We start from the raw sequence: 113,336 nt of genomic DNA on the forward strand, positions 1-113,336 counted from the left end.
CGTCGTGCAGGAGGCCGGAGTGCCGTTGCGCCCTTCGATTTCGACGAGGCAGAGGCGGCAGGAGCCGAAGCTCTCCAGCATATCGGTGGCGCAGAGCTTGGGGATGGTTGTGCCTATCTCCATGGCTGCGCGCATGATCGACGTGCCTTCCGGCACCGTCACATCAACGCCGTCGATGGTGAGCGTCACCATCTTCTCGGATTTCGACACCGGTGTGCCGTAGTCGGTTTCCTTGATAAGGGCCATCGTGCTACTCCGCTGCCTCGGCCAGCTTCCGCGCAGGCCGCCCGAAATCTTCGGGGAAATGTGTCAACGCGCTCATAACGGGATATGGGGTGAACCCACCCAAAGCGCAAAGGGATCCAAACTTCATCGTGTTACACAGGTCCTCGATGACGGCGAGGTTCTTGGCTGTGTCCTGACCAGCCATGACCTTGTCCATCGTCTCGCGACCGCGCGTCGAGCCAATGCGGCACGGCGTGCACTTGCCGCAACTCTCGATGGCGCAGAAGTCGAACGCAAACCGAGCCTGTTTCGCCATGTTCGCAGTTTCGTCGAACACCACGACACCCGCGTGTCCGATGAGGCCATCTCTTGCGGCGAAGGCTTCGTAGTCAAACGGCGTATCGAACAGCGCGCGCGGGAAGTAGGCGCCGAGCGGACCGCCAACCTGAACGGCCTTGACCGGCCGCCCCGTGACAGTGCCCCCGCCGATGTCGTCGATCAGCTCACCGAGGGTGATGCCGAACGCCGTTTCAAAAAGGCCGCCGTACTTGAGATTGCCAGCCAACTGGATCGGCATCGTTCCGCGCGAGCGGCCCATGCCGTAATCAAAGTAGGCCTTCGCGCCTTCGGCCAGGACGTACGGCACGGCGCAGAGCGACAGCACGTTGTTGATGACGGTCGGCTGCCCAAACAAACCCTTATGGGCAGGCAGCGGGGGCTTTGCGCGCACGAGACCGCGCTTGCCCTCGAGGCTTTCCAGGAGCGACGTTTCCTCGCCGCACACGTAAGCGCCTGCACCCATCCGGACTTCAAGCTCGAACGCGTGCTTGGTGCCGCAGATGCCTTGCCCGAGGAAGCCAGCTTTCTTGGCGGCCGCGATGGCTTGATTCAACGCGATCTGCGCGTGCGGATATTCGGAGCGCAGATAGACATAGCCGCGCGTGGCTCCCACGGCGATGCCGGCGATCGTCATACCCTCAACGAGCAGGAAGGGGTCACCTTCCATGATCATGCGGTCGGCAAAGGTGCCGCTGTCGCCTTCGTCGGCATTGCAGACGATGTACTTCTGCTGCCCCATGGGCGTGTCGTGGACGGTCTTCCACTTGATACCGGTCGGGAAGCCAGCGCCGCCCCGCCCGCGCAGGCCGGACTTCGTGACTTCTTCCACGATTTCGATCGGCTTCATCTCAAGGGCGCGCTCGAGACCTTTGTAGCCGTCGTGTGCGCGATAATCGTCGAGAGAAACGGGATCGGTGATGCCGCAGCGTGCGAAGGTCAGACGCGTCTGACGCTTCATGTAACGGTGCTCGTCTACCACGCCGATCGCAAGCGGATGCTTGATGGAGGCAACGGGCTTTCCTTCGAAGATGCCGGCCTTGACCAGGCTGTCCACGTCGGAGGGCGCTACCGGACCGAAGCCATAACGAACGCCTTCGCGCTCGATCTCGACGAGCGGCTCCAGCCACAACATGCCGCGCGAGCCGTTGCGAACGATCTGAACTTTGGCGCCGGCCTTCTTGGCGGCAGCGGCAAGAGAAGCAGCGACTTCATCGGCGCCGACGGCAACGGCGGCCGCGTCGCGCGGAACAAATACGCGAAGCGTCATGCCTGGGCCTCTTTCAAAAGCTGATCAAGCCGGTTGTTGTCGAGACGCCCGACAACGCGGCCGTCGATCATGGCCGAAGGCCCGGTGGCACAAAGGCCGAGGCAGTACACCGCTTCCAGCGTCACTCGGCCGTCAGAAGTTGTATTGCCGCACTCCACTCCAAGTTTCGATTCGGCGCGCTCAACCAAACGCTCACAGCCCATCGACTGACAGGCTTCAGCGCGGCACAACTTCAAGATGTGCTTTCCGGGCAGCTCGCGGCGATAGTCATGATAGAAGGTCACGACGCCGTGCACTTCGGCGCGAGAGAGGTTAAGTTCCCGTGCCAGCACTGGAATCGCTTCTTCAGGTACGTGCCCGAAGACATGCTGAACGGCGTGTAGAATGGGCATGAGGGGCCCTTCCAACGCGTTATGGTCAGCGACAATCTCAACCGTGCGCTCTTCGCTCCACGGTTCGAAGCGGCTCATGGGTTTCCTCACTTCTTTATAGTTATTTGAAAGTAGTTCACCTGCCGGCGGCTGCATAATCAATAGCGCAGTTTCGTGCGTTGATAGATCGCCTCTATCAACACACTGACCCAGGACCACCTCAACCGACCTCGGCGGCTATCGGGTTGCCTATGCGCTTCGCATGGGCAATGAACGCCGCGACCAAGGGCGAATGGGGCTCTCGTTTGGTAACGATCAGACCAATCTTGTGAGTAACTGTTGGTTTTACGAGCGAAATCGCCTTCAAGCGGCTCGGCCGGTCCAGCGTCTCCGCAAGCCGGGACGGCAGGATGCTGGCCCACTCCCCTGATCGGACGTGGGCATAGAGGACCAGCATCGAGTTGCTCTCGAGCGTGGGGATCTGCTTGACCCCCGCCTCTTCCAAGTGGCGGTCGATCAGTCGACGGTTCTGCATGTCCGGGGTCAAGAGACACAGCGGCAGTTCCCCGGCTTCGGCCCAGGTCACCTGCTCCCGCTTGGCCAGCGGACTTTCGGGCGCGACCAGGAGCACGTACTGCTCGTCGTAGATGCGAATGGCTTCGAACCGCGGCGGCGGTTCCGCATCGACGTAGGAAATGCCGATATCGGCCTCAAGGTTTTCGAGCCGGGCCAGTATTGAGTCGGACGTCATCGACAGGACTGTCAGATTTACGTCGGGATATTTCCGACGCATCGGGACGGTGAGCTCCGTCAAAAACGGTAGCGCAGTCGGGATAACTGCGAGCTTCAGATGCCCAGTCAGGCCCTTCTTGAGGGCATCGATTTCCTGACGCATGGCGCGCACGTCAGCGACGATGCGGCGGGCCCAGTCCAGAATTCGCTCGCCTTCGGGCGTGAAGCAGCGGAAGCGCGAACCGCGCTCGACGATTAGAACGCCATACTGATCCTCGAGGCTCTTCAGAGCCGAAGACAATGTCGGCTGGGTCACGCCCATCGAATCTGCGGCACGTCCGAAGTGGCGTTCGCGGGCCAGTGCTAGGAGCAGTTCGAGCTTGTTATCAATCATGGTTCTTAGGGATACCGTTCCAGCGCTCTTGACGCTTCCCGCCAAAAACCACGGCGCTTGTCTTCGAATAGGCTCGCGGCCGAATTTGATCCCAACGCATGTGCAGTTCCTGTCTCAATTATAGACGACGGCGTTCGGCGGCACACGGGCGACGAAGGGAGCACAATTGGTGGCCTCCCAAGGCACATCCTGATGCATGATAGCTGTAAAGTCTCATTAAGTCGTTGCTCCGCCTTCAGAATAAGAGAATTTTATACGATCCATTGAGGCGCCGTTTACCCTCCGCTTCAAATCGCGACCTCCATCGGACCCAAGGACGGGGGAATTTACGAGTTGTAAGAGGGTCTGGACCAATCGTGGCACAAAGTCAGTTCAGGAGCCGCGTTTATGGCCTCGTACCTCTATTCGCTCATGGCTAGATCGCAAAAGGCCTATGCCAATGGCGCCTGCGCAGTCGTCGAACGCAAGGCCATGGTCCGCCGTTTCGCCGATGAGACCAGTGGCAGCATCGCGATCATGTTTGCGCTGATCCTCGTGGCCCTTTGTCTTTTCGTGGGCGGAGCCGTCGATATTGGCCGCTGGCTCAACGCCCAGCATCAGACCACCGCCGCCGCGGATGCCGCGGTGCTCGCGGGCGCTCGCATGCTGCAGCTCAACGAGAAGGACGTGGCCGGTGCGCGTGCCGCCGCTCAAAAATATTACCTAGAAAATACGAAAGGCCGTTCCGGTGTGGTCGATGACACGATCGCCTTCGACGCGGTCGACAACGGCACCGCCTTCGCCGCCAGCGGCAGCGCTTACCTCCAGACCACATTCCTGAACTTTGCCCATGTCCCGAAGTTGCGGATAGCGGTTCCCTCCAAGGCCCTTCTTCGTGCCGGCGGCAAAGCAAACGATGCGGTCGAGATCTCGATGATGCTCGACGTCACAGGCTCGATGGGCGGCTCGAAGATCACCGATCTCAAGAAGGCGGCCAATGACCTCGTTGCAATCGTGATTTCCGACTCCTCGAATTACAACCCGGTGCGGGTTGCAATTGTCCCGTTTGCCGAAGGCGTACGCCTTCCTTCCTCGGCAAACGCCAAGGCCCGCGGAACGCCAATGGACAAGGTTGACCTGAAATACACATCGCGTGGCAAAACGACGACGTACACCTATTATCCGACAGATTGTGTCGTCGAACGGACTGGCACAAACAAATACACGGATGCTGCACCCGGCTCAGGCAACTACGTGATGACGCTCTTCAACGACGACAATGTGAAACTCGTCAACGGCAAGTCCTATGGAACCTGCGGCCTGCCGGCCGCTGACGAGTTGGTGCCTTTGACAAACGACAAAGTGCTTCTCAAAAATCGGATTGATAATTTGGTGCTTTCCGGCGCGACCGCTGGCCAGATCGGCACCGCGTGGGCTTGGTATACGCTCTCGCCCAACTGGAACTCTCTTTGGGCAACCTCTGCGGCCGCGTCTGCGTACGGCAGCGGACCGCGGAAGATTGCGATCCTCATGACAGACGGCGAATACAATCTTCAGTATGACGTCAATGGCGTCAGCACGAACGATCGGGGTGCCGGCTCCGCCGCCAATTCAGACTCGACCACCCAGGCCCGCGCGGTTTGCACGGCCATGAAGGCGAAAGGCATCACCGTCTACACGGTTGGCTTCGCGCTCGGATCGAATGCGACGGCGATCACGACGCTCAAACAGTGCGCGACAAACTCTTCGATGGCCTACACGCCCGATAGCGGCGCCGAGCTGCAGCAGGCGTTTCGCGACATCGCACTCAAGATCAACCAGCTCTATCTGACGCAGTGATCCCCCTCAGCGACGATCAAGCCTCACCAACCGCGCGCCGGATCCACGAATCCGGCGCGTTTTGCTTTTATTGGCCTATCGGGGTTCTCCACAGGCTCGCGTTTGACAGGTGATCGACCCGCGCCGCCATGGCAGAGTGCCGGCCCCGCGCAGGATGGCGGCATTTAGGGGTTCATGCCTTGACTTCACATGACGCTCGGCTCGCGGCTTGTCTCGCTCTGGTCGCTTTCGCGACCACGGCGTGCTCTTCGTCCAGCCCGCCGAGCGACACCTCCGCTCCCCCCCTCGCCTCCGAAGGCGCCGGGGACGGGGTGCGCCGCAATCCCGTCGTAGCCGGACGCCGGGCCCGGGTCTTCGTCATGGCAGGGTTCGGCGCCAAATGTGAAAGCCTTCCGGCTCCCAACATCAAGGTGACGCAACCGCCGGCCAAGGGCGAAGTGTCATTCGAGCCGGGCCAGGAGACGACGGTCAATACGAGCGCGTCCGGTACGTGTATCGGCGCAAAGGTCAGCGGGACGGGCATCTATTACACTGCGCGAAAGGGAGAAACAGGGGCCGACACCTTCTCGATTGAGGCCGAGTTGGGCGGTGACGTCACGCAGCGGACGTTCTCGGTTCAGATCGTGGAGTAGCTCTTGGCCTTGGCGTCACAATGGTTGAGGCAACTGCCGTTGTGTCTCAGCCAAAAGTCTCAGGTCAGCGAGGTTGTTCCTCCCAGCCGGGCCCCCTAGGGTGAGCGCCCTCACATCACCCCATCCAATCGGCGCCCCATGGCCAGCACATCCCAGCGCACGCGCGTTACGACCCAGGAAGCTCTCCAGTTTCACGCTCAGGGCAAGCCGGGCAAACTCGAGATTACGCCCACCAAGCCGCTCGTGACGCAACGCGACCTCGCCCTTGCCTATTCGCCCGGCGTGGCGGCCCCCGTCGAGGCAATCGCGGAAAACCCCTCCCTCGCCTACGACTACACGAACAAGGGCAACCTCGTGGCTGTCGTCTCGAACGGGACGGCCATTCTCGGCCTTGGCAATCTTGGCGCCCTTGCCGCCAAGCCGGTGATGGAGGGCAAAGGCGCGTTGTTCAAGCGCTTCGCCGACATCGACGCGCTGGATCTGCTGGTCGACACAGAAGACGTGGACGCCTTCATCAACTGCGTACGCTACCTTGGCCCGACGTTCGGGGGCATCAATCTCGAGGACATCAAGGCGCCCGACTGCTTCATCATCGAGGAACGGCTCAAAGAGCTGCTCGACATTCCGGTCTTCCACGACGATCAGCACGGAACGGCCATCATCGCGGCGGCGGGCATGATCAATGCGCTCGATCTGACGGGGCGCGACATCGCCAACTTCCGCCTGGTCGTGAACGGCGCGGGAGCTGCTGGCATCGCCTGCATCGAGCTGATGTGTGCGCTCGGGATGCCCAAGTCCAATGTCGTTCTTTGTGACACCAAGGGTGTGATCTACCAGGGCCGCAAATCCGGCATGAATCAGTGGAAGTCGACCTACGCGTCAACGACGAAGGCGCGCACGCTGGCCGAGGCGCTCGAAGGCGCGGATGCCTTCTTCGGTCTCTCCGCAAAGGGCGCGGTGACGCAAGACATGGTGCGTTCGATGGCTGCGAAGCCGATCATCTTCGCCATGGCCAATCCCGACCCCGAGATCACGCCCGAGGAAGTCCATGCCGTTCGTGAGGACGCCATCGTTGCCACAGGTCGCTCCGACTACCCGAACCAGGTCAACAATGTGCTCGGGTTCCCATTCATCTTCCGTGGCGCACTCGATGTGCAGGCGCGCACCATCAACGACGAGATGAAGATCGCGGCCGCGCGGGCCTTGGCCGAGCTTGCGCGCGAGGATGTGCCCGACGTGGTGATGGCGGCCTTTCTGGGGCGCCGCCCGACCTACGGACGCGAGTACATCATTCCGGCGCCGTTCGACCCACGCCTGATCAGCCGCGTATCTCCGGCCGTAGCGCAAGCCGCCATGGATTCCGGTGTTGCGCGCCGGCCGATCGTCGACATGGAAGGTTATGTGTCGCGGCTCACAGGGCGGCTCGACCCGGTGTCCACATGGCTGCAATCGATCTTCGAGCGCGTACGGGCGGAGCCCAAACGCATCGTATTCGCGGAAGGTGACGATCCCGGCGCCATCCGGGCGGCAAACAGCTACTTCGCACAAGGCCTCGGCGTGCCGGTTTTGGTCGGCGCCCCGGATGCGATCCGCGCGCGCTTCAAGGAGGCAGGGATCCGTCTCCGCGACGAATTCGAAATCATCGACAACCGCCACTCGCCCTACACCGAGGAGTTTGCCGAGTTCCTCTATTCACGCCTTCAACGGCGCGGGTTCCTCAAGCGCGACTGCGTGCGGCAGGTGATGAACGAGCGCAACGTGTTCGCGGCGCTGCTCGTTGCGCATGGTATCGCTGACTGCATGGTGGCGGGCGTGACCCGGAACTGGACGGGCGTCTTCCAGGACGTGCGGCGTGTCATCGATCCCGAGCCGGGACGGCATGTGATCGGTGTCAGCCTTGCGTTGTGCCGCGGGCGCGGCGTGCTGGTCGCCGATACCAACGTCCACGACATGCCGACTGCGCAAGAGCTGGCCAACATCGCCGTCGAGGCCGCGAATGCGGCGCGCAAGTTCGGCATGGATCCGCGCGTTGCGCTGCTGACCTATTCGACCTTCGGACAACCTCAAAGCGAGCGCTCCGATCAGGTGCGCGAAGCCGTTTCTATCCTGGCCGAGCGGGGTGTCGATTTCGAGTTCGACGGCGATATTGCCGCGGATGTGGCCCTCTCGCAGGACCTCTTGAAGCTCTACCCCTTCTGCCGGCTCTCCGGTCCGGCCAACGTGCTCGTCATGCCGGCGTTCCACGCGGCGTCGATCGCCACCAAGATGCTCAAGGAGCTGGGTGGCGCGACGCTGATTGGGCCTCTTCTTGTCGGTCTCTCCAAGAGCGTGCAGATCTCGACGCTCGGGGCGAAGGACGCGGATATCCTCAATCTCGCGGCACTAGCCGCCTACGATTTCGGCGGCTGAGGGGTCTCGACCGCCACGTCAGCCTCTTGAAACTTCTGCCCGATGAGGTGACCTTGCACCTCATGCACACGCATTCACACGGCCCGGCGCACCGCCACGACGATGGTCACGACCACGGCGGCGGTCACGGACATGCTCACGGCGCCGGCGCGTCCGAGCGTCGCATCGGATACGCGGCCCTGCTGACCGGCGTCTTCATGCTGGCGGAGCTGGCCGGCGGACTTGTTTCCGGTTCGTTGGCACTGATCGCGGACGCCGGTCATATGCTCACAGACTGTGCGGGTTTGCTGCTCGCTTGGGTCGGATTCCGCCTCGCGCGCCGCCCTGCCGACTGGAAGCGCTCCTACGGCTACGACCGGTTCGGCATCCTAGTCGCCTTTGCCAACGGCTTGGCGCTGTTCGTCATCGCGGGCTGGATCGTGCTGGAAGCTATTCATCGCATCAATGCGCCGTCTCCGGTGCTCGGCGGCATCATGCTGTGGGTGGCGCTGGCGGGCTTGGCGGTCAACGTGTTCGCCTTCTGGCTGCTACAAGGGGGCGATCACGACAATCTCAATGTCCGGGCCGCGGTTATGCATGTTGCGGGTGATCTGCTCGGCTCCATCGGGGCCATCGTGGCCGCTGTCGTCATCCTGCTGACGGGATGGATGCCCATCGATCCCATCCTGTCGGTGCTCGTCGCCGTTCTCATCCTGGGATCGGCTTGGCGGATTGTCCGCGAAAGCGCCCACATTCTGCTCGAGGGAACTCCGCCAGGGATCGACCCTGCAAAGATCGGGGCCGATATCAAGGCCGCCGTACCATCTGTGCTCGACGTGCACCACGTCCACGTCTGGTCCCTCAGCCAGGACAGGCCGGTTGTTACCCTGCACGCCCGCGTTGCCACTCTTCCAAGACCGGACGGAATTGTGCCCGAGATCAAGAACGTCCTACGGTCGCAATACGGGGTCGACCACGCCACGGTCGAGCTCGAGTTCGAAAGCTGCGCCGACGGACGGGCGCCTTGCCACGACGTGCCCGAAAGTCCACAGTCTCATTGACCTCCGCGTCCTTACTTATTGCGCGTGACAACCCGCCCCGTAATACTCACTCGCCTCATGTGCGGGGCGGAGGGCGCGTTCGAGGAGCAGTATGGCGGACAACGCGGGGTTAACGCGACGGAGTGCGCTCAAGCTTGGCCTGGCGGGGGCCGCGGGCGCCGCAGGGCTCGATATTCCAGCAGCTCAGGCGGCTACGACGAAAGCCCCTTTGCCGGACAGCAAGCCCAATATCCTGTTTCTCCTGGTGGACGAGCAGCGCTACCCCACACCTTATGAAAGCGCCGCGCTCAAGCAGTTCCGCGCCACGCATCTTCCGGCCCAGGGCAAGCTCGCGCAGAAGGGCGTGACGTTCGAGCGGCACTATGTGGCCTCTGTCGCCTGCGTGCCGAGCCGGACGTCGCTCTACACCGGACACTATCCCTCGCTGCACGGCGTTGCCAACACGGACGGCGCGGCAAAAGCCGCCGACGATCCCGACATGCATTGGTTGCTGCCCGGCTCGGTGCCCACCATCGGGCACTATCTGCGCGAAGCGGGATACCGCACCTTCTGGAAGGGCAAGTGGCACGCAACGGAAGCCGACCTCAGGGTGCCCGGGACAAGCGAAGTCATCACAAGTTACAACGCGGACGGCGTGACGGATCCCACTAAGGAGGACGTCTACCTGAAGGCGGACCCGCTCGATCCGTACGGGTTTTCCGGATGGATCGGCCCTGAGCCGCATGGGTCCGATCCGCTCCGATCCGGATCCTCGGCCGCTGCCGGCAAGCAAGGCCGAGACCCCGCCATCGCCGCGCAGGCTGTGAAGCTGATCAAGGATCTCGGCGCGTCGAACGACGGGCGCCCGTGGTTCCTGATGGCGTCGTTCACAAACCCACACGACATCGCGCTCTGGGGCTTCTACTCAAACCTCGCTGCCGACCTTCAAGGCCGCTACGACTTCAGCGTGCCGGACTACGTTCCCGAGGAGCCTTTCGACCGGAGCCTGTTCGGGCGTTCCCGCCTCGAGCAGCTCGACGATAAGCCGTCCTGCCAGAAGTCATACCGGGATGCCTACAGCTCCTTCATGCAGCCGAGCTTCGCGAGCCGCGAGTACTACCGCCTTTACTATCGCCTGCATGCCGATGTGGACCGTCATCTCGGTGAAGTCCTCCGGGCGCTCGACGAGTCGCCGTTCGCCGACAACACCATTGTCGTGTTCACATCCGATCACGGCGATCTTCTCGGCGCGCACGGCGGGCTGCATCAGAAATGGTACATGGCCTACGAGGAGGCCGTGCATGTTCCGATGGTCGTCGTGTTACCGGGGCAGACCGGCGCGCGTTCCGTGCCTATTCCGACGAGCCATATCGACATCGCGCCAACCCTGCTCGGCCTTGCCGGCGTGGATCACAACGCCATCCGTGATGCGATTGCTCCCGGTTTCACCGACCCGCTCCCCCTTGTCGGGCGGGATCTCTCGTCGCTGATCAGCGGTGAAGCTGCCGCCGATAAGCTCGCCGAGCCGATCTACTTCATGACGGACGACGATCCGAGCCGCGGCCTCGATCAAAAGAACTTCATTGGCGTCAGCTACGACTCCGTCGCACAGCCCAATCACGTCGAGACGGTGATCGCAGCCATCGACGGCGAGATCTGGAAATACTCACGCTACTTCGATCACCCCCGCTACTGGAGCGCGCCGGGCACGCCGGGCGCCGAGGGTGTCCGTGACGTGGTCAACAAGCCGAAGGGCCGCGAGGGCGACGAGGATGGCACGTCGCGCCGTATCTACGAGGAACGCGTGAAGACCGTGCCCGCGCCGAGCGAGTACGAAATGTACAACGTCACCGCCGATCCCATGGAGCTCGAAAACCTCGCCGGAAAGCCCGAATGGAAGGCGCGCGAGAGCAAGCTTCGCGAGCTTTTGGTGGAACAGTGCGCCCGCAAGCGCCTCGTTCCCCAGAGCGGGCCAGTCCCCGGCGAGACCGGCTGCCGTCAGGCTTAGCCCTCTCGCAGCACGTCCGATCAGACCAAAGTCTGATTCCGCTTCAGACCCGAGCCTCACCTGATCGTGGGCCGCTTTGCCCTGTGCGCAGTGTGGCTATGCCGGCAAGATACTCCCGAAATCTCCTACGGACCCTTCCGGATGCCTTCGCTCCGATCCGCTCGTGATGCACGCCGGCCGATGCACCGTCCCGCTTGGGACGATCGCGGTTACACGCTCCTGGAGGTTCTCGTCGTGCTCGGCATCGTGGTGCTGCTCGCCAGCATCGCGGCGCCGCAAGTGCTTCGGTACATGGGTCAGGCGCGCAGCGAAGCCGCCAAGGCCCAGATCGGATCAATCACGACGGCGCTCGAACTCTATGCCTTGGATATGGGCGGCTTTCCAGGTGCCCAGTCGGGCGGCCTGCGCGCGCTCGTTGCGGCTCCAGGGGGCAGTAAGAAATGGCGCGGGCCCTACCTCAAGCGCGCCGACGGCCTGATCGATCCGTGGGGCCAGCCCTATCAATACCGATTCCCCGGACGCAACGGCCAGCCGGAGGTCTTCACCCTGGGGCGGGACAATGCGCCTGGAGGCGCCGCCGAGGACCAGGACATCGCGAACTGAAACCCAAGCAGCGCTAGACGCTATATGAGCGGGCCGAAGTTCCAGGTTGCCCAGAGGCCGAGACATAGGAACGGTCCGAACGGGAGTGCCGTCGATCCTTGCACTTCTCGCCCCGAGAGAACAGCAGCGGCGACAGCAACTAGCGCCGTCAGGCAAGCGAGAAGCAGCGTCGACGCCAGCCCCTCGAAGCCGACCCACGCCCCAGCCGCGCCAAAGAGCTTTGCATCGCCGAAGCCAAGCCCACTTCGCCCTCTCACCTGCAAATAGATCCAATTCAGCCCTGCCAATGCGCCGACTGCAAAGAGGGCGGCCAGTGCGGCCGTGACGACGTCGCGGTTCTCGACGAGCCATGCAACGACGAGGCCGGCTGCCAAGAGCGGAAGGGTTATGATGTCGGGCAAGCGCCAGGTGCGGAGATCGATGATGGACAGGGCGACTAAGGCAAGCCCCAGCGCCATTCCGGCGGCAATCTGAGCGAAACCAACGCCGTAGCTCTCACGCGCGACCAGAGTAATCGCGAGATAGACGACGACAAACGCGCTGATCAAAACCCAAGTGCGAGGCATCCGGCGAATGTATCACACCGCGCGAGCGACTCGTGTATCCAGAGGCATCGTGCGCCACGCAGCAGGTGCCCCAATGCGCCAGATGCTCTTGCCGATGTTTGCCTTGTCCGTGTTGCAGGCGCAGCCCGCAACGGCTGGTCCGCGCATGGATCGCTTTTCAGAGCAGCGCTACATGGCTGGGCCCGTCGCACCGCTCGAGGCACGCGGTTGCTATTACCGCCGGGGCCGCGAGTACTGTGGTCGGTATTGCTACATAGAAATCAACGGCCGCCGCTATTGCCAGGAACGCGCGCGCGATGCCGTGCCTCAAGCGGGTATCGGATTCTTCGGTGAGCCTCCTCCCGAGGCCGGTTACGTTCTCAAATAGGTCGCGCGCTAGCAGGGAGGCTTTTCTCCGTTGTAGTCGGCGGCGACAGACGACGGGGCCTGCATCCAGCGCCGGATCGTGAAATCTCCCCGCCCAGCCTGCGGTGCTTCGAGGATAGCCCAGCGCGTGAAGCGGCCGCCGCCGCGCGCGGCACCTGTGGCGAGAACCGAAACTGCCCGCCCCTCGCTTCGGGACACGAATGAGGTTGGGATGCCTTCCCACTGTCCCATCGCTGCGGAAGACGATGCGAACCCGGTTTCGGAGGTGAGGGCGGCTCCACGCACGATCACGTCGCGAAGGCCGGGCGGCGCCTGAAGCGGGTCAAATCCTTCGGCTCCCGAATTCACGGTCAGGAACGGACGCATTTCAAGCACAAGCTTTGGCGGTATCGCGAGCACCTGCTCGATCTCCTCCACGGCATCGAACGGCCGGTTTTTCGGGGGAGCCCTACCGGCGTAGTCTTCGGCCTCCGCACCGTCGGGCCTCGCCTGACTGTCGCCGTCGCGGAAGTCGAGGATGCGGCTGACGATTGGTCTCGCCTTCTCGATGGGCGTGCCGAGGCCCACGACGAGCGCCAGCAAGAGCGCTTCGTTGTTGGTGTTGAGGTCGATCTTGCCCGCTTCATCGCGAACCTCGATCGCAATCACGCCCGCTTGGCTAGGAGCGGCGCAAACAACGGCGGCGGAGCCGGCTGCAAAGCGTGATGTCTGGCTACTACCCGAGCGGCGCGCCTGCAGATCCATCACCGCGAGCTGAACGCCGGCGTCGGCAAGCGCCTCAGCCTCGGCCGAGTCCACCGCGCTTGCGATGGATTTGACGCGGCTTCTCACGCCATACGTGAACGTGACAGCAACCAGGATAAGGACGAGCGCGACGAGAAGCACGGCGACCAGGACGAAGCCCTGGTCATTGCCTGCAGCGGTGTTTCCTTCCGCGCGTTCCCGCACTCATCCCACCTCGGCTCTCACCTGACGATGCGATCAACCTGCTCCCGGCGATCCGGCGGTGTCGCGCGCTGCGGCCGCGTCGACAGGTTCAGCCGATCTCGAAACTCCGCTGCAATCCTGCCCATCTGACCGTCGTCTGTCACGACATGGGGCGTAATCGCGATTAACAGCTCTGTGCGCTGGATGCGGTCGTCCTTGTCTTTGAAGAGATTGCCGACGAGCGGAATGTCGCCGGCCAGCGGAACCTGCTTGCGCTCCCGGCTGGCCCGGTCCTGCATCAGGCCCGCGAGCATCACGCTGCCGCCGTTCTGCACGGCAACGGTCGTCTTGATCCGACGCTGCTGAATAGTCGGAGAATCGATGGAGGATGAGGTTGTTGGTTTGACATCGCTCACCTCCTGCTCGATCTCGAGCAGCACGCGTCCATCTTCCGCGACGCGCGGAATGATGTTCAGGATGACGCCGGTGTTGCGGAAAGCGATCGCGTTCACTATGGGCGCATCGGGCGTCAACACGCTGACGGCGGATTGGGTCGCGACCGGGACTTCGTCACCGATCTGCAGGACCGCCTTCTTGTTGTTCAGCACCATCAGCGACGGCGACGACACGACGTCGACATTGGTAACGTTCGCCAGCGCATTCAGCACGATCTTCGCGTTGGGCGCGTTCACGAAGTAGGAGAAGCCCGGAAAGACCGGCGCGATTGCACCCAGCGCGCTGTCCGTCAGACGAAATTCGTTGCGTCCGGATTCGAAGAACCAGCGCAAGCCGAACCGCAGATTGTCGTTGAGCGTCACCTCGGCGATCGTGGCTTCCAGAAGCACCTGCGAGGGCAAGCGGTCGACCTCGGCGAGAACCTGCTTGATGCGACGGATCTCGCCCGGTGTCGCGGAGATGATCAGCGAGTTGTTGCTGTCATCCGCGACGATGGATATCCCTGTCTGGCGGTCGTTCGGGGGCGCCTGCGCGAGCATGCCGGAGCGATTGGCCGGTTGAGCTTCTGCGGCCGCGTCGCCGTCGGGCGCTTCGGCGGCGCCAGGGGGCGCGGCCTGCGGGCCGGGTGCTCCTCCGGCACTGGCGATCAGAGGTGCCGCAAATGCGCCAGGCGTGCCGGCCGTCGAGCGCTGGCCGACCGTCGGCGGCGGTATCGACAGGGACTGATCGTCAGACACGATGGTCTGCGAGGCCGGAAACCCGGGAGCCTGGTCCGAAACCCCATTGTCAGCCGATGCGTCGCCCTGGCCTTCCGGGCCGTATAGCTTCTGAAGGAGCAGAGCCAGCTCCTGAACTGGCCGGTATTGAACATGATAAACAAAAGCGCGCTTTTCAGTGGCCTGCCCGGCCATATCGATGCGCTTGATCCACGTCTCCGCCTTCTGCAGGTACTGCGGCTTGGATGAAATGACGAGAATGGCCTTGAGCCGCGCATTCGGAACGAAACGGACCATCCCCTTGGTCGGGCTCTCCTGGTCGTTGGCGAAAATCGTGTCGAGCTCTTGGGCAATGGCCTCGGTATCGGACTCGACGGGATAGAGCCCGAATGACATCCCGCGCAGCCAGTCAACGTCGAACGTGGCGACCGTCTCAACGAGGCTCGCCAGTTCCGCCTTGGTTCCGGTGAGGATCAAGAGGTTGCGCGCCGTGTCCACGCGCGCGATCGTACTCTGCGGCGCGACGGACTTGAGAATGCGCTCCATCTCCGTCGCGGAGACATAGGTCAGCGGTACGATTTCCGACGACATGCCGGCCACGCGCCGGGCCGGCGATGCTCGCATCTTGAGATGCTTCCCGGCTGCGACGGCCTCGTCGCGCGGGAGGACCTTGTACACGCCTCCGTCAATGACGATGGCAGCGCCCTCAGTTTCGAGCACGGATTCGAAAACGTCGAGCAGGGCGTCCTGACTGACCGGATTTGCCGTCTTGAGCGTAATGGAGCCCTTGAGCTTGTCGCTCACGACATAGGTCACGTGTAGGACGTCGCCAAGCACCGCCCTGGCCGCTTCGGCAATGCTGGCATCGACGAGGTCGAGCGATACGCCCTCGCCCGTCACAGTACCGACCGCAGACCGCTCGCGCGGTCCGGCCGGATTGACGAAGCTGCCGGAGCCTGGATACGCGCGCGGCTGGCTTGCGGCCGGATCGCCCGGACTACCGAGGGGCGCGCTTCCCTGGGCACCACCGCCAGGCGGCGCCGGAATGGCGCCCGTCTCCGTCGGCGTAATGGGCGAGGGCAACGAAAGTTGCTCCATCGGCAGGGTGCAAGCGGACAATACGATGCTGAGCACCGCGGCGATGGCCCCGGTGACCACTGGAAAACGTCCGCACAACTTTTGCTCCGAGCGCCCCAAAACTCTCCCTATCCCCCACCGCAATACGAACTCTTCCCACTGCCGAATTTTCGAGCAGCGGGAAGGACATTCAGCGGTCGAATGATGCAGCAGCGATTCGGCTCTGACTGTCGAGGCGAGCTGGGGGGCACGCGGAGGATACCCACTGGTCTGCGTGCCACAGGTCTATTGGGCACCCTCTCCATCGGACCTTGGTCTGTATGCCGATACACTGCCCCCGTGATAGGCTTGCACGTAATACTAATTGTGCGCCGTAATATTCCTGCGCGCCTGAGATCTCAGAACGGGCTCGCAGAGCCGATCGGCCGTTTAGTCGGGGATTGCACATGTACATTCCCAAGGACGCGTCGCGTGCGCGACAGCGTGAGGCGGAGCGTGCCCGCGAAAATCGATTGGAAATCGTCAAAGCCTTGTCACAGGGGCAGGTGAGCCGCCGCGAACTCGTCGCGTGGGGCCTGCTCACGTTCACGGGCGCACTGGCCATGAAGAACGGCCTCAACATGTTCGCCCGAAGTGCATTCGGCGCCGTACCGACCGGCACACCGCGCAGTCCTCTCTTCGGGGCCAAAAAATTCACTCAGCGCATGCCCCGGCTGGAGACGCAGCAGCCCATCCCGCTGACGAACGAGAACTGGGAGGCGAGCTTTCCCCTCAGCATGGGCGAGCCGAATGCAAGGAAACTCTCGTGGCATACGGATTTCAGCGCCACGAACAATCCCGATCCCTCCCTCGTCAATCCCCTGACCGGACGCGGCCCCATCGAAGGCCGTCCTCCGGGCGATTTCTTCGCGCACCAACGGTGGCGCGAATATTTTCCGAAGGTCGGCTACGTGCTTTCGATGGCCGACGCGCAGGACAACACCAAGTTTCATCCCAACTTTCAGGCCCAAAAACCCAACAAAGTATGGACCTTCGGTAGCGGCCACCACGCGCGCGGCGCGCCGACGCCTCCCCTCATCCGCGCGCGCTACAGCGAGCCGCTTCTCGTCCGGATTTACAACAACCTCCCGAAGGACCGGGCACTCAATGGCGGCTTCGGGCGAAATGAAATCTCGACCCATTTTCACAATGCGCATAATGGCGCGGAAAGCGACGGCGCCTGCAACGCGTTCCACTTCCCGGGAACGTTCTACGACTATCGCTACAGCACCACGCTTGCGCGTCGCGATCGCATCAATACGCAGGCAACCGAACCGCGTGCATCGGGACCCGACGGCTCCGGCGGGCTGACGTTCGTGCCGGGTGATTTCCGCGAGCTGCAGGGAACCATGTGGTTCCACGATCATCGCTTCTTCTTCACGGCGGAGAATGTCTACAAAGGCAACGCCGGCATGATCAACTACTACAGCGGGCCGGATCGCGGAAACGAGCAGCTCGACGAGCGGTACAATTGCAACTTACGACTACCGAGCGGCTACGTGCGCGATTGGGGTAACGTCGATTTCGACGTCAACCTGATGTTCAGCGACATGTCGTTCGACAGAGACGGTCAGCTCTACTTCGACATCTTCGACATGCTCGGGCATCTCGGCGACGTGATGGCGGTGAACTTCGCCTATGCACCATTTTTCGAGGTGCTTCCGCGGAAATATCGCTTCCGTCTCCTGAACGCCAGTATGTCACGCTTCATCAAGCTCGCGCTTGTCACCCCTGCCGACAAGAAGAAGGCCCGCTTCACGTTCATTGCCAATGATGGAAACTTCCTCGTCAGACCGATCGACTCCAATCAGATGAACGACGAGTTGCCGATTCAGGGGCCGGCAGAGCGCTACGACATCGTCATCGACTTCAGCCGTTTCAAACCCGGCGACAAGATCCAACTCGTCAACCTTTTGATGCATAAGACGGGCGAGAAGGCGGACGATCCCGTTTCGATCGCGACCGCGCTCAAAGGCGAGGACAAGGATCCCGCCGTCGGAGCATGCCTGGAATTTCGCGTCGTTTCGGAAGTAGCCAGCGTCGACCAGCCGGGGCTTACGCTGCGTGCGACGGACCGCGACGACAGCAAAGTTCCGTCTACGCTCACCGAGCAGATCCCCGTTGTCACGCCGGTGCGCAAACGCACAATCGAGTTCAAGAAGGATGCCCTCAATCGCGCCAAGAATTGCAATCCGAGCTGCGAGGACAAGGAGTTCCTTCCCTGGGTCGTGCGCATCAACGGCGAAACTCAAAACTCTCTCAACGCCAACCGCATCTCTCTGCTGATCCCGAAACCGGGCGAGGTCGAACACTGGACCATCGTCAACGGCGGCGGTGGCTGGGATCATCCCATCCACCTGCATTTTGAGGAAGGCGTCACGATCAAGCGTAACGGCGGAACTCCGCCCATCCACGAAAATCTCGTCCGCAAGGATGTCTGGCGTTTGCCCGGCAATGGCACGGTCACCTTCCAGGTTCAGTTCGGTGAATTCGGGGGCGCCTATGTCCAGCATTGCCACAACACCGTGCACGAGGACTTCGCGATGCTGATGCGCTATCAGCTCATCTCCGACAACGGCGAGCCGCAACTCGCTATCTCGCCCACTCCGATCCCCACGGAAGACGGCGTAACATTCATGACGCCGGAAATTCTTCCTGAGGGTGACCCACGCAGGAGAACCAGCAGTTAGCTGAGCGACCCGCAATGAAAGTCTCTTTGGTGCGTGCGGTTACTCTCATCGGAGTGTTGTCTCTCCTCGTAGGAGCCACTGCGGCCTACATTCTCTTGCAACATAATTCGATCCGTTCGGCTCCGGCTTCGTCGCGCACCTGGGACGAAGCCTATTTCACCAACACCGAGGTCGTGACTCATGATGGCCGCCGGTTGCGGCTCTACGACGATCTTCTCAAGGGCAAGATCGTCGTCATCAATTTCATCTATACGAGCTGCAAAGATCTTTGTTCGCTCGGCACCGCACGTCTTGCCTTGGTTCGCGATCGCCTCGGCGCGCGGGTGGGCAAGGACATCTTCTTCTACTCGATTACTCTTGATCCCGTGATCGATGGTCCAGAGGTTTTGAAGAAGTATGCCGATACCTTTTACACCGGGCCAGGCTGGCTTTTCCTGACCGGCGCGGCCGACGACATCGACCTCATCCGCTACAAACTTGGCGATCGCGGAAAGACACTGGCGGATCACCGCACGGATGTCGTTTTGGGCAATGACGCGACCGGCGAGTGGAGCCGCGACTCCATTTTTTCCGACACGGATCACCTCACGCATACGATCCTGCGCATGGATCCCGAAGAGCGCGCGCGTCCATCTATGGTCATCGCGCAATCCAACACGCACGGAACACCGACTCCGCTCGGCGATACACCGGGACGCGCCCTGTTCGTTAAGACGTGCGCGGCTTGTCACAGCATCGGCGGCGGCGATCGCGTCGGGCCCGATCTTGCTGGCGTGACACAGCGGCGTTCGCAGGACTGGCTGGTACGATTCATCGTTTCTCCCAGCGCGATGATCCGCGCGGGCGATCAAACGGCGCTTGCTCTTCTCGAACAATATCGCGGGTTGCGGATGCCGGAAGTGGGGCTGACGGATACCGATGCACGTGATCTGATCGCCTACATCGACTCCCAAACTATCACGAAGGGTGACGCCGCGACGGCCGCGGCAGGTGCCAGCTCCCAGCCGCATCCGGTACACAGCCCCTGACTTGGCAACGGAGATCTACTGTTGCTCCGGCGCGGATTGCGCCTGCTTGATCGCAAGCTTGATCTGCTGTTGGCGATCGTTCTGCTCCACCACGACGAAATCTCCTTCGATGGCCCGGAGTTTCCATCCGTTTACATGGCCACCAATCTCAATCCATCGCGCATAGGGTTCGCCGGACACGCGGATCAGCGCACGGCGATTTCCTCCCCACTGCATCATCCCGACGAGTTTAAGTGCGGTATCGTCCGTTTCGGGTAATGCACTTGCCGCCGCTGGACTCGATGGTTCAGCAGCGTCGGGCCGCCGGGACATATTGAACACGGGCCGCTCAAGCGTTTCGACTAGAACGTCCTTCGTTGTCAGGGGCGCCACGGGCGCGACCGCCCCACCTGCGGAGGGCGGCTGTTCTGTTTCGCTTGTCGCGTTGTCGGTCTTTGGGGAGATATCGAGGCTCGTCGTCAAAAGCTGCCAGTTTACGACGACCAGCGCAGCCGTACCCGAAAGGAGCGCCGCAATCAGGACCCTGTGTGCCAATGTGCCCACTATCCTCCCCCGCTCTTGGTCGTTGCACCAAACAGCGTCAAGCGCGCATCGAGCTCGCGGTGCGGCCTTACGTTCGAATCTGCCGCGCGCGCTATCTGTAGCATGCCGACAAACAGCGGAGGCTGCTGCGCTTCGAGCGTAAACAGCAATCCTTGCAACTGTTTCAGGCCGGCCTGAAGCTGGATCTCAATGCCAACCAACCGTAGGGCGTCGTCCACGCGCGGCGGCAGAACCGTCACGCTGCTCAATCTTATGCCCTCGTCCGCGGCTACCGCATTCACCCGCGCCTGGAGGGCCGCCGCTCGAATTTGGTCGCTTTCGCCTTCGAGCATCGTGAAGTTCAACGCGCGGATATTAGGCTCGTCCGTGACGGCATCGCGCTGATGCTCATTCAGCGCCAACGTCAGACGTCCCAACTCGTCTCTTCGTTCCTCGATTTTCTGTCTCGTATCCGACAGCTTGTGCGCAATGGGAGCAAACAATCCCGCATAGGCGAGAACCAGCAAGCCCGCGAGAAGCGCCAACGCTGCGATTTTGTTCAGGAGAACGCCCGGAGCGATCATTGATCCTCCTCCACAGTCTCTCCCGATACGGCGCTCGCTTGACGGAGCGTCAGTCTGAGATTGAAGCGCTCCCTGTCGGCGTTCGAGTCAAACGTTACGGGCGCGGTCAGCGTGGCATCGCCGAAGTACGGACTCTTTTCGAGTGTCCCGACCAAATCGGAGGCCCTACGCGACAATCCCGACAACTCGATCGTGCGTCCCGATAACCGCAGCTCCGACAAGTATGTGTCGTCCGGAAGCCGCTGCGTGATCTCATCCACTAGCACGACTGCGGGTACGGCGTGAGCCTTCCTCACTTGAACGGCTGCCACGTCTTGCGCCGCGGAGCCAGTTCCGTTGCCGTGGTCGTCGCGCGCTCCGAGTTGCTTACGGATCTCTGCCGTCTGTCGGTCCAGCGTCGCCAACGCTCGCTCGTTTCGCCACGTCGCGAGCGCGGTGGCGAGTCCAGCAAGGAGGAGCAGACCAACCGCAAGCTTCCGAACCCAGCCGCCATTCCGAGTTCGAGGTCCGGCGGCTGTAGCGTCCAAGAACGTTACGGGCAGCATTTCAGCCCCATTGGAGGATACGCAGCCAATGCGGCGAACCGTTGCGCCCGTCCGATCTGCCGCAGCCAAAGCACGGGCTACCGTCTCGCGCTTAAGAATGAACTGCCGCGCGCTCAGATTACCTTTTGGCCCTGGCGCAGGATCGACGACATATGCCGTGAGAACGTCTTGCAATTTAAATGGCGTCGCGCGCTCAAGATCCAGCTCCAGGATACGCCCCGCGTTATGCCTCGCCTTTTTCGGGATTTCGATCCTCCGCTCCAGGCAAGCCGAGGAAGGAACGATGAACGTGAGACTGGGCGGCTTCCCCTTGCCCGCCAGTGCAGAAATCTTTCGCCACGCCTCGGCGTCATCTGCAGCCGTGGGTGGGTGGCTCGTCCCAACTGGCGCGCCCGAGTCCAGTTGGCAGATCCTCACGTGGCCGCCGTCAAGGTAGAGCGCCAGCTGATCGCCAGACGCAGACATCAGATCGCGAACGCCGTGGGGAAGCATCCCCGAAAGCTCATTCGACCACCATCGCAATCCTGAGCGGATTTGCCTGTCCATATCCCTAATCAGAGACGGCATGATTAACACCGAATTTTCGCTTTGCGAGGCCGCTTTATCTGGCTCGCGAAAGTCTTCTGCAGTATACTCCGTTTCAGCCGACATGTCCGTTTTAACGTGCTTGCGCGCTTCCAATTTTCGCGGTCCCGTCATGCTTTTCAGCCGCTCGCCGACAGGAACCTCACCGCTCAGCTCCACTCAAGCTGAGTTATCAGACCGCCTTCTCACCGCCCTCAAAGATCGCGGTCTTCTCGATGCGATTTCGGCGAAGCGAGCAGAAAAAGCGGCCCAGCAATCGGGCGACCGGATCGACACGGTCCTCACGCGGCTCGGCCTCGTCAACGAAGCGGATCTGGCGACCGTTCTCGGTTCAATACTCAACATCCCTCTTGCTCAAGCCAGCGATTTTGCATCTTCAAAAACAATAGAAACCGATATTCCCATTGAATTCCTGCGCGCCTCTCAATTGGTGCCTATTTCTGCCATTGGCGATCGCGTCGTCATCGCGACAGCCGACCCGCTCAATGGCGGTGCGTTGGATGCGGTGGCCTTTCTTTTGGGCAAACCGCTTGATCTCAAGCTCGCCACGTCCGCCACCATCGAGCGCGCGATCGAACGGCTCTATGGGAACGGACACGCGCGCGAAATCTCTGAGTTGGCATCGTCTGGCGGACAGTCGCCATCGGAAGAGGACGTCCGGCGTCTCGAAGACCTCGCGAGCGATGCGCCCATCATCAAACTGGTCAACGAGCTAATTGTGCGGGCCGTTGAAGCCAAGGCTTCGGATATTCACATCGAGCCGCGAGAAGACAGTCTCCGCGTCCGCTTCCGCCTCGACGGAAATTTGCAGACAATCGAAACACTGCAGGCCGACCTCAGTGCTGCGATCTGCTCGCGCATCAAGATCATGGCGAAACTCAACATTGCGGAGCGCCGCCTACCGCAGGACGGGCGCATCAAGACGACCGTTCGCGGGAGGCAGATCGATCTGCGTGTGTCCACTATTCCGACGCTCTGGGGCGAAAGCCTCGTACTGCGTGTTCTCGATCAATCGACGGTGGTGCTGGACTTCGAGGCGTTGGGCTTTTCCGGCGCCGAGTTGCTGCATCTCAAGCAGATGCTCAACGAACCCAACGGAATCATTCTCGTCACCGGCCCAACCGGCAGCGGAAAAACAACGACGCTCTACACGGCCCTCACGCAGCTTAACGAGCCAAGCCGGAAGCTATTCAGTGTCGAGGATCCGATCGAGTATCAGATGCCTGGCATCAATCAAGTGCAGGTCAACTCTCGCATTGGCCTCACGTTCGCCTCGTCGCTGCGTTCCATTCTGCGGCAAGATCCCGATATCATCATGATCGGCGAGATCCGCGACCTTGAAACCGCGGAGATCGCAATCCGCGCCTCTCTGACAGGCCATCTCGTTCTTTCGACGCTGCACACCAACAGCGCGGCCGCGAGCATCACGCGGCTGATCGACATGGGCGTGGAAGACTATCTTCTTTCCTCCACGCTGGTTGGCGTTCTCGCGCAACGGCTCGTACGGCGCCTTTGTCCGTGCTGCGCAGCTCCTGCCAATGCAAACAGCGCTTTCACACAGCGCATCGTTTCACTCGCGCAACCCGCATTGCGCAACACGGATGCTTTTGCCCCTCGGCTTCTCAAGGCCGTCGGCTGCCCGGACTGCCACGGAACTGGATATGCCGGCCGGACCACGGTCTATGAGTTGCTCCCCGTCAGCGACCGCATCCGCGAAGGCATTCTCAAACGACACAGCGAACGTGAGATCGAAACGGCTGCGTTTTCCGGCGGCATGACCAGCATGCTCGCCAACGGACTGTCAAAAGCGCTCAGGGGCGAAACGACGGTTGAAGAAGTGCTGCGCGTCGCGAGGCTCGGCGATGCCGCGCTTTAGATACAAAGCCTATGACGCGCGGGGCGTATTGAGCTCCGGAGAGATATCCGCAGGGAGCCGCTCCGGCGCCTTGGACATGATCAGCAGACGCTCCGAGATCCCGATTGAGATCTCCGAGCATCGCTCAGACGACTACGTCGCGTGGTGGCAGCGCGATCTCGGAGGGGCTGCACTCCCATCATCGCAACTGGCTCTCTTTACGCGCGAGCTCGCGAGCCTGGTCAAAGCGGAACTGCCGATCGACGAATGCCTGAGGATCCTGACGATGCAACCGCTCGCCCAGCCGCGGCTCCGCCGCATCACGGCATCGCTTCTCGAGCGCGTCACGGAAGGCGAACAGCTTTCCGGCGCGCTCGCCGCACATCCGGCATTTCCTCCCTATATCTCCCGCCTCGTGAGCGCCGGCGAGGCAAGCGGATCGCTTGCAAGCGTCCTTGATCAACTGGCCAGCTATCTGGAGCGGCTTTCGGAGACCCGCGCGCGTGTCGTTTCCGCACTCGTCTATCCGGCGGTGCTTGTCGTGGCCTCTCTCGCTGTCATTGCCGTGATCGGTACCGTGTTGCTGCCGGCGATCCTGCCGATCTTCGAGGATGCGAGGGTGGAGCCGCCCTTCGTCGTACGCGCGCTGTCAACCGTCGGCGAGGCGGTCTCGGCCTATTGGGTCGTGTTGCCCCTCGCTATCATCGCGCTCGTTCTTGCGTTCGGCTCCCAACGCTTCAAATCCGCCGTGCGGGAGCCCGTGGATCGCGCGCTGCTGCGTACTCCAATCCTTGGCTCTCTCATCACCCAGCGGGAAACGGGGCGGTTTGCGCGCATTCTTTCGCTGCTGTTGGGCAGCGGCGTGCCGATGCTCGAAACCTTGCGCGTCTCCGCGACAACGCTTTCAAACTTCGCTTTCCAGGCCGCGATGTCTCAAGCGGCCGATCGCGTCAAGGAAGGAAATGGCGTGACCGTAACGCTCTCGCGGTCCGGCCTTCTGCCAGATCTCTTCCTCCGACTCGCGGCAGTCGGCGAGCAAAGTGGACAGCTCGATACGATGTTGCTCCGCGTCGCCGAAATTTATGAATCGGCTTTCACCAGGCAAGTCGATCGCCTCACAGTGATGGTCACTCCTGTCCTGACCTTGATTATCGGCGGCGTCGTCGGCGCAATCGTCGTGTCCGTCCTAAGCGCCGTGCTCTCGATCAACGATCTGGCCTTGCAATGATCCGCCGCGCTCCGCCGTCAGTTGCATCGGACCAGGGTTTTACACTCCTCGAGCTTCTGCTTGCGCTGTCGATTGCGGCTCTCGCGGCGGCCGTTGTCGTCCCTCGCGTTTCCGGTGTGAGAGACACCGCCTTGGTTGAGACTGCGGCGCGCAAGCTCGCCGCAGCCGCTATGGCAACGCGCGCGGCCAGTGTTCGTGCGTCCGAAGACCGTGTCCTCGTCATTGATCTGGCTGCCCGGCGGTATTGGTCGGATGGCGTACTGGGTGTCACGAGGCTGCCGCCGGGGCTCTCGATCGCCGTGCCGCGCGGTGGCACGTTCGACCACCGCGCACTCCTGCGCTTCCGGCCGGATGGAAGCGCGACCGAAGCCGAAATTCGGATCCGGAAGGGGCGACGGTCGTCGACCATTTCCATCGATTGGTTGACCGGTTCGGCCCGAGTCTCGTGAGGATGGCCATGCGGCGCGGAGATGACGGCTTCACCTTGATCGAAGTTCTCGTTGCTCTTGCCATCGGTGCTCTCTTGATTGCGACGGCCTATCGCGGATTTGCTATCGGATGGCGCGGCATGCGAATTTCGGAGGATGAAGCCGTTGCCTTAGCGGTCGCGCGGTCCGAGCTTGCTTCTGCCGGTATCGCGTATCCCCTCACAGCGGGTGATCGATCCGGTGTCACGACCGGCATCACCTGGACGACATCTCTCCGGCCCTATGAGCCGCCAGCTCAGGCTGGTTTCAATTTTGACTCTCCTTCCGCCTACTGGGTCGAGGTCGAGGCGCTGTGGCGCGAGCGGTCGGCAGGCGCTCGATTCATCCGGCTCGTGACCCTCAAACCGGGGCCAAGCCATGTCCGCCGCTAGGATAGGACATCGGATGCGTTCCGGTGAGGCCGGCTTCAGCCTCATCGAAACCCTGGTGGCTCTTGCCATTCTGGCCTTCCTATTGGCGATGGTTCCAACTGCGTTCAAGCACGCGAAACGGGCGCTGAAGGGCTTGATGGACCACGCCAGCAGCGCCGAATCCGGGTCGCTGCGCTACCTCGAACAACGACTTGCAGATGCGCTGCCCCTTTATTCGGATCGCAAGGGACATTCTTCCCGCATCGCTTTCCGAGGGGAGCGGCACGGCATCGAATTCCTTACGCCTATCGAGAACACGCCACTTGGCGGCGGGCTCTATCGAATCAGCGTATCCGCCGAACCGTCGCGTCTTTCGATGCGCCTCATGCCTTACAGGCCGTTGGGTGACAGCCCGACGCAAGATGCGGTGCAGCGCGACCTGATCCGAGATCTCTCGCAGGGCGAGTTCCGCTACTTCGGATCGGACGAGCCCGGGACGGCAGAGGCTTGGCACGAGACTTGGGTCGATCGGGGCAACCTGCCGCTGTTGATCGAGATCACGCTCAAGGAACGGACAGCGCGGTCGGCGACGGTCATCCGGATCGCCCCCAAAAACGGACGTAGCGGCCTGTTCGGCGCCGTGTCACCTGAAAACCACTGAAGGTGGTCGGGGCCCGCGCCGGCGCTCCGGCGCCCCGCGATCCGCTCGAGTATGGTTTGCCATCCCATGCATCTCTGCTAATCAGGGGGCGGCGCCGTGCGGTTCAGCGTGCGGTATCGGTTGCCCATGATCCCGTAGCTCAGCCGGATAGAGCACCTGCCTTCTAAGCAGGGGGTCGCAGGTTCGAATCCTGCCGGGATCGCCAGTGTTTGCGGTGACTCCGCCTGGCCGTCCCGCGGTCATCGCCCACGATTACGCTCACAGAACGCATTTTTTGTTGGCGCAGCATGCATCGACGCGAGCGCCGCTGCAAAAAAAACAAAAAAATCAACGTTTTATGTGTGGTTTTACACTCAGTATCGCCACGGCCAAACTGGGCTTTCTGCAGATTTCTATCCCACCTGTCCAACTGGCCTAAAGCGTCCGTTCATGCTCTCTGGAGGTACCTCACGCCGACAATCACGCCGGTGATTGACACGATGAATCCCGCAATGCTCAGCACCCAAATCAGGCTTTCGCGCAAGAGCGGCCGCGCGAGTAGGCCCGGATGATCGTACAGGTGCAAGAAATTGAACAGCCAGCGCTCCCAACGAACTGAGGCGTCAGACGCGTCGACGATGCGACCGCTCTTGAGGTCGACAGTCAGCCAGGTGCGTGGGGGATCGTTGAAGATGAGCCTCAACGCGGGCAAGACGCGCTCTGAGCGATGAGCATACCAATAGAGGTCGTATTCATCGAGACGTTTGACGGCCGCGATGGGAACCTCTGACATCGCAGTCTCCGCCGCCTGGACGATTGCTTCTTGCGTCAAAACAAAAGGAGCGCCGTCCCGAGCGTCGTAAGCAGTCTTCGCTCTTCCGTCGTTGGCGACGAACAGCGCCGCGCCCCCGACCCAGCTGAACTGAATCTCTTTCGTGTTGGGCCCAATCCGCGCCGCCAGGACGTGCGCCGATGTATTGAAGGTCAACGTGTCCGGCACATAGTACCGCGCAAGCTGATCGGGAGTGACGGGAATTCCTCGGAAAAGATCGAAGGGACCAACCGAAAGCCAGCCGCTGAAGAGCCACGTGATGACGAACACGCCGCCGATTAGACCAGAAACATGATGCCACTTCATGATGCCGCGGTAGGGACTCATGCGCGTGCCACCGTAACGCCGCCGCAACCTGATCCGAGCAACGCCGATCCATAGCCCAAATATGGCGCCAACGGTTGCCAGCCCCGAGGTCCAAATGATGACGTCACGCCACAGCGATGGGTCAGCACGCAGGGCCGTGAAGTAGATCCAATGCGGCACCGATCCGAACCAGTTCCACATCCGCTCGGAGCGCGTCGTGCTTTGCACGATCTCTCCCGTACGCGATGAAACGTAGTAGCGGGATGCGAGGCCGTCGTCGGCCTCGAAGTGATGGAGCGGCCGGTACGGCGCAAAGCGCCGCGTGACGGTCCACTGATCGGCTTCGACCGGCCCTAGGTAGGTGAAGCTATCAGGAAACGCCCCCCGCAACATGCGCTCAGCGGCGTCCTGCGTCACGCTTTCGATCCTGCTGCCGTCACGGGCGGAGACGGCGACGTGCCATTCGCCGTCGACAATACGATAGACCGGTTCGTCTCCGGCCATCTCGAGGCGGAAAGATGTGGGTGCACGTTTCAGCTCGGCCTTGGCCAGGGCTTCCCCGGGAGAGATCAGGATTTGCGACGCAGCCAGAGGCGGCAAGGCAGACACGCGCTCGTCGTCGCGCCACGAGGGATAGGGCACGTACACCATGACGAGGCCGGATAAAAACCAGATCGCGCATAGGATGCACGTGACAATGCCAAGCCAACGGTGCGTCAAGTAGAGCCAGCGCATTGTCGTCGTACTTAGTTGTTGCAACGAAACACCGCCGCCGGCCAACGGAAGCGTGACCGACGGCGGCACCCTTTCCTAGAGCGTGGGTGTGTCTGGGGGAAACACGCCGTAGGAGGACCGATTGCGAGCTAGAATCTCACGCTCATCGAGGCCTCGAATGTGCGAGGCGGAGCAATCCAGCCCTGAACCATATTGTCGTCGAAGGGATAGGACCGAACGTACGGTGCGTAGACTTCGTCGAACAAATTCTTGATCCGGAAGTCGAGCGTCATCTTGTCGGTCGGCTTCCATTGCAGCCCGGCATTTACGACGGTGTAAGCGGGGCGTTCGATCGTGTTGGCGTAATTCGCGAATGCCTCGCCGACATACTGCAAGCCTGCACTGGCGCGCCAGCCCGCTGCGAAATCCCACGTCAACCAGATGTTTCCGGTCTTCTCCGGCACGAGTAGTGGTACCTTTCCGGAGTAGTCGACCATGCCGAACGTGCTGAAATCGATGTACGAGAATTCATCGTATTGAGCTTTCAGCAAAGCACCATTGGCATCCACGCGCCAGCCGCGCCCGAGCTCAATGCCGATAGCAGCTTCGATGCCTCGCGAGGATTGCTGACCGATCTGTGTAAGGGATGGCGGGAAGGTGCCGTAATCTCTTACCAGCAGATCGTTTTTGACGATGTCATAGGCAGCAAGTGACCATTCGAACGCGCCGTTCCAGAGCGTTTGCTTCACACCGATCTCGTACTGGCGTCCAGTCGTTTGCTTCAAGTTCGAAATGTCCTTGGCGTAATCGAGCAAGGGTACGTCGAGAGGATCGGTCGCGACGGAATACTGCCCAAAGAACGCGAGGTCGCGAACCGGCGTGACCACGGCGCCGACACGCCAATTGAAGGAGTTGAACTCCTTTTCGAAGCCGTTGGCCGGGGTTTGCAAATCATCCCGCGTGAGCGTGCTCGAATCCCAGCGGACGCCTCCGACTACGGAGAGGTACTGGTTGAAGATGATCCTGTCTTCGACGAACAGCGACTTTTGATCGAGTTCGGAGGCGAAGCCCGGATTGAGGCGATCGGGATTGGGGAACAAGCCGGGATCCGGATCGTAGGGATCGACGGGATCCAGCATGGCGAAGTAGCTCGCATAGCCAAATTTTGCACGGTTGACGTCGAACCCAACGACTGTCTCGTTGCCAATCCCCGCGAGGCTCGTCCGAACAGTCGCGTCGAAGCGATTTCCAATTTGCTCCTGCTTCTGGCGAATATGGATACCTTCCCGATCAACGAGATCTGGACCGCTCATATAACCCCAGAGATAGTCCTCTGCGTTACGGAACTCGCGGCGGCTATCGAGGTAATAGGCGACGTTGCGGAAGGACAGCGAGTCATTCACCTCCCATTCCGTCTTGAACTGGGTCCAGCTGTCCTGGAACTCGGTCATGGCGTTGCGGACGTTGTAGTTGTTGTCCTTGGTTCGCTTGTCAAAGACGCCGTTCCGATAAGGGGTTCCGAAGTACTTCATCGGCTCCTGATCGCCGTAGTCGTGTGAGAGCGTGAAGACGAGATCGGAAGTCGCCTGCCAGCGCAGCGCGCCGGAGATGCCGAGATTCTCGGATTCGCCGCGATCAACCCAACCGTCCGACGCATCGCCACTGACGTTGAAGCGATAGGAGACATTCTTGGAGATCGCGCCGCCGCTATCCAGAGAAGCGCGCCGCGTCATGTTGCTGTCGAAGAAGACCTGCGCCTCGTTGAACATACCCTCGGTGATCGGCTTTTTCGGAATGACGTTGATGATGCCGCCGATGGCGCCGTCGCCGTAAAGCACGGACGCGGGACCGTGGAGCACTTCGATGCGCTCGACGGACCACATGTTGAACGGGAAAGTGATGCTTCCACGGCCGGGAAACAGTCGCGTTCCGTCGTAGAGTTGCATGACGGAATTGTTGCCCTGGAAACCGCGCGCAGCGAACGCAGTCCCGAGGACCGGCATCGCGACGCTGCTGAAACCTGGCGCGTTCTGCGCTACCGCTTCGACAGTAGAGAACTGGCCTCGCTCACGCGCTGTCTCGCCTGAGATCACGTCGACACTGGCAGGTGTTTCGAGTGGCGTCAGCCCGAGGCGGCTGCCGCTGGAGCCAGTCTTTGAAAGATTGAGTCCAGGCGCGCTTTGATTAGGCGGTCCGCCAGTCGCGCTGTCGACCGGCCCCGAAGGCACCGGCTCGGGCTGCGCTTCGGCGCTCTGGCTCACTTCGGGAGCGGGGGCGGATTTCTTGGCGACTTTTTTCTTGGGTACCTCGCCCTCCACAACCACAGGCGGAAGTGGATCGGTTGACTGCGCTGCGGCACGATCAGCAAAGGTGATCAATGCCGCGGCGGATGTTCCCAAAACAAGTGAGGCATCAGACGCATATTTGGAAAATCGATTTCTAAGCACAGCAGTTCCCCCGTCGGCGATGTTGACGGGAAGCACGCTAAGTACCGCGGTGTAGTGATCCACGCCTAAGCAACAACGCTCGCTCGCACGCGCACGTGCAGCAAGTTGACAAATTCCGTGCTCGTTGATTGCCTATCTAAACGCCCACCTCGCCGTGACCTGACGATGCTTCCCTTCGGTTGCACATCAGTCGCCACTACGGGTTACCGTTCCTCCGAGCGTCCCGCACGGCGGATGGGCGACTTGTGGCGGCAGGTCTCCTGGCTCACGGCTCCAACGCTTCTGTTGGCCTTCCCGGCGATTAAAAAACGCCAGTGGCATAGTGACAGAAGCTTGCCGTCTACAGTTGCGGGCGCAGCCACGGGGTCGGCGCTCGTCGCACCTCACCGTGTTCCCTCTTCGTCTTCACACACTTGCGCATGTGCAGACACCGTCACGCGATCAAGACGCAACACCAGTTAAGCGCTGTCAAACCAATTTCGAGGCGCGCAGCACTTGAGAAGATGGCGCGATACAGTTCTGCAACACAAAGAATGCGTTGGTTGGCGGACGATTGAAGCGCCGCGGCGGCCTCCTCGCGAGCGACGGCGAAGTATACTTCAGCGAACAACCCAACGGCTTTGCCTTCACCGGAACGGTAGGGTGCCCTCGTACGGCTCACGCTACTTTAAACCGCCAATTATCTTCGGCAGATGAGGATGTCGTTTTCCTCAATGATAGTCTTCCGGTTCTGCACGTATGGTGTCGTGAAAGGTCCTCCTCTCTTCTTTTGCATGAACCCTTAGGGTCTCTTCCCTCGCTGATCCGTGCTCCAAGGTTGGAAGACGTCAGCCTCAGTGGAAGTTGAGCGCGAATTGGGCACGGGTCAGGTCCCTGATCGGAGAATTTATCGCCGCCAGCCTGCTGCAGTGGCGGACGGATTGGAGCTTCAGAAGCTCACGGGCCGATGCGGGCCCATGGAGCGGCAGTGCTACAACGGCAGTGACACGGTTGTGCGTAGGCCTCCGCCCGATCTGTTTTCAAGCGAGAGCTGACCACCGTGGGATTGGATGATGGAACTCGCAACGGTGAGACCCAGGCCAACACCTCCCATTTCGCGATTGCGCGAGTCATCGATGCGATAGAAGGGGCGGAAAACGGCTTCCTTTTCTGAATCGGGAATGCCAGGCCCATCGTCGTCGATCACAATGACCGCCAAAGCACCGCGCTTATCGAGTGAAAGTCTTGCGCGTCGACCATACTTCACAGCGTTCTCTGTGAGATTCCAAAGTGCCCGCTTCAGCGCCAGATGTCGACCCCGCGCGACGACGGAAGACGCGCGAACCTGCGCAACGTCGTAGCCCAGGTCGGTGAGATCGGACGTAATGGTGTCGAGAAGTGAACCAAGGTCTATTGGCTTTATGTCCTCGTCGATCTGGTCCCCACGAAGAAACGCGAGCGTGCTGTCGAGCATGGTTTCCATTTCGACAATATCGGCCGTCATCGCACGAACAAGATCTGCATCCGCAACATCTTCGCTGCGCAGCCGCAGTCGGGTGAGCGGTGTTTTCAAATCATGGGAAATAGCTGCAAGCGTTTGTGTGCGGTCGTCGACGAGTCTCTTAACTCGCCGGTGCATATCGTTGAACGCAATACTCAGCGCTCTCACCTCGCTTGGTCCTGCCTCCTCGACAGGTGTTCCCCCGGTACTCAAATCGAGCCGATTGGCTGCATCCACCAGAGTACTAAGCGATCGCGTCAACTGTCTGATCAGGAACGCAGCAACCCCGATGACACCCAGCACCATGACCGTGGTCGACAGAGCAACACTCTGGAATCCAGTCTGAGGATCAATTTTGCGAGTAGCAGTCACATTGACCCAGGTGGCGTCGTGCAGGCGCATGGACACCAGAAGAAAACGCGTTGCTGAAGCGTGCTCGGGCAATGGAGACGCCGCCGTGATCGACAGGCCGTTCTCCGCGAGCTCCGGCGCTACCGAGAGCAGCTTTTGCTTGAGCGAAGCGAAGTCGGTGGTGGTGATTTCAGTGCGCCCGGGCGCCGGGTCGTTTTCGCTCCAGTGGATCTCCAGCGGACCGCCAGACAACGCGTGCGCCAACTCCTCGCGCCGGGCGGGAGTCTCACGCGCGATAGCACGCTTCACCGAGGCGAGACGCTCGGCGAGGCGCTTCTCGTTCGTCACATCCAGCTCTGCCTCAAGCCCCCAATGATAGAGGCCGATACTTCCCAGATGCAGGATGAAAATGCTGGCGAAGAGCAGCGTGAGGAAACGCCCTGCGATCGAGGCGGGCAGCAACTTCATGACCAGGCGACCGTCGGCACGAACATGTATCCAACGCCGCGCACCGTCTTGACCATGGCGTGATCGTCGTCGCCGGCGGTAATCTTGCGCCGCAAGCGGCTGACCTGAACGTCGATACTGCGGTCAAATCCGGTCGCGACGCGATTACGTGCCGTATCAAGCAGCTGTTCGCGCGACAGCACCTTCTGCGGCTGCTCCACGAAGGCAAGCAAGAGGTCGTACTCACCAGTGCTAAGATCGACCACAATCCCATCGGGGTTGGTCAATTCGCGCTTGAGCGTGTCGAGGATCCAACCCTCAAATCTATATCCACGCGCAGCTGCCGGCCTGCGCAAGCCTGGATCGATTGCCATCCGTCGGAGCACCGCATTGATGCGGGCGAGTAGCTCGCGCGGGCTGAAGGGCTTCGTCACGTAGTCGTCTGCACCAATCTCGAGCCCAACGACGCGATCGGCTTCGTCCGCTTTCGCGGTCAGCATGATGATTGGCACGACAGAGGTTTTGCGGATCTCGCGGCAGAGTTCGAGCCCAGAAACGCCGGGAAGCATGATGTCCAGAATGATCAGGTCGATCGGCATCGACGAGAACGCGTGGCGCAGCTCTGGCGCGCTGCGCACCGTCGTCACGCGAAAGCCGTTTGTGCGCAGAAATTTTGCGACGAGCTGGCGCAGCTCGGCGTCATCATCGACAAGCAGGATGTGATGCTGTGCTGGCACTTGGACGAGGCGATCGGAGGGCGCACCCGGCATTGGATTGTCGCTGTTTCCGGGGCTGATAGCTTGGTTCATCGACTAGCTCGCACGTCAAAGATGCGGCCTCGTAGCATGCCGGGCGGGGAAATACCCGGCAGCGGTTTGTCGCTGCTGGGTATTCCTGAGGCGCTACTTCGCTTTCTCGAGGCGCGTGAGGGTGATCTGACCATTGACCTTGTCGGCGTGAAACACGACCTTGTCACCGGATTTGACGTCTTTCACCGAGATTCCTTCGCCCGTCTTGAAGACCATGGTCATGGCGTCCATTTCGAGGTTCGGGATGGCTTCGTGCTTGATGGTGATCTTGCCCGCGCTCTCGTCGACCTTGGTCACCTCGCCCTTGACCATCGGTCCGCCCGCGTCGGCAAGCGCTGCGAAAGGCAATGCGATCATCGCGACAGCGAGCGCGGAAGCCTTGAGTGTCTTGATCATCGTCACTTTTACTCTCCTTAGTTTCGTTGTTTCCAGCGTGATTGGATTGTTCCCTATCTCTCGTCTTTGACGACGACGACGCCGTGCATTCCGGCTTCGTAGTGACCGGGGATAAGGCACGCGAATTCGAAAGATCCCACCTTGTCGAACTTCCAGAGGATCTCGGAGGTGCCCTGGGGTTCGAGCCTCCTCCCGTTGGGATCGTCGTGCTCCATCTCCGGGTTCTTCGCCATCGCGGCTTTGTGCTTGGTGTTGTTCTCAACCGAGTCGAGCATGAACTCGTGGTCGAGCTCGCCGGCGTTCGAAATCACGAAACGGATCTGCTCGCCCTTAATCACCTCGATGCGGTTGGGCGTGTAGGACATTGTTCCTTTGCCTTCGTGCATCCTCACTTCGATGACACGAGCCTGTTTCTTGGGGTCGCCAGGATCGCCAGCCGCAAAGGAGCCGTGTGCAAGGGCTGAGGCAGGAATTGTCAGCGCCGCGGCGACGATGATGATGGGATGGAAACGAAACATGTGTTGCGTCCTCGCTATCAGTGATGTCCGCCTTTGGTGCCGGTGCCGGGCTTGATCACATTGAGCTCGATCTCGCCTTCGCCGGATTTGGCCGGTGCCTCGGGCGATGCTCTCGGCACGTCGCCCATCTCGGCGGGTGCGCCCTTCCATTCGTAGGCGACAGTGCCTTCCGGATGCTTGTACCAACCGGGATCCTTGTAATCGTTCGCCTGCAGCCCCTCGCGAACCTTCACGACCGAGAACATTCCGCCCATTTCGATAGGGCCGAACTGGCCGAAGCCGGTCATCATCGGGAGCGTATTGTCGGGGAGCGGCATTTCCATCTCGCCCATGTCGGCCATGCCTTCTGTGCCCATCGGCATGTAGTCCGGTGCGACCCTGCGGATTTTTTCGGTAATGTTGCGTTTGTTGACGCCGATGTAGTTGCGTACATCGTGACCCATCGCGTTCATGGTGTGGTGAGATTTGTGACAGTGGAACGCCCAATCGCCGGGCACATCCGCAACGAAGTCGAATGCCCGCATCTGGCCGACGGCACAATCGATCGTAACCTCCGGCCACGCGGCTGCCTCCGGCACCCAACCGCCGTCCGTGCACGAAACCTTGAAGTCGTAGCCGTGCATGTGGATCGGGTGATTGGTCATGGTGAGGTTGCCAAAGCGCACTCGCACCTTGTCACCCTTCGCGCAGACGAGATGATCGATGCCCGGAAAGACCCTGCTGTTCCAGGTCCAGAGATTAAAGTCCGTCATCTCCGCAACCTTGGGCACATACGCCCCGGGCTCGATGTCGTAGGCCGACATCAGAAATACGAAATCCCGATCGACGCGCCGGAAGGATGGATCCTTCGGATGGATGACAAAGAAACCCATCATTCCCATAGCCATCTGCACCATCTCGTCCGCGTGCGGGTGGTACATGAATGTGCCGCTTTTCTTGAGCTCGAATTCGTAGACGAATGTCTGTCCGGGCTTGATCTGAGGCTGCACAAGCCCGCCCACGCCGTCCATGCCGCTGGGTAACAGCATGCCGTGCCAATGGATGGTCGTGTGCTCGGGAAGTTTGTTGGTGACGAAGATGCGAACCTTGTCGCCCTCGACGGCCTCGATCGTTGGACCGGGAGACTGACCGTTGTAGCCCCACAAGTGCGCCTTCATACCGGGCGCGATCTCTCGAACCACGGGCTCGGCGAGGAGATGGAATTCTTTCCAATCGCCGTTCATCCGCCAGGGCAAGGTCCAGCCGTTGAGCGTAACAACCGGCTGATAGTCCGGACCGGACGTCGGGACGAGGGGCGGCTGCATCATGGGGGAGGTCTGGCTCGGAGCCTCGGGAATGGCTGCGGCTGCGGCGCGCCCGCTGACGGTCGCGGCACCGACAAGGGCGATCCCTGATGCGCTGAGAAAGTTTCGCCGAGACAATCCGTGGTAGTTGGCAGTCATCATGTTGATCTCCTGAGCCTAGTGCCCGGCTCCGTCGCCGCCGCCTGTGGCCATCGCCGTGCTGCGTCCTGCCACGCCGTCGGAGACGCCACCGCCGACTACGGCGACGTGCAGATCCGTGGCGGCCAGCCAGAAATCCCGTTTGGCTTCGATGGCGGCGACATTGCTCGCGACGCGTTCGCGAGCATCGATCAAGAGTTGGGATAGGTCGGACAGCATGCCGTTGTATTGCAGGAGTGTCTCATCAGAGATGATCTTCCTGAGCGGCAAGACCTCCTTCTGATAGTGCATGGCGATATCGTAGGTGCCGCGATAGTCCGTGTAGGCTTGGCGCACCTCGGACCGTACGTTGACGGCCTTTTCGGCTAGGCGATGCGCAGCGTGCATGTAGCGCTCTTCCGCTTCGCGCGTTTTCGATTCACCGAAGTCATAGAGCGGGATTTGGAAGTCCATGGCGATGCCGCGCCACTTCGCTGTGTCCTTGTCCAGGCCGCCGCCGGGAGCGTCGACAAATGCCCGGTCGTACTGCGACGTGCCAGTGAGCTCGAAATCATCTACGAAGCGCGTCGCACGCGTGAGGCCGTACGACTTGGCCAGGAGGTCGAGCTCCATGCGCGCGATCTCGAGATCTATGCGCTTAGAAACGGCTTCCGCTTCGATCTCGCCGGCACGCTTCGCCGAGTTCGGCAGAGGTTTGAGCTTAGCCGGCAGTCGATACTTGATGTCTGCTCCCCACAGCCCCATGAGGCGCGTCAGACGCTCTCGGTCCGCCGCTTTGCGCAGGCGTGCCGCCGCCAGCTGTGCGCCGACCTCAGCGTAGAACGCATGCTCACGTGCCTGTCCGATCTTGTTCAGGGCACCGGTTTCGCCGAGCTCCTTGGCGACATCGGACGAGGCTTCCGCGGCGGCCTTGGCTTCTTCGAGGAAAGTCACGATCTGGGCGGACGAGACCGCCCGATGATAGGCACGGCGCGTGTCGGCGGCCAGCCTCAGCACGGTCTCGGCGGCCTGAAGTTGAGCCTGCCGGAAACGGCCTTCAGCCAGCTCCCGCTGGCGCGGTAGCGTAAGGAGACCGAGGACATTGATAAGAACCTGCCGCTCGATCTCGAGCTCGCGCGAGACCGCGAGGCGCGACAAAGAGAACGTCGGGCTTGGCGGCAGGCTGGCGCTGACAGATTCGGCTTCCATCGCGCCCAACTCGGCGAATGACGCTTGCAGACCGGCATTGTTCAGGAGAGCGATCTGGACGGATGTTTCTGCATCGACAGGCGTAGCGAGCAGTGCGCGCACGCGCTCGCGCGACTGAACGGCTTCCTCCTCCGAGCGGATGCGAACAACGTCCTTTCCGAGAACTTCGGATGAGGCCGTTTGAACGGCCAGCATTCCCCCATCGGGAGAAAAGCTGGCACAACCGCCCAATCCCAATGTTACGGCCACGGCGATCATGGCTCCCTGTCCGTACGTCCTGCTGTTTCGGCGTAGTCGCGCCATCGGCAACACCCCCCGTGCTGCGTTTGCTGTCTTCATTCCCCAAGCGGCAGCTTTGGCTGCGCCTATTGCCCCTTCTCTTGCTTTGGCGGGGGCTTCGGAATTGGGGTGACGCGCCTGTTCACGTCGCCCCACGGAAGTGGGTCGACGGGCCGATATGATCCGATCTCTCGTGTGACGGGCCTGTAACCGGAGGCGACAGCTTCCTCATTTGGGTTGGATGGATCGCGCTCGCCGTACGGATAAGGCAGCGTGCGGTCCCATCGGGACCATTCGTGAGCTTGAGCTGGTGTGGTGACCACCGAAACTGCAAGCAGTGAGGGCAAAAGCCCAATGAGGGCAGTAGATGTCCCAATCGTTCTCTTAGGCATTTGCGATAGGCTCTCTGATTCCACCGCGACGAGCCTAGTCAGCTTTACGATCCGCAAAGTGTCTCGATTGTTACAAATTGTTTCGTGAGGACGCTTCAACGCGCAGGCTCGTTGAAGCCACGAACGGTACCTTCAACACCCGGGCCGGGAGGGTGTCCCGGTGGGCCTCTAGGCGATCGTAGAAGCGGCGGGGTCTGACTAGGGTATGGCCGGTTCAGCCGAAGGTTTCTCCAAAGACTCGGCGAAGAGGTGTTCTTTTACCTTTCGCAGCATCAAACTTGTCTATTTTGACAACTGGCAACAGCTTGACAGGATGCTGCGTGCTCCCAACGTTACAGTTGGAATTCTGTGCCAACCGAAATTCAGAGTGGCTCCTTTAATGGACAGTTGCGGTCGATCTAGCGTGAGCCTACCCGCAGCGACGGCGCCGATCTGACCCATTGGGTCGGTTCACCCCGTCCGGCCGGTAGGCTCGGACCAGAGGTGAACTATGCGGTGCCGTGCTTCTCGCATTTGCCGATCCGTTCAGGCCGCTTTCCACCGAGACGATCGTATTCGCCGCGGTGCGCCTTCGCAGCGCTGCTTCCGTGTTTGTGAGAGCGGAGGCCGGACATGAGCATGCTTCATCCGGCCATGGAGGCCGGGCCTCATCGTCGCTACATGCCCAACTTCTGGGATGCGCTAGCATTCGGTCTTCTGTTCGGCGGCCTCATTCTCATCGTGCACGGTGGACGCGAGACGCTCGCGCCGCTGACCTCACTCGAAACCTCACCGGTATCGCTCGATCCCGCAATGCTGCCCGAGTATGCGTTGCGCACGACGATGCGCATGTTGGCGGCCATCGTCGCGTCACTCCTTTTCACGCTGATCTACGGCGCTCTGGCGGCGAAGAGCCGGCGTGCGGAGATGGTTCTCATCCCGCTGCTCGACATCCTCCAGTCCGTCCCGGTGCTTGGCTTTTTGTCTTTCACGGTCCTTGGCTTCATGGCGCTCTTTCCGAACCAGGTCCTGGGCGTTGAGCTTGCCGCCATCTTTGCGATTTTCACGAGCCAAGCCTGGAACATGACCTTCAGCTTCTACCAGTCGCTGAAAACGATCCCCTCGGATCTAGACGAAGCATCCCGCAGCTTCCGTCTTTCGAGCTGGCAGCGATTCTGGAGACTGGAAGTGCCCTTCTCCATGCCAGGGCTGGTGTGGAACACGATGATGTCCATGTCCGGCGGCTGGTTTTTCGTCGTTGCCTCGGAAGCCATTTCCGTCGGCAACACCACGATTGCTCTGCCAGGCATCGGCTCCTATCTAGCGCTTGCCATCGAGAAGAAGAGCCTCACTGCCGTCGCCTGGGCTGTCGTCGCCATGCTCGTGGTTATCTTGATCTACGACCAGATTTTGTTCCGGCCCCTCGTTTCCTGGTCGGAGAAATTCCGTGTCGAGCAGTCCGCGGGCTCGACGGTACCTCGCTCCTGGTTTCTCGATTCCGTGCGCAGGACGCGTCTCTTTCAACGTCTTCTATCGCCGCTCGGTGCGATCCTTCAAGGCGTGCCCAAGCAACGCTTGCAACTGCCTGCACGTCTGCCGACCCTTGCGCGCGAAGCCTTGACAAGCGTATGGGCGGATCGCCTCTGGCTCGCGTTCGTTGTTCTTTCCGGCGCCTACGCTGTGTGGCTCATCGTCAGCTTCGTCATGACGGAGCTTTCCTGGAGCGAATGGGTCAAGGTTTTTGGTCTTGGCGTTCTGACGATGTTGCGCGTGCTCGCTCTTATCGCGCTTGCCACGCTCATTTGGGTGCCGATTGGCGTTTGGATCGGATTAAGGCCTCGCCTCGCCGAACGCGTGCAACCGATTGCACAGTTCTTAGCCGCCTTTCCGGCCAACATCGTGTTCCCCTTTGCGGTGGTGGCGATCGTAAAATTCGATCTTAACCCCGATATCTGGCTGTCGTTTCTGATCATACTCGGAACCCAGTGGTACATTCTCTTTAATGTCATCGCGGGGGCGAGCGCGTTCCCGAACGACCTCAAGGAGGCGGCGGAGACTTTCCATGTTCGCGGCTGGCACTGGTGGCGAAACGTCATTCTGCCCGGCATTTTTCCTTACTATGTCACCGGCGCAATCACGGCGAGCGGTGGTTCGTGGAACGCCTCTATCGTGGCGGAAGTCGCAACGTGGGGCGACACCAAGCTGAAGGCGCACGGGCTCGGCGCCTATATCGCCGATGCGACCGCAGCCGGCGACTATCCCCGTATCGTACTGGGCATCGCCGTGATGTCCCTATTCGTCATTTTGTTCAATCGCCTGCTCTGGCGTCCGCTGTATGCGTTTGCCGCTAGCCGCTTGCGTCTCGATTGAAGAAGGAGAGCGCACCATGACGACGCTGGAACGCGCAACAAGCCGCCCGCATATCGCAGATCGCCCTCTCCTTGAGATCGCCGGCGTGCGACAGGTCTATCGCAAGGGCGATAGCGCCGATCTTGTCGTCCTGGATGACGTCTCACTCACCATCCGGGAAGGTGAGATAGTGGGCCTGCTCGGCCGCTCCGGATCTGGGAAATCAACGCTTCTGCGCATCATCGCCGGCCTTCTTCAGCCGACCAGCGGCCAAGTCAACTGGTGCGGCGCCCCGGTCTCTGGGCCCTGCGAAGGCGTCTCGATGGTCTTTCAGAGCTTCGCGCTTTTTCCCTGGCTCACGGTGCTCGAGAACGTCGAGCTCGGGCTCGAGGCTATGGGCGTTCCGGCGGGCGTGCGACGTCGGCGCGCCATCGAAGCCATCGATCTCATTGGCCTGGACGGCTTCGAAAGCGCCTATCCCAAGGAGCTGTCCGGCGGCATGCGTCAGCGCGTTGGCTTCGCCCGTGCGCTGGTCGTCCATCCGTGGCTCATGCTCATGGACGAGCCGTTTTCGGCGCTCGACATTCTGACGGCGGAGACGCTGCGGACCGATCTCATCGATCTTTGGATAGAGGGCCGGCTGCCGATCAAGGCCATCCTCATGGTGACGCATAACATCGAGGAGGCCGTACTGCTGTGCGACCGCATCCTCATCTTTTCCTCCAATCCGGGGCGCGTCGCGGCGGAGGTGAAGGTCAGCCTTATCCACCCCCGCTCCCGCACTGACCCTGCGTTCCGCAAGCTCGTCGACGAGATCTACGGGCTGATGACGCAGTGTTCCGCTACCGAGCGGCACGAGAGGCGGACGAGCCCAGGGTTCCCTGGAACCGGCATTGGCATGACCCTCCCTCGCCTGTCGACTAACGTCCTCTCGGGTTTGATGGAAACGCTTGCATCGCCGCCCTTTAACGGAGCCGCGGACCTGCCCGACCTGGCGGCGACGTTGCAAATGGAGGTCGATGACCTCTTTCCAATTGCCGAGACGTTGCAGCTCCTGCGTTTCGCGGAACTGGCGGAGGGTGATGTCAAGCTTACAGACTATGGGCGCCGCTATGTCGATGCTTCACTCGATGGGCGCAAACGTCTCTTCGCCGAGCACCTCCTTGCTTTTGTGCCACTGGCGGCGCTTATCCGGCGCGTCCTGGATGAGCGGCCCAGCCATCGTGCGCCCTATGGGCGCTTTTCCGGAGAGCTTGAGGATCACATGCTGGAGGAGCAAGCAGAGGAGACCATGCGCGCTGTGATCTCCTGGGGACGCTATGGGGAGTTGTTCGGCTATGACGAAAAGACAAACGAGTTCAATCTTGAGAATCCGGTGTGAGCTTCTCAAGCTCCCAAGCGCCACAACAGCAGTTGCAGCGCGAGTTCCGCGGGATGGTTGGGAGCGGAGATATTCGTTCCGGACCTTTGAAGGAGCTGAGCTCTCATCTTTCGTAAGAACTCAACGCAGCTTGAAACGGACTGTCGTCCGACGGCCTTGTGCGCCTTGCGGCGACGGCTTGAAACGCCATTGGCGCACAGCCGCGAGCGTCGCGGCATTGAAGATGCCCGGAGGGCTGGCAGAGACGACGCTGACGTTCGACACGCTGCCTGACGCCGACACGGAATAACTCACGACGACGTAGCCTTCGACTTTCTGGGATCGGGCCCCGGCCGGATACGCGGGGCTTGCGCGATAGATCGGGTTCGGATCGAAGCGTCCTTTGGCGGAAGCGGCGGCCTGCTGTGCCTTGCTGCTGTCCGACTTCTTCGCAGCCTTGGCAACCGGCTCCTTGGATTTCGCTTTCTCTGCGACCTTTTCCTTCGCTTCTTCCTTTGGCCGTTCCGGCTTCTTATCGACCTCTTTTTGTACCTCCTTCGGAAGCGTGACTTCGGGCTCTGGTGCAAGCGGAGCCTCTTCGACAGCCGGCATTTCCGGAAGCGGCTCGCTGGCAGGTTCGACGGTCGGCGGTATCTCGGCCGCTTCCGCGACCTTCTCCTGCACGGGTTCCGGCTCGACAGCCTTGACCGGCTCGGGCGGCGTTTCTTCGAGCGACTCCACCGGCGACGGAGGAGGCGCCGCGAGATTGAACTGCGGCTGCTCGGAAATCTCCTGCTGATCGGACGGGGACTCTGCGGCAAGCGACGCCAGATCCATCATAATGGCTCCGGTCGGCGATTTTTCTCGCGGATCATTGGCCGGCCACGCGAGGAGCGCGACGGCACCCGCCGCCACGTGCAGCGCGACGATCATGCTTGCCGATCCGCTCCAGCGCGTCATGCGCTGAACGGTTGTGTCGAAGTAGGCCTCTGCCTGCATCATGGGCTGCCGACCGCTCCGCCGTTGAGCGCCGCGGGCGGTGCGGCCGATTCCTCCAAGCCGACGAGCGCAACCTTCAGATAGCCGGCGGCGCGCAACAGGTTCATGACGCGAATAAGCTCGCCGTAGGGAACGGTCTTGTCCGCGCGCAGGAACACCCGCTTCTCGCGATCGGCCCCGGTCGCATTATCGAGCGCGCCTGCCAGACCTTCTCGCGCGATGACATCATTTCCGAACGCAAGAGAGAGATCTGATTTGACGGTGAGGTAGAGCGGCTTGTCCGGACGTTGTTGCGGTTTGGCGCTGGCAACCGGAAGATCGACTGGAATGTCGACCGTCGACAGCGGAGCCGCGACCATGAATATGATCAACAGCACGAGCATCACGTCGATGAACGGCGTGACGTTGATCTCGTGGTTCTCAGCCAATTCGTCAGTTTCAGATTTGCTCAATCCGCCAGCCATCGGTTCTACTCCGCTGCTTGTGCCAATTGGGCTTTGGTCCCGCGATCCAAGTCACGGGACACAAGGCGGAGCACTTCGGCAGAGGCTTCGGCGACAGACGCCTTGTAAGACGAGATGGCCCTCGCAAATTGGTTGTAGATGATGACCGCGGGGATGGCCGCGACAAGGCCGATCGCGGTCGCGAGGAGGGCTTCGGCGATGCCGGGCGCGACGACGGCAAGATTGGTCGTCTGCGACTCCGAGATGCCGATGAAGCTGTTCATGATACCCCACACGGTTCCGAACAAGCCGACGAAGGGCGCCGTGGAGCCGATGGTAGCGAGCACACCCGTTCCACGGTTCATGTGGCGTCCGGCCGCAAGCGTGAGGCCGTCCAATCGCGACGCCACGCGCTCTTTAATGCCGGCCTTGTCGTCAATGCCGGACGAAAGCCTCAGCTCTGTCGCCGCGAGATCGAGAAGGCCCGCGACGGGCCCGCGTTTGTCCGCAACGGCCTGCCGCGCGGCGGCTAGCGACGTCGCACCCGCAATTTCGCGCGCGGCACGCTTAAGCTTCTTCTTGGCCCAGGCGAGTTCGATGCTTTTCGCGAGCCATACCGTCCACGTCACGACGGACGCAAATATCAGGCCGATCATCACCGCTTTGACGATGATGTCCGCAGCAAGAAACATGTTCCATGGCGAGAGATCGTGGGGGAGTTGCGCATGGCCGAAGGCGCTTGTGGCAGGCATAGTCTGCTGATCCGCAGTCAATTGCGTATCCGCCTTCTGAGACGGTGTCGCATCCGGTACGGTCGCAGGATATTCCGAAGCCTGCGTGGGGATGACAGGCTCAGGCGCTGTCTCTGCCGCGCTTGGAGGAGCCTGCGTGCCAGAGACAGCCGATGCAGCGGGAACTTCCGGCTCCATAGCGGGTGCCGGTTGCGCGCCTACCGGCGCTTCCGAGATTGGTGGAGTGACGGACCGCTCTTGTGCATGTGCCAACGGCGGAACACACATCACGGCAACAACAGCCGCGAAGACAAGCGGCAGTTTGCTAAATTTCGATCCGATTTGATGTGTCATGGCGATGCGTCGATCTCTTGCTTCTAAGAAACAGTCTGACCACCGGCCTGGACCGATGGTCAGAACTCGTCATGCAACAGTGGATGGGCAGAGGCCGCATGGCCTCTACCCATCGCGTCAGAAGGCCTGACGCACAGTCATTAGGAACAGGCGACCGCTCTTCTCACGCTCGATCTCGGTGCCGTCGAAATCCTGCGTGCGGTCCTTGTCGAAGAGTTGCTTGTTCTCGACCTTTTCCGCATCGAGCAGGTTGGCGCCCGTGAAGCGCAGCACGGTGGACTTCGAGAGGCGCGTCTCCCAGAAGGCTTCGAGGTTGCCTTCGTAGGTGAGCTTCTCGATCTCGTCGTAGTCGAAGGTGTAGGACTCGCCGCGCTTCTGGTAGGTGACGCCGAAGGTCGAGTTCCAGGACGGAAGGTTCTGGATCAGGCCGATGTTGTAGATGTAATCCGGCTGATCGCGGAAACGGCGCTTAACGCCAGGAAACAACGGATCCTCAACCTCTGAGCGCAGCCACGTGTAGTTGGCGAACACACTGGTGTCCGGCAGGCCGAGCGCGGTCAGCGGCAGGTCGACGTCGACCTCGATACCCCAGGCGCGGCCATCGCCGACGTTCTGGTAGGTCAGCAGCTTGCACGGGTCGTTGTCGCAGCCGTTTCCTGGGAGCTCGGTGCCGTCACCCACCAGCTCGATCTTATCTTTGATGGCGCGGTTGAAGAAGTTGAAGCCAAGGATGCCGCGGTCTCCGATCTTCTGATCGAAGCCGACGTCGATGCCCCATGCCGTCTCCTGCTGCAAATTGGGATTGCCGCGCGTGGCGAACTCGTCGGTCGGCTCCTCTTCGAGGTCTGCGGGCGTCAACATATCGAAGCTGGGGCGCAGTACGGTGCGGGCGACCGAGAAGCGTAGCATCGTGGTGTCGGTCAACGCGTAGCGGATGTGGGCCGACGGGTTGAGTTCGCCGAAGTCGTCCTCGCTGGAGCCGAAGCCGGGGCCGCTAAGTTCACGTTCCGTGTATTCGTAGCGTACACCGGTTTCGACCGTGAGACCGGGAACGAGATTCCACGTCGCTTTGACGTACGGATCGATGCGGCGTTCCTCGATGTCGAACTGGCCGTTCGGGCCGCTGTCGTCCTGGCCGTCCTCATCGAGGAGTATCTGGCTGAAGTCGCGGGTCTTGATACGGCCATCGACACCGACCTTGACCGAAACGAGGCTATTGACGTTCGCCGTGTAGGCCAGCGTGCTGAACCAGTCCTGATCGAGCGTATCGACGTACTCCCATCCGTCAGGCTGGAATGGATCCGGCGGCTCGCTGACGCGCTCGGCAGTCGCCAGGTTGTCGTTGAAGCGGTTGTACCCAAACAGAATCTTCGCTTCGTCCTTTCCAACCGGAACGGTGTACTCACTGACGATGCTCATGTTCTGTTGCACGATGCCCTCGTGCTGCGTGCCGATTTCGGTGAGCGGAAAGGCTCCGTTGTCTTCTTCGAAAAGCGGCGTGTACTCCTTCTCGGTGCGATCCGTGAGCACGTAGAAGCCATAGAGACGCAGCAAACCATCGCCCATCTTCTGGGCGACTTCGCCGTTGAAGGCGTAGTCCGTGCCGTCTCGCGTGTCTTGCTGGGTCGAGAATTCTTTCAGGTTGCCGTCGGCGTCGTAGACTTTGGTGTCCTTGAACTTCGGATTGCGCCGCTGCTGGACGTCCATCGACATCAGGTAGGAGGTGTCGCCGATGGTGTCGCCGTAACCGATCGATCCCGCGCCGCGCAGCTCGTCGTCCTCGACGCCGAAGCCGCTGCCGCGCACCCAGCCGCCCTTGATCTGACCGGCGCGCTTGAGTTTTGCATTGACGGTGCCGCCAATGCCTTCCGACGACTGGTCGGCCGACGGGCTTCGGATCACCTCGATGCCATCGATCAACTCGGCCGGAATGCGGTCGACGAAGAACACGCGATCGTTGCCGGCACCGCTCATGTTCTGGCCGTTGATCTGCACCTGCGCGTAGTTCGACGGCAGGCCGCGCAACTGGACCTGATCGTATTCGAGCATGTCGCTCGAGAAGCTCACGCCAGGGAGGCGCTTCAGTGCATCACCCGCCGAAATGGGCTCAAATCGCTGGAAATATTCGAGATCGTAGGAGAGCGTGGGCGACACTGTGTCGGTGCGATTGCGGGTAACCACGGTGCCGTAGACGATCAACTCATCGGACGACTGCACACCAATCGCATCCTGTGCGTATGCTGAATTACCGGCAAGCAACGAGCCAAACGCCGTCGTCAGCAGCAGGGTACGCCTGCTGCACGCAAAACTTTTCCGCATGTCGTGTAAGTCTCCCCCCAGGAAGGCGCGAGGCTGCGCCTTCAACTCCCGAACTCCACAGCCTCGAAGACAACAGAGCGCCGATCCTGGGACCCCCACGCTACAAGCGCCTTCAAAACATGAGAGCGACGGGTAGCTTCCTTACGTAACAGTCAAACGACAGCCAAATAACTCTCGCCGCGTTGTTGCAAACGCGCGTCCTTACGTAGTGAGTGGCAGTGATGCTTACGTCGAGAGGACAATGAGACCTGTGCGGTCGCACGCTCTCTTTTGTCATCGTCCTGTTAAGCGCCGCGGAGATTTTTCGAGCATGCGCATGTTCTCGCGCTGCATCGCGGCTGCGCGTCACGCGACTTCGTCTCGCGGCTCAAAGCCCATTCTCAGAAATCAGCTATCATCCTAGGACTCATAAAGATGACACGTGCTTTTCTCGTGCTGATCGCATCTATGGCGGTTGGCTTTGTTGCGCACGCGCAGAGCGACACGCCGGTTGCGTCCGCTCCTGTGTTCGACGTACCTGCCTCTGTCGAAACGGTCGCCGTGCAGGACAACGGCGATGCAGCTGACGACGCAGAAATCTGGCGCAATGCAGCCAATCCCGCCCAGAGCCTCATCTTCGCGACGGACAAAAAGGCCGGCCTGTTCGTGCTCGATCTGAAGGGTCAGACAAAAGAGTTCTTCCCGGTGGGTCGGATGAACAACGTCGACCTGCGCGACGGCTGGATGGTGGGAGGCAAGCAACGCGTGCTCATCGCGGCGAGCGACCGCACGCAGCTCGGCGTTACGTTCTTCCTGCTCGATCCCGAAACGCTCGCCGTCTCTCACCTCAAAAACTCTTTCGTCGCGGCTGAAGTCGGCGATCCCTACGGGATGTGCCTCTATCGCAGCCGCGCCAGCTCGAAACTCTATGCTTTCGTGACAGGCAAAACAGGCGAGGTGCGCCAGTTCGAGCTCAAGACGCGTGACACCGGTGACGTGGACGCCGCACTTGTGCGCAGCTTGTCGGTCGGCTCCATCGCTGAAGGCTGCGTTGCTGACGACCGGTCGGGCAAGCTTTACATCGCCGAGGAACTGAAGGGCATCTGGCGCTACGGTGCGGAGCCAGAGGCCGGCTCCGAACGCGTCATGATCGCGCCTGTCGACGGCACGCAGATCGTTGCGGATGTCGAAGGGCTAACGCTTGCTACCGATGGCGAGAGCGGGGGCTATCTCGTCGCCTCGATCCAGGGCAACAGCACGTTCGCCTTGTTCTCGCTTCCCCATGAAAAACTCGTCGCGCGCTTTCGCATTGCAGAGAACGCGACGCTCGGCATCGATGCTGTGACGGGAACCGATGGCGTCGCCGTCACGACCGGAGACTTCGGCCCGGATTTCCCGAAGGGTGTTCTCGTTGCGCAAGACGATGAGAACGCGGGTGGCACGGCGCAGAACTTCAAGATCGTGTCGTGGGCCGCGATCCTCGAGAAGATCCCGACCCAATAGACCGCTTCGACACGGCCACCGCGACCCCGACCGTCCTTGCCGAAAGGCATTAGGCCGGCCGGGTCGCGGGCTCCGCAATCAGCAAGGTAAAACTAAGAGGGTCATTGGTGCCTTGGCCGACCGTTTCGGGCGCACGTTTTTCAAGGCCGTGAGCCAGCCGCAAGAGACCGCGAGTAGCGCCGAGGTCGCGTCGCTCGCGAAGCGGATTAGGATTTCGGGCAGGCGGCGCCCGCGTCGGCCCAGGCTTTGATCAACTCGCCGAATTCTTTCTGCGTGCCCGGCGCGGGCTCGCGTCCCCTGCCCGGTGCCCAGCCCCATCCGACGAGCGAGTCCTCAGCCATATGGTTGACGAGTTCCGCCATCGATTTGCCGCCGTTGCGTTTCGGATCTTTGATCTGCTCGCAGATCTCACCGAGCGACTTCCCCATCCACGCCATCTCGATGGGCGCGACGTGCCACTGTGGATGTCCGGGGACTTTCCCCGGGTTGAAGTTTGCGGGGCCGTGGCAGGTCGTGCAGCGCATACCGATAGCCCCTAGACCGTCCTCGCCGCGTATCACCATGGGTTGATGCGGGTGGCTGTCCATGCCTTGGGCGGGACGGTTTCCGGCGGGGTGGCAGTTGACGCAGCGCGGATGCTGAAGGACGCGGCCGGCTTCGGTGAACAACGCGACGGCACGTGCATCGTTGTTGGGGATGCCGTCGAAGGCGGATACGGGCTTGAGCGGTTTCGAGCTTGCCGGAATGCCGGCGGAGACGGACCAGCCCGCAAACGATGCGAGCAGCGTGGCACAAAGGCCGGACAGCAAAGTGGAGACATATCCGCGCGCGCTGGTCATCGCTCAGCCTTCTCACGCCACCTGTGAAGGGCTAAACGGCCGAAGCGATAAATGGTTCACGGGGCACGGAGCGCCGCACAAAAACTGTGCGCGTTCAGTGCGTCCAGGCGCCTATACGGCCGAATTTGAAGTTGTCGGCATAGGACTTGCGGACGAGCTCGCGCGGCTTCGGCTCGTCCAGGCGGTAAGGAATGCCATTGCGCTCGGCGTAGGCGATGGCTTCTTCTTTGGTGTCGAATTCGAGGCGCACCTGGGTGGACGTGTCAGCCGAGCTCGTCCAGCCCATGAGGGGATCAATCTGGCGGGGCACACGGGCTTCATGCTCCAGCAGCCATTCCTTGGTGCGGGCAAGGCCGGATTGCATAGCCGTCTTGGCCGGCTTGAAGATGCGCGCCGTCACGGGAAAACCTCGACTCTCGATTGGCGATGGTCTGTCCATACCCCTGCCGCGAGGGCGAAACAAGCCTGCCATTGGGACGCGGCGCACTACCTGCGCAGAATAAAGTCCACATGCTGCGCACGGGACTGCCATCCGGCGCGCTCCAGCTCGGGATCAAGGTGCTCTTCCACCGGGTAACCAAGGCACAGGTAGGCGACGAGACGCCAATTGTCTGGAACATCCAATGCCTTAGTTACGACGTCCGGTTCCAGGATCGAGATCCAGCCGAGACCAACACCCTCGGCGCGCGCGGCGAGCCAGAGCGTGTGAATTGCGCCGACGACGGAGTAGCGCAACGTTTCGGGCATCGTCTGCCGGCCGAGCCCCGCGCCGCGTTCGGTCGTCTCATCGGCGAAGACCGCGAGCTGGACGGGAGCCGCTTCGAGACCTTCGAGCTTCAGGCGGGCATAGAGGGCTCGCGATTCACCATCGTAGCCCTCGAGGGCCGACTGGTTGGCACGGCGGAACGAGTCCCGTACGGCGACGCGACGTTCCGGTGCATCCACCAGCGCGAAACGCCAGGGCTGGCAATTTCCCACCGACGGCGCGTGGCAGGCGAGATCAATCAGGCGTTCGACGAGACCATCAGGAAGAGGATCGGTGCGGAAGCGCCTCACGTCGCGCCGCCAGAGCACGAGATCGCGAAACGCGGCGACAAAGCCGGGACCGAAGTCGGGTGAGGTCTCGCGGGTATCTGTCATCACGCAGCCCGATCGATGACATGGAAGAACGTGCCCGACACTGATCCGCGCCGGGAGCCGCATTCTGCGACAGCCGCGCGGCGTGCGTCCTCTGCAGCAACGAGGGGCTCGTCCGGGTTGGCGGAAAGCGCCGCGTAGTGGAACTCGTGGCCGAAAACCTCCGTGCCGGCCGGTCCCAGCGCCGACGGAGCCAACAGCCGTGCGCGCCGGTAGCCCAGGTGCAGCTTGCGCTTCGCGAATGAGGTCTCGACGCCGAGCAGACCGGTCATGGCGTGGCGTGCGCCATCCGCATCTTCGAGCCCGGCACCGAGCACCATGTAGCCGCCGCACTCGCCATGGATCGCCACGCCCTTCGCCGCGAGAACCTTGAGACCGGTCTGGAAACGTGACGCTGCCGCCAGCACCCCGGCGTGCAGCTCCGGATAGCCGCCGGGCAGCCAGACGGCATCTGCCGAGGAATCAGGAGCTTCGTCGGCGAGCGGTGAAAACGGACGGATCTCGGCGCCCGCGCTGCGCCAAGCAGAGAGGATATGCGGATAGACGAAGGCGAAGGCCCGATCCTGTGCCAGCCCGATGCGCTGCCCCGGCGGCGGCAAGTGAACCTGCGCGCCTCCGGAGGTCGGCAAGCGCGTGGCCCGCGCGGATGCGATGATTGCGTCGAGATCGATCGACTTTGCGATGGCGTCTGCGATGCGATCCAGCTTCGCATCCAGTTCCGCTGTCTCGCCCGCCTGGACAAGCCCGAGATGCCGTTCCGGCAGCGAGAGCTCTGCGTCGCGAGGCATTGCGCCAAAGCAGCGAAGACCCACGTCCGCCAGGGCCGGCGTGATCAGGCCCGCATGACGCGCACTCGCCACCTGGTTCAAGATCACGCCCGCGATTTCGATGTCATCGCGGTAGCGCGCGCATCCGAGCGCCAGCGCGGCAGCCGTCTCGGCCTGACCGGCCACGTCGAGCACGAGCACGACCGGCCAACGGGTGAGCGCGGCGAGATCTGCGGTCGACGCGCGGGCTGTCTGGCCGGGTTCCGCTACGCCATCAAACAGGCCCATCACACCTTCGGAAATGACGATGTCCGCTCCAGCGCTTTCGCGCGCGACGATTTCCTCGATGATGGGTCGGCGCATGGCCCACGTGTCGAGGTTATGCGAGGCGCGGCGCGCTGCTGCGGTATGAAACGCCGGATCGATATAGTCCGGGCCGCATTTGAATGGCTGAACAACCCTTCCCATACGGGCGAAGGCCCGCATCAACCCGAGTGCAATCGTTGTTTTGCCGGAACCCGAGCTCGGCGCGGCGATGATCAGGCCGGGCGGGCTCGGTTCGGTCATGGGCGCACCATGCCCGGCGCGAGCACGCTGCGGAGCGCGGCATTGGCGCCGACGACGATGACGGCGGGCGCTTCGATGCCCCTCGCTTTTACCTCGGCGGCAAGATCGCCAAGCCGGGTTTCCAGGATGCGTTCCTCCTCGCCCGTCGCGTGCGAGATGACAGCGGCCGGAGTTTCTGGGGCAAGGCCGCCGCGCAGGAAGGCCGCCGTGATCTGAGGCAGTTGCGCCAGCGCCATGTAGAGGATGATCGGCTGGCCCGTGGCGGCAAGCGCTTCCCACGCCCCCGGCGCACTGTCGTCATCGGCGCGATGGCCTGCGGCGAGAATGACGGCGTGGTTCGTCTCGCGCGTGGTCGCGGGAATGCCGGCCAGCGCGGGGGCGGCCAGCCCGGACGTGAGGCCCGGAACGACGCGGAAAGGAATGCCTTCGCGCACGAGAGCCCTGGCCTCCTCCCCGCCGCGGCCAAAAACGAACGGATCGCCGCCCTTGAGGCGCAGGACGCGCTTTTTCTTCCTCGCCTCGGCGACAATCAGCTCGTTGATGTCGCGCTGGTGTGGGGACGGCTTGCCGCCGCGCTTCCCTGCAAAGTGGATTTCCGCGCCTTCGCGTGCGAGACGAAGGATGCGCGTATCGACAAGCGCGTCGTGGATAATACAGTCGGCGGAGCGCAGCGCATGGATGGCCATGACGGTGAGCAGCCGCGGATCGCCCGGCCCGGCACCAACGAGCCAAACTTCGCCCGGCGCCATGTCCGGGAAGGTCGGAAAGATGTCCGGCGGAAAATCCATGCGTGGTGTATCAGGTTCGAGCTTCTGCGATGGTGCGTTGAGAGACGATACTCAGGATAGAGCAGGTTGAGCGAGAGCGACGACATGCTGGGCGATGTGCCGCCCGGCCCCTTGCGGCGGGGCTGGACGACGGGTGCCTGCGCAACCGCCGCAACCCGTGCTGCCTATGAGGCCCTGCTGACCGGAGTTTCTCCCGCGTCGGTCGAGATTACACTGCCGAATGGCGCGCGTCCGTCTTTTGCCATCGCGACGTTCGAACGCAGCGGAGAGGCGGCGACGGCCGGCGTGGTTAAGGACGCGGGTGACGATCCGGATGTGACACATGGCGCTCTGATCCAGGCGACCGTCGCATTCGGCTCCCCAGGCACCGGCGTCGTGTTCCGGGCGGGCCTTGGCGTCGGGACCGTGACCAAGCCCGGGTTGCCGCTCGCACCCGGCGAGCCGGCCATCAACCCGGTACCGCGCGACATGATGCGCACGACCATCCGCGAAGCGGCGGAGCGGTTCGGCGCATCCGGCGACGTTGTGATCACCATCTCGGTTCCAAATGGCGCGGTTCTGGCCGAGAAAACTCTCAATGCACGCCTCGGCATCATCGGCGGCATTTCCATTCTCGGCACGACCGGCATCGTCGTGCCCTACTCGTGCGCGGCGTGGATCCACTCCATTCATCGCGGCATCGACGTGGCGCGTGCGACCGGTCTCACGCACGTGGCGGGCTCGACCGGAAACACGTCCGAGGCGGCTGTGCAAAGGTTGTACGGGCTCAGCGAAGGCGCTCTCATCGACATGGGCGACTTCGTCGGGGGCATGCTGAAATATCTGAAGCGTAACCCCGTCGCGCGCGTCACCATCGCCGGCGGCTTCGCCAAGATGACGAAGCTCGGCCAGGGACTGCTCGATCTCCATTCGAAGCGCGGAGCGGTCGATCGCGAGTGGCTGGCTGATCTTCTGGTCCGGTACGGTGCACCTGTTGCACTGAGTGCGGCTGCGCGCGAGGCGAATACCGCGCAGCTCGTGCTCGACGATGCGCGACGCGCAGCCGTCCCGCTCGGCGATCTCGTGGCTGCGGAGGCCTGGCGCACGGCAGCGGCGGCGCTTGGCGAAGCGGACATCGCGCTCGACGTCGTGATCTTCGACCGCGCTGGCGCGTTGGCCGGACGCACGGAAGTGCGTCCCGTTCATTCGCCCCTCCCGCGGTAACGGCGCTGATAGCTCACATCGTAAAGCGCGCTCTCGCGGAAGTCGTCCGTTGCCAGGGAGCGGCCGACAAGGATTAGCGCCGTACGCTCCATCGGAGTCTCGGCAAAGCTCTCAACGATGGTCGCGAGCGTGCCGCGAACGATGCGCTCGTCCGGCCAGCTGGCGCGATAGACGATGGCGACCGGGCAATCGGCGCCATAGTGCGGGATCAGCTCGGCGACGGTTTCTGCGAGAACGTGGATCGACAGATGGATCGCCAGCGTGGCTCCTGTCGCGGCGAAGGTTGCAAGCTTTTCGCCTTCCGGCATCGCGGAAGCGCGGCCCGGCGTGCGCGTCAGCACGAGGGACTGGGCAACTTCCGGCAGCGTCAGCTCGCGTTTGAGGGCAGCGGCGGCGGCGGCGAAGGACGGGACGCCAGGTGTCACCGTGTACGGGATCTTTTCGACATCGAGCCTGCGCAGTTGCTCGCCCAGCGCACTCCAGATCGAGAGATCTCCGGAGTGGAGGCGCGCGACGTCCAGGCCCTGCGCCGTGGCGTTGCGGAGTTCGGTCACGATCTCGTCGAGCGCCATGGGCGCGCTGTCGACGATGCGAGCGCCCGGCGGGCAATGCTCCAAGAGCGCTTTTGGTACGAGCGAGCCCGCGTAGAGGCAGACCGGGCATCGGGCAATGAGATCGCGCCCGCGCACGGTGATGAGATCGGCGGCACCGGGACCGGCGCCGATGAAATGCACGGTCATGGGCGGGATTCTCCCTCACCTTCGGCAATGGCGCAGGTTGCGCCCTCATGGGAGATACGCGGCGCCAGCAGTCGCGAGCCGCGCCCGGCGCCTGCAAGTGCTGACGCCTCGGCGACCGACGGCACGCCCATCAGCTCGACGACGCGCTGCGAGACGGTTTCCACATTCGGCGCGTGGCGCGCCATCTCCTCGGCGGTGAAGGCTAGAAGCCGCAACTGCAAACCGTCTGCGAGCGCGCATATTCCGGGCTCGTCCCGCTTGCTAGCGTGCGTAGCCAATGCATCAAGCCGCGCACGCGCAAGTCCGCACGTCATGAGAGCCGCGTCCACGGCGGCTTCGATCTCGGCGCTGCTCGTGCCTTTGCGGCAGCCGATGCCGGCGACGATCATGGCTTTACGGCCCTCCAGTGCGTGATCGGAAGGGCAGGACGCCATCCGGTCATGCCACCCAGCGGCTCGGCACGGGAGATCGCGAAGCGGATCAGGTCTCCGCCGTGGGCCGCGTTGAGGGCCGCGAGGCGTGCTTCGGCCTCGAGGGTCACGGCATTGGCGACGAACCGTCCACCGGGTTTGAGCGCGTCCCACGCGGCTTCGAAGACGCCATCGTTCGTGATGCCGCCGCCGACGAACACCGCATCCGGCTGAGGAAGTCCGGCCAGTGCAGCGGGCGCGCGTCCTTCAATGACTTGAAGGGCTGGTGCTCCGAGTGCGAGCGCGTTGCGCTTGGCACGCGCGGCGCGGTCAGGACGTTCCTCGATGCCTATGGCGCTGAGCGACGGATCGGCCAGTAACCACTCGATCGCGATCGAACCGGAACCAAGACCGATGTCCCACAGGCGCTCGCCGTACCGTGGCGCGAGCGATGACAACACGATGGCGCGGATTTCACGCTTGGTGAGCTGGCCGTCTGTTTCAAACAGCGCATCATCGAGACCGAATGCTCGCGGAATGATCAGGCTTCTCGCGTCGCCCGCAACCTCGATTGCGATGACGTTGAGCGGATCGACATCCGCGGTATCTAGCGTCTCGGCCGTGCCGCTGCGCTGGCGCTCGGCCGGGCCACCCATGCGTTCGAGCACGGTTGCGCGCGACCGACCCAGTCCCCGCGAGACGAGCAGCTCCTTCACCTTTCCGGGTGTCGTGCCGTCCCATGAGAGCGCGAGGATCCGCCGGCCGGGATGGAGAACACGGATCAGATTTTCGAGCGGACGCCCGTGAAGCGTGACTGCCGCCACATCCTGCAGCGCCCATCCGAGACGGGAGGCGGCGAGGCTGAATGCCGACGGCTGCGGCAACGAGATCATTTCATCGACCACCACAATGGCCGCGAGCTGCTTGCCGATGCCATAGTTGAACGGATCGCCTGACGCCAGCACCGCAACTGGCTTACCGCGTCGCGCAAGAATGGCCGGAAACGCCGTGTCGATCGGGCTTGGCCAGACGAGCGTTTCGCCACGGATCAGGATCGCTGCCATCGCCAGGTGACGGGAGCCGCCGACGACCAGCTCCGCTTCGGAAACGAGGCGTCGTGCCTGCGGCGAAAGTCCGTCGAGGCCATCTTCCCCAATGCCGATGATGGACAGCCAGCGCAATCCGGCTATGTCTCTGTCGGCGGATATGGTCTCAGGATACGGCATGCGCATCCTCATTCTCGGCGGCACGCGCGAAGCTCGAACGTTGGCGACGCTGCTCAGCGGCGACGCGCGCTTCGATGTGCTCCTGTCGCTGGCCGGACGCACGGCCAATCCGGCTGCGCTTCCGGTGCCCGTCCGCAGCGGTGGTTTCGGCGGCGCAGACGGCTTGGCTCGCTTCCTCAAGGACGGCGGCTTCGCGGCTCTGATTGACGCGACGCATCCGTTCGCGGCCAACATCTCGGCCAACGCGGTTGCCGCCGCTCAAGAGACCGGGTTGCCCCTCGGCTCGCTCCAGCGTGAGCCGTGGCGCGAGATCGAAGGAGATCGCTGGACCACGGTCGCCGATGTGCATGCGGCCGCAGACGCTCTCGGCACGGAACCGCGCCGGGTCTTTCTCACGGTGGGCCGGCAGGAACTCGGCGCTTTCGCAACGGTGCCGCAGCACAGCTACATCGCCCGGACCATCGATCCTCCGCAGGGCGTTGCGCTGCCACCGGACTTCACGCTCGTCCAGGCGCGGCCGCCATTCGATGTCAGCGCGGAGACAGCCTTCTTGTCCGAGCAGCGTATCGCCGTGCTCGTCTCCAAGAACTCGGGCGGTGACGAAACCTACGCCAAGATCGCCGCCGCGCGCGCACTTGAATTGTCCGTCGTGATGGTCGCGCGCCCTCACAAGCCCGCAGGCGTCCGGCTCGCGCGTCCGGTCGACGCAATCGCTTGGCTTGGGGAGATCGACCCTCACGCCCCGCCCTCCCCCACCATTTCACGGCGCGGCGTGTAGACCCAGGGCTGCGCGTCCGGACGGTCGATGGTCCGCGTCTGGCTCGAGCCGATGATGACCACGGTGCGCATGTCAGCATCGGCCGCATCGGCCTCGGCGAGCGTCGTCAGCTTGACTCGCGCCTCTTTCGTGCCTGCTGCACGTACGAACATCACCAGATCGTCCCCGCTCTTGAGCCCGCGTAGAAGCTCGAACGCCTCGCCAAGCTGATGGGGACGCGCGCGCGAGGCCGGGTTGTAGAGCGCGATCACGAAGTCCGCTTGAGCGGCGGCTGCAAGGCGGCGTGTTATGGTCGCCCAGCTCTTGAGATTGTCCGACAGCGAGATGGCGCAGAAGTCGCCTCCAAGCGGGGCGCCGACTTCGGCCGCTGCAGCGAGCATCGCCGTCACGCCAGGCTCGACGCGGACATCTATATTTCGCCAAGCCGGATCTCCAGCTTCGATGGCTTCGAACACGGCGGCTGCCATGGCGAACACGCCGGGGTCACCTCCCGACACGACCGCAACGCGGCGCCCCTCGGCGGCGAGACGTAAAGCCTCGCCTGCGCGCTCGACCTCGACGCGGTTGTCGGACGCATGGCGGCGCTGGCTGGGCTCTTGGCCCTCGATCCGATCGAGATAGGGCCCATAGCCGACGAGATCGGTGGCTTCAGAGATCACGTTCATGACAGCGGGCGTTGTCAGGTGCGGCCCGCCCGGCCCTAGGCCGATGACCGTGAGCCAACCTTTGTCGCGCGGTGCGCTCATATGCGCCTCCCGTTGCCGGGAACGAGGATGATTGCGAAATACGGGCCGGCCTCATCCGTTATCTCGGCGAGCGGCACGATGCGTTCGCCTTCCATGGTGCCGCGTTCGATGTAGATGGCGCGGTCGAGGCAGCCCGCCGCGTCGATGGCCCGGCGCACCTTTGCGAGATTGCGGCCGACCTTCATGATCACGGCGGCTTCAGTATCGCTTAGGCGGCGCGTCAGTGTCGCTTCGTCGAGGGTGCCAGCCAGAACCGTCAACGTGTCATCGCCCCAGGTGATCGGCGTGTTGGCGCGCGTCCAGCAACCCGACATGCCGGTGACGCCCGGAACCACCTCGACGGGAAAGCGCCCTTCCAGGCGATGCCACATGTGCATGAAGGAGCCGAAGAAGAAGGGATCGCCCTCCGCGAGCAGCCCCACGGATCGGCCCGCTGCAAGGTGGCTGGTCAGCCGGTCAGCGGCGTCGCGATAGAATGCTGAGATCGGCTCGTGATAGCGCGCATCGGCGACGGCAAACTCGTCCGTTACCGGGTACTCGAGCTTTTCCTCGGGCCGCTTGCCGTTGAGCAGCGGCGAGACGATGCGGCGCGCATGTCCCTCGCGCCCGGCCTTAGCGAAATAGGCGATTACATCGACCGAGCCGATCAGCCCTGCAGCACGCAGCGTGAGATAGCGCACGTCGCCGGGGCCGACGCCGATGCCGTAGAGCGTGCCGCCTTTGGCCGTTCCGCCGATGGCTTCCAGCGTCATCATTCTTTCTCGCTCGCCAATGCGTTGACGGCCGCCACGGCCATGGCGCTGCCGCCCTTGCGGCCCTTCACGATCAGCCACGGCACGCGGCCGTCGGCTGCGAGTGCGTCCTTGGATTCAGCAGCGCCTACAAATCCCACGGGGACGCCGATGACCGCCGCCGGTGCAGGCGCGCCTGCATCGAGCATCTCCAAAAGATAGAACAGCGACGTCGGGGCATTTCCGATCGCAACGACAGCGCCGGCAAGATGCGGCCGCCACAGCTCCATCGCAGCGGCCGAGCGCGTCGTGCCAAGCTTTTCGGCCAGCTCGGGCACACCCGGATCGTCCAGCGTGCAGATGACGGCGTTGGTGGCCGGAAGGCGGCTGCGCGTGATGCCCTGCGCAACCATCTTCGCATCGCACAGGATTGGGGCGCCGGCCTGCAAAGCCGCTCGGGCGGTATCGGCGAAGTCGTCCGACATTTCGATGTCGGCAGCCAATTCCACCATGCCGGATGCATGGATCATGCGCACAGCAACCTTCTCTGCCGCGCCTTGAAAGCGCGCGAGATCAGACTCCGCCCGAATGATGGAGAAAGAGCGCGCGTATATGGCGGCGCCGTCCTTGATGTAGTCGCGCTCAGCCATGGGTCAGGTTCCGTAGTCGCGTTGGAAGATCATCGAGATTGGACGAGACACGTGCTTCAGGTGGATCATCGGCGTGGCCGTTGCGTACGATGCCGAAATCACTCTCTCCACCGACCAGTACCAATTCCGCTTTTGCCGAGCGTGCGCAGCCCTTTGCGCATCCGGAAATGTGGGCAGACTTGATGCCGAGGCTCGGCAGCATCGCCGCCAAACGCCGCGCGGCCTTTCTGGTCTCAACGCAGGCTGAGGCACAGGCAGGATAGCCCGGACAGGCGTCTATCGCGGCGATCGGGTCGTCGCTTCTCGTCACTAATCTTTGGCGCGCGGCAGAGGCAAGGACAGCTCTCGCCGCTGCACGATTTTCCAAGGGTACGTAAAGAGAGCGCCAAGGCGAAAGATGGATCTCATCGGCGCCACTTGCCTGCGCCGCCGTTGCGATAGCCCGCGCCATTCCAGCTGTGAGACGGCCGAAGGGGATTCCGAATCCCACCGCCACGCCCTTTTCTCCCAGGTCGATCAGCCCAAGTCGCCGATCCGATGGCCGCACGGTGGGGCGTTCGGCTTGCGACCCCAGCGTCGCCGCGATTTGGTTGCGGATATCCGTCGAGGCGTCTCGCATCCGCGCGCGCGTTCCGATTTTCAACGTTTCCGCGAAAATCTCCGCCGCGCGCGTGACTGCCGTGGCAGCTTCAGTGACCGACACACGCCCCAGCCATGACGTTCCCTGCGCGCTGTCGACGCCGACCGCAAAATGGGAACGATCGATTGCGCTCAGCCGGATGTCTGCCCGCTCGCCGTCGAGCGAAAACATCCCGCCGCCATCAACGACAAAACCGAACTTGGGCGGGAGTACCCAAAGACGCTCATCGCGCGCGAGAAGCCGCTCGAGCTCACTCACCGTTTCTCGGACATCGATCAGCTCGGACGGATCACGGCCCACTAGAGGGCTCACCAAGATATTGCGGATCGATTCCGCTTCCGGGGTCTCATCGAGGAGACCGAGCTGGCTCAGAGTTTCGTAAAGCTCATCAAGGCCGGAGGCATCAAGTCCGCGAAGCTGCAAGTTCGCGCGCCGCGTCAGATCGATTTCCCCATTGCCCAGATGAGACGCGGCCTGAGCAAGTTTGATAAGGCTCGCCACGGGTAGCGCACCCGCGTGGGGCCGCACACGCACGATCAGCCCGTCGCCGCTTTGCATCGGGCGAAGGGCGCCCGGACAGGCGCCGCGCGGCTCGGGCTTTCTTGCTGCCGCTGTCATTGTGCAGCCTCCACGCGTCCGCGCCGCGTTTTGCCAGAATGCATGCGTGCCAACTCGGTCCCCACGGCGTTGCGGCGCGGCGTCCAGAGCCCGCGCGCAATCGCCTCTTCGAGGCGCGCGGCCATAGCGGCGGCGGCGGCAGGATTTGCCTCGGCGATGGCATCCGCCGTCGCTTCGTCGTGGAAGATCGCATCGTGGACGGCATCGAACTGATGGGACGGCACGAGGCGGGCCGTCGCGGCGAAGGCATAGAGCGCATCGATGCCCTGGGCGATCTCGGCCACGCCGCGATGACCATGCCTCATCATACCCGAAATCCAGCGCGGATTCGTGAGGCGGCCGCGCACGATGCGGGTCACCTCCTCAGCGACGGTGCGCACGCGCGGCGCTTCCGGGCGACTGGTGTCGAGGTGATAGAGCGCCGCCTTGCGGCCGACAAGCGCGGCGGCCGCCGCATAGCCGCCGACGAAATCGGCGACGTCATCGGTGTCCAGGATGTCGCGCTCGCGGTCATCCTGGGTGTGAACCAGAGCGTCCGACACGCGCACGCGCTCGCGGAATTGGCCGGCTGCAGGCGTGACCCGGTCATGATTGCCGAAAGCGTGCGACGAGGAGGCGAGATAGGCCTCGCCGATATCGGATTGCTGTTGCCAGTCGCCGTCGAGCGCGAGGTGGGCCGCTCCAGCGCCATAAACGCCGGGGGCCGCTCCGAAGATGCGATCGAGGCTTTCACCCGCACGACGCGCCGCGGCGAGCGGGTTCCAGGAGTCGTCCTCGTCGAGACTGGCCACGAGACCGACCGCCATCTCGAAGAGTGCGATCTGACTGGCGAAGATGTCCCGGAACAGCCCCGAGATGCGCAGCGTCACGTCGATGCGCGGACGTGCGAGCTTCGGCTCGGGGATGACCTCAATGCCGGTCACGCGTTGCGAGGCGGTGTCCCAGGTCGGCCTCACGCCGAGAAACGCGAGGGCCTGCGCGAGGTCATCGCCGCCGGTGCGCAGCGAGGCCGACGCCCACAGGTCCATGACAAGCGCTTTGGGATAGTCGCCCTGATCCTGGAGGTAGCGCCGGACAATCTCGTCCGCGCTGCGGGCGCCGACGATGGCAGCCGTTCGCGTCGGGATTGCGCGCGGATCGATGGTCGTGAGATTGCGGCCGGTGGGCAGCACGTCGGCGCGCCCGCGCGACGGAGCGCCTGCAGGACCAGGCGCGACACGCTTGCCTGCCAAGGCGGCGACAAAACTTGTGCGCTCGCACGCAACGGAGCCTGCAATCAAGGGAACAAGATCCGCAGGTGCGAGGTTGGCGGCTGCCGCAATAGACGACGTAAGATCGGCGTGCGCTGCGGCATCCGGCGCGCGACCAAACACGTGCAAACGGTCTCGGACAGCAAGCTCCTTGATGTCGCAAAGCTGGGCATCGAGCTTGGCAACGGCCGCGCGCGGCGTGTCTTCGCGCGACAACCCGCAGTCCGCCGCGAGCCCGGAGCGCCACGCGCGTTCGACGATTTCTGCTTCGAGGAGCGTGACGCGGCGGCGGTCGACGCCGTCGGCTTCTGAATACTCCTCGATCAATCCTTCCAACTCGGCCAAGGGGCCATTGAGACCCGCAAGCGAGAGCGGCGGTGTCAGGTGGCCGATAGTGACCGCGCCGATGCGGCGCTTAGCCTGCACGGCCTCGCCGGGGTTGTTGACGATGAAGGGATAGACGACCGGCACGGCGCCGAGCACGGTTTCCGGGAAACAAGTTTCCGAGAGAGCGAGCGCTTTGCCCGGCAGCCATTCCAGTGTGCCGTGGGTGCCGAGGTGGACCATGGCATCGATACGTTCCTGCTCGCGCAGCCAGGCGTAGAAGGCGACGTACGCGTGGCGCGGCGGGCTGGCGATGTCGTGGTAGCTCTGCTTTCTATCCTCCAACCGCCCGCGCTCGGGCTGCAGGGCAACAGTAATGTTGCCGGCGCGGACGACAGGGAAACTGAATGCGCCGTTGACTACGAGCGGATCGGCAGTGGGTGCGCCCCAGGTATCGGCAAGGGCCGTACGAACGCCTTCGGGCAGCTTCGATAGCCATTCTTCATATTGGGCGACTGGAACGGCCACGTCTCTTGCGGTCCCGTTCAAGAGAGGTGCAACGTCTCCGCCCTGCCAATCCACTTTACCGGTGGCGTAGCCTTCGCGTTCGAGAAGCATCAGGATCTCGGCTGCGCTTTCGGACGTATCGAGACCCACTGCGTAACCAGTGCGCCCGCCGCGTGCGGGATAGTCCGAGAGGATGACTGCGACGCGTTTCTCTGCCGCCGCCTTGAGGGACAGGTTGGCCCAGGCGCGCGCCAGCTTCGCGACGTGGGCGATGCGTCCGCTATCGGGAGCGAAGGCAACGGTTGCATATTCGAGATCTTTGTCTTGCTCGGTCTCAGCCTTGTGCGCGATGGCGCGCGTCAGGATCCGGCCGTCGAGTTCAGGCAGGACGACGTGCATCGCAATGTCGGTCGGCGCGAGGCCACGAACAGATCCGGCCCAGGCCTCGCGCGATACACCCGCCAGGACCACTTGCAGCACCGGCACGTTTGCTTCGTCGAGCACTGTGGTGCCGTCCTCGCGCGTCGCCGAGAAGGCAGTCGCGTTGAGGATCACAGAGGGGCGCCGGTCGCGGATTATGCGTTCAATGTCCCCAGCGACGTCCGGATCCTTGAGGCTCGATACGGCAACCGCGATCGGCGCAAGGCCCTCCCGCTCGATGGCCCCCATCAATTCCGAAACCGGCTTGGTGTCGGCCGAAAGAAGCTGCGCTCGGTAGAAGACAATCAGAGCCGACGGTCGAGGGTCGCCTTCCTTTGCTGCCTCGTCGCATGCAACGGCAGTCCCGTCGGCGCGCATGGCGGTGGCAGCGCCGATGGGAAGAACTTCACGTTGCGGCGCGGCGCGTTCGATCAGCGATGCAACGCGCACCAGCGCAGCTCCGACATTGCTGCTGCCGCCTGCGCGAAACGCGCGGTCGATGAATGCCGCTGCCTCATCCGGCGTGGTTCCGAAACCCATGAGTCGCGGATCAGGGCGGTCGCAGCCCGGCAGCGCGACAAACACGATGCCCTTCTGCTTCGCCACCGTGGCGATGCGCTCAAACCCATAGCGCCAGGCATCGAGGCCGCCCAACGCACGCACCACGACGGCCTTCGCGTGCGCCACCACAGAGTCGATGTAGAGATCGACCGACATGGGATGGCGCAGGCGCTTGAGGCTCGCGAGCCGCAACGTGGGAAGCTCCGCGCGCCCGGCCTTCCAGGCGGCTGCGGCTGCGGATAGATCGCTGTCGCTGAAGGACAGCAGCACGACATCGGCCGGCGACTGGCCGAGGTCTATCGCGACATCGGTCTCATCAAGTGTCAGAGCCTCTGTCGCGAGGACATGCATACGACCTCAGTCCAGGATCATCGCGCGGATGGCGTCCACGTCGAGGCCCTTCTCGCCGATCACCACCAGGCGACCCTGGCGCGCTTCGTCCGAACGCCACGGGCGGTCGAACTGACTCTGAAAGCGCGCGCCGACGCCCTGAACCAGGAGGCGCATCGGCTTGCCGGTGACCTCGGCGAAGCCTTTCATGCGGAGAATATCATGCCTCTCGGCGGTTGCGGCGAGGCGGGCAACAAAGCTTTCCGGCGAGGCTGTCGCTGGGATGTCGACGATAAAAGTGTCGAAGTCGTCGTGGTCGTGCTCGCCTTCGGCATCATGATGGGAGGGACGCGACGCCAGATCGGCCTCTGCCGCGGCGCCGAGGCCCAGGAGTACGGCCGGGTCGAGCTTGCCACCCTGGGTCTCCACGACCTTCACGGCGCGGGGGAGCGTGCCGCGGATCTCGCGCACGACTTCCTCGATTTCGACGGCCGACATGAGGTCGGTCTTGTTCATCACCACGAGATCGGCGCAGAGGAGCTGGTCCTCGAAGACCTCCTCCAACGGGTTGTCGTGGTCGAGAGAGCTATCTTCGGCGCGCTGCTGTGCGACGGCGTCGGGATCATCGGCAAAGCGGCCCTCGGCGACGGCCTTGCCGTCGACCACGGCCACGACGCCGTCGACCGTCACGCGGCCGGCGATCTCGGGCCAGTTGAAGGCCTGCACGAGCGGCTTCGGCAACGCGAGACCGGAGGTCTCGATGACGATATGCTCCGGCGGCTCGGGGAGCGACAACAGCGAGGTTAGCGCGGGCACGAACTCGTCGGCCACGGTGCAGCAGAGGCAGCCGTTCGAGAGCTCGACGATGCGATCCTCTGGGCAACTGTCGTCGCCGCAGCCCTTCAGGATCTCGCCGTCGACGCCGACGTCGCCGAACTCATTGACGATCACCGCGAGGCGGCGGCCGCCCGCGTTGCCGAGGACATGACGGACGAGGGTCGTCTTTCCGGCGCCGAGAAAGCCGGTCACGATGGTGCAGGGCACTTTAGCAAGCGAAGTCATGTGGTCTCCGGTTTCGGGGGGTCCGGCGGGAACGACACAAATCCAAGCGGCGGAATGCGGGCAACGACGCCACGGCGGAACGACTGCGGCCGCTCCTTCCAGGGGACGATGCCCGTCTCCGAGCGTGCGAACGCGAGAGCAGCCGAGACGATCTCACCAGTGTGGGCTTCCGTCTCGAGATCGCCGACGAGGTATGTCCACTTGCCCGGCCCAACGAGCGCCACCGTACAGGGGCGCTTGCAAACGGCAAGACACTCGACCGGCGTTACGGTTAACCCGGCGGCGGCGGTGCGCTCGATCTCGCCTTCGAGGGCTTTGACCAGATCCGTTCCGGGCAGATCGAAACCCTCTGGCACATCCTCGCGCTTCCGTCGGCATGTGGTGCAGACGAAAATGGTGGCGGTGGCCGCAGTGGCACCGTCCACCTCGATTTTCACGGGCGCTGTCAAGTTTTAGCGACGCCAACCGAGGCGCCGACTCCTGCCAGCCGCGGCCAGATCGCGCCGACCGCAAAACCCGTTGCGAGCCAAAGCGCAGCGTGAACCGCGAGCGACGTTGCCGCAAAGCGCGCTGCCAGCTCGGCCGGCACCTTCGACGCGTCCGCATCCATGACGTGCGGCGCGCCAATGACGTGAGGCGCCAGCAGAAGCACGACCGCGAGCGCCCGCATGGCCACGCTGTCGTTGCGCAGGAATAGCCAAAGGGCGGCTGCGGTGCTCAGCGCTGTCAGCAGCCACCAACCCTGGCGCGATACGAGATCGGCAGCAACCATTCCCGGTAGTTCCGGCGACAGCCCTACTGCTGGCGCAAGCCCCGTGGCGGCAAACCCCGCAGCAGCCCAGACCATGGCCTGGCGCTCATCGATGCGATCACCCGCGATCAGCATTGCTGCGAGCAACAGGAACGCGAAGCCGACCGACGCGCCGATGGTGGCGATGCTCGTGTAGACGATGCGCTCAGCGCCGTCGGCCGGTGCCCAAGCTTCCTCGCCGTGATCGCCGTGCCCTTCGGGGCCGTGAACCAGGATTAGAGGAAGCGACGAAGCATCGGCGGAGGCCAGCACGAGCTTTGCGGGGCCGTAGGCCGTCTTTTCGGGGGCAGCGTTCTCGTATGTCTCAGCTTCGAGAATGAGCGGTGTCGTGGTGAAATTCTGCAGTAGGGCAATCGCCAAACCGGCGACGAGCCCGGCCAGTAGCCCGGCCGAGAGAACACGCGTGATCATGTCGAGCCTCGCTCAGTGGCAGGGGAAGCTGAGAGAGTGACGCGTATCGTGGGCCGCGTTGTGGATCGTGGACGGATGCGCAAAACCCACCGTGAAGACGAGCACGGCGCCAAACGTCATGGCGACGAGGGCGGCGCGCAGCACCTGGGTGCGATCCTGCTCGAGGGTGATGGCTTGGGTCGGTTGAGCTTGGGTCGTCAAGACGTGCCTCCTTAGCCACCCCACCGGCGGCCGTTCGGGTTCAGGGATGCGAAGGCCGGTCTCCTGGCTTGCGGCTCCCCGACCGCCCTCGCCTTCCCGGCCGAGGCCAGTGGCACAGTTGAGGATCGGTCTAGCCGCTTACAGTTGCGGGGGCAGCTCCGGAATCAGGGTTAAGACGCACCCTTCACCGGGATTCCCATTTCAGCGCCTCGCGGCGCACCGTCGACTGTTTGAGATAGCCTTTGCGAGCGAGCCCTGTCAAACAGTTGCCACATCCAAGCCGCCCCGGACCTGACACCTCATGGCCGCCCCCCTCCCCCGCTTGACCCTCGTCCTCGGCGGCGCCCGCTCGGGAAAGAGCCATTTTGCCGAAGGCCTTGTGACCTCCTGCCCGGCGCCTTGGCTCTACGTGGCGACCGGAGAGGCCCGGGATGCCGAGATGACACAGCGGATCGCACTCCACGTCGCACGCCGGGGGCCGGGGTGGGAGACGCGCGAAGTGCCCTTCGACCTCGCCGACTTCATCCGGAGCGACGACGCCGAGTCCCGCCCGATGCTGATCGACTGTTTGACGCTCTGGCTGACCAACGTGATGCTCGCAGACCGGGACGTGGCGGCTGAGCGTGCGACGCTGATCGACACCCTCCGCGAAGCCCGCGGGCCGATCGTCGCGGTGTCGAACGAAGTGGGCCTGGGTATCGTGCCAGAGAACGCGTTGGCCCGTCGTTTTCGCGACGAACAAGGCCGTCTCAATACGGCGGTCGCGGCGCTGGCCGACACTGTCGTGCTGGTTGCGGCCGGCCTCCCCCTCACCCTCAAGCAACCCTGAGGAGCTCTCCATGTCGACTGAGAACGAAAGCGCGGACGAAGCGCGGCACAAGGCCAAGATGGCCAACCGCAAGGCGATCCAGGACGCCGAAGTCGAGTCGAAAAAGGTCGAGAAGGGCCTGCTCATCGTCCACACCGGCAAGGGCAAGGGCAAGTCGACGGCTGCGTGGGGTTTACTGCTGAGGGCGCTCGGGCGCGGGTTCCGCTGCGGCATCGTGCAGTTCGGCAAGGGTGCGTGGGAAACCGGCGAGCGGAAAGCCATCGAGACGTTCGGCGATCAGGTCGTCTGGTACACACTCGGCGAAGGCTTCACGTGGGAGACACAGGATCGCGCGCGTGACGTCGCGGCAGCGGAACGCGCCTGGGACAAGGCGCTCGAGCTTATCGCCGATCCCACGATCCGGCTTGTCATCCTGGACGAGCTCAACATTTCGCTCCGGTACGATCATCTGGACCTCGCGAAAGTGCTCGCCGGCCTCACCGCGCGGCGTCCCGACTTGCATGTCGTCGTCACGGGCCGCAACGCGAAGGCAGAGCTGATCGAAGCGGCCGATCTCGTGACTGAGATGACGCCGATCAAGCATCATTTCGCGGCTGGCGTGCGCGCGCAGGAAGGCATCGAGTTCTGAGGGCGGCGCGTCGATGACAGCACGGGCGATCATGCTCGCCGGCACCGGATCCGACGTCGGCAAATCGCTGATCGTCGCCGGGTTGGCGCGCGCGTTCCGCAATCGCGGCCTCACCGTGCGTCCGTTCAAGCCACAAAATATGTCCAACAACGCCGCGGTGACGGCGGACGGTGGCGAGATCGGCCGGGCGCAGGCGCTGCAGGCGCGCGCGGCGGGTGTGGCTCCAACTGTGCACATGAACCCGGTGCTCCTGAAGCCGCAAAGCGAGATCGGGGCCCAGGTCGTCGTCCAGGGACGCGTCATTGGAACCGCGAAGGCGCGTGCCTATCAGGACATGAAGCCTCAGCTCATGACGTCGGTTCTCGACAGCTTCGGACGCCTCGCGCGGGACGCGGATCTCGTGCTCGTCGAGGGGGCGGGCTCGCTATCGGAGATCAACTTGCGGGTCGGCGATATCGCGAATGTGGGTTTTGCGCGCGCTGCCAATGTGCCGATCGTACTGATCGGGGACATCGACCGGGGCGGCGTGATCGCGAGCCTCGCCGGCACGAAGGCCGTGCTCGCGCCGGACGATGCCGCGATGGTGCGCGGGTTTCTGGTCAACAAGTTCCGCGGCGATCCGGTGCTGTTTGCCGAAGGTATGACGGCCATCGCGCGACTGACGGGATGGAAATCGCTCGGCCTCGTTCCCTACTTCGCGGGCGCGGATCGACTCCCAGCAGAAGATGCGCTCGGTCTCGATGGGCTGCGCCGCACCGCTGTCTCGGGCAAGCCGCTTATCGCCGTGCTCGCCTACCCGCGCGTTTCCAACTTCGACGACTTCGATCCGCTTCGGTTGGAGCCGAACGTCGATATCGTCTTCCTACGGCCCGGCGACGTGGTGCCCGCTGAAGCGCGCCTCATCGTGCTTCCCGGTTCCAAAGCGACCATTGCCGATCTCGCGTCGCTGCGCGAAACGGGCTGGGACGTCGACATCGCGGCACACGTCCGGCGCGGCGGCCATGTGCTCGGCATCTGCGGCGGGTATCAGATGCTCGGTAAGTCCGTCAGCGATCCCGGCGGCATCGAAGGCGCACCGCAGACGGTTAGCGGTCTTGGCTATCTCGATATCGAAACGACGATGCTGGGCGACAAGGCGCTGCACGAGGTCGAGGGCATATCGGTCGACAGCGATGCCCCATTCAAAGGCTACGAGATGCATGTCGGCAAAACGACGGGCGCCGGGACGCAGCATCCGCTCGTACGATTTTCCGATGGGCGGCCGGACGGCGCAGTGAGCGAGACCGGGCGCATCTCCGGCTGCTACGTGCATGGCCTCTTTGCGGACGATGCCCAGCGCGCGGCGTGGCTGGCGCGGATCGATGCCGATGCTTCGGCGCTTCACTATGAGAATGACGTCGACGCGACGCTCGACGCGCTCGCCGCCCACCTCGAGCGGCACGTGGACTGCGACGCGCTTTTAGCGCTGGCCCAGATCCCCAAGCTTCCGGTCTAGAACAGCAGGAGCGCGATCAGCGCAAACAGGCCGATGGTGGCCGCCTGGATCACGTAGGCGATGCGGTAAAGCCGAAGCGCGCGGTGAATGTCGGCGGCAGTCGCTTCCCGGCGCCCCGAACCCATCCAAGCGTCGTCGACGGGCTTGCCACCGTAGCTGCGCGGGCCTGCGAGCGCGAGACCGAGCGCCCCGGCCATAGCCGCTTCAGGCCATCCGGCGTTCGGCGAGCGGTGGCGCGGAGCATCGCTCAACGCGCTCAACGCGGCGGCCCGCCAATCCGCGCCGGGCATCAGACGTGCCGCCGCGATGAGCCAAATCGCGGAGAGACGCGAGGCTGGGAGATTGACGAGATCATCAAGTTTCGCAGCGGCCCATCCGAATGCGAGGTAGCGCTCGGACTTGTGCCCGATCATGCTGTCGGCCGTGTTGATTGCCTTGTAGAGCGCGCAACCGGGCAGACCGCCGAGCACGAGCCAGAACGTCGGCGCCACGACGCCATCGGAGAAATTCTCGGCCAAGCTTTCGATGGCTGCGCGCGATACGCCCGCTTCGTCCAGGGTTTGGGGATCTCGGCCGACGATCCGCGACACAGCCTGGCGGCCGCCGGCAAGGCCACGGCTTTCCAAGGCCTCAGCAACGTCGGAGACGTGCTCGTCGAGACTCCGCGCCGCGAGCAGCGTGCTTGCCAGAACGGCCTTCACAAGGAGCGCAAGCAGAACCGGGAGGACGAGAGTGATCGCGTGGTCGATCAGGACGACAACGGAACCGGTGACAAGAAGGATCGTGGCCAAGGCCAGGATACCGCGCAACCGGGCTCTCGGAAACGACAGGTGTCCCTCGTTCCAGACGTGCTCCGCCCGTGCGATGAGCGCGCCGATCCATGTCACCGGGTGACCGACGCGCGCCAGGAGCGCCTGCGGGTAGCCCGCAAGGGCCTCAATGAAGAGGGCGAGGAAAGTCAGCGCAAACGTCATCGAGGTCTCTGCGGGAAGAAGTGCTCCGTCCGGGTGCTAACACAGGTCACGCGCCGGCGGAACACGCGTGTCAGACCAACAGCAAGAGGAACAACAACGCCGATTCCATGACCTCGATGCTTGCGCCGTGGCAATCGCCGTTCATGCCGCCGACGCGGACGCGCCAATAAAGAGCGAGAACAGCCGTCAAGGGGAGTGCCGCCAGCAAGACTGGGGCGACGACGAGCGTGGCGATTGCCAGGACAACCGCTTCGAGACCAACGACGCGCTGGTCTATCCCGGCCACGAACCGGCTTGCCATACCTTCCCCCAGCGGCGGAACCGCAAGCCCTAGCGCAAGCGGTGCCCACCGCGCCCAGGCCGCAACAAGGGCGAGGCTTGCCACGAGTTCACCCAACGTTGCCCGCTCGGCCAAGACCGCGAGCAACACGAGCTTGGTGAGAAGTTGCAGGGCGATGGCGATGGCGCCGAAACCGCCGAGATGCGGATCGCGCGCAACCTCGATGAAGCGCTCCCGATTTCCGTGCGCGGCGCCGAGCCCGTCGGCAACGTCTCCCAGGCCTTCGACGTGGAGGCCACCTGTCACGAGAATCCAAGCGAGGAGACCCAGGAGCGCGCCGATCCAGGGGCTTACTCCGCTCCCGAGCGCCACCGCGATGGTCACCAGACCGCCTACGATGGCACCGACAACCGGCAGCCATGGTGCAGCGGACGCAAGGTTGCTGTCCGCAGGCAGACGCGGTGTCGGCAGTCGGGTCATGAATGCGAGGGCCACGAACAAGCCTGTCATGCGGCCCTCTCCCACCCAGGCTGCGCGATCTCGATAATCTCGCCCCAAAGACCGTGCTTGGGGTCTCTGCCCATCTCGACGGTGATGCGCGTCGCGGCGTCTATGCGTATGGACCAGAGGCGATCTAGCGGAAGCGCGAGCAGGACCGACAACGCCATGCGGATGCTCCCCCCGTGCGCGACCACAAGGATCGTTCCGGTATCGCGCACGGCAAGGCGCAACAAGGCGGCTTCGACGCGCGCGCGGACGTTCTCCATCGGCTCGCCGTTGGGCGGCGGGTTGGCGTCCGGGTTGGCGCGGAAAGCACCGAATCGCGCATCGGCCGCCAGCACACTGCGCGGCTGGCCGTCCCAATCGCCGAAGTCGATCTCACGCCATGCGGGATCGATCTCCGGCTCGAGGCCGCAGGCGTCGGCCGCGATGTCGGCCGATTGCTTGGCGCGCGAGAGCGGCGAGGCGACGATGGCCGCCCAAGTGCGGCCCGCAAGCTGGCGTGCGACAGCCTGACGTCCCACGTCCGACAAGGGCGGATCGGACCGGCCGAGAAGTGCGTCACCGAGGTCGGTCGCCCCATGGCGGATGAAGTCGACCCGCGTCATGCCTCCGTGCGGCCAGACACGGCCGCCTCCGCGAAAGTCGCCATACCGTTGTGAAGGGCGCAAGCGAGACGTAACACGGCGAGGGCCGTTGCCGCGCCGGATCCTTCGCCAAGCCGAAGGTTGAGATCCAAAACCGGACGCGCGGCGAGGGAATCGAGGATGAGTCCATGTCCCTGCTCCGCCGAGCGGTGCGAGAAGATGAGCCAGGGCCGGCACGAGGGATTGATCCGTGTCGCCGTCAGCGCGGCGACGGTGACGATGAAGCCATCAACGAGAACCGGGATGCCCGCTTGCGCCGACGCGATGATGGCACCTGTCAGCGCCGCGATCTCGAGGCCTCCCACAGAGGACAGCGCACGGTGTGGTTCATCCAACGTGAGGGTATGGCGGGCAAGACCTGTTTCGATCACATGGACCTTGTGCGCGATGCCAGCGGTATCGAGGCCCGTACCTGCGCCTGCTATTTCTCCAGGCGACTTGGCGAGCAGAACCGAGGCGAGCGCGGCGGCTGCCGTCGTGTTGCCGATCCCCATTTCGCCGAACAGCAGCAAGTCGGCCGGCGCTGCCGCTTCTACAGCCCGTCGTCCGGCGGCAAGTGCGGCGTCGCATTCGTCGGCCGTCATAGCGGGCTCGGCCGTGAAATCGCGTGTGCCGGAACGTGGCTTGTCGGTTACGACGCCCGGCAAGGGATGCGCCGCCAGCGTCCCCGCATCAACGACCGTCAACGGCACCCCCAGCTCGCGGGCGAGGACCGACACGGCCGCGCCGCCCGCCGCGAAGTTCTTCAGCATTTCGACGGTTACGGCCGAGGGATAGGCGGACACGTTCTGCGCGGACACGCCGTGATCGCCCGCGAAGAGAATGATCGGCGCCTTTTGGGCGCGCGGCCGATCCGTCGCCTGCAACCCTGCCAGCGTGATCGCCAACGTCTCGAGCGCACCCAGCGAACCTGCGGGCTTGGTGAGCACGGCCTGACGTGCACGCGCCGCCGCCTCGTGACGGGCGGACGGCTCGGGACAAGGCGCTTCGATCCAATCGAGTTGCATACTGCTTCGCGTTCTGTTGTGAGGGGCTTTGGATGCTGCATGACATGACGACAGTCAGCGGGCAACTGCAACAGGCCTAACGGCATCCCGTATCGAATGCTATGGAGACTGCAGATTCCGCGCCGGGCGCGATCGTGCCGCGTTAACCTCAAGGGTGCTCATGAAGCTCAGGCGGGTCTCGACGGGTGGACAGCCGATCGTTCAGATTGGTGCCGGCGACGGCTGGGTGGATACAGCCGTCGCGTTGAGCAGCCTGAGGGGCGAACTCGCCGCCGATGATATCGTGTGCTGGTCTAGCGACGCGGTTGCGCTCCTCGGCGCACCCGCTGATGTGCTCGGCCGCATCAATGAGGCGGCCAGAAGCTTGCCGCCATCCGGCGAGCCTCAGTCCGTGCACCTCCCCTTCGAGCCGAAGTCGTTCCGCGACTTCATGCTCTACGAGCGTCACGCGATCGATGCGGCGCGCGGGTTCGTGCAGAGGTTCATGCCCGGCGTGTTGCCGATCGTGCGCGCGTACGAAGCCGTGCTCGGCGCACCGTTCCCGGCTCTCAAGCCGCACGCGCTCTGGTATCGGCAGCCGATCTATTACATGGGCAACCATCTGGCGTTCGTGACGGACGGCGAAGCGGTAGCGATCCCCTCTTACACCGATGCGCTCGACTATGAACTCGAACTTGGGTTCGTGCTGGCGCATGAGCTTTTCAACGCGAGCCCCGATGATGCCGAACGCGCCATCGGCGGCTTCGTCGTCGTCAACGACTTCAGCGCGCGCGACGTGCAACGAGCCGAGATGCGGTCCGGCTTCGGGCCACAGAAGGCCAAGCACTTCCGCAACGGCATCTCCGCGGTCGTGGTCAGCGCCGATGAAATCTTGCCCCGCTGGCGCGATCTCAAGGGCTCCGTGCGGATCAACGGGCAATTGATCTCCGAGCCATCCAGCGCGGGCGCGCAATGGTCGCTCGGCGAAGCGCTCGCGCATGCGTCTCGCGCCGAACGCTTGTACCCCGGCGAGTTTTTCGCGACCGGAACGCTGCCCGGTGGCAGCGGCATCGAAACCGGCCGTCTTCTCACCTCCGGAGATACCATCGAACTCGCAATTGAGGGTGTCGGATCGCTCACAAACCTGATCGCCGCCAAGGACAGCACGCCATGAAAGTCATCGATCTCTCGAAGCCCGTGCAATTCAACCGCGACGATCCTTTCTTCATGCGGGTCAAGGTGAAGCACAAACCGCACTGGATGGCGAAAGTTCTGGTGCGGCTGCTGGGGCTGCCGTTCCGGTTGTTCCCGCGCGATTTCGTGGGCTGGGCCGACGACACGGTCAGCATGGGCGTTCATGCGACGACCCACATCGATGCGCCGTGGCACTACGGCCCGACGTCGGGCGGCGCGCCCGCTCAGACGATCGAGGAGATCCCGCTCGACCGCTGTATCGGCCCCGGCGTCGTACTCGATCTTTCGCACAAAGCGGACGGCGATCCCATCACGGTCGCGGATATGGACGCGGCGCTCGCCAAGTCTGGCGCCACGCTCACGGACCGGACCATCGTGCTCATCCGGACCGGGCGTGACCGGCTCATGGGTACGAAAGAGTTCTGGCAGACCGGCACCGGAATGACGGCCGCCTCGACGGAATGGCTGCTCGATCGGGGCGTCACCATCATGGGCATCGATCAGTGGGGATGGGACCTGCCGTTCCGGGCCCAAATTGCCAAGTCGCGCGCAACGGGGGACGCGACACTCTTCTGGGAGGCGCATCGGGTGGGCCAGCGGCGGCCCTACTGGCATATGGAGCAACTGACAAATCTCGAAGCGCTGCCGCCCTATGGTTTCGAGGTGGCGGTATTCCCGCTGAAGATTGTCGGGGCGTCGGCGGCTCCCGCGCGCGTCGTCGCGCTCCTGCGCTGACGAAATCCACGGGCGCCACAGCTAACCCATTGGCTTCGCAAGCCTCCGAAGGGGGCTTTTGGGCCGCCCACGGAACTTGAACACAAATTTCTTACAGCCGGGGGTGTCGTTGGGAATTTTTCCCTGTAGAACGGGATAACATTCCCACGCAACACGGCTCCCATGACAAAGCGCAAGTCCGACCCGGTTTCGACCCAGCTTGACCCGAGCCACCCCAATTACGACGCGATCCTGCTCAAGCGATCGCGGCTCGAGGCCCATAGGCGCCGTCGCCTCGAAAACCAGGGGGAGGCCGTGGCGCAAGACCGGAAGACGACTGTCAAGCCGGCGAAGAAGCGACCGCGTCGCCGCGAGGATTGACCCGATCCCGCATTGCGCGAATGGCTCGAGCTTGATCTTGGTCTCTCAAGTCCCATTTCTGCTCAAGCGAGGCAGTCTCACGGCCACGGGCAGCAAATGGGAGTCTGACCGGACATGGGCAATTCGTACGATGACGACGCCGGTGCTGCGAATTTCGTCGCGGACCTTCGCAGCCTGCTTCCGAAGTTCGAGCCCTCACGGCGCGAGGCCATGATCGCGACACTCGCGACAGGCTTTGCGCTTGCGACACAGCCGGTTGCCGCGGAGACGGCCATCACGACCGATACCGAAGGCCTCACGGCCGGCGAAGTTCAGATTCCAACGGCGGATCGTCCGATCCCAGCCTACCGCGCGATGCCCGCGCAGAGGGGACCGTTCCCCATCATCCTGGTCGTGCAAGAAATCTTCGGCGTGCACGAATACATCAAAGACGTTTGCCGGCGGCTTGCCAAGGCCGGTTATTTCGCGATCGCCGCCGAAATGTTCGTGCGGCAGGGTGATGTCTCGAAGCTCAAGAGCATCGACGAGATCCGCCCCATCGTCGCGAAGGTTCCGGACAGCCAAGTGATGAGCGACCTCGACGCGGCCGTTGCCTTTGCCGCCAAGTCCGGGGGCAACATCGACAAGCTCGGCATCACGGGCTTCTGCTGGGGTGGGCGGATTACCTGGCTTTATGCGGCGCACAATCCGGAGGTCAAAGCCGGCGTGGCATGGTACGGGCGTCTCACGGGTGACGTGTCCGACCTCACACCCAAGCATCCAGTCGACATCGCCGCTGATCTCAAGGCGCCGATGCTCGGTCTCTATGGCGGTGCGGACCAAGGCATTCCTCTAGACACGGTGGACGCGATGCGCGCCGCGTGCGCGAAAGCGAACAAGACGTGCGAGATCGTCGTGTTCGAAGGTGCGCCGCACGCTTTCCATGCGGACTATCGCCCAAGTTACCGTGCCGAGCCAGCCAAGGACGGCTGGGCGCGCCTCCTCTCCTGGTTCAGGCAGCACGGTGTAGCCTGAGGATCGAATTTTCGCGTCAGCCATAGAGAACTAGAGATCCCGTTCGGGAAGCGACGCTATACGAGCCGTGGAACGGCTGGCCGCGCAGCGGTCCGGTCGAGAAGGTTCCTCTCAGGTCGAAGCTGAAGCCGTTTTCCATTTCGACCATTTCCGAGATCTGCGCCCCGACGATCTCGTTCGCGATCTCGAAGGCGACCCTCTGACCGCGCTCCGGATATAGAAGCGCAAATTGCCGCGCCGGCTTGTCGGGTCCATCGAGCACGATGACGACATGGTCCGTCATCTGGCACCTCCATTCTTTTCCTAGGAGCGCAACGCGCAACCTTCCCGATGGTGCCACCTCCAGCGAAAGATCCATTGACCTGGGTATTCGGGCAAAACCGACCAAATGCCCTTGGATCGACGGCCGGCCTTCCCTCATTCCCCCCTCTTCAACCCGCGCGTCCCGAGTTCGGTGTGCCGCTGGCAGCCAGCATTAACCAGTAGTTCTCTGAAAGCCCTGGAATTCCCCTTCACTGGGGGAACGGTCGCCGATCTTCCACGTTTACTGGCAAGAGATTTGGATGGCCGGCGCCATGCTCAATCGGACCACGCCCGAGAAGCCAATTACATTCGCTTGCTGCACCTTGGCCTGCCTGACTCTTTGTGCCGATCTAAGCTTCGCGCAGAGCGGGAGTGGCCGTGCAAATTCCGCTTCGCCTTCGGCGCCGGCGCCCCAAAGCATCCCCCAGTCGCGAGGAAGCGAAAACTCGGCAAGCACCGGCGCCGGATCCGGTGAAACCGGAAATCTCGATGCTTCGACAGTCCAGTCGCCGAATTCCATTAGTGACGAGCCGAACCGTTTGAAGCGCGGCGGAGGCGCTTCCGGCAAATCTCTTGATGAGTGCATGGCGGATTGGGATGTCGGAACGCACATGACCAAGAAGCAGTGGAGAACGACTTGCGAGCGGCTCGGCAGATAACGAGCCATCACCCTGGGCCTGCGAAAATCGGGGCTATACGGATTTGTAAGGCCACCCGCCCTTGTCCGCTCCGTGCGCGGAAACAAGCTTTCTAGCGTGGCAACCTTCGGAGGACACAATGTCCAAGATCGCTCTTAAGTCGGCGTCGCAGATGTCTTTGATCCTGGCGGCGACATGCATGCTCGCCGGCGGAGCTCTGGCGGATACCTGCAAGGCGCAGGCCGAAGCCAAGAAACTTCACGGCGCCGCACAAACAAGCTTCATGACCAAATGCGAGAAGGATGCCAAATCGAAATGCGCATCCGATGCAAAAGCCAAAGGGCTCCATGGCGCCGCTGAGACGAGCTTCACAACGAAGTGCGTCAAGGATTCTTCCGGCGCATAGCCCGGTTCTTCGCGGGACGGCCTCGTCGCGCTCTTCCAATCGTTCAGTACGGACGATCTTATTGAAATTTCGGCAATGGGCTTCGGCACACGTCGGCCCTTGCGACTATGTTTGCGCGCCATACATCAATGTCTGATCCGCCCCTAGGTTGCTGATCGAGAGAGCCCGATGGCAAATCATCGCCGCGCCGATGAAAAGACCGTGCTCGTTCTGCAAGGGGGCGGCGCGCTTGGAGCCTATCAAGGCGGTGCCTATCAGGCCCTGGCGTCGGCTGATCTCGCGCCGCAATGGGTCGCCGGTATATCGATCGGCGCGGTCAATGCTGCGATTATTGCCGGAAATCCTCCGGAGCGGCGCGTCGAACGCCTCCGGCGCTTCTGGGATCTCGTTTCGAGCGGGCTCCTCGTTTCTCCACTCGCGAGAGATGACACGTCGCGCAAGCTGTTCAACGAAGCGAGCGCGGCGCTGGTTGCCACGACCGGGGTGCCCGGTTTCTTCGAGCCGCGCTTCCCCCCCGCGTTCGTCATGCCGCCCGGTTCGTTTGAGGCCATCAGCCTCTATGACACGACTCCTCTGCGTCAGACCCTCTACGACCTGCTCGACTTCGATCTCCTGAATTCCGGTTCCGTGCGCCTCAGCGTCGGCGCGGTTCAGGTGCGTACGGGGAACATGAAGTACTTCGACACCACGCTGCAGAAGGTCGGCCCAGAGCACATCATGGCCAGCGGTGCGCTTCCGCCCGGATTTCCGCCGGTTCTCATCGAAGGGGAGGCCTATTGGGACGGCGGCATCGTTTCAAACACGCCGCTGCAGTACGTGCTGGATCGAAGCGGCCCCCGCAAAGACATGTGCGTTTTTCAAATCGATCTGTTCAGCGCCAGAGGGCCGATCCCCGACACGTTGTTCGATATTACCCAACGCGAGAAAGATATCCGCTACTCGAGCCGCACGCGCTTGAACACCGACGTGTTCCGAGAAATGCAGACGATGCGCCGCGCCATCCGCCGCCTGGAAAAGAAGTTGCCGGACGATGTGAAATCGTCGCTGGACTGGCACGTGCTGTCCTCTCTCGGATGCGATGCGGCGATAACCATCATCCAGCTCATCCATCGCCGCGCCGTCTACTCGACGCAATCGAACGACTACGAATTTTCTCGCTTTACCATCGACGAGCATTGGCGTGACGGAATGGACGATGTCCGACGCACGCTCGATCATCCCGCCTGGAAAAATCGCGAGTGTCCCGAGGTCGGCGTCACTGTTCTCGATCTCACGAAGGAACTCGATCCGCCTCAACAGAAGGTGGCCCTATGAATATCGCCGATGTCAAAAAGCGCGCCTATGCGATGCCCCTTACCAGTCCTGCATTCCCGCCGGGCCCGTATCGCTTCATTGATCGCGAGTATCTGATCATCGTCTACCGGACAGACCGCGAGGCACTCGAAGCTGTCGTTCCGGAGCCCCTTCAATTCGACGATCCCATCGTCAAGTACGAGTTCATCCGCATGCCGGACTCTACCGGCTTTGGAGACTACACGGAGTCCGGGCAGGTCATTCCGGTGAGTTTCAATGGTCGCAAGGGCGGTTACACCCACGCAATGTTCCTGAACGACGGACCTCCGATCTACGGCGGACGCGAGCTGTGGGGCTTTCCCAAGAAATACGCGCAACCCTCGCTCGGCCCGGAAAAGGACACGCTGATCGGAACACTGGACTACGGTCCCGTCCGTGTCGCGATCGGGACGATGGGCTACAAGCACCAAGCGTTGGATCTCGAGCAAGTTGCCGCGACGCTTGCGGCACCCAACTATCTGCTCAAGATCATTCCCCATGTCGATGGAACCCCGCGCATTCTCGAGCTGATCGACTACCGGCTCGAGGACGTGATCGTGAAGGGCGCATGGACCGGGCCCGCCGCGCTCGATCTCCGACCGCACGCGCTTGCACCGCTCGCCGACCTCCCCGTTCGCGAGGTGATTTCAGCAACGCACATTCTCGCCGACCTTACGCTCGGACTTGGCAAAGTCGTTTACGACTACCTCAAACCCGGAAAGGACGCTGCGTCATGAAACTCGATGGCAAGGTTGCACTCGTGACCGGCGCGGCCAGCGGCATCGGCCACGCAATCGCCAAACGATACGTAGAGGCCGGCGGCCGCGTCGCGATTGCCGACCTAAATTTGGATGCGGCTACCGCCGCCGCCAAGGAAATCGGCGACAGCAAGACTGCAATCGCCGTTGCGATGGATGTCTCGAAAGAGGATCAGGTCAACGCGGGCGTCGAGAAAACCGTCGCAGCGTTTGGCACAGTCGACATCCTCGTCTCCAACGCAGGGATTCAGATCGTGCACCCCATCGAGGACTTTCCGTTCGCAGACTGGAAAAAACTTTTGGCGATTCACCTCGACGGTGCGTTTCTCACGACGAAGGCGTGCGTCAAACCCATGTACAAGCAAAAATCAGGGGTTCTGATCTACATGGGATCGGTACATAGCCACGAAGCCTCTCCCCTAAAGTCGGCCTATGTGGCCGCAAAACATGGCATCCTCGGACTGGCCCGAACGATGGCCAAGGAAGGGGCACACTATGGCGTGCGCTCCAACGTCATTTGCCCAGGCTTCGTGCGGACCCCGCTCGTCGACAAGCAGATTCCCGAACAGGCCAAGGAACTCGGCATCACGGAAGAGCGCGTCATCAAAGAGGTGATGCTCGGCGAAACCGTCGACAAGGAATTCACGATGGTTTCGGACATCGCCGAGATCGCGCTGGTGCTGGCAGCCTTCAAGACCAACGCTCTGACCGGCGAAAGCATTATCGTCAGCCATGGCTGGCATATGAATTGACGTCCGAGCGATCCTCAGTCTGCTACGGCGCGACGGGCCGAGGCGTCGTTGCTGCCATCTCACGTGGCGGCGCAGTGATATCGACTTGCTGCGCCCCCGCCGGAAGCTTCTTTAGGAAGTCCAATGCAAATTGCAGCTGCGTATCGTCGTTCGCATTTTCCGGGATATAGGGTATTGCGGCCGGCTCACTCTCCTGCGCGGTTTCGCCATCCGGGTTCTTCAAGTGGTTCGCGAGCGAGCGCTCCCCGCCCTTGAGGATCTCGGATGCCAAGGTCTCCCTGATGGTTTCCGGAATTTTCTCGTCCACGTTGACATCCGGCTCGATGCCCTTTGCCTGTATCGAGCGGCCAGACGGCGTGAAGTAGCGTGCCGTCGTTAGGCGCAAGGCGCCATTCTTTCCGCCGAGCGGAACAATCGTCTGAACTGTTCCTTTGCCGAAGGAACGCGTGCCAACGACCATTGCCCGCTTGTCATCCTGCAAGGCGCCGGCAACGATTTCTGCAGCACTCGCGGTTCCACTGTTGATCAAGACCACAATCGGCTTGCCGTTCGTCAAGTCGGTGCTATCGGCGCTGAACGTTTCGTTGTCGGCACGTTTGCGTCCCTTGATGCTTACGATCCCGCCTTTTGTAATTAGCTCGCTCGATACCTCGACTGCTTGATCGAGCAGCCCACCTGGGTTGTTTCTGAGATCGAGGACGTACCCCTTGATGTCGGGTCCGATGGCCTTCTTCGAGGACGCAATGGCTGCTGCGAGCTTTTCGCCCGTCTGCCCATTAAAGGTTGCTATCCTGATGTAGGCAATGTTTCCCTCTGCCCTTTGCTGAACCGGGCTAACGCGAATGATGTCGCGCTTCAGCGACACCGAAATCGGAGCGTCCGATCCCTTGCGGGTTACAGTCAAGGTCACCTTTGTGCCCGGCGCTCCGTGCATCATCGTCACCGCCTTGTCGATCGACATTCCGGACGTGTCCTGGCCGTCGATCTTCACGATCGTATCATTTGTCTGAAGGCCCGACTTCGACGCAGGCGTGCCATCCAGCACCGTCACGACGCGGATCCCGCCGTGTGCGTCCTCGACTTCAAGTCCCACGCCGCCGAACTCACCGGAAATTTCTCCGGTCATCTTCTCGAACTCATCGTCCGTCATGTACGAGGAATGGGGATCGAGCGCGCTCAACATTCCGTTGATTGCCCCTTCGATCATCTTCTTGTCGCTCGGCGTATCGACATATCGCTCGCGAACCAGATCGACGACCTCGCCAAAAAGGTCGAGCTCGTGGTTGAGTGCAGTTCGGTGGACGCTCGAGGCGGAGAACGATTGGACAGTCAAGGCTGCGCCCATCGACGCCGCCAGAATCACCACGACGGCAGCGCGCCGCACGGAACGTGACCAGACCCTTGTCATGACAGCTCCTGATGCCCCTTTGTGGGCTTTACATTTCTTTGGCTGCGCGCCTTCCCAGCATGGCATGGCGCGCAGCCACATCACTGTTTGCGGCGAGTCCAGTCCGGGCGGGCCGCGCTCATTCTAGCCGTTTCTAGTAGGCGCAATCATTGTAGCGCTGGCGCCAGTAGGGGCTGCCCGTGGCCCTCCAGCGAGAGTACTCGTAGCTACAGCCATAGCCGTATCCATAGTCGCCGTAGTCGCCCCAAAACCCGTCGCCGAATACGACAACGTGCCGATGGTGGTCGTGGTCATGGTCATGTCCGGGGTGATGGTCGTGTCCTGGATTCATATGCGCGGTATGCGGGCCGTTCATGTGGGGGCCACTGAAATGCGGTCCAGCACTGAAATGAGGTCCAGCACTGAAGTGCGGACCACCGCCCATACCTCCCATGCCGCCCACATGACCCATCCCGCCGCCGCCCATTCCGCCACCCATTCCACCCACCATTCCGCCGCCCATTCCACCGCCGCCTCCGCCGCGAGCAACGGCACCGCCCGCGGCGACGCCGATTACCAAAAGGCCAGCCGCGCAGGCACCTACAATTTTTGAAAACGCTTTCATGTCGTAGTCTCCTTCATCATGCGCGTGGGAGCGATTTCCGTCCGCTCAGTCCGGTCCCCGGCGAGGGCCGGTTGGCGCGCCCAGACAAGTTCCAAGCGGCAACCGGGTATCGCGTTTGACAAGTTGGGATCGGGTCAGGCCAACGGAGGACCGCGGCTCAAGCCATCACGGACAATGGCAAAAGCGAGGGGCTGAGTGCGCAATTGCGGCACCGCCACGACCGCGGGTGTCACCCACGTGTCGCCTGCCTGCGAAACCGTGATGGAAGGGGTGTCGTTCGGGCCCTCGCCCAGGGGGCCAGACAAGCAATCCGGCCAATCGGATTTGGCTTCCGCGATATCGGCAGACAATACCCCGGCCTCGGATGAGGCGGCGCGGCCCGTTCCCACACGGCCGTCGCCATCGCCGAAAACAAACGGCAAACCCGCCAACGCGCCCCATGCGATGGCCATCAAGATTGCGAGCCGGTTGCTCCAGGATATAGTCCGATTTTTCACGGCGCACGCCCTCGTGCTTCGTTCATCACATAGGACACATCTTTCGAATAGCTAGGCGTTCCGGGGCCGCCAATATCGGTTTCTTTACCGAGCGACCTGGGAATTGGTTCCGGTTCGTACCACTTTTGCCCGAAATACGCGTTGATTGAGATCAGGAACGGGTTTAGGCGATTTTCCGCTTCATAGATGGCGGGCAGTGAGCTGGGATGGCAAAGCAGTTTCCGAAAGCAGGCTCCCAGGCGGATGCAATTCCGGAGCCCGCCAGGCTCGAGACGGGCGAGCAGCCGGACGAAGCGGTGACGGAGGCGGCACAGGGAACCCTCGCGCGTCTCATCGGAAGCGCGCGCGTTCGAGCTGGTCTGGTGCTGGCTCTATTCGCCATTGTTTCCTATGCGCTTTATCACGAGATCGAAGTCACCTCGTGGCATGAGGTGCGCGCGGCGCTGGCCGCGACCCAACTCGATCAGATCGGCTTCGCGGCTCTCGGCACCGCAATTTCCTATTTTGCGCTCACGGGCTACGACGTTCTCGCGCTTCGCCATCTCGGTGTGCCGCGCATCCCCTTCGGCACGGTGGCCCTCACCTCTTTCATCAGCCAAGCCTTCACATTCACTTTTGGGTTCGGCGTTCTCACGGGGGGCGCCGTTCGCATGCGTCTTTACGGTGCCGCGGGGATCAAGCCCGATCAGATTTTGGCAACCAGCGTATTCGCCACGCTCGCGATCTGGATTGGCATTGCCGCGGTTGTCGGCGTGGCGCTTCTAGCAGCACCCGACGTCGCGCAAACGGTTCTGTCACTCCCTGAGTCAGGAGCCCGGCTAGCCGGGCTCCTGCTACTCGGATCGGTGGCCTGGGTGTGGTGGTTTTCGGCCACCAAACGGCCAACCCTGCCGGGCCTCAATGTGCCCGCGCCAGACGCCACCGTCACAGGTCTCGCTCTGCTGGTCGGTGCCGTCGACATCCTGGCTTCGGGCTTTGCGCTTTGGGCGCTGCTCCCGTCAGAAGTGACCCTCAGCTTCCCTGCCTTCCTCGTCATTTTCGCTTCGGCCATAGCGCTCGGCGTGATCAGTCATGTGCCGGGCGGCCTCGGCGTTTTCGAGGGCATCATTCTCCTGGCGATCCCCACTGTGCCGGCCAGCGCTTTGCTTGCGTCGCTGCTTCTCTTTCGTTTTGTCTACTATTTGCTGCCCATGGTGCTTGCGGCGGTTGCACTCGCTGTTGTCGAGATCCGCGAACGTCACGCAATCTTGACGAAGCACGTCTCCCGGCTTGGCTCTTCACTCGGCGCTTCCATCCCGTTGGTCTCGGCCACCCTGGTCTTTCTCGGCGGATTTATTTTGATGGTTTCGGGCGCGTTGCCGGCTGAGCACCAGCGCATGGCCATCCTCCGCTATACGGTGCCGCTGCCGTTTGTCGAAGCTTCGCATTTCGTTGCGAGCATCATCGGCACGCTTCTTCTGATTGTGGCTTATGGGCTTGCACGACGCCTCGAAAGCGCTTGGCGTGTCGCCACCATCCTTCTTCTGCTCGGAGCGACCTTCTCGCTGCTCAAAGGCATCGACTACGAGGAAGCGGTCGTCTGCCTTACCATTGCAGGTCTGTTGATCGTCGGACGACGATGGTTCTATCGAAAGGGCGGCATCCTATCGGGCTCGTTGCAGTCGAGCGAAATTCTCGCGATCGGTCTTGCCTCCATAACCTCGATCTGGATCGGCTTTCTCGCTTTCCGCGACGTTTCTTATGATGACTCGCTGTGGTGGGATTTCGCTTATCGCGGCGACGCCTCGCGCTTCCTTCGCGCGACCGTGGGCGTGGCCGTCACAGTCCTTGCAACGATGGCCTATCGGCTTCTGCACCGCTCGGCGCCTGTCAGCAATACGGCACCTCGCGAGGACCTCAAGACAGCTGCGCCAATCGTCAACGCATCGGAGTTTTCGAGCGCAAATCTTGCCCTCATTGGCGACAAGCGGTTTCTGTTCAATGCCGACAAGACCGGTTTCGTCATGTACGGCACCCAGGGCTCGAGTTGGATCGCGATGGGCGATCCCATCGTGACCGCAGATGCCGATCCGGCTGCGCTCGTTTGGCAATTCAAAGAACTGGTCGACCGCCACTCCGGCATTCCGGCATTTTATCAAGTCGCCAGTACCAATTTGCCCCTCTATCTCGACGCCGGGTTCTCCATGGTGAAGCTGGGCGAGGAAGCTTGGGTGGATCTCAGAACCTTCACGCTGGAGGGCGCAGAAGGGCGCAAACTCAGACAGGCGATGTCCAAATCGCAGCGGATGGGTGCCACGTTCGAAATTATTCCGGCTGCCGAAGTCGAGCCCCTGCTCCCCGACCTGCGCCGCGTCTCGGAGGCCTGGCTGGCGGAGAAAAAACAGAAAGAGAAAGGCTTTTCGCTCGGCTACTGGACCGATGCCTATATGAGGCTGCACGATGTGGGCTTGGTTCGGATCCATGGCCGAATTGCCGCCTTCGCCAACATCTGGCGAAGTGCCAACCGCCATGAGATGTCCATCGACATCATGCGCGTGCGCCACGACGCGCCGAACGGCACAATGGACTTTCTCTTTACCGCACTGATGGATAACGCCAAAGGCGAAGGCTATCGCTGGTTCAACCTCGGCATGGCGCCGCTTTCCGGCTTGCCGCAACATCGCCTCGCGCCGCTCTGGAGCCGGCTCGGCACATGGCTTTCCCGTCACGGTGACCGGTTCTACAAGTTCGAAGGGCTCAGGTTGTTCAAGAACAAGTTCCGTCCAGAGTGGCGGCCCAAATATCTCGCCTATCCGAGCGGCGTGCTGCTGCCTCAAATTCTACTGGATGTTACGACGCTGATCTCAAGTGCACCGGCGCGCAGCCGGACTGAGGAGCTTGTTTCATGACGTTCCACTCGCCGAGATTGTGGCTTCTCTTCCGCCTCTCACTTTTTCTACCCGGACTTGGCGCACTTCCTGCGCATGCAGAAACGCGGAGCATCACCGTCAACCAGGAAACTTTGGGCGACATCAAAATCGTCGCGCCGAAAGAGGAGCCGAGCCGCTTCGTGATATTCATCTCCGGGGCGGAGGGCATGAACGCGGCGCGAGCGATACAGGCCGAAGCACTCACGGCGAAAGGTGCCGCTGTGGCCCTTATCGATCTCCCCTCTCTCAAGACCGTCTTTGCGAAGCACAGCGATGACACGTGTCACTATGTGTTCGGGGATTTCGAGGATTTGTCGCGCGTTGCCCAGCGGCAGCTCGGAATGACCGACTGGCAGTGGCCTGTTCTTCTTGGCGTCGGCGAAGGCGGCACGCTTGCCTACTTGGCGCTTGCTCAAGCGCCGTCCAATACCGCTGGCGGCGGCGTCAGCATTGGCTTCAGCCCGACCTTCGCAACCAAGCGCCCGATCTGTGACGGCGCGACGGTGGCGTCCGAGGGAAAGGGCACTGTGACCTACGATCCCATGGAAGATCTGCCAGCACCATGGACACTCATTCTCGACGCGCCAGCGTCAGATGCTGTCAAAGCGTTTGCGAACAATCCTGAGCTCACGGCGATCCAAGTCGTTCCCGGTGACGACGCCGCCCGCTTCGATGCAGCAGTTGCGGCCCTCTTTACGATGAAACCTCCCACCGGACATGCGCTGGCCGACCTTCCTCTGACCGAGCTGCCCGCGCAAGGCCAGGCGACGACGCTGCTCATCCTGTTTTCCGGCGATGGCGGGTGGCGCGACATCGATAAACAGATTGGCGAATATCTTTCGGAACACGGCGTGGCGGTCGTTGGCGTCGACTCTCTTCGCTACTTCTGGAAGCGGAAGGAAGGAAAACAGATCGCTGCCGACATCGAACGCATTGCCGACCACTATCGTGACAAGTGGAAGCTGCAGTCGCTTGCCCTGGCCGGTTATTCGTTCGGCGCCGACATCATGCCCCTGGCTTGGCCCGAACTGGAGCCGAACACGCAGGCCCGCACGACCTTGATCGCTCTGCTCGGGTTCGAGCCGACTTTTGATCTCGAGGTGTCGGTTTCAGGCTGGCTGGGAATGGCCTCTTCGACCAATATCGACGTGAAGCGCTATCTTCCCGCACTGCCGAAGTCCAAAGTCATGTGCTTCTACGGTATCGAGGAGAAAGAGGAAAACGAAACGGCCTGCGTGTTTCCGGAACTCGACGGCGCGACTCGCATCGAGCGCCCCGGCGGCCATCACTTCGATGGGAACTATCAGTTGATTGCCGACGAGATCCTCAAGCGGCTTAAGGATGCTGACAGCCGGCGCACGATGGATTGATGGATCAACGCGAAGACTGGGAGCGGGATATCCGCTTCCGGTCCTTAGCGTTCGGCCGCAGTGCTCAGCCGCCCCGCTCCAGACCTAGACGTCGTATCGCCTTGCGGGCGCTTTCACCGTTCCCCTTGTTCTCGGCCAAGCTGTTGAGCGCGTGAATTGCCGCATTCAAATGGCGGCGATACCGCAACTCATGAACGAGTTCGAGAAAATCTGGGTCCGGCAGGGCCAATATGACGTTCGCCACTTTTGCGGCGTCCTCGGCGGCCAGGGCAGCTTTGAGTTCCGGTGACATCTGAACACCTCTCTTCTGCACTGCGGTAAGAATTGCCGGAAGTTTCGGCCGCTGCAACAGAAAATCCTGTCTGTCGCGTCAAATCTGAGTGCCTCAATTGCATTGAACTGCCGCATGGCATTGCGAGGTTACGCTCGCGTTCAGCATGAACATCGCGCGTCAAGCGCGCAGCGGACCTCTTTTCCGGGCGATGTGTCTGTCTGGCACGACGACCGATGCGCCGAAGGCCTCCAAAAATCCGTTGCTTCTCCAGGCTCTGCCGATAGCTCGACAGCAGACCAGGAACTGATCATACTCACTCTATCGTATTGCGATATTGATTTAATAACAATTACTTCGGAGCTTGCGAGGAAAGATGACCGACAACGATATGGACGCGGAGCGCTTCGGCTCGCGTCCCGGCCTCAAACATATGGCGCGGAGCGACGTGGCGCAGAGCGACAGGATTCTTGATGAACAGCTTCCGACGAGCAGCATTCCAGCATGGCGCGCAGACGAACGGAAACGCCTAATCGCGGCGCGCCTGGCCTTAAGCGGGACGGAGCGGACCGCTCACGCCGAGCGCATTGCAAAACAACTCGACATCGTCGTCCCGCGCTGCGCAGACACGACAGTCAGCATTTATTGGCCGTATCGCGGCGAGCCCGACCTCAGGCCATGGATGACAACCGCGCATGGCGCCAGGCTTCGCATCGCGCTTCCAGTCGTCGTCGGCAAAGGCCGTCCCCTCGAGTTTCGCGAGTGGCATCCGGGATGCCGCCTCGAAAAAGGTGTTTTGGGCATTCTGTTTCCGGCCGACGGGCCGGTTGTCGTTCCCACGGTTGTTATCGCGCCCCTTGTCGGTTTCGACCCCGATAGCTACCGCCTTGGATATGGCGGCGGCTTTTTCGATCGAACGCTCGCTGCACTGTCTCCTCGACCATTTGCCATCGGAGTCGGCCATCCGGTTTGCGCCATACCAACCATTCGACCATTGCCCCACGACATTCCTATGGACCGTATTGTCGACGGCACGGAACCACTTACGGCACCCATACGAAAGAGCACATGACGAGAACCAGACAGGCGTCACAGGCGGCTGACGCTTCCTGTCTGTGTTCAGTCGAACTGTGCCATCAGCTGATCGAGGACAGAGCGGATACCTTTCAACTCCCTGAGGTGCGCGGCAGCAAGCCGATCCATCATCCGTTCCGCCTTCGCCGTCAGGCGCACCATAACGCGCCGCGCATCGTCTTCATCCTTGACCCGCGTCACCAACCCGTTCTTCTCCAATCGGTCGACAAGCTCAACGGCTGTGTGATGGCGGATCAGAAGACGTTCGGCGATCTCGCGTATGCTCAGCGCATCGCGGCCGCGGGCGCCCTTGATCGCCAAAAGCCCCTGATACTGTTGCGGACTGATGCCCGCTTCGCCCGCCGCCTGCTCGCTAAAGGCGAAGAACTTCCGCAGCGCAAAACGGAAATCTGCCAGGGCTTCGTAGCTCGCCTTGCCCAGACTGCGGCGTACAATCGGATTGACCATCGTCGGCCTCTTAGTTTACATCGTAATGCGATATAGCGTTTGTGCTTTAAGTCCGCACCGGCACGGATATGGCGGGTTTCGCTTTGTCTGTCACGGACATCCGGAGCAAATCGATGGCGAGAAAAAAGGCCCCCCAAACAATCGCAGCATCGGCGGGCATTGCCCAGGATACCGCTTTCGGCGCCGTAACGCCGCCCCTCTATACGTCAACGACTTTCTCTTTCGCAGGGTATCAAAGCGCGCGGGAACACGACTACTCGCGGACCTCCAATCCGACCCGCTCGCTCCTTGGCGAAACGCTTGCTGATCTCGAACGCGGCGCCGGTGCGGTGGTGGTGTCGTCAGGAATGGCTGCAGTCGATCTCGTGCTCAGTCAGGTGGGGCCAGATGATCTCGTCTTGGCGCCGCACGACTGCTACGGCGGAACGCAGCGTCTCCTGTCGGCACGTCACGAAAAAGGCCAGTTCGATCTGGCCTTCGTCGATCAAGGCGATGAACGAGCGTTCGAGCTCGCCATGGACGGCGCGCCCTCGCTCATTCTGGTCGAGACCCCCAGTAATCCCCTTATGCGCGTGGTCGACATTGCGGCAATCGTCGCGCGGGCTCAGAAGATCGGAGCCAAAGTTGCGGTGGACAACACCTTTTTATCCCCTGCCCTACAGAGGCCGCTTGTTCTTGGCGCGCACTTCGTCATCCATTCGACGACAAAATACCTCAACGGCCATTCAGATGTCGTCGGCGGAGCGGTCATCGCCGCAGACAAGGCGGATGCCGAGGCGCTTGCGGCCTGGGCTAACACCACTGGTGTGACAGGCTCGCCCTTCGACGCGTATATGACGTTGCGAGGCCTGAGGACGCTCTTCCCGCGCATCGCGCAGCAGCAGGAGACGGCATTCGCTATCGCGGCCTATCTTGAGCGCCATCCGCTGGTTCACGCCGTCCACTATCCCGGCCTTCCGTCGCATCCCGGCCATGCGATCGCCAGGGCACAGCAGTCAGGGTTCGGCGCGATGTTGAGCTTCGAATTGGCTGATGGCGTCGACGGGGTTCGCGCCTTTGTCGAATCCGTCCAGTTGTTCACGCTCGCCGAATCCCTTGGCGGGATCGAGAGCCTGGTCGCGCATCCCGCCACCATGACCCATGCCAACATGAGTGAGCAAGCACGCCGCACCGCGGGTATCACGGGCGGCTTGCTGCGCCTGTCGGTCGGGCTTGAGGCTGAAGACGATTTACTCGCCGATCTTGAGCAGGCGCTTGTTGCCGTGCGCACCGCAGTTGCACATCGGCGCTATGCCGTCTGAAGGAGATCGACGTGATCCTCATGATGGAAAAACAGTGACCAAGGAGACAGCCTTGCTTGACGATCCCCGGCATTCTGCCGAAGAGCCAAATCACGATCCGATTGGAACCGCCGTATTCCTCGCCGTGCTCATTGCGGGCTTCCTGCTGGTCCACTTTGGCGCGATGAGTCTTTGGTAGCTTATCTCAGTCCTGGCCTACGGTGACCCATCCTTCGCGTCTGAACGAATGGCCTCCACCTCACAGCGGAGGCCAGGACGCGGTTTATCGCCAATCCTTGGTTTCGTCAGTCCTTGGGGCTGCGGCTGGATGAGCCTCCTTCTCCCGTAGATGCTCCAGAACTGCCTAATGCGTCCGGCGCGATATTGGTCCAATGGGACGGCCCCGCCACTACAGGCTTGCCCTGGTACGTGCCATCGGGGTTTTTATGGCGATTTGCGTTCTCCTGGATCGTCGCGCCTTGAGAGGATGCGGTGTTCGCCGTGTCTTTGGCCAAAGCGGGTGCTCCAATCAGAAGACCTGTAGCAGTGAGGCCAATCAGAATGCTTTTCATAAGACATCTCCTTTTGTGACGGTGTGGCTGTAGGAAACGTAGGGTTGCACCTGTATTCCTGCATCCTCGCAGTCGCATGGCAGACGCGTGATCACGACATGCCTCGCCTGAGGCCGCGGTCGAAGCACTGTAGATGGGCCGTCGCCGTACGGAGCAGAGGTGTGCGGATGTTGTGCCGCCGCGCCCGGCGCAACATATCGCCAAGGACATGATCGCCTTCCGTGCCGCGACCTGCCTCGATATCGCGCAGCATGGACGATGTGAATGTCGAGCCCCGTTCCATGAGAGGCCCGCGATAGGCGGAGAGCACCGCTTCGTCGGGCGGATAGCCCTCGCTGCGCGCCACGGCAACGCATTCATCTAGCAGCTCGAGAATGAGAGCCTCGCCGTCGTCGGCCTCGAGGATTGCTCCGATTCTTGCCCGCATGAGGCAAGTAATGCCGGCCAATGTGCATAGGAACACGAACTTATCCCAGAGGTCACGACGAATATCCGTACTGCCCGTGACCTCCACGCGCGCGCGCTCGAGATGTTCCACCAGCGCTAAGGCCAACGGGTCGGATGGGTCTGCCAATGATCCGATGCGAATCCTCAAGAACGGTGTGAGATGCGCAATGGTCCCTTCCTCTCGCAGAGTCAGTGCGCCGTGAACGAGGCCGGCCAGGAGCGGATTATCCGGCAAACTCTTTCGAAGTGTTTCGAGATGCGCCACTCCGTTGAGCATTGGCAATATGCGCGTCGAAGGCAGCAAAGCCGGACCTATGGCCTCAATCGCCGCCTCGATCGCCGGCGCCTTGCATGCGAGAACCACCACATCCGGCGCAAATCCGCCGCAACCCGGAAGGATCGTCTCGACCGGGACGTTCATCCCTCCCAAAGGGCTTTCCACTCTGAGCCCTTCGGCAGCCAATTGGACGTGGCGATCACCACGCGCCATGAACGCGACGTCGGCTCCGCTTTCCATCAACCTGCCGCCCACGTACCCGCCGACGCCGCCGGCTCCCAAGATCAAGACGCGCATCAGAGACGATCCTTCTCTTCGCCCGCGGCGTGCGTGAACACCCGCAATGCAATGTCGGTCAATTCCGCCAGCTGCATCTTGCCCTCACATCCATTTGATGGCTGCGCCACTTTCCACACTGGACACCACATCTTTAAAGATGCATCAATAATATATCTTTTGACTGTACATCTCACAAAGCCGCAACACCGGCACGGCTCGCATTCGGATAAACGCCAAGGAGGCCCGCATGTCCTTGCCACTCAGAAAATCCCCCGATCATTACTCAGAGTACCACATAGAGGTCGCCGACGCTGACGCGGACGAGAACATCGAGTACGACGATGGCCTGCTCGCGGTGGCAGGCCCCATCATGATCGCCTGCTATTCGCTCTTCTTCGCCATCGCGGCCTTCACCTTCTTTGGCACGGGAACGGCGTTTTTCTCTGTTGGCGTGAGCGTGCTCTTCGCGATCGTCTATTTCGCTATTCCCATGACCATGATGAAGATCAGATCGACGCATGACACCCGATGGCGAAAACAAACCTCGCGTGCCTCGATCCCCGATGTGGAGGTCTGGACAGGTTCCCTGAAACGCTGGGAAGCCATTCTACAGATCGTCTCTGTTCCGCTCGCTATCCTGATGGGCTTTGCCCTGCTCGCCCTCCGCTGGAGCATGCTTTGAATAGTGACATGGCAAAGGACCCAGCATTGCGGGCATTGCTATGGGCAATCCAGGGTCCACGAGCCGGCCGCGGCTTGCTGCCCTCAACTCTTCACCACCGGGAGATTAGACATGGCATATGGCGTGGCATCCAACATAGCGCTTGGCGCGCTTCTCGTTTCGCTTTTGTCCGTACCCGCCACGGCGGACGAGCGTTTTATCGCCAAGCTGCATCCTCTCAATGCCGACAAGATCGGCACGTCCGCGAATGGTACCGCCACGCTTGAAATCGCCGACGGGACACTGTCGGTGGTTATCGATCTCGCGGGATTGCCGACCGGCCTCATGCATCTTCAGCACTTTCATGGCTTCCCAGACGGCAAGGATGCTGTCTGCCCCGGTGCCACGGCGGATACCAACGGCGACGGCTACATCGATTTGATCGAAACAGAGCCCTTGGCGGGCACCACCATGGTGCCGTTCCACGCTCACCCGGCGACGCTCGAAATCCCGAGCGACAGCTACCCGCAGGCCGATAAGGACGGCAAAGCCCATTACCAGAAGGGCGAATTGGTCGCGGACCTCGAGAAGGCTCTCAAGGACAAATTCAAGGCGCCGGTCCTAGCTCTCGACAAGCGCGTGATCTTCGTCCACGGCGTGAAGAGCACGCCTCCCCTGCCCAGCACCGTCAAATCTCTTCCGGGCGTACCGGCGGAAGTGACGCTGCCCATAGCCTGCGGAGAAATCGAGCCGGTGAAGTGAGCCCCGATGACCTACCTCGTTACCGAAAACTGCATCAAATGCAAATATACCGACTGCGTAGAAGTCTGCCCCGTCGATTGTTTCTACGAGGGCGAAAACATGCTGGTCATCCATCCGGATGAATGCATCGACTGCGGCGTGTGCGTTCCCGAATGTCCGGCAGAGGCCATTTTCTCGGACGTGGACAAGGAGGCCACCCCGCACTGGCTGGACATCAACCGGCGCTATGCGGACCTCTGGCCGAACATTTCGATGAAGAAGTCTCCACTACCCGATGCGGATGCACAAAGCGGACGGAAGGGCAAAGAGGCCGAGCTATCTCCCCATCCCGTCAGGGAGGACATTGCATGACCATAGTCGCTCATAGGGCGCTTCTCTACGTCGACACACTCATTTACTCATGCTCCCGCGAAGAGATCGCTGGAGAAGTAGCGCTCGGCCGAGGAGGGTGCGAAAGTCAGAACGGTCTTGCCCGCAAATTCGGGCCGCCTGGCAACGGCAATCGCAGCGGCAATGTTTGCGCCGGTCGAGATGCCACCCGGGATACCTTCTAGCTTCGCGATGCGGCGCGACGTTTCGAAAGCTGTATCGTTTGAAACCGTCAGGACCTCGTCGATCACCCTCGTGTCGAGCACTGCGGGCACGAGCCCAGCCCCGATGCCCTGGATCTTGTGCGGACCCTTCTGGCCGCCGGAGAGAACCGGGCTCGCTTCCGGCTCGACCGCGATTATCTTGAGGTTTGGCAGACGCGGCTTCAACACGCGGCCCGCGCCCGTGATGGTGCCACCCGTGCCGACGCCGGCCACGATAGCGTCGACGCTACCGCCGGTGTCCTTCCAGATTTCCTCAGCCGTCGTCCGCTCGTGCACGAGCGGATTCGCCGGATTGTCGAATTGTGCCGGAATCACAGCATTCGGCAGCGTCTCCGCCAACTCCTTCGCGCGAGCGATGGCAGCGCCCATGCCGCCCGCCGCAGACGTCAACTCGAGCTTGGCGCCGAGATGGGTCAGGATCTTGCGGCGCTCGATCGACATCGACTCCGGCATGACGAGGATCAGATCGTAGCCGCGGGCGGCAGCAACGAACGCAAGCGCGATGCCGGTATTTCCCGACGTCGGCTCGATCAGAACGGTATTGCCGGGTTCGATCTTTCCTTGCGACTCGAGCGAGTCGATCAGCGACACGCCGATGCGATCCTTGACCGAGGACAGTGGATTGAAGAATTCGAGCTTGAGCAGAATGCGCGCCGCAAGGTTGTCCTGCTGTTGAAGCCGGTTCAAGGCCACCACGGGGGTATGGCCGATGGTCTCGGCAATGTTCTCGTATACGCGGCCGCGCCCCCAGGAGGTCGTCGACGCCAATGTCTTGATGTTCAGAATCTCGTTCATAGCCGTGTCCCGCTCGAGAAGGTGAAGTCCATCAAGCTAGGAGGCGTCGAGGCCGCGCGGAAGGATAAAGATGTGAAAAGCAAATTCCTGAAACGAATTTCACGAGCTCTTGCTTGTGCGATGGCGCATTGGCAGTGATCCGGTACTTCGCAACTCGAAGCCGCCACATGGGCAGCGTCGTCATTCGACGAACCGCGGCGGCAAATGATCGCCGAACCCTGGAGTATCGCTACTTCGTGCGTAGCCGCGGAACTTCCGTGCGTTGCTCCAACGCTTTCGTCGCGGTTTCCAATAGCTCGGAAGAACTGAAGGGCTTGTTCAAGAGTCGCACCTTCTGGAATCCGCGCGGGAGGCTCTCCTTGCCGTAACCGGAGATAAAAACGAACGGTACATTCTTGCGCGTCAACGCTGCCGCGATTTCGTTGACCGGATGGCCATGCAAATTCGCATCCAGCAATGCCGCGTCCAGTGGTGTCGTGTCGATCAACTTCAACGCATCCGCAATCGAGGCCGTCGATGCGACCACTTCCGCGCCAGCCGTTTCGAGCACATCCGCCATGTCCAGCGCAACGAGCGGTTCATCTTCGATGACCATAAATCGTTTGCCGGCGAGCCTCCCCGGCTCAAGCCGAGCTTCGCGTCGACCCTGGTCGACGGCCTCTTGGTCAACGGGAAGAGCGCCGCGGTGGAATTCTCCGGTCTCCAGCAGATCCACAAGAGGTAGTGTGATCTCCCATTCCACCCCCCTTGCCTCGATTCGCATCCATGCCGTCCCGCCTTCACTCTTGGCGCTTTGTTCAATCAGAGTTGTGCCGAAACCGCGCTTACCTGAGACTTTGACTGCCGGGCCACCTTCTTCCCGCCAGCGCAAATTCAGCGTGCGATTTTCGACAGCCCAGCCAACAACAATCGAACCGACCGGCCCCGACAAGGCGCCGTATTTCACTGCGTTGGTGCCGAGTTCGTGCAAGATCATCGCCAGATGCAATGCCATCTGTGGGCCAAGTTTGAGCTGCGGACCTGAAATCATGATCCTGGCTTCGTCGACCGCGCCATTGAGCAGTTGATCGCGAACCAACTCCCGCAGATCAGCGCTCTGCCATGTCGCGGCGCTCAAAAGATTATGAACGCGTGCCAAAGATTGGATGCGGCCAGAGAAGCTGGTTACAAATTCTTCCTGGCTTTGCGTCCGCCGCAAGGTCTGCTGCGCGATCGCCTGCACGGTGGCCAGCGTATTTTTCACGCGATGGTTCAGCTCGCCGACAAGCAACAGCTGGGTTTTCTGCGTCTGCTTGAGCTCTGTGATATCCCGGCCGATCTTGGAAGCCCCGATGATCCGCCCGGCCTTATCCTTCACCGGCGAGATCGTCAGTGAAACATCGAATGTCGAGCCATCCTTGCGTCGGCGCCTAGTCTCGAAGTGCTCGGTGTGCTCGCCACGTCTGATCTTCGCCAGTATTTCATTCTCTTCCTCGAGGCGATCATCGGGGATGAGCATTGTAACGGAGCGTCCGATGGCTTCGTCGGAACTATAGCCGAACAGCCGTTGCGCTCCGGCGTTCCAGCTCGTGATGTTTCCACGAAGGTCTTTGCTGATTATCGCGTCATCGGACGATTGCACGATGGCTGCGAGCTGAGCGGCGTCGGCTTCGGCTTGTCGCAGCGCGGCTTCGGCAACAACGCGCTCCGTCGTCTCGTTCACGATGCACAATACGCCTCCGACGCCGCCGTGGTCATCTCGAAGCGCGGAATAGGAGATATCGAAATAGACCTGTTCTCCGTATCCGCGCCGTTCGATGTAGAACGGCCGATCATGGGCTACCAATGTCTCTCCGGTAGATCGAACGGCGTCGAGAAGCGGCTCGAGGTCATCCCACAGTTCGGTCCAGCTCTCGATAGCTGGACGGCCGAGTGCCCTCGGGTGCTTGTTCCCGATGGTCGGCGCATAAGCGTCATTGTAAAGCGCCACATACTGCGGTCCCCAGAACAAGACGATCTGGGCTCCTGCCGGCAGAATGAGATCAATGGTGTGTCGCAGACTTGAGGGCCAACCTTCAACTGGGCCCAATGGCGTTGTGGTCCATTCCATCGCTCTCATACGCGCAGCCACTTCGCTGTCGCCAATCGGCCATTGTTGGAAGGTCGCGGGCGGGTGCTCACTCATCGATATCCACCAAGGGCAATACGGGGCATCGGCCGCGATGTGTGACAGATCTCGATAGGCGTAGCGAGGCCGAAACTCTAAACGCCAAAGCGGTCAATAAGTTTCAAAGCAGGCCGACACAAGCCGTTGGCTGCGATGCATGGCGGAAAGGCAGCTGCAACACTCGTGCGCTGGCTGACGACTGGCCGATCCCAGTCGAAACACTCCGCTAGCAAGCAGTTGATGCTGCTGTCAAACCTGGGTCGAAGGGCTCATGACGTAGGGTACGCCGCGAACCGCGGAGTAACCAACCGTGCGCAGCGACACGCCATCGGGCATGGATCCGTTTCTATGGGGGCGTTCAAGGCGCCGCCTCGCGGCATTGCCTTGAACGTGGCTTCGAGGGCTTTCGCACAAACGGAACTGCTCTTGGGACTACGCAGACACCGGCTCGGCCCTCATAATCTCATCTTTCGGCACTGTCCGTCTTAGCCTGTTCGACCTTAGGAGCCTGGCCACCGCGAAGCACGGTGTTGCCCTGGTAGAGCGTCCGCTGGTCGATGGGCGCGGGGCTGAGCCAGTCCGACTCTGCCATCTGCCCGCTCTTCCCATAGACGGACAGCGCGTTCCCATAGGTGACGAGGCGGACCTGCTCGGCCGAGAGGCCGCTGTCCGCCATGAGCTTGGCGGTCTTCGGAACAGAAAGCGGATCGGAGACGCCCCAGTCGCACGCCGAATCCGCGATCAGACGCTCGGCGCCGTAGGTCTTGACCAGCGCCACCATGCGCTCGGCTGTCATTTTCGAGTGCGGGTAGATGGAGAAGGCCGCCCAGAAGCCGCGATCCTTGACCTCCTGGATTGTCTCCTCGTTGACGTGGTCGATGACGACGCGCGACGGATCAACTTTATGCTCGATGATGACGTCCATGGAGCGCGATGCTCCGCGCTTCTTGTCGCGATGGGGCGTGTGAATCATGACAGGAAGATCCAGCTCCCGTGCAAGGTCGAGCTGTAGGCGGAAGTACTTGTCCTCGAGCGCCGTCTGCTCGTCGTAGCCGATCTCTCCTATGGCGACGACGCCCTCCTTGGTGGCAAATCCCGGCAGGATCTCCATGACCGCTTCGGCGAGGGCTTCGTTGTTGGCCTCCTTCGAATTGAGACCGATGCAGCAGTAGTGGCGCACGCCGAATTGACCGGCGCGGAAGCGCTCGAAGCCCAAAATATGCGACAGGTAATCGGCGTAGCTGCCGGCGTTCGTACGCGGCTGGCCAATCCAGAACGCGGGCTCGATAACGGCGACGACCCCGGCTTTCGCCATGGCTTCGTAGTCGTCCGTGGTGCGCGAGATCATATGGGCATGCGGGTCGATGTACATCCGTGTCTCCGAGGCGATGCGAATGGGTGTGCAATCAAAGGCTGTTCCAGGTGAGCCGGCCGGACTCGATGGCGACAGCGAGGTCCTGCCGCGCATTCAACGCGGCTCGCGCAGCAGGAGCTTCACATTCCGCGAGTGCGAGCGCGGCGCCTGCCGCTTCCGTTTCGCTGCCATGTGCGAGTATGTCTTTCAGTGTGGCGATCTCCGCGTCTCCGGCGAAGGGGGCTACGCACCGCCACAGCTCGGGTGATATGGAGCGTCCCGCCGCGCGTCTTTCGTCTGCGTAGTCGATCAGCATTTGGGCGAGGTCCGCGTTGCGTCGCGCGTCGAGACCCTGGATGGGAGCGAGGCGGCTCCCGATGAAGAGGGTCTTCACGACCATCTGATTCCACTGCGCTTCGCTGAACTGCTCGCGCGGAAACGGATTGCGATGGGCGATCGCCTCGAAAATCGGCTGCATGGCGTTGCGCACACCCTCCAGTGCGCGCGGCAGCAAAAGAGCAGGCGCAGGAAATAGGGGGAGTGCGCGCAGCAGCGCGATTTGCTCTCCGATTTCTGCATTGGCAAAAATGCGATCGAGGCCCCGCGCGAAGTCCGCTTCATCGCCTCTGTAGCTTGCGAGCACAAATAGCGCGCGCCCGGCCTGATCGACACTCCAGCCCGTGAGATCGAGATCTTCGCGCACCGCGCGCGCCGTAGCCTGCTCTTCTGCCGTAAGATCTAGATCGGCCTTTCCCAACTTGCGCGGCGCCAATCCAATTGCGATGCCGAGTTGCAGCGGCTTTTCGGCTTGTACGACCGCATCGATCTGCTGATCGAGCCATGCCAGCGCATCCGCCGAAAGCCGGCGTGACAACCATTCCCTGAACAGGGCCCTACGCTCTTGAACGTTATCTTGCGTCGGATGGGGTGCGGTCATGAGCATGCTCGTCAAGTTCCCGGAACGATACGCTGTAAGGCTAGTGTCAGCAGGAAAAATCCGGCGCAGAGGGCCGCAACGAGTGCGTTACCGTATGCTGCGGCGAACCCGGCATCCATGAGCGCGATCCCAGCTATCAAGAGGCCAACATAAGGAACTCCCCGCTTCGCAAGTTGCGTGAGCGCAACCACGTATAGCAGCAGTATGAGCGCCGCGCCGAGAATGGCGGGCGATAGCGCTGCTCCTGCGGCCAGAGCCGTCGTGACATAGACGAGTGCGCGGCAAAGTCCCATGATGACGGGCGACAGCGAATTGCCTTTGTGCCATGCGTCATAGAGCAGGATGGCCGCGGCCAACGCCGAGCCGCCCATGGCTCCGCCCGCTCCGAACGACGCCAGTACACCAACGCCAGCCGCGAGAAGTGACGCGCCGATAATCCAGACCGCGCTGAGCGAAATCTGGCCCGACGGAAGCGGACGCTCCGGCCTCTCGCGCGCGTCGATCTCGCGATCGAAGGCATCGTTGAGAACCATCCCGCCGGTGTAAAGAGCGGACATGGCAACGAGTACCCACGCGAGAGCACCTGTTTCCACGCCACCAGCCAGAACCGATGCCGCAAGGACGTTGCTCCACACGGTGGGCAGATTCGAAACGCGGGCGAGCCGCAGGACTGCTGCGAGCGTGGTCACGCGCCCAGCTCCGCGCGTACCCATTGCAACTCGCGCACGATGTCGCCCACGAGATCAGACGACTTGAGGGCGTTCGGCAAGACGTTCCAGGTGTAGGTCTCCACTTCGAGATGTGGCGAGACTTCCTGCGTTCGGCATAGCCTCAGCGCATCGCGGAGTTGCTGTTGCGTGGAGCCGAGATCTCCGTAACTCTCGACGAAGACGGGGACGTGGCAGTGGACGCGCCATTCGCCACCGGCATTTCCGCTTCGCGCGGCCGCAAAGGCGGCGGGCAAATCCGTGTGGTGCGTCAGAGCGCCGTTTCGCCGCTCGACCGTTTGATGCAGATAGATCCCATCATCGAACTTACCGAGCAAACGCTCAAATTCTGGGGCGTCCGCAGAAACGCGCAAGGCAGAGCTGAGCTGGATTTTGGCGACGGCGATCCCGGCGGCGCGCACAGCCTTTAGCATCTCTACTGTCTCTTCGAATTCGACGGCCGAATGACAGACATCGAAGCACAGGCCTACATGGCGGCGCAGCGCCTGCTCCGCTTCGGCAAGCGCAAGCCCCGTGATGTTCGAGAACAGTTGGCGCGCTTCGCCCACAATGAGGTGCTCGTTGAGGAAGGAGATCACCTCGTTGGTCGTTTCGAGGAAGCAAGCTGGCTCCGGCTCTATGGCGAGTACGACCGTACGTCCCGTGTCTCGCTGCAAGGCATGCAAATGGGCCGCTGCGCGCGCGAAACCTTCGGCGATGGCTGCCACATCCGACGGCGTCGAAACGTTTGCCTTGAATGCGCCGGGCACAGTGCTGATCGTCGGATCGACGTTCTCGGGCGCAATCCGCGCCAGCAGGTCCGCCACCTGATTGGTGAAGCGCAACCGCTCCGGCGTGCGCCAGTCCGGCTCGTACACCTGCTCCTTGACGCGCTGGCCGTGAAAGCTGCCGTAGGGGAATGCGTTGACGGTGAACACATAAAACCCGCCTTCCGCCAGGAAGTGCCTGAAGCGAAGGACCTGTCCGGGCTCCGCAAGCTCGCGTGCCGCCACACCCGACAACCGCAAGCCTATCCCCATCGGCCGATCGGGAGAGATCCGCTGCTTGACGGCTGGAAGATGAGAAGCGAGCGCCGCTTCGATCTCGCCCCATGTCTCGCCGGCATGAATGTTCGTGCAGTACGAGAGATGAGGCTGGCCGGGAAGATCCAGCTGCATCAGGCGTGCGCCTCCGTGCGCAGCCAATCAACGGCCTCGGCGATCAGTCCTGCATCCATGGTGTGGACCTCGACACCCGTGCCGAGTTCGCTCAGGAGCGTGATTGTGAGCTCACCGCCCAAATGCTCGCGAAATTCCTCGAGTCCGCGAAGCAGCAGGCGCTGACCGTCCGGAGCCCTGAGATCGCAGGCTTCGTGCCAAAGCGCAAAACCGAGCCGCTTGAGAAGCTGGCAGACACGAAGCTCCTCTCCTGCCGGCAGCAAGCCGGCAAGAACGGAGTACCGCGTGTCGAGCGCAATGCCGATCGCAACGGCCTCGCCGTGGCGCAGCTCATAGCGCGATAGCACCTCTAGCTTGTGAGCAGCCCAATGTCCGAAATCGAGTGGGCGCACGCTTCCGCGTTCAAACGGATCGCCGCCGTGTGCGATCTGGCGCATGTGCAGCAACGCGCAATGCCGGATGAGTTTATCCAGCGGCTCGGACGCGAAAATCGCGAGCGCTTCTGCTTTTTCCTCGAGCCATTCGAAGAAGGAGCGGTCGCGAATGAGCGCAACCTTCACGGCTTCCGCCATGCCGGCGCGCTTGTCCCGACCGGGAAGCACATCGATGAACGCGGAGTCGTTGATGACGGCATCCGGTGGAACGAACGTGCCGAGCATGTTCTTCATGCCGAACGCGTTGATGCCGTTCTTCACGCCGACGCCGGAATCGTTCTGCGCGAGAACCGTGGTCGGAATCCGGATATGACGGATGCCGCGGTGGGTCGTTGCGGCCGCATATCCAACGAGATCGAGAACTGCGCCGCCGCCGACACACACGACATAGGAGTGTCGATCCATGCCATGGGCGACGAAGCGGCTCTGTAGAGCGGCAACGAGCGTGGCATCATTCTTCGCGGCCTCGCCGCCTGCGATCACGTCGACCGGACCGGCCAAAGTCAGACCCGGCCATGCATTGACATAGTCTGCGATACGCCGTTTGAGATCCGGCATCTCACGCAACACGCCCTCGTCGACGACGAACGCAACCAAATTCCGTGCGTGAGCCGATCTGCCGGTTATCACATCCGAAAGCGCCGCATTTTCTCGAGAAAAAACATCTCGCGTAAAAAAAACAGCGAATTCATATGACACCGAAAATCGCTGCGAAAACACTCTCGCATTGCTTCCCATTTCAATCGGCGGAAGCGCAATAGCGGCATTTGGCGGCACGTCAACTCCCCTTGGGCATGCTATATATTTTTAATTGATCATTTCGCGGCGTCAGGAAAACACATCCGGCTCAGGCCGGGACTATTTCCCGAAACATCGAGGACGCTGACCCTCGCGCGAAATGCCCAACACCCCCTGTTCTGCTCTAAACGCAGCATTCTGGCAACCTCGCGCAGCGAGTCCTGACCGCGAAATCGAGCCGTTCTCACTATCGATTTTCTCTTGTTGCATCAGGCGCCAAGGCGATATCGGGAATATTTTCCCAATTTACTCGGGAAAAATTAGACGTTTCTCATCGGGTAATTTTCCCATTTCTATAAATTTCCCTTTATTCAACTTTTCTTGATTGACGGAACGAATGTCACCATTGCTCTTATGCTGCTGTTCAGTACTTTGCAAAACGCTGCAGGCGATCTTTCGGCTAGCTTTGCAGTTTTTGCGCGACGCAGCATTGTCATGCGTCTGACAAAAATACTTAAAGTCGAAACAAAAGGGAAATGGGAGAACGTCCAAATGCGAATGCGGTTTATGTCCGCGTCGATATTGGCGGCTGGCTTCCTAGCTACAGGGTCTATGACCGCTGTCGCGCAGGAAGTTCCCAAGACAGCCGACCAAGTGGCCCGTCCGGGGGGCAAGCTTCCGGGTGATCCGAAAATCGCGGTGGTCAAGGTCGCCGAAGGCTTCCTCGACCCCGTTGGCGTCGCTTCTGCGCGCGACGGCACCGGCCGCATCTTCGTGGTCGAGCGCCAGGGCAAGATCAAGATCGTCAACAAAGACGGCAAAGTGAACGAGAAGCCGTTCCTGGATCTGACCAAGAACAGCCCGCTCGGAAGCGAAGTTCAGACCGGCTTCGTCGAGCAGGGTCTGTGGGCAGTCGCCTTCCATCCGAAGTTCAAGGACAACGGCTACTTCTACGTCAGCTACGCGTCGCTGCCGTTCAACGGCGCGCACATCATCGCGCGCTACACGGTCGACAAGGCGAACCCTGACGTCGTGTCGGTCGAGCACGCCAACAAGACCGTCAAGGTCATCATGAATATCCCGCAGCCCTACTACAATCACTACGGCGGCGGCATCCAGTTCGGTCCCGATGGCAATCTTTACATCGGCAAGGGCGACGCGGGCTGGGAGGGCGACCCCCTCGATGCCGGCCAGCGCAAGGACGTGCTGTGGGGCAAGATGCTTCGCATCAACGTCGACACGCCGGACGATGTCGCCTACACGATCCCCAAGGACAATCCCTGGGCCGGCGCCTACCAGGATCGCATGATGACCCTCTTCGGCATCACCGAGGAAGGCTTCTCGAAGATCCACATGGGTGCCAGGGGCGAGTCGTGGTCCTACGGTCTGCGCAACCCCTATAGCTTCCACTTCGACGCCAAGAGTGGCGGCCTGTTCATCGCCGACGTTGGCCAGAATCATCTCGAAGAGATCAACTGGCAGCCCGCAAGCAGCAAGGGCGGCGAGAACTACGGCTGGAAGCACAACATGGGCACCATGTGCCATCCGTTGACCGGGCCGAACGACAAGTGCCCGATCGTCGGCGTGCTTCCTGCGGCGGAGTATCCGCACCAGGAACCCTATCCCGGTGCAGAGAAGCTTAAGGACGGCTGGGGTTGCTCGGTCATGGGCCTCGGTGTTGCCAACTACGGCGGCATGAACGGCGCCTACCTGACGGGCGACTGGTGCTCGGGCCGGATCTTCGCAACCGGCTGGGATGGCAGCAAGTGGCAGATGCAGGAGCTGGCACAGACGGCGCTTCAGTTCACGGCGGGTAACACCGACGAGGACGGCACCGTGCTCGCAGTCAACTGCAACTGCTTCTACCTCGACGACAAGGGCGCTGCGGCCAACCCGCCGGGCGCGCTCTGGAAGATCCTGCCGGCCGACAAGGTTCCGGCCGGTGCCGAGGTCGCCAAAACAAAGAAGTGAGGGACTAGTCCCTCACACGCTTTCAGCATGACTTGGAAGGCCCTTTGCGCTCTTGCGAGAGGGCCTTCCTTCTGCGCACACCCTCCGACAAACTAGACGAGATACCCATTCTCATGACGTCGAAATCTCAGGCTACTCCGAACAAGGCGGCCGCAATCGCGGCGTTCTTCCTCGCTGCAGCAATGGCCGTGCCTGCGCTCGCAGATGTCGAGTTCCGCCACGCCCTCGACGACTCCGTGCTCGATCTCGCGCCTATCAAAGGCGAAGAAATCACAGACGCCGTGAAGGCCTTCCGCAAGGATGGCGTCAATCCGTACTCCGGACAGGCCGATGCACTCGCTGCCGGCAAGGGCCTCTACGAGGATAACTGCCAGGCCTGCCATCTCGACGATGGCCGAGGCGGCATGGGACCGAGCCTCGTCGACGACGTCTACGTCAATGCGCGTGCCAACACGGATGTCGGCATGTTCGAGATCATTCACTCCGGTGCCTCGGGCGCTATGCGCTCGTTCTCCGAACGCGGCGTGACACAGGATCAAATCCTCAAGATCATTGCCTATATCCACTCGCTCAAGAAATAACGCCTGCCTGGAGGTGTCGGCCGGCATGACTCCGACCGTCGTCATCAATGTCGTCGGGCTCGCCCCGGCGCTGATCGGCCCTCACACGCCCAATCTCGCGCGCTTCGCAGCGGCCGGTTGCCAGCGTCCGCTGAAGACCGTCACGCCAGCCGTCACCTGCTCCGTTCAGGCGACGTTCGTCACCGGCCTGCCACCCAGCGGGCACGGTATCGTCGGCAACGGCTGGCTGTTTCGCGATCTGATGGATGTCTGGCTTTGGCGCCAGTCCAACAAGCTGGTCGCGGGCGAACGCGTTTGGGATGCCGGGAAATCGCGGGATCCGGCTTTCACTTGTGCCAACCTCTTCTGGTGGTATGCGATGGCGGCTTCGACCGACATCGCCGTCACGCCGCGTCCCATCTACAAAGCCGACGGGCGCAAGCTTCCCGATTGCTATTCAGATCCGCCCGAGATCCGTGACGACCTCACGCGCGTGCTGGGCGCATTTCCCTTGTTTCACTTCTGGGGGCCCGCGACCTCGATCAAATCGAGCCGGTGGATCGCAGATGCCGCCAAGCACGTGCTGGCGACGCGTAATCCGACGCTGACACTCGTCTACCTCCCGCACCTCGACTACGTGTTGCAACGACTTGGTCCCGACGATCCGGCCATCGCCAAGGATCTCGCCGAGATTGATGCGGTTGCGGGCGACCTGATTGATCACGCGCAGAAGATGGGCCGCCGGGTCATCGTGCTGTCCGAGTATGGGATTGCGCCCGCCCGCGTACCGATCCACATCAACCGCGCCCTTCGCGCGGAGGGCCTGCTGGCAATCCGGGAGGAAGACGGGGGTGAAATTCTCGACGTGCATCGCTCGCGCGCGTTCGCGGTTTCCGACCACCAGATCGTGCACATCTACGTTCGCGATCCTGCCGATCTCGCTCTTGCGCGAAGCTGCGTTGAACGGCTCGACGGCGTGGCGCACGTTCTCGACCGCGAGGAGCAAGCTCCCTGGGGCCTTAACCATGACCGGGCCGGTGATCTCGTGGCTCTCTCGGACCACGACGCTTGGTTCACCTACTACTACTGGCTGGACGACGCACGCGCGCCGGATTTTGCGCGTACGGTCGACATCCATAAGAAACCGGGCTACGACCCCGTCGAGCTGTTCATCGATCCGGCCATTCGGCTGCCCAAGCTCGCGATCGCTCGGCGCCTTGCCAAGAAGGCGCTCGGTTTTCGCACGCTCATGGACGTGATCCCGCTCAATGCGTCGCTCGTGAAAGGATCACATGGCCGCGCCGATCTTCCCGAGGCACACGGTCCCGTCTTCCTCTCGTCGGAGCCGCATCTCATCCGTGACGAGCCAGTCGACGCCTGCGAGGTGAAGTCGCTCATGCTGTCCCACGTGTTCGATCCCTGAGGAGTTCCGCATTGAAGCCTACGACCGAGCAACTCATTCTTGTCGATGCCGACGATCGCGAAGTCGGAACGGCGGAGAAGATCGACGCGCATCGCCGTGGGCTCCTGCACCGCGCCTTCTCGGTCATCATCTGGGATTCTGCCGGGCGCCAGCTTCTGCAGAAGCGCGCCGCGACGAAGTATCATTCAGGCGGCTTGTGGACCAATGCGTGCTGTGGCCATCCACGGCCTGGAGAGTCGGTGGCCGACGCCGCAGCGCGCCGGCTCAGCGAGGAAATGGGCTTCAGTTGCCCCCTCGAGTGGCTGGGAATCGTCCAGTACCATGCTGCATTTGACAACGGCCTTAGCGAACATGAAGTCGTGCACGTGTTTCGCGGCCGTTACGAAGGTCCGCTGAAACCGGATCCCGCAGAAGCGGAAGGCTTTCAGTGGTGCGACCTCGATAGACTACGGGACGATATCGCTGCGGTGCCTGACCGGTTCAGCGTCTGGTTCCAGCGCTACATCGCCGAGGAATGGCCCGTCGCGCTGATGCCGCCCCGTACCGCTGCTGCACACCCCCCGAAGGTCGCCGGGAACAGGCCTTAGAACCGCGAGAACCGCGCGGCTGAAGTCGGCTAACGCTTTGAAATCATTGGTCGGGGCAGCGGGATTCGAACTCGCGACTTCTTGCTCCCAAAGCAAGCGCTCTACCAGGCTGAGCTATGCCCCGACACATTCTAGAAGCCACGTCTTTATGGGGTTTTCATGGACCAGGTCAACGACTGAGTGTCACGTTGGGGCGTAACAAAAAGCTGCGCCCAGCAGAAGCCGTGCGCAGCGCTTGCCCGAGTCGTTTCCGGTGCCGGGAATCTATGCCGTTGAGGTTGCTTTTAGCCTAGCGTGCGGTCGAGCCCGCTTCACCGGTCGATCCACCGGAGCTTGCCGACGATCCGCTCGATCCGGAACTCGCACTATGCCAATTGGCCGGGCCTTTCACGACAGGCTTGCCCTGGAACGTCCCGTCCTCGTTCTGGAGCCTATTTGCATTTTCGTCGGTCATCGCGCTCGACTGCCCAGCGCCTTCGCTCTTCAGCGGTTGCTTGTCTTTCGCTAATGCAGGCGACGCACCCAGCAGAGCCGCGAGTGCAACGCCCATCAAGAGATCTCTCATGAGCTTGTTCTCCTTATCTCCGGGCTAGATGCCACGGTCATAGGAAAACGGGCCCTCTTCCGGCGGGTTCCTCCCGATCAGCGGAATGTGAGCTTAAATCCAACAGTGTTCACGGCTTAGTTCGCGGGTGCAGAGCCGAAATGCGGATGACGGACCTTGTCTCCGGGCTTGAGACCCATCCGCTCGGCGGCGCCGCCCGCGATCTCAAGCACAGCAGCAACTGGACCGTTTGACGAGATGATGCGTTCGGAAAACGGTTCCGTTCTGGCCTCGATGCGATGCACTGTGCCATCCGCAGTAATGAACACCATGTCGAGCGGGATATACGTGTTGCGCATCCACATCGACAGCTCTGCCGGCTTCTGGTGCGGAAACAGCATGCCCTTCGTATCGGGCAGGCTCGTGCGGTACATGAGACCGAGCGCTTGCTTCTCGGGCGTCGATGCAATTTCCACGTCAAGGGCGTGGACGCCGCTGGCCGTGACGAGCTCCAACCGTTCCTCTTGCGCTGCTGGCGCGGTTGCCGGTTGAGCGGCAAGGGCCCGCTGACCGATCCAGGGTACGGCTGTGACGTGGGCAGTGGCAAGAACGAGAAGGGCCGCCAGTGTGGCAGCCCTATTTCCCTGACGCGCAAGTTTCATTGCAGCTTCGATCTCCGACACAGACGAAGCGCGCCGGTCTTTCGACCACCGCGCTCCGACTTTTGGGCCGGTAGATTACCACCGGCCCGTCGGTTCGGCAGCTCCCCCGAGCGCCTTAGAAGACCCCATCTTTAGTGGGGCGATGTGATTCCTGCGGTCGACCCGTCAGGCTTCAGCTCTGCAGCCATGCAACCCTTGGAGCCCATACCCCAGCGGACCTGGACGGTCTGACCGGGACGCAACTCGGTGAAGCCGAAACGGCGCAGCGTCTCCATGTGAACGAAGATGTCCGGCGTGCCTTCGCCTTTGCTGAGGAAGCCGAAACCGCGGACGCGGTTGAACCACTTCACCGTCACGCGTTCCCAGTCGCTCTCTGGTTGTACGTGAACGTGGGTTCTCTGCGGCAGCAGCGACGGATGGATGGCCGTCGATTCGTCCATGGAGAGAATACGGAAGGCCTGCATGCCCTTGGGACGGCTCAGGACCTGACAATGAATACGCGCCCCTTCGTAGGCCGTCTGATAACCGCCTGCACGCAGGCAGGTGACATGAAGGAGTACGTCGGTCAGACCGTTGTCGGGAACGATGAAGCCGTATCCCTTTGCAACGTCGAACCATTTGATGGTTCCAGCAATCTCGAATACTTCGAGACCACCCTCTTCCAGGCGCTCCAAGTCGCCTTCAGCCAATACTCCGCCGCCCGGAAACTCCGGAGGTAGCTTGGAATCCCCCATAACATTACCCCGCCTTACTTGGCCTACGTTGAACACTTATGTGTCTCCCCGGTGTCAGTTCAGTCTCTGCCCTCACATCGACTGACTGCGTTCCGGTGACTTGGGAAGAATACCACCTGCGGAGTGCGAGGCTAGTCCCCCGCCCATATGACGGACACCTTGAGCAGCCCCGCGCACGATATGTCCACATGAGTGCTGATCTCTAAAATACTGAGCGGATTAACCAATTTTTAGTATTCCAAGGCTGCGTAAATTTATTTCATCGGCACGGCGACGGACAAAATCGACACCCGATAGGGTGTTAATTTCCGCCTCCGACTCGCATGAGAGCGCTCAAGTGATTCGCATCTGCGAACGCCCATCAAGCGGGTAATTGAACGTTCGTCATCCAGGGTACGGACTAAGGTCGCGAGGCGTCCGGGAGGCTGGGGATAACCGCGGTCGTTCGCCTTTGAGGAGGAAAGGCAAGCGATCCGCGTGACTTGCGAACGTCCGCTGCCGATGTTCCAGCATTGTTCCTGTGTTTTTTCGGCAACATTAGGGGGACGACATGCGCTATCTCCATACCATGATCCGCGTCAGTGACCTCGATCAGAGCCTTGCCTTCTACTGCGGACTGCTCGGTCTGGTTGAAATGCGGCGCGTCGAGAATCGGGCTGGCCGGTTCACACTCGTCTTTCTGGCCGCCCCATTGGATCACGCCCGCGCAGCGGGAGAATGGTCGCCCCTTCTGGAGCTGACCTACAATTGGGATCCGGAGAACTACGGCTCCGCCCGTAACTTTGGGCACTTGGCCTTTGAGGTCGATGACATCTATGCGACGTGCGCAAAGCTGGCTGCCGGCGGGATTACCGTCCTGCGCCCGCCCCGCGATGGACGAATGGCGTTCGTGCGCTCTCCCGACCTCATCTCTATAGAGTTGCTGCAACGCGGCTCGGCCCTTCCCCGTGCCGAGCCTTGGGCGTCGATGCCCAACACCGGAACTTGGTAGAAAAATCCTTCCGCGAGCCGGACACGGGTGCGACAGCCGCTCCTCGGGTTGTTGCTTTGCAAGAAATAGTTCCTCAGGGACGCTTGGTGGAACAATATTTCTCCAATAGTCGGCTTTGGGAATGAGATCCTATTTTTATTTGGCCGAGACCCTTTATTTCAGAACCTGATTTCATTAGTTTCCGGTCATCGGAGGACTTCCATGTCTCAGTCACAGGTTCAGGCGCGCGCCGGTGGCACAGCCGGGGCGCAGACAGGTCATTCTGCTGCGCAATCAACCGGTGAAGCCTTGGCGGCTTCGCTCGATGCGGCATTGGCCAAGATCGATACGCTCGAAGAGCGCCTTATCGCCATCGCGGACGCCATCCCGGGCCGCGTCACGTTCTCAACCAGCCTCGGTATCGAGGACCAGGCCGTGCTGCACGCCATGGCCACGACTGGGCGGGCGTTCGACGTCTTCACACTCGATACCGGGCGTCACTTCCCGGAAACGCTCGAGACGCTGGACGCAAGCGAGCTGCGGTACGCGCCGCTCAAGATCCGCGTCGTGTTCCCGGACGCCGCGGACGTCGAGATGCTCGTTGCCCGCGACGGCATCATGGGATTCCGCCAGTCGATCGAAGCGCGCAAAGCCTGCTGCGACGTACGCAAGGTGCGTCCGCTCAACAAGGCGCTCAAAGGAGCCGCCGGCTGGATTACCGGCCTGCGTCGCGACCAGTCCGCTGGACGTGCGCACGTTCCGTTCGCATCCTGGGATGCCGAGCATGAGCTCGTGAAGCTCAACCCCATCGCCGACTGGAGCCTCGAGACCCTCGAGGCGTACATCGAGAAGAACGCCGTTCCCGTTAACCCGCTGCATGCGCGCGGCTTCCCGTCCATCGGGTGCCAACCCTGCACGCGCGCTATCCGCCCCGGCGAGGACATCCGCGCCGGCCGCTGGTGGTGGGAGAACGAAGACGGCAAGGAATGCGGGCTGCACAATCGCCCGAAGCCCAAAGAGGCCCACGCATGACGCAGTCTATTTCGCATCTCGACCTTCTGGAGGCCGAGAGCATTCACATCTTCCGCGAGGCGGCGGCTCAGTTCCGCAAGCCGGTGCTGCTCTACTCGATCGGCAAGGATTCGACCGTCCTACTGCATCTTGCGCGCAAGGCCTTCTGGCCGGGCAAGCTGCCGTTCCCGCTGCTCCACATCGACACCGGCTGGAAATTCCGGGACATGATCGCGTTTCGCGACAAGACGGCGCGCGATTTCGAACTCGATCTCATCGTGCACACCAATGAGGATGGCGCGGCGAAGGGCATCAACCCGATCGACTATGCGCCGTCTGTCTACACCGATGTGATGAAGACGGTGCCGCTGAAGCAAGCGCTCGACAAGTATGGTTACGACGCTGCATTCGGCGGCGCGCGCCGCGACGAGGAAGCGAGCCGCGCAAAGGAGCGTGTGTTTTCGTTCCGCGCCGAAGGCCATCGCTGGGATCCGCGCCGTCAGCGTCCGGAGATGTGGCGCCTCTTGAACGGCCGTCTCGGCGCCGGTGAAACGGTTCGCGTGTTCCCGCTCTCCAATTGGACCGAGCGCGACGTGTGGCGCTACATCCTGCGCGAAAAGCTCGACGTGGTGCCGCTCTATTTCGCCAAGGAGCGCCCGACCATCGTGCGCAATGGACAGCTCCTCATGCGCGACGACGATCGCCTGCCGGTCCGCGCCGGCGAAGAAGTCGTGAACCGGCGCGTGCGGTTCCGCACGCTCGGCTGCTATCCGCTCACTGCCGCCGTCGAGTCCGACGCCGACACCATTGAAACCGTCGTCGCCGAAACGCTCGGCGCGCGCACGTCCGAACGCCAGGGGCGCCTCATCGATCACGATCAGGCCGGCGCCATGGAGAAGAAGAAGCAGGAAGGGTATTTCTGATGTCCGTGCATCCCAGCTCCCTTCCCGCGAACGCGAAGGTCGCCAAAAAAGCCGATCTCAAGGTGGTCGCCGATCAGGACGCAGACGCGTCCTCGCGCGCCGCTGCCGATCTCTCGAAGATCGCGCCCGAGCTATCGGGCATGATCCGCGTGCTCACCTGCGGTTCGGTGGACGACGGCAAGTCGACGCTGATCGGCCGGCTGCTCTGGGACGCAACCGACCTCTATGACGACCAGCGCGAGACGCTGGCGCGCGGCAAGAAGGTCGACGGCGGCAACCCGGACTTCAGCCTCCTCATGGACGGCCTCGTCGCCGAGCGCGAGCAAGGCATCACCATCGACATCGCGTGGCGCTACTTCGATACGGCGCACCGTCGCTTCGTCGTCATCGACAGCCCCGGCCATGAGCAGTACACGCGCAACATGGCGTCGGGGGCTTCGCATGCAGACGTCGCGATCCTTCTGATCGATGCCCGCCACGGCATCAAGAAGCAGACGCGCCGCCACGCGGCCATCCTCGACCTCGTCGGCGTGAAGCGCGTCATTCTCGTCGTCAACAAGATGGACCTCGTCGACTGGTCGGAGTCGACCTTCCGCCAGATCGAGGCGGATTTCGAAACCTTCTCGTGGCGTTTCGGCTTCTGGGAGGCGACCGCTATTCCCACGGCTGCCGTGTCTGGCGACAACGTTGCGCGCCGTTCGGAGCACATGCCCTGGTACACGGGGCCGACGCTGCTGCAGCACCTCGAAGAACTGCCGAGCCGCGGCACCGAGCCCAAAGGTCCGTTCCGCTTCCCGGTGCAGACGGTTCTCCGCGACTCCCGCAACGACTTCCGCGGCCTTGCCGGCACGGTCAGCGCCGGGAGTGTGCGTGTCGGCGAAACCGTAACCGATGCCCTCTCGAAGCGCAGCGCGAAGATCTTGCGCATCGCCACGATGGACGGCGACCTGGATCAGGCTTCACAGGGACAGGCCGTCGCCATCCAGCTCGATACCGACATCGACGTGGCGCGCGGTGCGGTGCTCTCGAAGGCCGACGCGCGCCCGGTCGTCGCGCGCGTGGTCGAGACGCGCATGGTGTGGCTCAGCGAGACACCCTACGATCCGCGGGGCTCTTATCTCCTTCGCACCGCAACAGACCTGACGCCGGTTTCGAACCTCAAAATTCGCGCGCTGCTCAATCTCGAAACTCTTGAAGAGCACCCTTCGGAGGTCTGCGCGACAAACGACATCGCGATCGGCGACATCGCACTTGGCCGGGCCGCCGCCGTCGACACATTTAGCGATGCTCCGGAGACGGGCAGCTTCATGCTTGTCGATGCGATCACTGGCGCGTCAATCGCTGGCGGTATCATCACGGCAGCGAAGGCAGAGGCTGCAGAGGCGGACGAAAACACGTTCCTGCTAACGCGGGCCATGCTCGAGCGCGGGCTCAATGCCGACCTCGGGGATCGTCCGGAAACGGAAGCGGAGTTCCGCAGGCGCGCAAACGAAGTGGCGCTGATCCTCCGCCAGGCGGGCATCAACGTCGAAATCGAAAGCCCGCCAGACTACTCGATCTAGCCCTATCCGATTGCAATGAAGTGCTTCCGCTGACGGCGAATTTCCCGTCGTCAGCGTAGGCCTTCTCTGCTATCGGTTGACGGCAATAACGGAGACGCCGCCTATCATCATGGAAGAAGTTCTCCTCTACGTGGTCATCGGCTTCGTAGCTCAGATGATCGACGGCGCTATAGGTATGGCCTACGGTGTCACCGCAACGTCGGTGCTGCTCAGTACCGGCGTGCCACCTGCAACGGCCAGCGCGTGTGTGCACGCTGCGGAGACGTTCACAACGGGAGCGTCTGGCCTGGCGCATTGGAAGCTCGGCAACGTCGACCGCAAGCTTCTGTGGCGGCTCGCCGTGCCGGGCGCGATTGGCGGCGCCATCGGCGCCTATGTGCTGTCGGAATTCGACGGCGAAACACTGAAGCCGTTCATCAGCGTCTATCTCCTGCTGCTCGGCATCGTCATCATCTGGAAGGCGCTCGTGCGGAGGCCCCTTGAAGCGCCGCAGTTGCGCTCGGTCGCGCCGCTCGGCTTCTTCGGCGGGCTACTCGACGCGATTGGCGGCGGCGGCTGGGGCCCGATCGTGACGTCGAGCCTTCTCGGTCAGGGTGCGACGCCGCGCTATGCTATCGGGTCCGTCAATCTGGCCGAGTTCTTTGTCACGCTGACGATCTCGACGACGTTCTTCCTTACCATTGGCCTCAGCCTCTGGCCGATCATTCTCGGGCTGATCGTGGGCGGCATCATCGCAGCTCCGTTGGCCGCCTTCGCGGCGAAGCATGTGCCTGCCAAGGCATTGATGCTTGTGGTCGGATGCGTTGTCATCGGTCTCAGCCTCAACACGCTAATAAAGACTTTCGGCTAGAGCGTACGATCGATGTTCGATACTTCCATACTCGCCCTGTGGCCCATGATTGTTACTGGCGGCTTTGTCGTCGGATTTCTGGTCGGCATGACTGGTGTGGGTGCGGGCTCTTTGATGACGCCGTTTCTCATCA

108 protein-coding genes, 2 tRNA genes and 2 riboswitches (1 of these 112 running past the window's edge) are annotated in these 113,336 nt (G+C 62.1%); of the genes, 48 read left to right on the forward strand and 62 right to left on the reverse strand.

What is annotated here, in order from left to right; genetic code table 11:
• From VHO05_RS06880 to VHO05_RS06895, 4 genes are all read right to left on the reverse strand, one after another.
• A partial coding sequence (locus tag VHO05_RS06880; protein WP_329645865.1) for a 2Fe-2S iron-sulfur cluster-binding protein occupies nt 1-246 on the reverse strand: 246 nt, incomplete at its 3' end.
• Nucleotides 247-250: 4 nt separating this feature from the next.
• Complete coding sequence (locus VHO05_RS06885; RefSeq protein WP_329645866.1) at nt 251-1,831, reverse strand: NADH-ubiquinone oxidoreductase-F iron-sulfur binding region domain-containing protein; 1,581 nt, start codon at nt 1,829-1,831, stop codon at nt 251-253.
• On the reverse strand, nt 1,828-2,301 hold the full coding sequence (locus tag VHO05_RS06890; protein WP_329645867.1) for a formate dehydrogenase subunit gamma: 474 nt from the start codon (nt 2,299-2,301) through the stop codon (nt 1,828-1,830). Before VHO05_RS06890 ends, VHO05_RS06885 begins: the two co-directional genes overlap by 4 nt.
• Nucleotides 2,302-2,422: 121 nt before the next feature.
• On the reverse strand, nt 2,423-3,328 hold the full coding sequence (locus VHO05_RS06895; protein ID WP_329645868.1) for a LysR family transcriptional regulator: 906 nt from the start codon (nt 3,326-3,328) through the stop codon (nt 2,423-2,425).
• Nucleotides 3,329-3,715: 387 nt separating this feature from the next.
• On the opposite strand from VHO05_RS06895, the gene VHO05_RS06900 reads away from it, so the two are divergent.
• The 6 genes from VHO05_RS06900 to gspG all read left to right on the forward strand — a co-directional run bounded on the left by VHO05_RS06900 (nt 3,716) and on the right by gspG (nt 11,817).
• On the forward strand, nt 3,716-5,146 hold the full coding sequence (locus VHO05_RS06900; protein WP_329645869.1) for a TadE/TadG family type IV pilus assembly protein: 1,431 nt from the start codon (nt 3,716-3,718) through the stop codon (nt 5,144-5,146).
• 179 nt (nt 5,147-5,325) lie between these two features.
• Nucleotides 5,326-5,778 (forward strand): hypothetical protein, encoded by a 453-nt coding sequence (locus VHO05_RS06905; RefSeq protein WP_329645870.1) that lies wholly within the window; start codon nt 5,326-5,328, stop codon nt 5,776-5,778.
• A 138-nt stretch (nt 5,779-5,916) separates the two neighbouring features.
• The gene (locus VHO05_RS06910) at nt 5,917-8,187 is read left to right on the forward strand and encodes an NADP-dependent malic enzyme (RefSeq protein ID WP_329645871.1); all 2,271 of its coding nucleotides are present in this window, start codon (nt 5,917-5,919) and stop codon (nt 8,185-8,187) included.
• A gap of 62 nt (nt 8,188-8,249) precedes the next feature.
• Nucleotides 8,250-9,227 carry a cation diffusion facilitator family transporter gene (locus VHO05_RS06915; protein ID WP_329645872.1) on the forward strand — a complete coding sequence of 326 codons (978 nt, stop codon included), beginning with the start codon at nt 8,250-8,252 and terminating at the stop codon, nt 9,225-9,227.
• A 91-nt stretch (nt 9,228-9,318) separates the two neighbouring features.
• Nucleotides 9,319-11,214 (forward strand): sulfatase-like hydrolase/transferase, encoded by a 1,896-nt coding sequence (locus VHO05_RS06920; protein ID WP_329645873.1) that lies wholly within the window; start codon nt 9,319-9,321, stop codon nt 11,212-11,214.
• Between the two features lie 141 nt (nt 11,215-11,355).
• Nucleotides 11,356-11,817: a type II secretion system major pseudopilin GspG gene (gene gspG, locus VHO05_RS06925; RefSeq protein WP_329645874.1), complete on the forward strand. Its 462-nt coding sequence runs from the start codon at nt 11,356-11,358 to the stop codon at nt 11,815-11,817.
• A gap of 20 nt (nt 11,818-11,837) precedes the next feature.
• Here gspG and VHO05_RS06930 read toward each other — a convergent pair whose 3' ends face one another.
• Nucleotides 11,838-12,383, reverse strand: coding sequence for an A24 family peptidase (locus VHO05_RS06930; RefSeq protein WP_329645875.1), 546 nt, complete (start codon nt 12,381-12,383; stop codon nt 11,838-11,840).
• Nucleotides 12,384-12,456: 73 nt separating this feature from the next.
• Here VHO05_RS06930 and VHO05_RS06935 point away from each other — a divergent pair, with 73 nt between their 5' ends.
• Nucleotides 12,457-12,750, forward strand: coding sequence for a hypothetical protein (locus VHO05_RS06935; protein WP_329645876.1), 294 nt, complete (start codon nt 12,457-12,459; stop codon nt 12,748-12,750).
• An 8-nt stretch (nt 12,751-12,758) separates the two neighbouring features.
• Here VHO05_RS06935 and VHO05_RS06940 read toward each other — a convergent pair whose 3' ends face one another.
• Nucleotides 12,759-13,697, reverse strand: a complete 939-nt coding sequence (locus VHO05_RS06940) for a hypothetical protein (RefSeq protein WP_329645877.1) — start codon at nt 13,695-13,697, stop codon at nt 12,759-12,761.
• A gap of 17 nt (nt 13,698-13,714) precedes the next feature.
• On the reverse strand, nt 13,715-16,006 hold the full coding sequence (gene gspD / locus VHO05_RS06945; RefSeq protein ID WP_329645878.1) for a type II secretion system secretin GspD: 2,292 nt from the start codon (nt 16,004-16,006) through the stop codon (nt 13,715-13,717).
• 365 nt (nt 16,007-16,371) lie between these two features.
• On the opposite strand from gspD, the gene VHO05_RS06950 reads away from it, so the two are divergent.
• A complete protein-coding gene (locus VHO05_RS06950; RefSeq protein ID WP_329645879.1) occupies nt 16,372-18,654 on the forward strand; it encodes a multicopper oxidase family protein in 2,283 nt (760 codons plus the stop codon).
• Nucleotides 18,655-18,668: 14 nt separating this feature from the next.
• Complete coding sequence (locus VHO05_RS06955; protein ID WP_329645880.1) at nt 18,669-19,682, forward strand: SCO family protein; 1,014 nt, start codon at nt 18,669-18,671, stop codon at nt 19,680-19,682.
• Nucleotides 19,683-19,697: 15 nt separating this feature from the next.
• On the opposite strand, the gene VHO05_RS06960 is transcribed toward VHO05_RS06955, so the two are convergent.
• The 3 genes from VHO05_RS06960 to VHO05_RS06970 are packed head-to-tail and all read right to left on the reverse strand — an operon-like array spanning nt 19,698 to nt 21,825.
• Entirely contained in the window at nt 19,698-20,216 is a 519-nt protein-coding gene (locus VHO05_RS06960) for a hypothetical protein (protein ID WP_329645881.1), read from the reverse strand.
• An 8-nt stretch (nt 20,217-20,224) separates the two neighbouring features.
• Nucleotides 20,225-20,788, reverse strand: coding sequence for a type II secretion system protein GspM (gspM, locus tag VHO05_RS06965; protein WP_329645882.1), 564 nt, complete (start codon nt 20,786-20,788; stop codon nt 20,225-20,227).
• Complete coding sequence (locus VHO05_RS06970; RefSeq protein WP_329645883.1) at nt 20,785-21,825, reverse strand: PilN domain-containing protein; 1,041 nt, start codon at nt 21,823-21,825, stop codon at nt 20,785-20,787. The genes gspM and VHO05_RS06970 overlap by 4 nt, the downstream gene beginning before the upstream one ends.
• Before the next feature lie 205 nt (nt 21,826-22,030).
• On the opposite strand from VHO05_RS06970, the gene VHO05_RS06975 reads away from it, so the two are divergent.
• From VHO05_RS06975 to VHO05_RS07000, 6 genes are all read left to right on the forward strand, one after another.
• On the forward strand, nt 22,031-23,794 hold the full coding sequence (locus VHO05_RS06975; protein WP_329645884.1) for a GspE/PulE family protein: 1,764 nt from the start codon (nt 22,031-22,033) through the stop codon (nt 23,792-23,794).
• 76 nt (nt 23,795-23,870) lie between these two features.
• Nucleotides 23,871-25,001 (forward strand): type II secretion system F family protein, encoded by a 1,131-nt coding sequence (locus VHO05_RS06980; RefSeq protein WP_329645885.1) that lies wholly within the window; start codon nt 23,871-23,873, stop codon nt 24,999-25,001.
• Nucleotides 24,998-25,450, forward strand: coding sequence for a prepilin-type N-terminal cleavage/methylation domain-containing protein (locus VHO05_RS06985; protein WP_329645886.1), 453 nt, complete (start codon nt 24,998-25,000; stop codon nt 25,448-25,450). The genes VHO05_RS06980 and VHO05_RS06985 overlap by 4 nt, the downstream gene beginning before the upstream one ends.
• An 8-nt stretch (nt 25,451-25,458) precedes the next feature.
• Nucleotides 25,459-25,860, forward strand: coding sequence for a prepilin-type N-terminal cleavage/methylation domain-containing protein (locus tag VHO05_RS06990; RefSeq protein ID WP_329645887.1), 402 nt, complete (start codon nt 25,459-25,461; stop codon nt 25,858-25,860).
• A 13-nt stretch (nt 25,861-25,873) separates the two neighbouring features.
• The gene (locus VHO05_RS06995) at nt 25,874-26,500 is read left to right on the forward strand and encodes a prepilin-type N-terminal cleavage/methylation domain-containing protein (protein WP_329645888.1); all 627 of its coding nucleotides are present in this window, start codon (nt 25,874-25,876) and stop codon (nt 26,498-26,500) included.
• Nucleotides 26,501-26,628: 128 nt separating this feature from the next.
• Nucleotides 26,629-26,705, forward strand: a tRNA-Arg gene (locus VHO05_RS07000).
• Between the two features lie 222 nt (nt 26,706-26,927).
• Here VHO05_RS07000 and VHO05_RS07005 read toward each other — a convergent pair.
• From VHO05_RS07005 to VHO05_RS07040, 8 genes are all read right to left on the reverse strand, one after another.
• Nucleotides 26,928-28,352: a PepSY domain-containing protein gene (locus tag VHO05_RS07005; RefSeq protein ID WP_329645889.1), complete on the reverse strand. Its 1,425-nt coding sequence runs from the start codon at nt 28,350-28,352 to the stop codon at nt 26,928-26,930.
• A gap of 128 nt (nt 28,353-28,480) precedes the next feature.
• Nucleotides 28,481-30,709 (reverse strand): TonB-dependent siderophore receptor, encoded by a 2,229-nt coding sequence (locus tag VHO05_RS07010; RefSeq protein ID WP_329645890.1) that lies wholly within the window; start codon nt 30,707-30,709, stop codon nt 28,481-28,483.
• A 302-nt stretch (nt 30,710-31,011) separates the two neighbouring features.
• Nucleotides 31,012-31,228, reverse strand: a riboswitch (cobalamin riboswitch).
• A 520-nt stretch (nt 31,229-31,748) separates the two neighbouring features.
• A complete protein-coding gene (locus VHO05_RS07015) occupies nt 31,749-33,077 on the reverse strand; it encodes an ATP-binding protein (RefSeq protein ID WP_329645891.1) in 1,329 nt (442 codons plus the stop codon).
• Nucleotides 33,074-33,826, reverse strand: a complete 753-nt coding sequence (locus tag VHO05_RS07020; protein ID WP_329646179.1) for a response regulator transcription factor — start codon at nt 33,824-33,826, stop codon at nt 33,074-33,076. The genes VHO05_RS07015 and VHO05_RS07020 overlap by 4 nt, the downstream gene beginning before the upstream one ends.
• A 132-nt stretch (nt 33,827-33,958) precedes the next feature.
• Nucleotides 33,959-34,261 (reverse strand): copper-binding protein, encoded by a 303-nt coding sequence (locus tag VHO05_RS07025; protein WP_329646180.1) that lies wholly within the window; start codon nt 34,259-34,261, stop codon nt 33,959-33,961.
• A 53-nt stretch (nt 34,262-34,314) separates the two neighbouring features.
• The gene (locus tag VHO05_RS07030) at nt 34,315-34,779 is read right to left on the reverse strand and encodes a cupredoxin family protein (RefSeq protein WP_329645892.1); all 465 of its coding nucleotides are present in this window, start codon (nt 34,777-34,779) and stop codon (nt 34,315-34,317) included.
• Between the two features lie 17 nt (nt 34,780-34,796).
• Nucleotides 34,797-36,224 carry a copper oxidase gene (locus VHO05_RS07035; protein ID WP_329645893.1) on the reverse strand — a complete coding sequence of 476 codons (1,428 nt, stop codon included), beginning with the start codon at nt 36,222-36,224 and terminating at the stop codon, nt 34,797-34,799.
• Nucleotides 36,225-36,239: 15 nt separating this feature from the next.
• On the reverse strand, nt 36,240-37,667 hold the full coding sequence (locus VHO05_RS07040; protein ID WP_329645894.1) for a TolC family protein: 1,428 nt from the start codon (nt 37,665-37,667) through the stop codon (nt 36,240-36,242).
• A gap of 1,025 nt (nt 37,668-38,692) precedes the next feature.
• On the opposite strand from VHO05_RS07040, the gene VHO05_RS07045 reads away from it, so the two are divergent.
• On the forward strand, nt 38,693-40,429 hold the full coding sequence (locus VHO05_RS07045; RefSeq protein ID WP_329645895.1) for an ABC transporter permease subunit: 1,737 nt from the start codon (nt 38,693-38,695) through the stop codon (nt 40,427-40,429).
• A 16-nt stretch (nt 40,430-40,445) separates the two neighbouring features.
• On the forward strand, nt 40,446-41,789 hold the full coding sequence (locus VHO05_RS07050; RefSeq protein WP_329645896.1) for a nitrate/sulfonate/bicarbonate ABC transporter ATP-binding protein: 1,344 nt from the start codon (nt 40,446-40,448) through the stop codon (nt 41,787-41,789).
• A gap of 120 nt (nt 41,790-41,909) precedes the next feature.
• Here VHO05_RS07050 and VHO05_RS07055 read toward each other — a convergent pair whose 3' ends face one another.
• The 4 genes from VHO05_RS07055 to VHO05_RS07070 form a co-directional block, all read right to left on the reverse strand.
• Nucleotides 41,910-42,770: a TonB family protein gene (locus VHO05_RS07055; protein WP_329645897.1), complete on the reverse strand. Its 861-nt coding sequence runs from the start codon at nt 42,768-42,770 to the stop codon at nt 41,910-41,912.
• Nucleotides 42,767-43,231, reverse strand: a complete 465-nt coding sequence (gene exbD, locus VHO05_RS07060; protein ID WP_329645898.1) for a TonB system transport protein ExbD — start codon at nt 43,229-43,231, stop codon at nt 42,767-42,769. Before exbD ends, VHO05_RS07055 begins: the two co-directional genes overlap by 4 nt.
• Before the next feature lie 5 nt (nt 43,232-43,236).
• Nucleotides 43,237-44,295 carry a tonB-system energizer ExbB gene (gene exbB, locus VHO05_RS07065; protein WP_329645899.1) on the reverse strand — a complete coding sequence of 353 codons (1,059 nt, stop codon included), beginning with the start codon at nt 44,293-44,295 and terminating at the stop codon, nt 43,237-43,239.
• Nucleotides 44,296-44,412: 117 nt separating this feature from the next.
• Nucleotides 44,413-46,614 carry a TonB-dependent receptor plug domain-containing protein gene (locus tag VHO05_RS07070; RefSeq protein WP_329645900.1) on the reverse strand — a complete coding sequence of 734 codons (2,202 nt, stop codon included), beginning with the start codon at nt 46,612-46,614 and terminating at the stop codon, nt 44,413-44,415.
• Nucleotides 46,615-47,028: 414 nt separating this feature from the next.
• On the opposite strand from VHO05_RS07070, the gene VHO05_RS07075 reads away from it, so the two are divergent.
• Nucleotides 47,029-48,096 (forward strand): phytase, encoded by a 1,068-nt coding sequence (locus tag VHO05_RS07075; protein ID WP_329645901.1) that lies wholly within the window; start codon nt 47,029-47,031, stop codon nt 48,094-48,096.
• Nucleotides 48,097-48,302: 206 nt separating this feature from the next.
• On the opposite strand, the gene VHO05_RS07080 is transcribed toward VHO05_RS07075, so the two are convergent.
• From VHO05_RS07080 to cobA, 5 genes are all read right to left on the reverse strand, one after another.
• Nucleotides 48,303-48,935 carry an Isoquinoline 1-oxidoreductase subunit gene (locus tag VHO05_RS07080; protein WP_329645902.1) on the reverse strand — a complete coding sequence of 211 codons (633 nt, stop codon included), beginning with the start codon at nt 48,933-48,935 and terminating at the stop codon, nt 48,303-48,305.
• Between the two features lie 94 nt (nt 48,936-49,029).
• Nucleotides 49,030-49,335 (reverse strand): ETC complex I subunit, encoded by a 306-nt coding sequence (locus VHO05_RS07085; RefSeq protein ID WP_329645903.1) that lies wholly within the window; start codon nt 49,333-49,335, stop codon nt 49,030-49,032.
• Nucleotides 49,336-49,421: 86 nt separating this feature from the next.
• On the reverse strand, nt 49,422-50,075 hold the full coding sequence (bluB, locus tag VHO05_RS07090) for a 5,6-dimethylbenzimidazole synthase (protein WP_329645904.1): 654 nt from the start codon (nt 50,073-50,075) through the stop codon (nt 49,422-49,424).
• Nucleotides 50,075-51,406: a cobyrinate a,c-diamide synthase gene (locus VHO05_RS07095; protein ID WP_329645905.1), complete on the reverse strand. Its 1,332-nt coding sequence runs from the start codon at nt 51,404-51,406 to the stop codon at nt 50,075-50,077. The genes bluB and VHO05_RS07095 overlap by 1 nt, the downstream gene beginning before the upstream one ends.
• Nucleotides 51,403-52,194 (reverse strand): uroporphyrinogen-III C-methyltransferase, encoded by a 792-nt coding sequence (gene cobA, locus VHO05_RS07100; protein WP_329645906.1) that lies wholly within the window; start codon nt 52,192-52,194, stop codon nt 51,403-51,405. The genes VHO05_RS07095 and cobA overlap by 4 nt, the downstream gene beginning before the upstream one ends.
• Before the next feature lie 84 nt (nt 52,195-52,278).
• On the opposite strand from cobA, the gene VHO05_RS07105 reads away from it, so the two are divergent.
• Entirely contained in the window at nt 52,279-53,397 is a 1,119-nt protein-coding gene (locus VHO05_RS07105) for a cobalt-precorrin-5B (C(1))-methyltransferase (RefSeq protein WP_329646181.1), read from the forward strand.
• Here VHO05_RS07105 and cobM read toward each other — a convergent pair.
• From cobM to cbiE, 3 genes are read right to left on the reverse strand one after another with little or no spacing between them, the layout of a single operon-like run.
• Nucleotides 53,376-54,137, reverse strand: coding sequence for a precorrin-4 C(11)-methyltransferase (gene cobM, locus VHO05_RS07110; protein ID WP_329645907.1), 762 nt, complete (start codon nt 54,135-54,137; stop codon nt 53,376-53,378). The genes VHO05_RS07105 and cobM overlap by 22 nt on opposite strands.
• On the reverse strand, nt 54,134-54,526 hold the full coding sequence (locus tag VHO05_RS07115; RefSeq protein ID WP_329645908.1) for a cobalamin biosynthesis protein: 393 nt from the start codon (nt 54,524-54,526) through the stop codon (nt 54,134-54,136). The genes cobM and VHO05_RS07115 overlap by 4 nt, the downstream gene beginning before the upstream one ends.
• Entirely contained in the window at nt 54,523-55,773 is a 1,251-nt protein-coding gene (cbiE, locus tag VHO05_RS07120; protein ID WP_329645909.1) for a precorrin-6y C5,15-methyltransferase (decarboxylating) subunit CbiE, read from the reverse strand. Before cbiE ends, VHO05_RS07115 begins: the two co-directional genes overlap by 4 nt.
• Between cbiE and VHO05_RS07125 the strand changes: the two genes are divergently transcribed.
• A complete protein-coding gene (locus tag VHO05_RS07125; RefSeq protein ID WP_329645910.1) occupies nt 55,772-56,551 on the forward strand; it encodes a cobalt-precorrin-6A reductase in 780 nt (259 codons plus the stop codon). The genes cbiE and VHO05_RS07125 overlap by 2 nt on opposite strands.
• Here VHO05_RS07125 and cobJ read toward each other — a convergent pair.
• From cobJ to VHO05_RS07170, 9 genes are read right to left on the reverse strand one after another with little or no spacing between them, the layout of a single operon-like run.
• Nucleotides 56,509-57,297: a precorrin-3B C(17)-methyltransferase gene (gene cobJ / locus VHO05_RS07130; RefSeq protein WP_329645911.1), complete on the reverse strand. Its 789-nt coding sequence runs from the start codon at nt 57,295-57,297 to the stop codon at nt 56,509-56,511. The genes VHO05_RS07125 and cobJ overlap by 43 nt on opposite strands.
• Nucleotides 57,294-58,052 carry a precorrin-2 C(20)-methyltransferase gene (locus VHO05_RS07135; protein ID WP_329645912.1) on the reverse strand — a complete coding sequence of 253 codons (759 nt, stop codon included), beginning with the start codon at nt 58,050-58,052 and terminating at the stop codon, nt 57,294-57,296. Before VHO05_RS07135 ends, cobJ begins: the two co-directional genes overlap by 4 nt.
• Nucleotides 58,049-58,678, reverse strand: coding sequence for a precorrin-8X methylmutase (locus tag VHO05_RS07140; protein WP_329645913.1), 630 nt, complete (start codon nt 58,676-58,678; stop codon nt 58,049-58,051). The genes VHO05_RS07135 and VHO05_RS07140 overlap by 4 nt, the downstream gene beginning before the upstream one ends.
• Nucleotides 58,671-59,936, reverse strand: a complete 1,266-nt coding sequence (gene cobG, locus VHO05_RS07145) for a precorrin-3B synthase (RefSeq protein ID WP_329645914.1) — start codon at nt 59,934-59,936, stop codon at nt 58,671-58,673. The genes VHO05_RS07140 and cobG overlap by 8 nt, the downstream gene beginning before the upstream one ends.
• On the reverse strand, nt 59,933-63,349 hold the full coding sequence (cobN, locus tag VHO05_RS07150; protein ID WP_329645915.1) for a cobaltochelatase subunit CobN: 3,417 nt from the start codon (nt 63,347-63,349) through the stop codon (nt 59,933-59,935). The genes cobG and cobN overlap by 4 nt, the downstream gene beginning before the upstream one ends.
• Nucleotides 63,350-63,355: 6 nt before the next feature.
• Nucleotides 63,356-64,390 (reverse strand): cobalamin biosynthesis protein CobW, encoded by a 1,035-nt coding sequence (gene cobW / locus VHO05_RS07155; protein WP_329645916.1) that lies wholly within the window; start codon nt 64,388-64,390, stop codon nt 63,356-63,358.
• Nucleotides 64,387-64,827, reverse strand: coding sequence for a DUF1636 domain-containing protein (locus VHO05_RS07160; protein ID WP_329645917.1), 441 nt, complete (start codon nt 64,825-64,827; stop codon nt 64,387-64,389). The genes cobW and VHO05_RS07160 overlap by 4 nt, the downstream gene beginning before the upstream one ends.
• 8 nt (nt 64,828-64,835) lie before the next feature.
• Complete coding sequence (locus VHO05_RS07165; RefSeq protein ID WP_329645918.1) at nt 64,836-65,612, reverse strand: CbtA family protein; 777 nt, start codon at nt 65,610-65,612, stop codon at nt 64,836-64,838.
• Between the two features lie 12 nt (nt 65,613-65,624).
• Nucleotides 65,625-65,813: a CbtB domain-containing protein gene (locus VHO05_RS07170; RefSeq protein WP_414653710.1), complete on the reverse strand. Its 189-nt coding sequence runs from the start codon at nt 65,811-65,813 to the stop codon at nt 65,625-65,627.
• Between the two features lie 36 nt (nt 65,814-65,849).
• Nucleotides 65,850-66,052: riboswitch (cobalamin riboswitch) on the reverse strand.
• Between the two features lie 62 nt (nt 66,053-66,114).
• Here VHO05_RS07170 and cobU point away from each other — a divergent pair.
• From cobU to VHO05_RS07185, 3 genes are read left to right on the forward strand one after another with little or no spacing between them, the layout of a single operon-like run.
• Nucleotides 66,115-66,642: a bifunctional adenosylcobinamide kinase/adenosylcobinamide-phosphate guanylyltransferase gene (cobU, locus tag VHO05_RS07175; RefSeq protein ID WP_329645919.1), complete on the forward strand. Its 528-nt coding sequence runs from the start codon at nt 66,115-66,117 to the stop codon at nt 66,640-66,642.
• Between the two features lie 10 nt (nt 66,643-66,652).
• Nucleotides 66,653-67,270 (forward strand): cob(I)yrinic acid a,c-diamide adenosyltransferase, encoded by a 618-nt coding sequence (gene cobO / locus VHO05_RS07180; protein WP_329645920.1) that lies wholly within the window; start codon nt 66,653-66,655, stop codon nt 67,268-67,270.
• 13 nt (nt 67,271-67,283) lie between these two features.
• Nucleotides 67,284-68,765 (forward strand): cobyric acid synthase, encoded by a 1,482-nt coding sequence (locus VHO05_RS07185; protein WP_329645921.1) that lies wholly within the window; start codon nt 67,284-67,286, stop codon nt 68,763-68,765.
• Here VHO05_RS07185 and cbiB read toward each other — a convergent pair.
• The 4 genes from cbiB to cobT form a co-directional block, all read right to left on the reverse strand.
• Nucleotides 68,762-69,739, reverse strand: a complete 978-nt coding sequence (gene cbiB / locus VHO05_RS07190) for an adenosylcobinamide-phosphate synthase CbiB (protein ID WP_329645922.1) — start codon at nt 69,737-69,739, stop codon at nt 68,762-68,764. The genes VHO05_RS07185 and cbiB overlap by 4 nt on opposite strands.
• A gap of 70 nt (nt 69,740-69,809) precedes the next feature.
• Nucleotides 69,810-70,529, reverse strand: coding sequence for an adenosylcobinamide-GDP ribazoletransferase (locus tag VHO05_RS07195; RefSeq protein ID WP_329645923.1), 720 nt, complete (start codon nt 70,527-70,529; stop codon nt 69,810-69,812).
• A complete protein-coding gene (locus tag VHO05_RS07200; RefSeq protein WP_329645924.1) occupies nt 70,526-71,128 on the reverse strand; it encodes a histidine phosphatase family protein in 603 nt (200 codons plus the stop codon). The genes VHO05_RS07195 and VHO05_RS07200 overlap by 4 nt, the downstream gene beginning before the upstream one ends.
• Nucleotides 71,125-72,174 carry a nicotinate-nucleotide--dimethylbenzimidazole phosphoribosyltransferase gene (gene cobT / locus VHO05_RS07205; RefSeq protein WP_329645925.1) on the reverse strand — a complete coding sequence of 350 codons (1,050 nt, stop codon included), beginning with the start codon at nt 72,172-72,174 and terminating at the stop codon, nt 71,125-71,127. Before cobT ends, VHO05_RS07200 begins: the two co-directional genes overlap by 4 nt.
• 160 nt (nt 72,175-72,334) lie before the next feature.
• Between cobT and VHO05_RS07210 the strand changes: the two genes are divergently transcribed.
• From VHO05_RS07210 to VHO05_RS07220, 3 genes are all read left to right on the forward strand, one after another.
• Entirely contained in the window at nt 72,335-73,327 is a 993-nt protein-coding gene (locus tag VHO05_RS07210) for a fumarylacetoacetate hydrolase family protein (RefSeq protein ID WP_329645926.1), read from the forward strand.
• Nucleotides 73,324-74,082, forward strand: a complete 759-nt coding sequence (locus VHO05_RS07215) for a cyclase family protein (RefSeq protein ID WP_329645927.1) — start codon at nt 73,324-73,326, stop codon at nt 74,080-74,082. The genes VHO05_RS07210 and VHO05_RS07215 overlap by 4 nt, the downstream gene beginning before the upstream one ends.
• A gap of 474 nt (nt 74,083-74,556) precedes the next feature.
• Nucleotides 74,557-75,456, forward strand: a complete 900-nt coding sequence (locus VHO05_RS07220; RefSeq protein WP_329645928.1) for a dienelactone hydrolase family protein — start codon at nt 74,557-74,559, stop codon at nt 75,454-75,456.
• A 16-nt stretch (nt 75,457-75,472) separates the two neighbouring features.
• Here the strand turns inward: VHO05_RS07220 and VHO05_RS07225 are convergent, their stop codons facing one another.
• A complete protein-coding gene (locus tag VHO05_RS07225; RefSeq protein WP_329645929.1) occupies nt 75,473-75,739 on the reverse strand; it encodes a hypothetical protein in 267 nt (88 codons plus the stop codon).
• A 797-nt stretch (nt 75,740-76,536) separates the two neighbouring features.
• Here VHO05_RS07225 and VHO05_RS07230 point away from each other — a divergent pair.
• The 4 genes from VHO05_RS07230 (at nt 76,537) to VHO05_RS07245 (ending at nt 79,645) form a co-directional block, all read left to right on the forward strand.
• Complete coding sequence (locus VHO05_RS07230) at nt 76,537-76,803, forward strand: hypothetical protein (protein ID WP_329645930.1); 267 nt, start codon at nt 76,537-76,539, stop codon at nt 76,801-76,803.
• 168 nt (nt 76,804-76,971) lie between these two features.
• On the forward strand, nt 76,972-78,117 hold the full coding sequence (locus tag VHO05_RS07235) for a patatin-like phospholipase family protein (RefSeq protein ID WP_329645931.1): 1,146 nt from the start codon (nt 76,972-76,974) through the stop codon (nt 78,115-78,117).
• Nucleotides 78,114-78,872, forward strand: a complete 759-nt coding sequence (locus tag VHO05_RS07240) for an acetoacetate decarboxylase (RefSeq protein ID WP_329645932.1) — start codon at nt 78,114-78,116, stop codon at nt 78,870-78,872. Before VHO05_RS07235 ends, VHO05_RS07240 begins: the two co-directional genes overlap by 4 nt.
• On the forward strand, nt 78,869-79,645 hold the full coding sequence (locus VHO05_RS07245) for a 3-hydroxybutyrate dehydrogenase (protein ID WP_329645933.1): 777 nt from the start codon (nt 78,869-78,871) through the stop codon (nt 79,643-79,645). Before VHO05_RS07240 ends, VHO05_RS07245 begins: the two co-directional genes overlap by 4 nt.
• A gap of 22 nt (nt 79,646-79,667) precedes the next feature.
• On the opposite strand, the gene VHO05_RS07250 is transcribed toward VHO05_RS07245, so the two are convergent.
• From VHO05_RS07250 to VHO05_RS07260, 3 genes are all read right to left on the reverse strand, one after another.
• Complete coding sequence (locus VHO05_RS07250) at nt 79,668-81,053, reverse strand: S41 family peptidase (protein ID WP_329645934.1); 1,386 nt, start codon at nt 81,051-81,053, stop codon at nt 79,668-79,670.
• Between the two features lie 133 nt (nt 81,054-81,186).
• A complete protein-coding gene (locus VHO05_RS07255) occupies nt 81,187-81,657 on the reverse strand; it encodes a hypothetical protein (protein WP_329645935.1) in 471 nt (156 codons plus the stop codon).
• 134 nt (nt 81,658-81,791) lie between these two features.
• A complete protein-coding gene (locus tag VHO05_RS07260; protein WP_329645936.1) occupies nt 81,792-82,154 on the reverse strand; it encodes a hypothetical protein in 363 nt (120 codons plus the stop codon).
• Nucleotides 82,155-82,360: 206 nt separating this feature from the next.
• Here VHO05_RS07260 and mprF point away from each other — a divergent pair, with 206 nt between their 5' ends.
• Both mprF and VHO05_RS07270 read left to right on the forward strand, forming a co-directional pair.
• Nucleotides 82,361-85,042, forward strand: coding sequence for a bifunctional lysylphosphatidylglycerol flippase/synthetase MprF (gene mprF, locus VHO05_RS07265; protein ID WP_329645937.1), 2,682 nt, complete (start codon nt 82,361-82,363; stop codon nt 85,040-85,042).
• Nucleotides 85,039-86,433: a virulence factor family protein gene (locus tag VHO05_RS07270; RefSeq protein WP_329645938.1), complete on the forward strand. Its 1,395-nt coding sequence runs from the start codon at nt 85,039-85,041 to the stop codon at nt 86,431-86,433. Before mprF ends, VHO05_RS07270 begins: the two co-directional genes overlap by 4 nt.
• A gap of 64 nt (nt 86,434-86,497) precedes the next feature.
• Here the strand turns inward: VHO05_RS07270 and VHO05_RS07275 are convergent, their stop codons facing one another.
• The gene (locus tag VHO05_RS07275) at nt 86,498-86,725 is read right to left on the reverse strand and encodes a hypothetical protein (RefSeq protein WP_329645939.1); all 228 of its coding nucleotides are present in this window, start codon (nt 86,723-86,725) and stop codon (nt 86,498-86,500) included.
• Between the two features lie 355 nt (nt 86,726-87,080).
• Between VHO05_RS07275 and VHO05_RS07280 the strand changes: the two genes are divergently transcribed.
• Nucleotides 87,081-87,776, forward strand: a complete 696-nt coding sequence (locus tag VHO05_RS07280) for a 5-formyltetrahydrofolate cyclo-ligase (RefSeq protein WP_329645940.1) — start codon at nt 87,081-87,083, stop codon at nt 87,774-87,776.
• A gap of 47 nt (nt 87,777-87,823) precedes the next feature.
• On the opposite strand, the gene VHO05_RS07285 is transcribed toward VHO05_RS07280, so the two are convergent.
• Nucleotides 87,824-88,246, reverse strand: coding sequence for a MarR family winged helix-turn-helix transcriptional regulator (locus VHO05_RS07285; protein WP_329645941.1), 423 nt, complete (start codon nt 88,244-88,246; stop codon nt 87,824-87,826).
• A gap of 113 nt (nt 88,247-88,359) precedes the next feature.
• Between VHO05_RS07285 and metB the strand changes: the two genes are divergently transcribed.
• Together metB and VHO05_RS07295 are read left to right on the forward strand one after the other, a co-directional pair.
• A complete protein-coding gene (gene metB, locus VHO05_RS07290) occupies nt 88,360-89,547 on the forward strand; it encodes a cystathionine gamma-synthase (protein ID WP_329645942.1) in 1,188 nt (395 codons plus the stop codon).
• Nucleotides 89,548-89,581: 34 nt separating this feature from the next.
• A complete protein-coding gene (locus VHO05_RS07295) occupies nt 89,582-89,725 on the forward strand; it encodes a hypothetical protein (protein WP_329645943.1) in 144 nt (47 codons plus the stop codon).
• A gap of 106 nt (nt 89,726-89,831) precedes the next feature.
• Here VHO05_RS07295 and VHO05_RS07300 read toward each other — a convergent pair whose 3' ends face one another.
• Nucleotides 89,832-90,098 carry a hypothetical protein gene (locus VHO05_RS07300; RefSeq protein ID WP_329645944.1) on the reverse strand — a complete coding sequence of 89 codons (267 nt, stop codon included), beginning with the start codon at nt 90,096-90,098 and terminating at the stop codon, nt 89,832-89,834.
• Between the two features lie 91 nt (nt 90,099-90,189).
• On the reverse strand, nt 90,190-91,119 hold the full coding sequence (locus VHO05_RS07305) for a 2-dehydropantoate 2-reductase (protein WP_329645945.1): 930 nt from the start codon (nt 91,117-91,119) through the stop codon (nt 90,190-90,192).
• Between the two features lie 229 nt (nt 91,120-91,348).
• Between VHO05_RS07305 and VHO05_RS07310 the strand changes: the two genes are divergently transcribed.
• The 3 genes from VHO05_RS07310 to fdxA all read left to right on the forward strand — a co-directional run bounded on the left by VHO05_RS07310 (nt 91,349) and on the right by fdxA (nt 92,875).
• Entirely contained in the window at nt 91,349-91,783 is a 435-nt protein-coding gene (locus tag VHO05_RS07310) for a hypothetical protein (RefSeq protein ID WP_329645946.1), read from the forward strand.
• 111 nt (nt 91,784-91,894) lie between these two features.
• Nucleotides 91,895-92,524 (forward strand): hypothetical protein, encoded by a 630-nt coding sequence (locus VHO05_RS07315; protein WP_329645947.1) that lies wholly within the window; start codon nt 91,895-91,897, stop codon nt 92,522-92,524.
• 6 nt (nt 92,525-92,530) lie between these two features.
• The gene (fdxA, locus tag VHO05_RS07320; protein WP_329645948.1) at nt 92,531-92,875 is read left to right on the forward strand and encodes a ferredoxin FdxA; all 345 of its coding nucleotides are present in this window, start codon (nt 92,531-92,533) and stop codon (nt 92,873-92,875) included.
• A 47-nt stretch (nt 92,876-92,922) separates the two neighbouring features.
• Here the strand turns inward: fdxA and cysK are convergent, their stop codons facing one another.
• The 7 genes from cysK to VHO05_RS07360 form a co-directional block, all read right to left on the reverse strand.
• A complete protein-coding gene (gene cysK, locus VHO05_RS07325) occupies nt 92,923-93,912 on the reverse strand; it encodes a cysteine synthase A (protein WP_329645949.1) in 990 nt (329 codons plus the stop codon).
• 229 nt (nt 93,913-94,141) lie between these two features.
• Nucleotides 94,142-96,076 (reverse strand): PAS domain S-box protein, encoded by a 1,935-nt coding sequence (locus VHO05_RS07330; protein ID WP_414653713.1) that lies wholly within the window; start codon nt 96,074-96,076, stop codon nt 94,142-94,144.
• Nucleotides 96,077-96,521: 445 nt separating this feature from the next.
• Entirely contained in the window at nt 96,522-97,430 is a 909-nt protein-coding gene (locus VHO05_RS07340) for a TatD family hydrolase (RefSeq protein WP_329645950.1), read from the reverse strand.
• Between the two features lie 34 nt (nt 97,431-97,464).
• Nucleotides 97,465-98,349: an EboA domain-containing protein gene (locus tag VHO05_RS07345; RefSeq protein ID WP_329645951.1), complete on the reverse strand. Its 885-nt coding sequence runs from the start codon at nt 98,347-98,349 to the stop codon at nt 97,465-97,467.
• An 11-nt stretch (nt 98,350-98,360) separates the two neighbouring features.
• On the reverse strand, nt 98,361-99,038 hold the full coding sequence (locus VHO05_RS07350) for a UbiA family prenyltransferase (RefSeq protein WP_329645952.1): 678 nt from the start codon (nt 99,036-99,038) through the stop codon (nt 98,361-98,363).
• Complete coding sequence (gene eboE, locus VHO05_RS07355; RefSeq protein ID WP_329645953.1) at nt 99,035-100,234, reverse strand: metabolite traffic protein EboE; 1,200 nt, start codon at nt 100,232-100,234, stop codon at nt 99,035-99,037. Before eboE ends, VHO05_RS07350 begins: the two co-directional genes overlap by 4 nt.
• Complete coding sequence (locus VHO05_RS07360; protein WP_329646184.1) at nt 100,234-101,406, reverse strand: 3-dehydroquinate synthase; 1,173 nt, start codon at nt 101,404-101,406, stop codon at nt 100,234-100,236. Before VHO05_RS07360 ends, eboE begins: the two co-directional genes overlap by 1 nt.
• Before the next feature lie 612 nt (nt 101,407-102,018).
• Between VHO05_RS07360 and VHO05_RS07365 the strand changes: the two genes are divergently transcribed.
• The 4 genes from VHO05_RS07365 to idi all read left to right on the forward strand — a co-directional run bounded on the left by VHO05_RS07365 (nt 102,019) and on the right by idi (nt 105,947).
• Nucleotides 102,019-103,377: a PQQ-dependent sugar dehydrogenase gene (locus VHO05_RS07365; protein WP_329645954.1), complete on the forward strand. Its 1,359-nt coding sequence runs from the start codon at nt 102,019-102,021 to the stop codon at nt 103,375-103,377.
• Between the two features lie 113 nt (nt 103,378-103,490).
• The gene (locus tag VHO05_RS07370) at nt 103,491-103,958 is read left to right on the forward strand and encodes a c-type cytochrome (protein ID WP_329645955.1); all 468 of its coding nucleotides are present in this window, start codon (nt 103,491-103,493) and stop codon (nt 103,956-103,958) included.
• Nucleotides 103,959-103,983: 25 nt separating this feature from the next.
• Entirely contained in the window at nt 103,984-105,360 is a 1,377-nt protein-coding gene (locus VHO05_RS07375) for a nucleotide pyrophosphatase/phosphodiesterase family protein (protein WP_329645956.1), read from the forward strand.
• 11 nt (nt 105,361-105,371) lie between these two features.
• Nucleotides 105,372-105,947: an isopentenyl-diphosphate Delta-isomerase gene (idi, locus tag VHO05_RS07380; RefSeq protein WP_329645957.1), complete on the forward strand. Its 576-nt coding sequence runs from the start codon at nt 105,372-105,374 to the stop codon at nt 105,945-105,947.
• Nucleotides 105,948-105,994: 47 nt separating this feature from the next.
• Here the strand turns inward: idi and VHO05_RS07385 are convergent.
• The 4 genes from VHO05_RS07385 to VHO05_RS07400 all read right to left on the reverse strand — a co-directional run bounded on the left by VHO05_RS07385 (nt 105,995) and on the right by VHO05_RS07400 (nt 107,887).
• Nucleotides 105,995-106,071: transfer RNA gene (locus VHO05_RS07385), tRNA-Pro, on the reverse strand.
• A gap of 165 nt (nt 106,072-106,236) precedes the next feature.
• Nucleotides 106,237-106,512: a hypothetical protein gene (locus tag VHO05_RS07390; protein ID WP_329645958.1), complete on the reverse strand. Its 276-nt coding sequence runs from the start codon at nt 106,510-106,512 to the stop codon at nt 106,237-106,239.
• A gap of 116 nt (nt 106,513-106,628) precedes the next feature.
• Nucleotides 106,629-107,153 carry a DUF192 domain-containing protein gene (locus VHO05_RS07395; protein WP_329645959.1) on the reverse strand — a complete coding sequence of 175 codons (525 nt, stop codon included), beginning with the start codon at nt 107,151-107,153 and terminating at the stop codon, nt 106,629-106,631.
• A gap of 131 nt (nt 107,154-107,284) precedes the next feature.
• Nucleotides 107,285-107,887 (reverse strand): cold-shock protein, encoded by a 603-nt coding sequence (locus tag VHO05_RS07400; protein WP_329645960.1) that lies wholly within the window; start codon nt 107,885-107,887, stop codon nt 107,285-107,287.
• Between the two features lie 550 nt (nt 107,888-108,437).
• Here VHO05_RS07400 and VHO05_RS07405 point away from each other — a divergent pair.
• The 6 genes from VHO05_RS07405 to VHO05_RS07430 form a co-directional block, all read left to right on the forward strand.
• On the forward strand, nt 108,438-108,878 hold the full coding sequence (locus tag VHO05_RS07405; RefSeq protein WP_329645961.1) for a VOC family protein: 441 nt from the start codon (nt 108,438-108,440) through the stop codon (nt 108,876-108,878).
• Nucleotides 108,879-109,079: 201 nt separating this feature from the next.
• Nucleotides 109,080-109,889 (forward strand): phosphoadenylyl-sulfate reductase, encoded by an 810-nt coding sequence (locus VHO05_RS07410; RefSeq protein WP_329645962.1) that lies wholly within the window; start codon nt 109,080-109,082, stop codon nt 109,887-109,889.
• A complete protein-coding gene (gene cysD, locus VHO05_RS07415) occupies nt 109,886-110,791 on the forward strand; it encodes a sulfate adenylyltransferase subunit CysD (RefSeq protein ID WP_329645963.1) in 906 nt (301 codons plus the stop codon). The genes VHO05_RS07410 and cysD overlap by 4 nt, the downstream gene beginning before the upstream one ends.
• The gene (locus VHO05_RS07420; RefSeq protein ID WP_329645964.1) at nt 110,791-112,353 is read left to right on the forward strand and encodes a sulfate adenylyltransferase subunit 1; all 1,563 of its coding nucleotides are present in this window, start codon (nt 110,791-110,793) and stop codon (nt 112,351-112,353) included. Before cysD ends, VHO05_RS07420 begins: the two co-directional genes overlap by 1 nt.
• Nucleotides 112,354-112,462: 109 nt before the next feature.
• Complete coding sequence (locus tag VHO05_RS07425) at nt 112,463-113,203, forward strand: sulfite exporter TauE/SafE family protein (RefSeq protein ID WP_329645965.1); 741 nt, start codon at nt 112,463-112,465, stop codon at nt 113,201-113,203.
• A 12-nt stretch (nt 113,204-113,215) separates the two neighbouring features.
• Nucleotides 113,216-113,336 carry the start of a sulfite exporter TauE/SafE family protein gene (locus VHO05_RS07430; protein ID WP_329645966.1) on the forward strand. It continues 683 nt past the right edge of the window, so only the first 121 of its 804 coding nucleotides appear in the window; its start codon is at nt 113,216-113,218; its stop codon lies beyond the right edge, outside the window.

The organism is Hyphomicrobium sp., assembly GCF_036262015.1.
In the GTDB taxonomy this organism is placed as follows: Bacteria; Pseudomonadota; Alphaproteobacteria; order Rhizobiales; family Hyphomicrobiaceae; genus Hyphomicrobium_C.

Coding starts and splice junctions, on each gene's coding strand:
- VHO05_RS06885 (WP_329645866.1), bottom strand. CDS start 1,831: ATGACGCTTCGCGTATTTGTTCCGCGCGACGCGGCCGCCGTTGCCGTC.
- VHO05_RS06890 (WP_329645867.1), bottom strand. CDS start 2,301: ATGAGCCGCTTCGAACCGTGGAGCGAAGAGCGCACGGTTGAGATTGTC.
- VHO05_RS06895 (WP_329645868.1), bottom strand. CDS start 3,328: ATGATTGATAACAAGCTCGAACTGCTCCTAGCACTGGCCCGCGAACGC.
- VHO05_RS06900 (WP_329645869.1), top strand. CDS start 3,716: ATGGCCTCGTACCTCTATTCGCTCATGGCTAGATCGCAAAAGGCCTAT.
- VHO05_RS06910 (WP_329645871.1), top strand. CDS start 5,917: ATGGCCAGCACATCCCAGCGCACGCGCGTTACGACCCAGGAAGCTCTC.
- VHO05_RS06915 (WP_329645872.1), top strand. CDS start 8,250: ATGCACACGCATTCACACGGCCCGGCGCACCGCCACGACGATGGTCAC.
- VHO05_RS06920 (WP_329645873.1), top strand. CDS start 9,319: ATGGCGGACAACGCGGGGTTAACGCGACGGAGTGCGCTCAAGCTTGGC.
- gspG (WP_329645874.1), top strand. CDS start 11,356: ATGCCTTCGCTCCGATCCGCTCGTGATGCACGCCGGCCGATGCACCGT.
- VHO05_RS06930 (WP_329645875.1), bottom strand. CDS start 12,383: ATGCCTCGCACTTGGGTTTTGATCAGCGCGTTTGTCGTCGTCTATCTC.
- VHO05_RS06935 (WP_329645876.1), top strand. CDS start 12,457: ATGCGCCAGATGCTCTTGCCGATGTTTGCCTTGTCCGTGTTGCAGGCG.
- VHO05_RS06950 (WP_329645879.1), top strand. CDS start 16,372: ATGTACATTCCCAAGGACGCGTCGCGTGCGCGACAGCGTGAGGCGGAG.
- VHO05_RS06955 (WP_329645880.1), top strand. CDS start 18,669: ATGAAAGTCTCTTTGGTGCGTGCGGTTACTCTCATCGGAGTGTTGTCT.
- gspM (WP_329645882.1), bottom strand. CDS start 20,788: ATGATCGCTCCGGGCGTTCTCCTGAACAAAATCGCAGCGTTGGCGCTT.
- VHO05_RS06970 (WP_329645883.1), bottom strand. CDS start 21,825: ATGCTTCCCCACGGCGTTCGCGATCTGATGTCTGCGTCTGGCGATCAG.
- VHO05_RS06975 (WP_329645884.1), top strand. CDS start 22,031: ATGCTTTTCAGCCGCTCGCCGACAGGAACCTCACCGCTCAGCTCCACT.
- VHO05_RS06980 (WP_329645885.1), top strand. CDS start 23,871: ATGATCAGCAGACGCTCCGAGATCCCGATTGAGATCTCCGAGCATCGC.
- VHO05_RS06985 (WP_329645886.1), top strand. CDS start 24,998: ATGATCCGCCGCGCTCCGCCGTCAGTTGCATCGGACCAGGGTTTTACA.
- VHO05_RS06990 (WP_329645887.1), top strand. CDS start 25,459: ATGCGGCGCGGAGATGACGGCTTCACCTTGATCGAAGTTCTCGTTGCT.
- VHO05_RS06995 (WP_329645888.1), top strand. CDS start 25,874: ATGCGTTCCGGTGAGGCCGGCTTCAGCCTCATCGAAACCCTGGTGGCT.
- VHO05_RS07005 (WP_329645889.1), bottom strand. CDS start 28,352: ATGCGCTGGCTCTACTTGACGCACCGTTGGCTTGGCATTGTCACGTGC.
- VHO05_RS07015 (WP_329645891.1), bottom strand. CDS start 33,077: ATGAAGTTGCTGCCCGCCTCGATCGCAGGGCGTTTCCTCACGCTGCTC.
- VHO05_RS07020 (WP_329646179.1), bottom strand. CDS start 33,826: ATGCCGGGTGCGCCCTCCGATCGCCTCGTCCAAGTGCCAGCACAGCAT.
- VHO05_RS07025 (WP_329646180.1), bottom strand. CDS start 34,261: ATGATCAAGACACTCAAGGCTTCCGCGCTCGCTGTCGCGATGATCGCA.
- VHO05_RS07030 (WP_329645892.1), bottom strand. CDS start 34,779: ATGTTTCGTTTCCATCCCATCATCATCGTCGCCGCGGCGCTGACAATT.
- VHO05_RS07035 (WP_329645893.1), bottom strand. CDS start 36,224: ATGATGACTGCCAACTACCACGGATTGTCTCGGCGAAACTTTCTCAGC.
- VHO05_RS07040 (WP_329645894.1), bottom strand. CDS start 37,667: ATGATCGCCGTGGCCGTAACATTGGGATTGGGCGGTTGTGCCAGCTTT.
- VHO05_RS07045 (WP_329645895.1), top strand. CDS start 38,693: ATGAGCATGCTTCATCCGGCCATGGAGGCCGGGCCTCATCGTCGCTAC.
- VHO05_RS07050 (WP_329645896.1), top strand. CDS start 40,446: ATGACGACGCTGGAACGCGCAACAAGCCGCCCGCATATCGCAGATCGC.
- VHO05_RS07055 (WP_329645897.1), bottom strand. CDS start 42,770: ATGATGCAGGCAGAGGCCTACTTCGACACAACCGTTCAGCGCATGACG.
- exbD (WP_329645898.1), bottom strand. CDS start 43,231: ATGGCTGGCGGATTGAGCAAATCTGAAACTGACGAATTGGCTGAGAAC.
- exbB (WP_329645899.1), bottom strand. CDS start 44,295: ATGACACATCAAATCGGATCGAAATTTAGCAAACTGCCGCTTGTCTTC.
- VHO05_RS07070 (WP_329645900.1), bottom strand. CDS start 46,614: ATGCGGAAAAGTTTTGCGTGCAGCAGGCGTACCCTGCTGCTGACGACG.
- VHO05_RS07075 (WP_329645901.1), top strand. CDS start 47,029: ATGACACGTGCTTTTCTCGTGCTGATCGCATCTATGGCGGTTGGCTTT.
- VHO05_RS07080 (WP_329645902.1), bottom strand. CDS start 48,935: ATGACCAGCGCGCGCGGATATGTCTCCACTTTGCTGTCCGGCCTTTGT.
- bluB (WP_329645904.1), bottom strand. CDS start 50,075: ATGACAGATACCCGCGAGACCTCACCCGACTTCGGTCCCGGCTTTGTC.
- VHO05_RS07095 (WP_329645905.1), bottom strand. CDS start 51,406: ATGACCGAACCGAGCCCGCCCGGCCTGATCATCGCCGCGCCGAGCTCG.
- cobA (WP_329645906.1), bottom strand. CDS start 52,194: ATGGATTTTCCGCCGGACATCTTTCCGACCTTCCCGGACATGGCGCCG.
- VHO05_RS07105 (WP_329646181.1), top strand. CDS start 52,279: ATGCTGGGCGATGTGCCGCCCGGCCCCTTGCGGCGGGGCTGGACGACG.
- cobM (WP_329645907.1), bottom strand. CDS start 54,137: ATGACCGTGCATTTCATCGGCGCCGGTCCCGGTGCCGCCGATCTCATC.
- VHO05_RS07115 (WP_329645908.1), bottom strand. CDS start 54,526: ATGATCGTCGCCGGCATCGGCTGCCGCAAAGGCACGAGCAGCGCCGAG.
- VHO05_RS07125 (WP_329645910.1), top strand. CDS start 55,772: ATGCGCATCCTCATTCTCGGCGGCACGCGCGAAGCTCGAACGTTGGCG.
- cbiE (WP_329645909.1), bottom strand. CDS start 55,773: ATGCCGTATCCTGAGACCATATCCGCCGACAGAGACATAGCCGGATTG.
- cobJ (WP_329645911.1), bottom strand. CDS start 57,297: ATGAGCGCACCGCGCGACAAAGGTTGGCTCACGGTCATCGGCCTAGGG.
- VHO05_RS07135 (WP_329645912.1), bottom strand. CDS start 58,052: ATGATGACGCTGGAAGCCATCGGCGGAACGGCCAAAGGCGGCACGCTC.
- VHO05_RS07140 (WP_329645913.1), bottom strand. CDS start 58,678: ATGGCTGAGCGCGACTACATCAAGGACGGCGCCGCCATATACGCGCGC.
- cobG (WP_329645914.1), bottom strand. CDS start 59,936: ATGACAGCGGCAGCAAGAAAGCCCGAGCCGCGCGGCGCCTGTCCGGGC.
- cobN (WP_329645915.1), bottom strand. CDS start 63,349: ATGCATGTCCTCGCGACAGAGGCTCTGACACTTGATGAGACCGATGTC.
- cobW (WP_329645916.1), bottom strand. CDS start 64,390: ATGACTTCGCTTGCTAAAGTGCCCTGCACCATCGTGACCGGCTTTCTC.
- VHO05_RS07165 (WP_329645918.1), bottom strand. CDS start 65,612: ATGATCACGCGTGTTCTCTCGGCCGGGCTACTGGCCGGGCTCGTCGCC.
- cobU (WP_329645919.1), top strand. CDS start 66,115: ATGGCCGCCCCCCTCCCCCGCTTGACCCTCGTCCTCGGCGGCGCCCGC.
- cobO (WP_329645920.1), top strand. CDS start 66,653: ATGTCGACTGAGAACGAAAGCGCGGACGAAGCGCGGCACAAGGCCAAG.
- VHO05_RS07185 (WP_329645921.1), top strand. CDS start 67,284: ATGACAGCACGGGCGATCATGCTCGCCGGCACCGGATCCGACGTCGGC.
- cbiB (WP_329645922.1), bottom strand. CDS start 69,739: ATGACGTTTGCGCTGACTTTCCTCGCCCTCTTCATTGAGGCCCTTGCG.
- VHO05_RS07195 (WP_329645923.1), bottom strand. CDS start 70,529: ATGACAGGCTTGTTCGTGGCCCTCGCATTCATGACCCGACTGCCGACA.
- VHO05_RS07200 (WP_329645924.1), bottom strand. CDS start 71,128: ATGACGCGGGTCGACTTCATCCGCCATGGGGCGACCGACCTCGGTGAC.
- cobT (WP_329645925.1), bottom strand. CDS start 72,174: ATGCAACTCGATTGGATCGAAGCGCCTTGTCCCGAGCCGTCCGCCCGT.
- VHO05_RS07210 (WP_329645926.1), top strand. CDS start 72,335: ATGAAGCTCAGGCGGGTCTCGACGGGTGGACAGCCGATCGTTCAGATT.
- VHO05_RS07215 (WP_329645927.1), top strand. CDS start 73,324: ATGAAAGTCATCGATCTCTCGAAGCCCGTGCAATTCAACCGCGACGAT.
- VHO05_RS07220 (WP_329645928.1), top strand. CDS start 74,557: ATGGGCAATTCGTACGATGACGACGCCGGTGCTGCGAATTTCGTCGCG.
- VHO05_RS07225 (WP_329645929.1), bottom strand. CDS start 75,739: ATGACGGACCATGTCGTCATCGTGCTCGATGGACCCGACAAGCCGGCG.
- VHO05_RS07230 (WP_329645930.1), top strand. CDS start 76,537: ATGTCCAAGATCGCTCTTAAGTCGGCGTCGCAGATGTCTTTGATCCTG.
- VHO05_RS07235 (WP_329645931.1), top strand. CDS start 76,972: ATGGCAAATCATCGCCGCGCCGATGAAAAGACCGTGCTCGTTCTGCAA.
- VHO05_RS07240 (WP_329645932.1), top strand. CDS start 78,114: ATGAATATCGCCGATGTCAAAAAGCGCGCCTATGCGATGCCCCTTACC.
- VHO05_RS07245 (WP_329645933.1), top strand. CDS start 78,869: ATGAAACTCGATGGCAAGGTTGCACTCGTGACCGGCGCGGCCAGCGGC.
- VHO05_RS07250 (WP_329645934.1), bottom strand. CDS start 81,053: ATGACAAGGGTCTGGTCACGTTCCGTGCGGCGCGCTGCCGTCGTGGTG.
- VHO05_RS07255 (WP_329645935.1), bottom strand. CDS start 81,657: ATGAAAGCGTTTTCAAAAATTGTAGGTGCCTGCGCGGCTGGCCTTTTG.
- mprF (WP_329645937.1), top strand. CDS start 82,361: ATGGCAAAGCAGTTTCCGAAAGCAGGCTCCCAGGCGGATGCAATTCCG.
- VHO05_RS07270 (WP_329645938.1), top strand. CDS start 85,039: ATGACGTTCCACTCGCCGAGATTGTGGCTTCTCTTCCGCCTCTCACTT.
- VHO05_RS07275 (WP_329645939.1), bottom strand. CDS start 86,725: ATGTCACCGGAACTCAAAGCTGCCCTGGCCGCCGAGGACGCCGCAAAA.
- VHO05_RS07280 (WP_329645940.1), top strand. CDS start 87,081: ATGACCGACAACGATATGGACGCGGAGCGCTTCGGCTCGCGTCCCGGC.
- VHO05_RS07285 (WP_329645941.1), bottom strand. CDS start 88,246: ATGGTCAATCCGATTGTACGCCGCAGTCTGGGCAAGGCGAGCTACGAA.
- metB (WP_329645942.1), top strand. CDS start 88,360: ATGGCGAGAAAAAAGGCCCCCCAAACAATCGCAGCATCGGCGGGCATT.
- VHO05_RS07300 (WP_329645944.1), bottom strand. CDS start 90,098: ATGAAAAGCATTCTGATTGGCCTCACTGCTACAGGTCTTCTGATTGGA.
- VHO05_RS07305 (WP_329645945.1), bottom strand. CDS start 91,119: ATGCGCGTCTTGATCTTGGGAGCCGGCGGCGTCGGCGGGTACGTGGGC.
- VHO05_RS07310 (WP_329645946.1), top strand. CDS start 91,349: ATGTCCTTGCCACTCAGAAAATCCCCCGATCATTACTCAGAGTACCAC.
- VHO05_RS07315 (WP_329645947.1), top strand. CDS start 91,895: ATGGCATATGGCGTGGCATCCAACATAGCGCTTGGCGCGCTTCTCGTT.
- fdxA (WP_329645948.1), top strand. CDS start 92,531: ATGACCTACCTCGTTACCGAAAACTGCATCAAATGCAAATATACCGAC.
- cysK (WP_329645949.1), bottom strand. CDS start 93,912: ATGAACGAGATTCTGAACATCAAGACATTGGCGTCGACGACCTCCTGG.
- VHO05_RS07330 (WP_414653713.1), bottom strand. CDS start 96,076: ATGAGTGAGCACCCGCCCGCGACCTTCCAACAATGGCCGATTGGCGAC.
- VHO05_RS07340 (WP_329645950.1), bottom strand. CDS start 97,430: ATGTACATCGACCCGCATGCCCATATGATCTCGCGCACCACGGACGAC.
- VHO05_RS07345 (WP_329645951.1), bottom strand. CDS start 98,349: ATGACCGCACCCCATCCGACGCAAGATAACGTTCAAGAGCGTAGGGCC.
- eboE (WP_329645953.1), bottom strand. CDS start 100,234: ATGCAGCTGGATCTTCCCGGCCAGCCTCATCTCTCGTACTGCACGAAC.
- VHO05_RS07360 (WP_329646184.1), bottom strand. CDS start 101,406: ATGGGAAGCAATGCGAGAGTGTTTTCGCAGCGATTTTCGGTGTCATAT.
- VHO05_RS07365 (WP_329645954.1), top strand. CDS start 102,019: ATGACCGCTGTCGCGCAGGAAGTTCCCAAGACAGCCGACCAAGTGGCC.
- VHO05_RS07370 (WP_329645955.1), top strand. CDS start 103,491: ATGACGTCGAAATCTCAGGCTACTCCGAACAAGGCGGCCGCAATCGCG.
- VHO05_RS07375 (WP_329645956.1), top strand. CDS start 103,984: ATGACTCCGACCGTCGTCATCAATGTCGTCGGGCTCGCCCCGGCGCTG.
- VHO05_RS07390 (WP_329645958.1), bottom strand. CDS start 106,512: ATGAGAGATCTCTTGATGGGCGTTGCACTCGCGGCTCTGCTGGGTGCG.
- VHO05_RS07395 (WP_329645959.1), bottom strand. CDS start 107,153: ATGAAACTTGCGCGTCAGGGAAATAGGGCTGCCACACTGGCGGCCCTT.
- VHO05_RS07400 (WP_329645960.1), bottom strand. CDS start 107,887: ATGGGGGATTCCAAGCTACCTCCGGAGTTTCCGGGCGGCGGAGTATTG.
- VHO05_RS07405 (WP_329645961.1), top strand. CDS start 108,438: ATGCGCTATCTCCATACCATGATCCGCGTCAGTGACCTCGATCAGAGC.
- VHO05_RS07410 (WP_329645962.1), top strand. CDS start 109,080: ATGTCTCAGTCACAGGTTCAGGCGCGCGCCGGTGGCACAGCCGGGGCG.
- cysD (WP_329645963.1), top strand. CDS start 109,886: ATGACGCAGTCTATTTCGCATCTCGACCTTCTGGAGGCCGAGAGCATT.
- VHO05_RS07420 (WP_329645964.1), top strand. CDS start 110,791: ATGTCCGTGCATCCCAGCTCCCTTCCCGCGAACGCGAAGGTCGCCAAA.
- VHO05_RS07425 (WP_329645965.1), top strand. CDS start 112,463: ATGGAAGAAGTTCTCCTCTACGTGGTCATCGGCTTCGTAGCTCAGATG.